This window comes from Streptomyces sp. NPDC051576, from assembly GCF_040681835.1.
Classification (GTDB): Bacteria; Actinomycetota; Actinomycetes; order Streptomycetales; family Streptomycetaceae; genus Streptomyces.
In genome coordinates this window covers 393939-507748 of sequence record NZ_JBFAZO010000001.1, presented here as the reverse complement: position 1 = coordinate 507748, position 113810 = coordinate 393939, and the positions used below count along the sequence as shown (strand labels likewise).

Annotated in this window: 105 protein-coding genes and 1 riboswitch (2 of these 106 cut by a window edge); of the genes, 50 read left to right on the top strand and 55 right to left on the bottom strand. The window is 70.9% G+C overall.

From position 1 onward, the window contains the following. From AB0M63_RS02480 to AB0M63_RS02460, 5 genes are all read right to left on the bottom strand, one after another. Nucleotides 1-650: the start of an MFS transporter gene (locus tag AB0M63_RS02480; protein ID WP_355903051.1), read on the bottom strand. The gene continues 826 nt to the left of window position 1, outside the view; the window shows 650 of its 1476 coding nt (coding positions 1-650); it begins with the start codon at nucleotides 648-650; the stop codon falls past the left edge of the window. A 114-nt stretch (nucleotides 651-764) separates the two neighbouring features. Beyond that, complete coding sequence (locus AB0M63_RS02475) at nucleotides 765-1154, bottom strand: hypothetical protein (RefSeq protein ID WP_355903660.1); 390 nt, start codon at nucleotides 1152-1154, stop codon at nucleotides 765-767. A gap of 126 nt (nucleotides 1155-1280) precedes the next feature. After that, complete coding sequence (locus AB0M63_RS02470; protein ID WP_355903049.1) at nucleotides 1281-1838, bottom strand: hypothetical protein; 558 nt, start codon at nucleotides 1836-1838, stop codon at nucleotides 1281-1283. A 641-nt stretch (nucleotides 1839-2479) separates the two neighbouring features. After that, nucleotides 2480-3181, bottom strand: a complete 702-nt coding sequence (locus AB0M63_RS02465) for a DUF4328 domain-containing protein (protein WP_355903047.1) — start codon at nucleotides 3179-3181, stop codon at nucleotides 2480-2482. A gap of 97 nt (nucleotides 3182-3278) precedes the next feature. Beyond that, nucleotides 3279-4904: a family 20 glycosylhydrolase gene (locus AB0M63_RS02460; RefSeq protein ID WP_355903656.1), complete on the bottom strand. Its 1626-nt coding sequence runs from the start codon at nucleotides 4902-4904 to the stop codon at nucleotides 3279-3281. A gap of 254 nt (nucleotides 4905-5158) precedes the next feature. Between AB0M63_RS02460 and AB0M63_RS02455 the strand changes: the two genes are divergently transcribed. From AB0M63_RS02455 to AB0M63_RS02415, 9 genes are all read left to right on the top strand, one after another. Beyond that, nucleotides 5159-5662 (top strand): 2-oxo-4-hydroxy-4-carboxy-5-ureidoimidazoline decarboxylase, encoded by a 504-nt coding sequence (locus AB0M63_RS02455; RefSeq protein WP_366018093.1) that lies wholly within the window; start codon nucleotides 5159-5161, stop codon nucleotides 5660-5662. Nucleotides 5663-5884: 222 nt separating this feature from the next. Then, nucleotides 5885-6265: a succinate dehydrogenase, cytochrome b556 subunit gene (sdhC, locus tag AB0M63_RS02450; protein ID WP_078652359.1), complete on the top strand. Its 381-nt coding sequence runs from the start codon at nucleotides 5885-5887 to the stop codon at nucleotides 6263-6265. 5 nt (nucleotides 6266-6270) lie between these two features. Continuing rightward, nucleotides 6271-6753, top strand: a complete 483-nt coding sequence (locus tag AB0M63_RS02445; RefSeq protein ID WP_355903043.1) for a succinate dehydrogenase hydrophobic membrane anchor subunit — start codon at nucleotides 6271-6273, stop codon at nucleotides 6751-6753. A 24-nt stretch (nucleotides 6754-6777) separates the two neighbouring features. Further along, nucleotides 6778-8532, top strand: a complete 1755-nt coding sequence (sdhA, locus tag AB0M63_RS02440; RefSeq protein WP_355903041.1) for a succinate dehydrogenase flavoprotein subunit — start codon at nucleotides 6778-6780, stop codon at nucleotides 8530-8532. Then, nucleotides 8532-9311, top strand: coding sequence for a succinate dehydrogenase iron-sulfur subunit (locus tag AB0M63_RS02435; protein WP_355903039.1), 780 nt, complete (start codon nucleotides 8532-8534; stop codon nucleotides 9309-9311). The genes sdhA and AB0M63_RS02435 overlap by 1 nt, the downstream gene beginning before the upstream one ends. A gap of 107 nt (nucleotides 9312-9418) precedes the next feature. After that, a complete protein-coding gene (locus tag AB0M63_RS02430; RefSeq protein WP_355903037.1) occupies nucleotides 9419-9829 on the top strand; it encodes a VOC family protein in 411 nt (136 codons plus the stop codon). A 96-nt stretch (nucleotides 9830-9925) separates the two neighbouring features. Continuing rightward, nucleotides 9926-10321, top strand: coding sequence for a hypothetical protein (locus AB0M63_RS02425; RefSeq protein ID WP_355903035.1), 396 nt, complete (start codon nucleotides 9926-9928; stop codon nucleotides 10319-10321). Then, nucleotides 10318-10806: a DCC1-like thiol-disulfide oxidoreductase family protein gene (locus AB0M63_RS02420; protein WP_355903033.1), complete on the top strand. Its 489-nt coding sequence runs from the start codon at nucleotides 10318-10320 to the stop codon at nucleotides 10804-10806. The genes AB0M63_RS02425 and AB0M63_RS02420 overlap by 4 nt, the downstream gene beginning before the upstream one ends. An 11-nt stretch (nucleotides 10807-10817) precedes the next feature. Then, nucleotides 10818-11597 (top strand): TetR family transcriptional regulator, encoded by a 780-nt coding sequence (locus tag AB0M63_RS02415; RefSeq protein ID WP_355903031.1) that lies wholly within the window; start codon nucleotides 10818-10820, stop codon nucleotides 11595-11597. A 9-nt stretch (nucleotides 11598-11606) separates the two neighbouring features. Here the strand turns inward: AB0M63_RS02415 and AB0M63_RS02410 are convergent, their stop codons facing one another. Further along, nucleotides 11607-14009 carry an MMPL family transporter gene (locus tag AB0M63_RS02410; RefSeq protein ID WP_366018517.1) on the bottom strand — a complete coding sequence of 801 codons (2403 nt, stop codon included), beginning with the start codon at nucleotides 14007-14009 and terminating at the stop codon, nucleotides 11607-11609. Between the two features lie 163 nt (nucleotides 14010-14172). Between AB0M63_RS02410 and AB0M63_RS02405 the strand changes: the two genes are divergently transcribed. Both AB0M63_RS02405 and AB0M63_RS02400 read left to right on the top strand, forming a co-directional pair. Then, nucleotides 14173-14859 carry a response regulator transcription factor gene (locus AB0M63_RS02405; protein ID WP_355903029.1) on the top strand — a complete coding sequence of 229 codons (687 nt, stop codon included), beginning with the start codon at nucleotides 14173-14175 and terminating at the stop codon, nucleotides 14857-14859. Then, complete coding sequence (locus AB0M63_RS02400; protein ID WP_355903028.1) at nucleotides 14856-16310, top strand: HAMP domain-containing sensor histidine kinase; 1455 nt, start codon at nucleotides 14856-14858, stop codon at nucleotides 16308-16310. The genes AB0M63_RS02405 and AB0M63_RS02400 overlap by 4 nt, the downstream gene beginning before the upstream one ends. A gap of 13 nt (nucleotides 16311-16323) precedes the next feature. Here the strand turns inward: AB0M63_RS02400 and AB0M63_RS02395 are convergent, their stop codons facing one another. The 4 genes from AB0M63_RS02395 to AB0M63_RS02380 form a co-directional block, all read right to left on the bottom strand. Next, a complete protein-coding gene (locus tag AB0M63_RS02395; protein WP_355903026.1) occupies nucleotides 16324-16731 on the bottom strand; it encodes an ATP-binding protein in 408 nt (135 codons plus the stop codon). A 47-nt stretch (nucleotides 16732-16778) separates the two neighbouring features. Further along, complete coding sequence (locus AB0M63_RS02390; protein WP_366018091.1) at nucleotides 16779-18335, bottom strand: ABC transporter substrate-binding protein; 1557 nt, start codon at nucleotides 18333-18335, stop codon at nucleotides 16779-16781. Between the two features lie 195 nt (nucleotides 18336-18530). Further along, nucleotides 18531-19745: a metallophosphoesterase gene (locus AB0M63_RS02385; protein WP_366018090.1), complete on the bottom strand. Its 1215-nt coding sequence runs from the start codon at nucleotides 19743-19745 to the stop codon at nucleotides 18531-18533. Nucleotides 19746-19749: 4 nt separating this feature from the next. Continuing rightward, complete coding sequence (locus tag AB0M63_RS02380) at nucleotides 19750-19989, bottom strand: hypothetical protein (protein ID WP_355903020.1); 240 nt, start codon at nucleotides 19987-19989, stop codon at nucleotides 19750-19752. Nucleotides 19990-20080: 91 nt separating this feature from the next. Here AB0M63_RS02380 and AB0M63_RS02375 point away from each other — a divergent pair, with 91 nt between their 5' ends. After that, a complete protein-coding gene (locus AB0M63_RS02375) occupies nucleotides 20081-21373 on the top strand; it encodes a D-alanyl-D-alanine carboxypeptidase (protein ID WP_366018089.1) in 1293 nt (430 codons plus the stop codon). Here the strand turns inward: AB0M63_RS02375 and AB0M63_RS02370 are convergent. Continuing rightward, entirely contained in the window at nucleotides 21321-22277 is a 957-nt protein-coding gene (locus AB0M63_RS02370; protein ID WP_366018087.1) for a YihY/virulence factor BrkB family protein, read from the bottom strand. The genes AB0M63_RS02375 and AB0M63_RS02370 overlap by 53 nt on opposite strands. A gap of 159 nt (nucleotides 22278-22436) precedes the next feature. Between AB0M63_RS02370 and AB0M63_RS02365 the strand changes: the two genes are divergently transcribed. Further along, nucleotides 22437-23180, top strand: a complete 744-nt coding sequence (locus AB0M63_RS02365; RefSeq protein ID WP_355903014.1) for a decaprenylphospho-beta-D-erythro-pentofuranosid-2-ulose 2-reductase — start codon at nucleotides 22437-22439, stop codon at nucleotides 23178-23180. Nucleotides 23181-23203: 23 nt separating this feature from the next. Here AB0M63_RS02365 and AB0M63_RS02360 read toward each other — a convergent pair whose 3' ends face one another. Both AB0M63_RS02360 and trpS read right to left on the bottom strand, forming a co-directional pair. Next, nucleotides 23204-23782, bottom strand: a complete 579-nt coding sequence (locus tag AB0M63_RS02360) for a 2'-5' RNA ligase family protein (RefSeq protein ID WP_366018086.1) — start codon at nucleotides 23780-23782, stop codon at nucleotides 23204-23206. Between the two features lie 175 nt (nucleotides 23783-23957). Further along, the gene (gene trpS, locus AB0M63_RS02355) at nucleotides 23958-24971 is read right to left on the bottom strand and encodes a tryptophan--tRNA ligase (protein ID WP_355903010.1); all 1014 of its coding nucleotides are present in this window, start codon (nucleotides 24969-24971) and stop codon (nucleotides 23958-23960) included. 153 nt (nucleotides 24972-25124) lie between these two features. Between trpS and AB0M63_RS02350 the strand changes: the two genes are divergently transcribed. From AB0M63_RS02350 to AB0M63_RS02335, 4 genes are all read left to right on the top strand, one after another. Then, a complete protein-coding gene (locus AB0M63_RS02350) occupies nucleotides 25125-25685 on the top strand; it encodes an RNA polymerase sigma factor (RefSeq protein WP_366018085.1) in 561 nt (186 codons plus the stop codon). Beyond that, nucleotides 25678-26580, top strand: coding sequence for a hypothetical protein (locus AB0M63_RS02345; protein ID WP_366018083.1), 903 nt, complete (start codon nucleotides 25678-25680; stop codon nucleotides 26578-26580). The genes AB0M63_RS02350 and AB0M63_RS02345 overlap by 8 nt, the downstream gene beginning before the upstream one ends. Nucleotides 26581-26760: 180 nt before the next feature. Next, the gene (locus AB0M63_RS02340; protein ID WP_366018082.1) at nucleotides 26761-27447 is read left to right on the top strand and encodes a hypothetical protein; all 687 of its coding nucleotides are present in this window, start codon (nucleotides 26761-26763) and stop codon (nucleotides 27445-27447) included. A gap of 166 nt (nucleotides 27448-27613) precedes the next feature. Then, nucleotides 27614-28252: a hypothetical protein gene (locus tag AB0M63_RS02335; protein WP_366018081.1), complete on the top strand. Its 639-nt coding sequence runs from the start codon at nucleotides 27614-27616 to the stop codon at nucleotides 28250-28252. Between the two features lie 50 nt (nucleotides 28253-28302). Here AB0M63_RS02335 and AB0M63_RS02330 read toward each other — a convergent pair whose 3' ends face one another. After that, entirely contained in the window at nucleotides 28303-29757 is a 1455-nt protein-coding gene (locus tag AB0M63_RS02330) for a glycine hydroxymethyltransferase (RefSeq protein WP_355902999.1), read from the bottom strand. Between the two features lie 31 nt (nucleotides 29758-29788). Further along, a riboswitch (ZMP/ZTP riboswitch) is annotated at nucleotides 29789-29878 on the bottom strand. Between the two features lie 91 nt (nucleotides 29879-29969). Here AB0M63_RS02330 and rocD point away from each other — a divergent pair. The 8 genes from rocD (at nucleotide 29970) to AB0M63_RS02290 (ending at nucleotide 40216) form a co-directional block, all read left to right on the top strand. Beyond that, entirely contained in the window at nucleotides 29970-31175 is a 1206-nt protein-coding gene (gene rocD, locus AB0M63_RS02325; RefSeq protein ID WP_366018080.1) for an ornithine--oxo-acid transaminase, read from the top strand. Between the two features lie 116 nt (nucleotides 31176-31291). Continuing rightward, nucleotides 31292-32116 carry a hypothetical protein gene (locus AB0M63_RS02320; protein WP_355903650.1) on the top strand — a complete coding sequence of 275 codons (825 nt, stop codon included), beginning with the start codon at nucleotides 31292-31294 and terminating at the stop codon, nucleotides 32114-32116. Between the two features lie 161 nt (nucleotides 32117-32277). Further along, entirely contained in the window at nucleotides 32278-32856 is a 579-nt protein-coding gene (locus tag AB0M63_RS02315) for a hypothetical protein (RefSeq protein WP_355902995.1), read from the top strand. Nucleotides 32857-32885: 29 nt separating this feature from the next. Further along, nucleotides 32886-35075: an aminodeoxychorismate synthase component I gene (gene pabB, locus AB0M63_RS02310; RefSeq protein ID WP_366018079.1), complete on the top strand. Its 2190-nt coding sequence runs from the start codon at nucleotides 32886-32888 to the stop codon at nucleotides 35073-35075. After that, nucleotides 35072-36595 (top strand): benzoate-CoA ligase family protein, encoded by a 1524-nt coding sequence (locus tag AB0M63_RS02305; RefSeq protein WP_366018077.1) that lies wholly within the window; start codon nucleotides 35072-35074, stop codon nucleotides 36593-36595. Before pabB ends, AB0M63_RS02305 begins: the two co-directional genes overlap by 4 nt. Nucleotides 36596-36636: 41 nt before the next feature. Then, nucleotides 36637-38220, top strand: coding sequence for an AMP-binding protein (locus tag AB0M63_RS02300; protein ID WP_366018076.1), 1584 nt, complete (start codon nucleotides 36637-36639; stop codon nucleotides 38218-38220). Beyond that, a complete protein-coding gene (locus AB0M63_RS02295) occupies nucleotides 38217-39386 on the top strand; it encodes an FAD-dependent oxidoreductase (RefSeq protein ID WP_366018075.1) in 1170 nt (389 codons plus the stop codon). Before AB0M63_RS02300 ends, AB0M63_RS02295 begins: the two co-directional genes overlap by 4 nt. 17 nt (nucleotides 39387-39403) lie before the next feature. Next, nucleotides 39404-40216, top strand: coding sequence for an aminotransferase class IV (locus AB0M63_RS02290; RefSeq protein WP_366018516.1), 813 nt, complete (start codon nucleotides 39404-39406; stop codon nucleotides 40214-40216). Nucleotides 40217-40299: 83 nt separating this feature from the next. On the opposite strand, the gene AB0M63_RS02285 is transcribed toward AB0M63_RS02290, so the two are convergent. After that, a complete protein-coding gene (locus AB0M63_RS02285) occupies nucleotides 40300-40782 on the bottom strand; it encodes a carboxymuconolactone decarboxylase family protein (protein WP_366018074.1) in 483 nt (160 codons plus the stop codon). A gap of 118 nt (nucleotides 40783-40900) precedes the next feature. Here AB0M63_RS02285 and AB0M63_RS02280 point away from each other — a divergent pair, with 118 nt between their 5' ends. The 3 genes from AB0M63_RS02280 to AB0M63_RS02270 are packed head-to-tail and all read left to right on the top strand — an operon-like array spanning nucleotide 40901 to nucleotide 42560. Then, nucleotides 40901-41398 (top strand): carboxymuconolactone decarboxylase family protein, encoded by a 498-nt coding sequence (locus tag AB0M63_RS02280; RefSeq protein WP_366018073.1) that lies wholly within the window; start codon nucleotides 40901-40903, stop codon nucleotides 41396-41398. Then, nucleotides 41395-41841 carry a carboxymuconolactone decarboxylase family protein gene (locus AB0M63_RS02275; protein ID WP_355902981.1) on the top strand — a complete coding sequence of 149 codons (447 nt, stop codon included), beginning with the start codon at nucleotides 41395-41397 and terminating at the stop codon, nucleotides 41839-41841. Before AB0M63_RS02280 ends, AB0M63_RS02275 begins: the two co-directional genes overlap by 4 nt. Then, nucleotides 41838-42560, top strand: a complete 723-nt coding sequence (locus tag AB0M63_RS02270; RefSeq protein WP_366018072.1) for an isocitrate lyase/phosphoenolpyruvate mutase family protein — start codon at nucleotides 41838-41840, stop codon at nucleotides 42558-42560. The genes AB0M63_RS02275 and AB0M63_RS02270 overlap by 4 nt, the downstream gene beginning before the upstream one ends. A gap of 15 nt (nucleotides 42561-42575) precedes the next feature. Here the strand turns inward: AB0M63_RS02270 and AB0M63_RS02265 are convergent, their stop codons facing one another. The 9 genes from AB0M63_RS02265 to AB0M63_RS02225 form a co-directional block, all read right to left on the bottom strand. Continuing rightward, nucleotides 42576-43523, bottom strand: coding sequence for an ABC transporter substrate-binding protein (locus AB0M63_RS02265; protein ID WP_355902977.1), 948 nt, complete (start codon nucleotides 43521-43523; stop codon nucleotides 42576-42578). 1 nt (nucleotide 43524) lies between these two features. Then, entirely contained in the window at nucleotides 43525-45468 is a 1944-nt protein-coding gene (locus AB0M63_RS02260; RefSeq protein WP_355902975.1) for an ABC transporter permease subunit, read from the bottom strand. Beyond that, nucleotides 45468-46583: a glycine betaine/L-proline ABC transporter ATP-binding protein gene (locus AB0M63_RS02255; protein WP_355902973.1), complete on the bottom strand. Its 1116-nt coding sequence runs from the start codon at nucleotides 46581-46583 to the stop codon at nucleotides 45468-45470. Before AB0M63_RS02255 ends, AB0M63_RS02260 begins: the two co-directional genes overlap by 1 nt. Further along, nucleotides 46580-48112: a GMC oxidoreductase gene (locus AB0M63_RS02250; protein ID WP_366018071.1), complete on the bottom strand. Its 1533-nt coding sequence runs from the start codon at nucleotides 48110-48112 to the stop codon at nucleotides 46580-46582. Before AB0M63_RS02250 ends, AB0M63_RS02255 begins: the two co-directional genes overlap by 4 nt. Before the next feature lie 41 nt (nucleotides 48113-48153). Then, nucleotides 48154-49680, bottom strand: a complete 1527-nt coding sequence (locus AB0M63_RS02245) for an aldehyde dehydrogenase family protein (RefSeq protein ID WP_355923837.1) — start codon at nucleotides 49678-49680, stop codon at nucleotides 48154-48156. Nucleotides 49681-49840: 160 nt separating this feature from the next. Then, nucleotides 49841-50473, bottom strand: coding sequence for a hypothetical protein (locus AB0M63_RS02240; RefSeq protein ID WP_366018070.1), 633 nt, complete (start codon nucleotides 50471-50473; stop codon nucleotides 49841-49843). A gap of 1069 nt (nucleotides 50474-51542) precedes the next feature. Next, nucleotides 51543-51896, bottom strand: a complete 354-nt coding sequence (locus tag AB0M63_RS02235) for a hypothetical protein (protein WP_355923833.1) — start codon at nucleotides 51894-51896, stop codon at nucleotides 51543-51545. Next, nucleotides 51883-53661, bottom strand: a complete 1779-nt coding sequence (locus tag AB0M63_RS02230; protein ID WP_366018069.1) for a hypothetical protein — start codon at nucleotides 53659-53661, stop codon at nucleotides 51883-51885. Before AB0M63_RS02230 ends, AB0M63_RS02235 begins: the two co-directional genes overlap by 14 nt. 135 nt (nucleotides 53662-53796) lie before the next feature. After that, nucleotides 53797-54711: a LysR family transcriptional regulator gene (locus AB0M63_RS02225; RefSeq protein ID WP_366018068.1), complete on the bottom strand. Its 915-nt coding sequence runs from the start codon at nucleotides 54709-54711 to the stop codon at nucleotides 53797-53799. Nucleotides 54712-54806: 95 nt separating this feature from the next. Between AB0M63_RS02225 and AB0M63_RS02220 the strand changes: the two genes are divergently transcribed. Beyond that, complete coding sequence (locus AB0M63_RS02220; protein ID WP_366018067.1) at nucleotides 54807-56210, top strand: MFS transporter; 1404 nt, start codon at nucleotides 54807-54809, stop codon at nucleotides 56208-56210. A gap of 41 nt (nucleotides 56211-56251) precedes the next feature. Continuing rightward, the gene (locus AB0M63_RS02215; protein WP_366018066.1) at nucleotides 56252-56941 is read left to right on the top strand and encodes a siderophore-interacting protein; all 690 of its coding nucleotides are present in this window, start codon (nucleotides 56252-56254) and stop codon (nucleotides 56939-56941) included. Nucleotides 56942-56970: 29 nt separating this feature from the next. On the opposite strand, the gene AB0M63_RS02210 is transcribed toward AB0M63_RS02215, so the two are convergent. Further along, nucleotides 56971-58074, bottom strand: coding sequence for a DUF5954 family protein (locus AB0M63_RS02210; RefSeq protein ID WP_366018065.1), 1104 nt, complete (start codon nucleotides 58072-58074; stop codon nucleotides 56971-56973). A 95-nt stretch (nucleotides 58075-58169) separates the two neighbouring features. Here AB0M63_RS02210 and AB0M63_RS02205 point away from each other — a divergent pair, with 95 nt between their 5' ends. After that, on the top strand, nucleotides 58170-59012 hold the full coding sequence (locus AB0M63_RS02205; protein ID WP_366018064.1) for a helix-turn-helix transcriptional regulator: 843 nt from the start codon (nucleotides 58170-58172) through the stop codon (nucleotides 59010-59012). Continuing rightward, nucleotides 58994-59191 carry a DUF397 domain-containing protein gene (locus AB0M63_RS02200; protein WP_366018062.1) on the top strand — a complete coding sequence of 66 codons (198 nt, stop codon included), beginning with the start codon at nucleotides 58994-58996 and terminating at the stop codon, nucleotides 59189-59191. The genes AB0M63_RS02205 and AB0M63_RS02200 overlap by 19 nt, the downstream gene beginning before the upstream one ends. A 76-nt stretch (nucleotides 59192-59267) precedes the next feature. Here the strand turns inward: AB0M63_RS02200 and AB0M63_RS02195 are convergent, their stop codons facing one another. From AB0M63_RS02195 to AB0M63_RS02175, 5 genes are all read right to left on the bottom strand, one after another. Continuing rightward, entirely contained in the window at nucleotides 59268-60257 is a 990-nt protein-coding gene (locus AB0M63_RS02195) for a malate dehydrogenase (protein ID WP_366018061.1), read from the bottom strand. A gap of 344 nt (nucleotides 60258-60601) precedes the next feature. After that, nucleotides 60602-61726: a DUF2690 domain-containing protein gene (locus AB0M63_RS02190; RefSeq protein ID WP_366018060.1), complete on the bottom strand. Its 1125-nt coding sequence runs from the start codon at nucleotides 61724-61726 to the stop codon at nucleotides 60602-60604. Between the two features lie 160 nt (nucleotides 61727-61886). After that, complete coding sequence (locus tag AB0M63_RS02185; RefSeq protein WP_355923813.1) at nucleotides 61887-62348, bottom strand: helix-turn-helix transcriptional regulator; 462 nt, start codon at nucleotides 62346-62348, stop codon at nucleotides 61887-61889. Nucleotides 62349-62621: 273 nt separating this feature from the next. Beyond that, nucleotides 62622-63116 carry a DUF3017 domain-containing protein gene (locus AB0M63_RS02180; RefSeq protein WP_355923811.1) on the bottom strand — a complete coding sequence of 165 codons (495 nt, stop codon included), beginning with the start codon at nucleotides 63114-63116 and terminating at the stop codon, nucleotides 62622-62624. Further along, the gene (locus AB0M63_RS02175) at nucleotides 63106-63960 is read right to left on the bottom strand and encodes a bifunctional methylenetetrahydrofolate dehydrogenase/methenyltetrahydrofolate cyclohydrolase (protein WP_355923809.1); all 855 of its coding nucleotides are present in this window, start codon (nucleotides 63958-63960) and stop codon (nucleotides 63106-63108) included. Before AB0M63_RS02175 ends, AB0M63_RS02180 begins: the two co-directional genes overlap by 11 nt. Before the next feature lie 244 nt (nucleotides 63961-64204). On the opposite strand from AB0M63_RS02175, the gene AB0M63_RS02170 reads away from it, so the two are divergent. Both AB0M63_RS02170 and AB0M63_RS02165 read left to right on the top strand, forming a co-directional pair. Then, complete coding sequence (locus AB0M63_RS02170) at nucleotides 64205-64795, top strand: RDD family protein (RefSeq protein WP_355923807.1); 591 nt, start codon at nucleotides 64205-64207, stop codon at nucleotides 64793-64795. 175 nt (nucleotides 64796-64970) lie between these two features. Further along, the gene (locus AB0M63_RS02165; RefSeq protein ID WP_366018059.1) at nucleotides 64971-65423 is read left to right on the top strand and encodes an ALF repeat-containing protein; all 453 of its coding nucleotides are present in this window, start codon (nucleotides 64971-64973) and stop codon (nucleotides 65421-65423) included. Nucleotides 65424-65615: 192 nt separating this feature from the next. Here the strand turns inward: AB0M63_RS02165 and purH are convergent, their stop codons facing one another. After that, complete coding sequence (gene purH / locus AB0M63_RS02160; RefSeq protein WP_366018058.1) at nucleotides 65616-67181, bottom strand: bifunctional phosphoribosylaminoimidazolecarboxamide formyltransferase/IMP cyclohydrolase; 1566 nt, start codon at nucleotides 67179-67181, stop codon at nucleotides 65616-65618. Further along, nucleotides 67178-67807, bottom strand: a complete 630-nt coding sequence (gene purN, locus AB0M63_RS02155; protein WP_366018057.1) for a phosphoribosylglycinamide formyltransferase — start codon at nucleotides 67805-67807, stop codon at nucleotides 67178-67180. The genes purH and purN overlap by 4 nt, the downstream gene beginning before the upstream one ends. 306 nt (nucleotides 67808-68113) lie before the next feature. Between purN and AB0M63_RS02150 the strand changes: the two genes are divergently transcribed. Beyond that, nucleotides 68114-68878 carry a hypothetical protein gene (locus AB0M63_RS02150; protein ID WP_355923801.1) on the top strand — a complete coding sequence of 255 codons (765 nt, stop codon included), beginning with the start codon at nucleotides 68114-68116 and terminating at the stop codon, nucleotides 68876-68878. A gap of 13 nt (nucleotides 68879-68891) precedes the next feature. On the opposite strand, the gene AB0M63_RS02145 is transcribed toward AB0M63_RS02150, so the two are convergent. Continuing rightward, nucleotides 68892-70634, bottom strand: a complete 1743-nt coding sequence (locus AB0M63_RS02145) for a DUF6350 family protein (protein WP_366018055.1) — start codon at nucleotides 70632-70634, stop codon at nucleotides 68892-68894. 96 nt (nucleotides 70635-70730) lie between these two features. Here AB0M63_RS02145 and AB0M63_RS02140 point away from each other — a divergent pair, with 96 nt between their 5' ends. Beyond that, nucleotides 70731-71867, top strand: a complete 1137-nt coding sequence (locus AB0M63_RS02140) for a sigma factor-like helix-turn-helix DNA-binding protein (RefSeq protein ID WP_366018054.1) — start codon at nucleotides 70731-70733, stop codon at nucleotides 71865-71867. A 76-nt stretch (nucleotides 71868-71943) separates the two neighbouring features. Here AB0M63_RS02140 and sucD read toward each other — a convergent pair whose 3' ends face one another. The 7 genes from sucD to AB0M63_RS02105 form a co-directional block, all read right to left on the bottom strand. Next, entirely contained in the window at nucleotides 71944-72828 is an 885-nt protein-coding gene (gene sucD, locus AB0M63_RS02135) for a succinate--CoA ligase subunit alpha (protein ID WP_355923795.1), read from the bottom strand. A 21-nt stretch (nucleotides 72829-72849) separates the two neighbouring features. Continuing rightward, entirely contained in the window at nucleotides 72850-74028 is a 1179-nt protein-coding gene (gene sucC, locus AB0M63_RS02130; protein ID WP_355923793.1) for an ADP-forming succinate--CoA ligase subunit beta, read from the bottom strand. A 524-nt stretch (nucleotides 74029-74552) separates the two neighbouring features. Further along, nucleotides 74553-75401 (bottom strand): hypothetical protein, encoded by an 849-nt coding sequence (locus AB0M63_RS02125; protein WP_366018053.1) that lies wholly within the window; start codon nucleotides 75399-75401, stop codon nucleotides 74553-74555. 65 nt (nucleotides 75402-75466) lie between these two features. Further along, complete coding sequence (locus AB0M63_RS02120; protein ID WP_366018052.1) at nucleotides 75467-76648, bottom strand: VWA domain-containing protein; 1182 nt, start codon at nucleotides 76646-76648, stop codon at nucleotides 75467-75469. Continuing rightward, nucleotides 76645-76794, bottom strand: a complete 150-nt coding sequence (locus tag AB0M63_RS02115) for a hypothetical protein (protein ID WP_366018051.1) — start codon at nucleotides 76792-76794, stop codon at nucleotides 76645-76647. The genes AB0M63_RS02120 and AB0M63_RS02115 overlap by 4 nt, the downstream gene beginning before the upstream one ends. Further along, nucleotides 76791-79148, bottom strand: coding sequence for a DUF5682 family protein (locus tag AB0M63_RS02110; protein WP_366018050.1), 2358 nt, complete (start codon nucleotides 79146-79148; stop codon nucleotides 76791-76793). Before AB0M63_RS02110 ends, AB0M63_RS02115 begins: the two co-directional genes overlap by 4 nt. Before the next feature lie 84 nt (nucleotides 79149-79232). Then, nucleotides 79233-80363 (bottom strand): AAA family ATPase, encoded by a 1131-nt coding sequence (locus tag AB0M63_RS02105; protein WP_355923783.1) that lies wholly within the window; start codon nucleotides 80361-80363, stop codon nucleotides 79233-79235. A gap of 156 nt (nucleotides 80364-80519) precedes the next feature. Between AB0M63_RS02105 and AB0M63_RS02100 the strand changes: the two genes are divergently transcribed. Further along, nucleotides 80520-81872 (top strand): SWIM zinc finger family protein, encoded by a 1353-nt coding sequence (locus tag AB0M63_RS02100; protein WP_366018049.1) that lies wholly within the window; start codon nucleotides 80520-80522, stop codon nucleotides 81870-81872. 32 nt (nucleotides 81873-81904) lie between these two features. After that, the gene (locus AB0M63_RS02095) at nucleotides 81905-83509 is read left to right on the top strand and encodes a DUF5691 domain-containing protein (protein ID WP_355923779.1); all 1605 of its coding nucleotides are present in this window, start codon (nucleotides 81905-81907) and stop codon (nucleotides 83507-83509) included. A gap of 38 nt (nucleotides 83510-83547) precedes the next feature. Here AB0M63_RS02095 and AB0M63_RS02090 read toward each other — a convergent pair whose 3' ends face one another. Then, complete coding sequence (locus AB0M63_RS02090) at nucleotides 83548-83964, bottom strand: cobalamin B12-binding domain-containing protein (protein WP_355923777.1); 417 nt, start codon at nucleotides 83962-83964, stop codon at nucleotides 83548-83550. A gap of 285 nt (nucleotides 83965-84249) precedes the next feature. On the opposite strand from AB0M63_RS02090, the gene AB0M63_RS02085 reads away from it, so the two are divergent. Further along, entirely contained in the window at nucleotides 84250-85116 is an 867-nt protein-coding gene (locus tag AB0M63_RS02085) for an alpha/beta fold hydrolase (RefSeq protein WP_366018048.1), read from the top strand. Nucleotides 85117-85122: 6 nt separating this feature from the next. Here the strand turns inward: AB0M63_RS02085 and AB0M63_RS02080 are convergent, their stop codons facing one another. Beyond that, nucleotides 85123-85326, bottom strand: a complete 204-nt coding sequence (locus AB0M63_RS02080) for a hypothetical protein (protein ID WP_355923773.1) — start codon at nucleotides 85324-85326, stop codon at nucleotides 85123-85125. Nucleotides 85327-85661: 335 nt separating this feature from the next. Between AB0M63_RS02080 and AB0M63_RS02075 the strand changes: the two genes are divergently transcribed. Further along, nucleotides 85662-87200 (top strand): M23 family metallopeptidase, encoded by a 1539-nt coding sequence (locus tag AB0M63_RS02075; protein WP_366018515.1) that lies wholly within the window; start codon nucleotides 85662-85664, stop codon nucleotides 87198-87200. Between the two features lie 12 nt (nucleotides 87201-87212). On the opposite strand, the gene pcrA is transcribed toward AB0M63_RS02075, so the two are convergent. Continuing rightward, on the bottom strand, nucleotides 87213-89714 hold the full coding sequence (pcrA, locus tag AB0M63_RS02070) for a DNA helicase PcrA (protein ID WP_355923771.1): 2502 nt from the start codon (nucleotides 89712-89714) through the stop codon (nucleotides 87213-87215). A 235-nt stretch (nucleotides 89715-89949) separates the two neighbouring features. Between pcrA and AB0M63_RS02065 the strand changes: the two genes are divergently transcribed. Continuing rightward, entirely contained in the window at nucleotides 89950-91095 is a 1146-nt protein-coding gene (locus AB0M63_RS02065; RefSeq protein ID WP_355923769.1) for an NlpC/P60 family protein, read from the top strand. A 97-nt stretch (nucleotides 91096-91192) separates the two neighbouring features. Then, complete coding sequence (locus AB0M63_RS02060) at nucleotides 91193-92176, top strand: tellurite resistance/C4-dicarboxylate transporter family protein (protein ID WP_366018047.1); 984 nt, start codon at nucleotides 91193-91195, stop codon at nucleotides 92174-92176. Here AB0M63_RS02060 and AB0M63_RS02055 read toward each other — a convergent pair. Then, nucleotides 92154-92507: a hypothetical protein gene (locus AB0M63_RS02055; RefSeq protein WP_355923765.1), complete on the bottom strand. Its 354-nt coding sequence runs from the start codon at nucleotides 92505-92507 to the stop codon at nucleotides 92154-92156. The genes AB0M63_RS02060 and AB0M63_RS02055 overlap by 23 nt on opposite strands. 414 nt (nucleotides 92508-92921) lie before the next feature. Here AB0M63_RS02055 and AB0M63_RS02050 point away from each other — a divergent pair, with 414 nt between their 5' ends. Next, nucleotides 92922-94001 carry a C40 family peptidase gene (locus tag AB0M63_RS02050; protein WP_366018046.1) on the top strand — a complete coding sequence of 360 codons (1080 nt, stop codon included), beginning with the start codon at nucleotides 92922-92924 and terminating at the stop codon, nucleotides 93999-94001. A 13-nt stretch (nucleotides 94002-94014) separates the two neighbouring features. Here AB0M63_RS02050 and AB0M63_RS02045 read toward each other — a convergent pair whose 3' ends face one another. Both AB0M63_RS02045 and AB0M63_RS02040 read right to left on the bottom strand, forming a co-directional pair. Further along, on the bottom strand, nucleotides 94015-94734 hold the full coding sequence (locus AB0M63_RS02045; protein ID WP_355923761.1) for a response regulator transcription factor: 720 nt from the start codon (nucleotides 94732-94734) through the stop codon (nucleotides 94015-94017). Further along, a complete protein-coding gene (locus tag AB0M63_RS02040) occupies nucleotides 94731-96059 on the bottom strand; it encodes a PspC domain-containing protein (protein WP_356053136.1) in 1329 nt (442 codons plus the stop codon). Before AB0M63_RS02040 ends, AB0M63_RS02045 begins: the two co-directional genes overlap by 4 nt. Nucleotides 96060-96178: 119 nt before the next feature. Between AB0M63_RS02040 and AB0M63_RS02035 the strand changes: the two genes are divergently transcribed. Both AB0M63_RS02035 and AB0M63_RS02030 read left to right on the top strand, forming a co-directional pair. Beyond that, the gene (locus AB0M63_RS02035) at nucleotides 96179-97606 is read left to right on the top strand and encodes a PspC domain-containing protein (protein ID WP_366018045.1); all 1428 of its coding nucleotides are present in this window, start codon (nucleotides 96179-96181) and stop codon (nucleotides 97604-97606) included. Further along, complete coding sequence (locus AB0M63_RS02030) at nucleotides 97593-97835, top strand: hypothetical protein (protein WP_366018043.1); 243 nt, start codon at nucleotides 97593-97595, stop codon at nucleotides 97833-97835. Before AB0M63_RS02035 ends, AB0M63_RS02030 begins: the two co-directional genes overlap by 14 nt. On the opposite strand, the gene AB0M63_RS02025 is transcribed toward AB0M63_RS02030, so the two are convergent. Both AB0M63_RS02025 and AB0M63_RS02020 read right to left on the bottom strand, forming a co-directional pair. After that, the gene (locus AB0M63_RS02025) at nucleotides 97836-98366 is read right to left on the bottom strand and encodes a DoxX family protein (protein WP_355923036.1); all 531 of its coding nucleotides are present in this window, start codon (nucleotides 98364-98366) and stop codon (nucleotides 97836-97838) included. A 140-nt stretch (nucleotides 98367-98506) separates the two neighbouring features. Continuing rightward, a complete protein-coding gene (locus AB0M63_RS02020; protein ID WP_355923038.1) occupies nucleotides 98507-99787 on the bottom strand; it encodes a hypothetical protein in 1281 nt (426 codons plus the stop codon). A 152-nt stretch (nucleotides 99788-99939) separates the two neighbouring features. Between AB0M63_RS02020 and AB0M63_RS02015 the strand changes: the two genes are divergently transcribed. Continuing rightward, nucleotides 99940-100830, top strand: coding sequence for a DUF4429 domain-containing protein (locus tag AB0M63_RS02015; RefSeq protein ID WP_355923040.1), 891 nt, complete (start codon nucleotides 99940-99942; stop codon nucleotides 100828-100830). A gap of 5 nt (nucleotides 100831-100835) precedes the next feature. Here the strand turns inward: AB0M63_RS02015 and AB0M63_RS02010 are convergent, their stop codons facing one another. Beyond that, entirely contained in the window at nucleotides 100836-101630 is a 795-nt protein-coding gene (locus AB0M63_RS02010; RefSeq protein ID WP_355923042.1) for a class II aldolase/adducin family protein, read from the bottom strand. A 118-nt stretch (nucleotides 101631-101748) separates the two neighbouring features. Between AB0M63_RS02010 and AB0M63_RS02005 the strand changes: the two genes are divergently transcribed. Further along, nucleotides 101749-102222: a pyridoxamine 5'-phosphate oxidase family protein gene (locus tag AB0M63_RS02005; protein ID WP_366018042.1), complete on the top strand. Its 474-nt coding sequence runs from the start codon at nucleotides 101749-101751 to the stop codon at nucleotides 102220-102222. Nucleotides 102223-102225: 3 nt separating this feature from the next. Here AB0M63_RS02005 and guaA read toward each other — a convergent pair whose 3' ends face one another. Then, on the bottom strand, nucleotides 102226-103797 hold the full coding sequence (gene guaA, locus AB0M63_RS02000) for a glutamine-hydrolyzing GMP synthase (RefSeq protein WP_355923046.1): 1572 nt from the start codon (nucleotides 103795-103797) through the stop codon (nucleotides 102226-102228). A gap of 290 nt (nucleotides 103798-104087) precedes the next feature. On the opposite strand from guaA, the gene AB0M63_RS01995 reads away from it, so the two are divergent. Then, nucleotides 104088-104345, top strand: a complete 258-nt coding sequence (locus AB0M63_RS01995) for a chorismate mutase (protein ID WP_366018041.1) — start codon at nucleotides 104088-104090, stop codon at nucleotides 104343-104345. A 571-nt stretch (nucleotides 104346-104916) separates the two neighbouring features. On the opposite strand, the gene AB0M63_RS01990 is transcribed toward AB0M63_RS01995, so the two are convergent. Beyond that, nucleotides 104917-106062 carry a hypothetical protein gene (locus AB0M63_RS01990; RefSeq protein WP_366018040.1) on the bottom strand — a complete coding sequence of 382 codons (1146 nt, stop codon included), beginning with the start codon at nucleotides 106060-106062 and terminating at the stop codon, nucleotides 104917-104919. A gap of 122 nt (nucleotides 106063-106184) precedes the next feature. Between AB0M63_RS01990 and AB0M63_RS01985 the strand changes: the two genes are divergently transcribed. After that, nucleotides 106185-107285 (top strand): LAETG motif-containing sortase-dependent surface protein, encoded by a 1101-nt coding sequence (locus AB0M63_RS01985; protein WP_355923052.1) that lies wholly within the window; start codon nucleotides 106185-106187, stop codon nucleotides 107283-107285. A gap of 75 nt (nucleotides 107286-107360) precedes the next feature. Here AB0M63_RS01985 and AB0M63_RS01980 read toward each other — a convergent pair whose 3' ends face one another. From AB0M63_RS01980 to AB0M63_RS01965, 4 genes are all read right to left on the bottom strand, one after another. Beyond that, nucleotides 107361-109139, bottom strand: coding sequence for a GMC family oxidoreductase (locus AB0M63_RS01980; protein WP_366018039.1), 1779 nt, complete (start codon nucleotides 109137-109139; stop codon nucleotides 107361-107363). Nucleotides 109140-109180: 41 nt separating this feature from the next. Then, complete coding sequence (locus AB0M63_RS01975) at nucleotides 109181-110812, bottom strand: succinic semialdehyde dehydrogenase (RefSeq protein ID WP_366018038.1); 1632 nt, start codon at nucleotides 110810-110812, stop codon at nucleotides 109181-109183. 104 nt (nucleotides 110813-110916) lie between these two features. Next, nucleotides 110917-112395, bottom strand: coding sequence for a serine/threonine-protein kinase (locus AB0M63_RS01970; RefSeq protein WP_366018037.1), 1479 nt, complete (start codon nucleotides 112393-112395; stop codon nucleotides 110917-110919). Between the two features lie 44 nt (nucleotides 112396-112439). Then, on the bottom strand, nucleotides 112440-113333 hold the full coding sequence (locus AB0M63_RS01965; protein ID WP_366018036.1) for an MBL fold metallo-hydrolase: 894 nt from the start codon (nucleotides 113331-113333) through the stop codon (nucleotides 112440-112442). A gap of 102 nt (nucleotides 113334-113435) precedes the next feature. On the opposite strand from AB0M63_RS01965, the gene AB0M63_RS01960 reads away from it, so the two are divergent. After that, nucleotides 113436-113810: the 5' end (the start) of an AraC family transcriptional regulator gene (locus AB0M63_RS01960; RefSeq protein WP_366018034.1), read on the top strand. 531 nt of this gene lie beyond the right edge of the window; the window shows 375 of its 906 coding nt (coding positions 1-375); the start codon lies at nucleotides 113436-113438; the stop codon falls past the right edge of the window.

Genomic DNA, 113810 nt, shown 5'->3' with positions numbered 1-113810 from the left:
GCCTCGGAGAAGCCGTAGACGAGGGTGAGCATGCCGAGGGAGCCGAGGAGGGCGCCGGGTATGTCGAGGTGGGCGTCCGGGTGCCGGGAGCTGTCGCTGAGCAGGACCCAGGCGCCGGCGAAGGCGACCAGCGCGATGGGCACGTTGACGTAGAGGCACCAGCGCCAGTCCAGGTACTGGGTGAGGAAGCCGCCCGCGAGCAGTCCGACGGCCGCGCCCGCGCCGACGATCGCGCCGAACACGCCGAAGGCCTTGCTGCGGTCCTTGGGGTCGGTGAACGTCGTCGTCAGCAGCGACAGCGCGGAGGGCGCGAGCAGCGCGGCGAAGACACCCTGGAGGGCGCGGGCGCCGAACAGCATGCCCTGGTTGGCGGCGGCACCGCCGAGCGCGGACGCGGCGGCGAAGCCGATCAGCCCGATCATGAAGGTGTTCTTGCGCCCGGCGAGGTCGGCGATCCGACCGCCGAGCAGCAGCAGTCCGCCGAAGGCGAGCGTGTAGGCGGTGATGACCCACTGCCGGTTTCCGTCCGACATGCCGAGGTCGGTCTGGGCGGACGGCAGGGCGATGTTGACGATGGTCATGTCGAGGACGACCATCAACTGCGCGAGCGCGATGACGACGAGCGCCCACCAACGGCGGTTCTCGGCCATGGATCCTCCCCGGGTCAGGCGGCCGCTCCCATCGTCCTCCCGCACCCCACCCTTTGGGAACGCACCCGTCTCTTATTACGCCGATTTTGCCGTGCCGCGCACCACCGAACTCCGTTACCCGGGTACGCCGTTCACCGCGTCCCGGCACAGCAGCCGCAGCGACCCGTGCCCACCGAAACACCGCCGCGCCTCGTCGATGGGGTCCCACAGCCGCCCCTCGGGCGTCCGCAGCCAGTGCTCACCGCCGGTGGCCCACCACTCGGCACCGGTCTGCCGCGCGATCACCTCACCGGCGTAGGCCCCGAACCCGCGCAACTCGCTCTCCATCGCGGCATACGGCGCACCCTCCCGCCGTATCTCCTCGATCATCCGGTCGACCCGCCACAGACTCTGCGCCGAGTAGTCGAGCCGCACCCGGGCCCCTTCACGCATCATCGCCACGGCGTCCGCGGCCCACCGCACGGGCCGCGCGGCGGCCCGGGGCCGGGCGTCCCACGTCATCATCTGCTCTGTCACCGCACAAGGAAAAGCATGGTGAGAGGGTGTTACGGCACCCCCGTCCGGCCTTTTTCCCCGGACCGGCGCAGGACCGCCGCACGTCCACCGCAGGACAGCCACAGTTCCCGCCGCTCAACCCCGCCCGCGCGCCCGGCGCGACACCACCGCGCGCAGCACCCGCCGTCCCTCCGTCGACACGGCGAGCACCTGGCGCAGTCCGCCCGGACCGCTGCCGCCGAGCAGTTCGAGGACGGTGATCTGACGCCGCAACTCGGCGGCGACGAGGGGCGAGATGCCGTCCGTACGGCCTTCACGGCGGTCGTGGACCCAGTCCCTGTCGTCGCCGACGGGGGCCATGACCTCCAGAAGCCGGTGGATCCGCAGCGAGGCGACCGAACAGGCGTCGGCCCACACCCGCACCGGAGCGCCCGTGGGCTCGGCGGGCGCGGTCGCGAGCATCCGGCGGGCGAGCAGCACGGCCCGGTCCTCGCCCGATTCCTCGAACGGAGCGGGCAGCTTGGCCCGAGCCTGCTCCAGCCGCTCACCCCACTCCTCGTCCAGGCCGGCCCAGAGTGGCCGCAACACCTCGTCGTCACCGCCCAGCAACGGCACACACCGATCCAAACAAGCCAGTCCACTGACAGCCAGCGCGCGCTCATCGGCCTGCGCGATCAGCTCCACCAGAACCATCCAGACCTCCCGCATTCCCGCTGCCGCGTGCTACACCCCGGGAGTGTCACACGGGAGGACGCCGGGCACGCCGAGAAACCGGAAGAAGGGGTTTTCGGCCAACGGGGGTTGATCTTCGGTGCTGGAACCTTTGGCGTGGTTCGCGAAGAGTAGGGCGTCGGGCAGCGTCACGAGGTTCTGGGCGGCCCCCGCTGGACAGAGCGCACTCTCCGACCCCGCCATCTCGACGACCGCACGGTCGGTGCCCACAACGGGGCGAAAGCAAGCCGGAGTTACCCAAAGCAGGAACCACCACCGCGCGGCCCAGCCCCTCAGCACATCTGAGCCGAACCAAACACCCAACGGACAAGCCCAGCAGCCAGCCGGGCCACCCAAGCGGGACGGCCCGTCCGAACCAGACGGCCGAGTCGGTCAGGCCCCCCGGACCAGGCGGAACACCAGACAGCCCGGCCCGTCATCCGGCCGCTCACTTCCTCCACAGGAACCACCGTCGGCAAGCCGAACGCCACAACGGTCGCCGAGGCCTGCGAAGCCACCGCTCGCCGAGCAGGCCAGCACGCCCCGGCCACTCAGGTCACAGTGATCACCGGACCACCCGGACCACCACAGAAACCGGCAGCCCGCTCACACCGCCACCCCCGTCAGACAGCCACCGGCGCAACCGGCCCCGCCAACGCCTTCTCGTGCTGCATCCGCGTCAACCGCAGCACGACGAGGATCGCGAGCCCCGCCGCCGCGATGTCGATGGCGTCGGAGATCATCAACTGGTAGGCGGCGGAGTGGATCTGGTCGGGTGCGTCGGTGTTCCCGTAGTCCGTGTAGCCAAGTCGGTCGCCGAGGAGGGACAGGAGCCACAGGGTCCACCAGGCGTTGACCGGCCAGTGCGATCGGTGGGTGCCGGCGGGGCTGCTGGACTTCCAGATCTCGACAGTGATCCGGCGCGGGTAGACGATGTTGACGAACGGGACGAACCAACCCCCGATCGCCCACCACGGCTTCATGGTCTGCTCGGACGGGTCGAACAGCCCGGCGTTCGCCCGCACCCGCACGAACCAGGTCAGGTACACGATCATGCAGGCGATCAGCGCGCCCGACTGGACGCCGCCCGCCAGCGAGTTGAGGGACTCCGCGTCGTCCAGCCGCCCGGTGACCGCACGGCCGCCCGCGCCGTCCATGAGGTCGCCCGTGACGTCGTAGAGGGCGAGATCGGCGTAGACGGCGAAGAGGTCGACGGCGATGACGAGCCCGAGCAGTGCGGCGGCGGCCCGGCCGAGTCCGACCGGCGAGCGCAGGTAGGACGCGGGACTTGGCGACAGACCGGGTTCCGGTCTGGGCGTGGGCATGGGAACGGACATGATGTGGCAACCCCCCGAGTACGAAACAGAAGGGGGAACATACGATCTACCGCCCCGGTAAGTCCAGCAGCGCGGACCGCCCCGCTCAACCCACCTTGCCCGCAAGCGACTTGAACTGCGTCCAGCTCAACTCCGGTTTCCCCGGATCCCACAGCTTCTGGACCGTCGCCCGCAGCGGCATCCGGATGCCGGCCGCGACCTGGTCCTGCGTCTGCGAGTTGGCGAGGTCGCACCACACCGCGAAGGAACCGCCGAGGATCTGGGAGTCGTACTTCGCCGGGACCGCCTGCGTCCCGCGCAGCACCCGCGGGGTCCACTGCTCGTAGATCCGCTGCCCGGTCGGATAGACGAAGGTCTGCGGCTCGCCGAGGACGTAGTAGAGGTACTCGTCGTTGTAGTTGAGGACCTTGCGGCCCGCGCTCAGATACGCGACGGGCTGCCGGGCGCCGATCTCCTTGCCCGTCCAGTACGCCACTTGAAGATCCTTGGCCGCCTGCACGGACGTACCCGCGAAGAAGCCGTCGTTCCACACCCGCATCGTCCGGTCGTGGTTGCGGACGGTGTCGGCGCGGTCGTTGAGCCAGCCGGTGGTGAGGTCGGCGACGGTGCCGCCGGAGCCGTAGGCCTTCGTCGCGGCGGCGGCCAACTGCGGGAAGGACGCCTGAGGGTTGGCGACCGTGAGCGCCTGGTACTCGTCGCCGCCGAGGTGCCACTGGTCGCCGGGGAACAACCCGGCGTACTCGTCGAGGAGTTCGTCGACGATCGCGGCGGACGCGTCCTTGGAGATGTCGATCGCGCCTCGCGTGGCGACACCCGACGCGTTGCGCAGTTGCAGGTCCGGGTGGGCGGCGATCACTGCGCCCAGATGCCCCGGCGAGTCGATCTCGGGCACGACGGTGATGTGCCGGCTCGCCGCGAGGTCGACGATCTGCTTCACCTGGGCCTTGGTCAGGTGGTCCTTGGAGACGATCTCGGGATGGGTCGTCGACGCGATCCGGAAGCCCTGGTCGTCGGAGAAGTGCAGCCCCAGTTCGTTGAACTTCAGGTCGCCCAACTCCCGTACCCGGTCCTCGATCCAGGACGCGGTGAACGGCTTGCGCGCGATGTCCAGCATGAACCCGCGCCGCGGCTTGGCCGGCTGGTCGTGCACGACGCCCTCCGGCGCCGTACCGCCGCCGTGCACTTCCTGCTTGAGCGTGCGGGTGCCGTAGAACACCCCCGCGTCCGAGGGCCCGCTGACGGTGACCCGCCCGCCGCGCACGGTCATCGCGTACGACTCCGGGTTCGCGCCCTCGTCGTCGTTGAGCGCCAGTCGTACGTCCCCTGCGCGCACGTCGCTCTTCTCGCCGGCGTACGTCAGCCCCAGCTCACCGGCGATCAGCCGCCCCTCGTCGACGAGGTCGGCGTCGTCCACCACGACCCGCTCGCCCTTGGCGGGCCGCCACCCGGGGCCGCGCGCGGGGGTGTGGGAGCGGACGGCCGGAATGGTGCGGGGCGCCTGCGACAGCGGATACGACCGGGTCGGGGTCGGACTCGGACTCGGCGTCCTGGACTCGGAACGGGAGGCCGCGGAGGTGCTGTCGGCGGGGCTCAGCGCCGCGCCCGCGGGACTCCCGTCGTCCCCGGACGACGCCCACAGCCCGAGGCCCACCCCGCCCGCGACCACGGCAGTGGCCGCGGCGACCGCGATCAGCCCCCGCCTCTGCTTCAGCTGCTTCACCTGCTTCGCCGACGAGCGGCGCCTGTGCTGGCTCACGGCGCCAACCTACGGCCCCGGGCGCACCCGGGGTGTCCACCACACGTTCCGAAACTCTCCCGTCCGGGTGAAATTCGGGCATCGAGCGGACACGTCATGACCACTCCCGATAACGTGGTGACGCATTTCTCACAGCATCCCCTGCCGCACCTTCCGTGACGCGAGGATCCACACTGCCTGCGCACCGCCTACCCCACCTTCCCGGCCGAGTGGCCATACCGGCGCTGCCCGAGCAGTCCCGCACCTCGCCGTCCCCGAACGCGCTGGACACGTTCAACACCGCGTCCGCCGACGAGGCCCGCCTCACCCTCCTCACCTGTCTCCACAGCCTCCGCTGGTCGCGCCGCCTCACCGACCACCGCCCCTACCCCGACCTGGACTCCGTACTCGCCGCGTCCGACGAGGCGGCCTACGACCTCACGGCCGGGGACCTCGCCGAAGCGCTGGCGGGCGAGTCGCTGCCCGTCCTCCCGGACGACACCTACGAGGCCGCCCACATGGCCCTGGACGCGGCCCACGCGGCGTACGAGGCCCGCTTCGGACATGTGTTCGTCATCTGTGTGGACGGCGTACCCCCGGGCGAGGTCCTGGACCACGTACTGGCGGGCATCCGGTCACGTTTGACAAACGATCCGGAGGAGGAGCGGGTGGTGGTGGCGGAGGAACTCCGGCGCCTGGCACGGGGACGCCTGCTCGACGCCCTCGCCTTCTAAGGCCGGCCGAAGCCTGAACGGTTGCCCGCAGTCTGAACGGCCGCCCGAAACTAGCCCGTACGTGCACCTTTGCGTGCCAGTTTGATCACACAGACAGGCCCGCTGTAAGTACCGCGTCAGCGCCTGGTTACGATGCTGAGGGCCGGAGGACCGTACCCGGCCGGGCCCGACCGACAGAGAAGCCGGCGCGGCCCTAAATCCCCGCTCCCGGAGGGTTCTTCCGTGCCGGCTGGAACGCTGTACCGCGGCCGGGAAGGAATGTGGTCCTGGGTGGCTCATCGAGTCACCGGCGTCCTCATCTTCTTCTTCCTGTTCGTACACGTGCTGGACACCGCTCTTGTGCGTGTCTCCCCCGAGGACTACGACAAGGTCGTAGCCACCTACAAGACGCCGATCGTGGCACTGCTGGAGTACGGCCTCGTCGCCGCGATCCTCTTCCACGCACTCAACGGCCTGCGCGTCATCGCCGTCGACTTCTGGTCGAAGGGACCCCGCTACCAGAAGCAGATGCTGTGGTCCGTAGTCGGCCTCTGGCTCGTGCTGATGCTCGGGGCGATCTACCCCGTGCTCGGCCACGCCGCTCGTGTTCTGTTCGGGAGCTGACCCAGATGTCTACGACTGAAACCGCGGCCTCGGGCATCGGCCCCGTCGAGAGTGCGTCCGTCTACACCGTGGACAACCCGGCGCCCCTCATCGAGGCCCCCCGCAAGCGCACCAAGAAGACCCCGAAGTCGACCCGGGGCAATTTCGAGATGTACGGCTGGCTCTTCATGCGCCTGTCCGGCGTCGTGCTGGTCGTCCTGGTCCTCGGCCACCTGCTGATCCAGCTCGTCCTCGACGGCGGTGTCTCCAAGATCGGCTTCGCCTTCGTGGCCGGCCGCTGGGCCTCGCCGTTCTGGCAGGTCTGGGACCTGCTGATGCTGTGGCTGGCGATGCTGCACGGCGCCAACGGCCTGCGCACGATCATCAACGACTACGCGGAGCGCGCGAACACCCGGCTGTGGCTCAAGGGCCTGCTCTACACCGCCACGGTGTTCACCATCCTGCTGGGCACGCTGGTGATCTTCACCTTCGACCCGAACATCCGTTAGGCAACGGGGCTGAGGAATTTCCTGATGAAGATCCACAAGTACGACACCGTCATCGTCGGCGCCGGCGGCGCCGGTATGCGCGCCGCGATCGAGTCGACGAAGCGCAGCCGCACCGCGGTCCTGACCAAGCTCTACCCCACCCGCTCCCACACGGGCGCAGCGCAGGGCGGTATGGCCGCCGCGCTCGCCAACGTGGAGGAGGACAACTGGGAGTGGCACACCTTCGACACGATCAAGGGCGGCGACTACCTGGTCGACCAGGACGCCGCCGAGATCCTGGCGAAGGAGGCCATCGACTCGGTCCTCGACCTGGAGAAGATGGGCCTGCCGTTCAACCGCACGCCGGACGGCACGATCGACCAGCGCCGCTTCGGCGGTCACAGCCGTAACCACGGCGAGGCGCCGGTCCGCCGGTCCTGCTACGCGGCCGACCGCACCGGCCACATGATCCTCCAGACGCTCTACCAGAACTGCGTGAAGGAGGGCGTGGAGTTCTTCAACGAGTTCTACGTCCTCGACCAGTTGATCACCGAGGTCGACGGCGTCAAGACGTCGGCGGGCGTGGTCGCGTACGAGCTGGCCACCGGCGAGATCCACGTCTTCCAGGCGAAGGCCGTGATCTACGCGTCCGGCGGCTGCGGCAAGTTCTTCAAGGTGACGTCGAACGCGCACACGCTGACGGGCGACGGCCAGGCCGCGGTCTACCGGCGCGGGCTGCCCCTGGAGGACATGGAGTTCTTCCAGTTCCACCCGACCGGCATCTGGCGCATGGGCATCCTGCTGACGGAGGGCGCCCGCGGTGAGGGCGGCATCCTCCGCAACAAGGACGGCGAGCGCTTCATGGAGAAGTACGCGCCGGTCATGAAGGACCTCGCGTCCCGTGACGTCGTCTCCCGCTCCATCTACACGGAGATCCGCGAGGGCCGCGGCTGCGGCCCCGAGGGCGACCACGTCTACCTGGACCTCACGCACCTCCCGCCGGAGCAGCTGGACGCCAAGCTGCCCGACATCACGGAGTTCGCGCGGACGTACCTCGGCATCGAGCCGTACACGGACCCGATCCCGATCCAGCCCACCGCGCACTACGCGATGGGCGGCATCCCGACCAACGTCGAGGGTGAGGTCCTCACGGACAACACCACCGTCGTCCCGGGCCTGTACGCGGCCGGCGAGGTCGCCTGTGTGTCGGTGCACGGCGCCAACCGGCTCGGCACCAACTCCCTCCTGGACATCAACGTGTTCGGGCGCCGGGCGGGCATCGCGGCGGCGGAGTACAGCCAGAAGGCGTCCTACGTCGAGCTGCCGGAGAACCCGGCGCAGCAGGTCGTCGACCAGGTCGAGCACCTGCGCGCTTCCACGGGCACCGAGCGGGTGGCGGTCCTGCGCCGCGAGCTGCAGGAGACCATGGACGCGAACGTCATGGTGTTCCGCACCGAGCAGACCATCAAGACGGCGGTCGAGAAGATCGCGGAGCTGCGCGAGCGCTACAAGAACATCTCGATCCAGGACAAGGGCCGGCGGTTCAACACCGACCTCCTGGAGGCCATCGAGCTGGGCAACCTGCTCGACCTGGCCGAGGTCATGGCGGTCTCCGCGCTGGCCCGCAAGGAGTCCCGCGGCGGTCACTACCGCGAGGACTACCCGAACCGCGACGACGTCAACTTCATGCGCCACACCATGGCGTACCGCGAGGTCGGCGACGACGGCACCGAGTCCATCCGTCTCGACTACAAGCCGGTCGTCCAGACCCGCTACCAGCCGATGGAGCGTAAGTACTGATGGCAACCCCTGTTCTGGACAAGGAAGAAGCGGCCGGCCAGCCCGAGCCCGGCTTCGCCGACTCCCCCTACATCACGGTCACCTTCCGGGTCCGCCGCTTCAACTCCGAGGTCTCGGCCGAAGCGACGTGGGAAGACTTCCAGCTGGAGATCGACCCCAAGGAGCGCGTCCTCGACGGCCTCCACAAGATCAAGTGGGACATCGACGGCACGCTGACCTTCCGCCGCTCGTGCGCGCACGGCATCTGCGGTTCGGACGCGATGCGGATCAACGGCAAGAACCGTCTCGCCTGCAAGACCCTGATCAAGGACCTCAACCCCGAGAAGCCGATCACGGTCGAGCCGATCAAGGGTCTGACGGTCCTGAAGGACCTGGTCGTCGACATGGACCCGTTCTTCCAGGCGTACCGGGACGTGATGCCGTTCCTCATCACGAACGACACGAACGAGCCGACGCGCGAGCGTCTCCAGACGGCCGAGGACCGCGAGCGCTTCGACGACACCACGAAGTGCATCCTCTGCGCCGCCTGCACGTCCTCGTGCCCGGTCTTCTGGAACGACGGCCAGTACTTCGGCCCGGCCGCCATCGTCAACGCCCACCGCTTCATCTTCGACAGCCGTGACGACGCGGGCGAGCAGCGGCTGGAGATCCTCAACGACCGCGACGGCGTGTGGCGTTGCCGCACGACCTTCAACTGCACGGACGCCTGTCCGCGCGGTATCGAGGTCACGAAGGCCATCCAGGAGGTCAAGCGGGCGCTGATCACGCGTCGCTTCTGAGCTTCCAGGTTCTCCATCAGGGCCCTGTTTCCGTCACTTCGGAAACAGGGCCCTCGCCGTTCCCGGCAATCCCGGCCCTTCGCCGATCATCGCCCTAATCTGATGGCATGTCAGATGAAGAGTCGTACGAACTGCTCGGCTTCGACAACGTCCTGCTCCCCGTCGGCGACCTCGCCGAAGCCGTCGGCTTCTACGAGCGCGCCGGATTCGCCGTCGGGTTCCGGCTCGACGAGGCCGGGATCGCGCTCCTGAAGGTCGGTGGCGAGACGCCCGGGGTGCTGCTGCGCCAGGAGGAGGGGCTGGGGCACCGGCCGCCACCCTGGGCCTCACCGCGCGTGTGGCTGGAGGTGCCGGACGCGCGGAAGGCCGCGCAGCACCTCACGGGCGCCGGGGTCGACCTCCTCGACCCGCCGTTCTCCGTGGCCACCGGGTGGACCGTCGAGATCGCCGACCCCTGGGGCAACGTCATCGGACTGACCGACTACTCGAAGCGGCCGGAGCTGGCGCGACGGGTGTGACACAGGTCCCAGCACGGGCGAGTTGAACACGTTCAAAAGAGGCTCTACAGTTTCCTCTGTCAGCGTTTTTGAACGCGTTCAAGAAGGGGGAGGCGCATGGACCGCACGGTCGTCGCCTACGTCATCTATCTCGTCATCAGCATCGGACTCACCGTCTGGGTGGCCCGCACGCTCAGCCGCAACGGGCGGATCTTCCTGGCCGATGTCCTGAAGGGGAACGAAAAACTCGCGGAGGCCGTGAACCACCTCCTGGTGGTCGGTTTCTACCTCGTCAACCTCGGGTTCGTCGCGCTGTACCTCAGCGGGGACGGGACCATCGACGACACCCGGGGCGTCTTCGAGGCCCTGTCGACCAAGGTGGGTGTGGTGCTGCTGGTGCTCGGGGTCATGCACCTGGGCAATGTGTATGTGCTCAACAAGATCCGGCGGCGCGGGGTCCTGGAGCGGGAGCAGGTGCCGCCCGTCGCGCCGCAGGACTGGGTCGGGGCGTGAGGGCCGTGCAGGCCCCCTCGGCGGACCGGGCGACCCCGGTCCGCCGGCTCACCGTCCTCTACGACGCCGACTGCTCCCTGTGCACCTTCCTGCGCGACTGGCTCGTACGGCAGTCGCAGTTGGTGCCCCTGGAGCTGGTACCGGCGTCCTCCGAAGAGGCCCGGAAACGCTTTCCCGGGCTCGACCATCGCGCCACCCTCGACGAGATCACCGTCGTCGGCGACTCCGGGCAGGTCTACCGGGGCGCCGCGGCCTGGATCGTCACCCTGTGGGCCCTGCGCGAACACCGGCCGCTGGCGCACCGGTTGAGCACGCCGGCCGGGGCCAGGATCGCCAAGGGCGCCGTGCTCGCCGCCGCCAAGTGGCGCGGGGCGCAGTGGGGCGGGGGCGTGTACCGGCAGGGCGACGGGTGGACGTACGACCCGAGCCGGGGGTGGAGCTACACCGCACCGGGCTGCGGCGGCGGCAGCTGCCCCACTGGATAGGCTCTGTAGCCGTGCCCGCGAACAACGACGGCCCCGACGAGGGCGCCACCCCCAGCAAGTCCGAGCAGACCCGCGCGCTGATCCTGGAGACGGCCATGCGGCTGTTCCAGGAGCACGGCTACGACAAGACGACGATGCGGGCGATCGCCAAGGAGGCGGGCGTCTCGGTCGGCAACGCGTACTACTACTTCGCCGGCAAGGAGCACCTGATCCAGGGCTTCTACGACCGTATCGCCGAGGAGCACCGGCTCGCGGTCCGCGAGGTGCTGGACCGGGAGACCGATCTTCAGGCGCGGCTCGCGGGTGTGCTGCGGGTGTGGCTGGACATCGCGACGCCGTACCACGAGTTCGCGGTGCAGTTCTTCAAGAACGCCGCCGACCCGGACAGCCCGCTCAGCCCGTTCTCCCCGGAGAGCGAGCACGCGCGCGTGCAGGCCATCGCCGTCCACAAGGAGGTGCTGTCCGGCGCGAAGACCAAGGTCGCGCCGGAACTGCGGGAAGTGCTCCCGGAGTTGATGTGGCTCTCCCAGATGGGGCTCGTCCTGTACTGGGTGTTCGACCGCACCGAGGGGCGTGAGCGGAGTTACCGGCTCGCGGAGCGCGGAGCGCGCCTCACCGCGCGCGGTGTCTCGCTGGCCCGCTTCCGGGTGCTGCGGCCGCTCGTCCTGGAGGTGCACGAGCTGTTCACGGACTTCCTGCCGGGCATGACCCACGCGCTGCCCGACCCGGCCACGAAGAAGAACAAGCGCGGGGCGCCCGCCGCCGGACCCGCCGACGACGAACGCCCCTGAGCGCCCGGCTCAGTTGACGGCGTCCACCTCGCCCTCCGCGAGTTCGACGTCGTGGACCAGCGGACCGTCCGTCACGGCCACGTGCCGCGCGATCGAGCCGTACGACGGCGCGGTCGTCGCCAGGAGGTAGGTCCCCGGCGCCGGCACCGACACGATGTACGAGCCGTCCGCCAGGGACTCGACCCGGTCCAGCTGACGTCCGCCGGCCGTCAGCAGCGTCACGGACGCGCCCTCCACGGGCTCGCCCTCGGTCGTCCGGACGAAGCCGTGGACGGCCGACGCCGGGCCGTCGGCGACGGCCGGGGCGGCCTCCTCGGCGGGCTCCACGGCGAGGTGCGGCAGACGCTTGTCGAGCCAGCCCGGGAGCCACCAGTTGGAGTTGCCGAGCAGATGCATCGCGGCCGGCACCAGGGCCGTACGCAGGATGAAGGCGTCCAGGGCGACCGCGGCGGCCAGGCCGACGCCCGCCGTCGCCGCTCCGGAGTCACCGCTGAGGACGAACGCCAGGAAGACGCAGACCATGATCAGGGCGGCGCTGTTGATGACCCGGCTGGTCTCCGCGAGGCCGACGCGGACCGCGCGGGCGTTGTCCCTGGTGTGGACCCACTCCTCGTGCATACGGCTGACCAGGAACACCTGGTAGTCCATGGAGAGGCCGAACAGCAGCGACAGCATGATGACCGGCAGGAAGGCGTTGATCGGGCCCTCCTTGCCGAGGCCCAGCATGTCCAGGCCCCAGCCCCACTGGAAGATCGCCACCAGCACACCGAAGGAGGCCGCCGCCGCGATGAGGTTCATCAGGGCGGCCGTCAACGGCACCACCAGGGAACGGAACGCGAGCAGCAGGAGCAGGAAGCTCAGGCCGATGATCGTGGCGACGAACAAGGGCAGCCGGTCGCCGGTGACGGTCGCGAAGTCCTTGGATATCGCCGTCACACCGCCGACGTGGGCGGTCGCGCCCGCCTCCGGGACGACCTTGTCGCGCAGGGTGTCGATCAGGTCGTCGGTCTGCTTCGACTGGGGTGACGTGGTCGGGACGACCTGGATGACGGTCACCCCGCCCGCCGGGGGCAGCGCGGCGACCTGGGCGACGCCCTTGGTGTCCTTGATGCCCTTGACCAGGGTGGCGGTGTCGCCGCTCGAAGTGACCACCTGGAGGGGGCCGTTGAAGCCGGGGCCGAAGCCGTCGGCGAGCAGGTCGTACGCCTTCCTGGTGGTCGTCGAGGCGTCGTCGTTGCCCTGGTCGGTGGCGCCGAGGCGGAGCGAGAGCACCGGGATGGCGAGGACCGCCATGACGGCGAGGGCCAGGACGGCGATCCGGCGCGGACGCTTCTGCACGCCTGCCGACCAGCGCGCCGCCAGGGTGGTGGTCCGCTCCGGCTCGGGGCCGTTCGCCTCCAGCTTGCGCCGCTGCTTGCGGCTGAGCACCCGCACGCCCAGGAAGCCGAGCAGGGCGGGCAGCAGGGTCGTCGCCGCGAGGACGCTCAGGACGACGGTGAGCGAGGTGCCGACGACCACGCCGTCCAGGAAGCGCAGGTTCGTCACCAGCATGCCGGCGAGCGCGATGCACACCGTGCCGCCCGCGAACAGCACCGCGCGGCCTGAGGTGTTGAGGGCGGTGACCGCCGACTCCTCCGGGTCCATGCCGCGCAGGACGCCCTTGCGGTGCCGGGTGACGATGAACAGGGCGTAGTCGATGCCGACGCCGAGGCCGATCAGGGTGGCGAGCAGGGGCGCCAGATCGGGGATGTCGGTGGCGTGGCTGAGGAGCTGGGTCGAGAACAGGCCCGTGCCCACACCGAAGATGGCGATGCCGATCGGCAGCAGCATCGCGTAGAACGAGCCGAAGGCCAGGAACAGCACCACGGCCGCCGCGAGGATGCCGATCATCTCGGCGAGGCCGGTGGGCGGCTCCTGGACGCGCTGGATGGCCTGGCCGCCCAGCTCGACCTCGAGACCGCCACGTTCGGCGTCCTGAGCGGTGTCCACGACCTTCTGGACGAGGTCCTTGGGGACCGCGTTCGCCTGGTCTCCAAAGGTGATCTGCGCGTACGCGATCTTCCCGTCGGAACTGATCTGTGCCGCGCCCCGCGCGCCGGAGTAGGGGCCGGTGACCCCGCCGACGCCCTTCATGGCCGCGATCTTGTCGAGTGCGGGCTGGATGCGGGTCTGTACGGACTGGTCCCGCACCGAACCCGAGTCGACCTTCCACACCACCGTGTCGGTGTCGCCCGAGCTGTTCGGGAACGCCTTCCCCATCAGGTCGTACGCGCGCTTGGAGTCCGTGTCCGGGAGGGAGAAGACGTTCGCGTAGTTCGTACCCGCCGTCGAGGCCGAAAAGCCCAGGCCGAACAGTGCCCCCACCCACAGCAACAGGACCACCAGCCGGTGCCGATAGCACCACCGTGCCAATGCCGCCACGCTCAACGCTCCTTAGTCGGTCGGTTGGTCCCCCAGGTCCTGCGCTACAGAATTGGTGGCGGCACGCACGCGTGGACACGCATCGGCCATGACTCTCAAGGAACTCCAAAGACCGGACGGCCCCGATGTCGGTGCGGCCGCCGATACTGGGGGCATGACGGCTCCAGGAACCGTGCTGGTGGTGGAGGACGAACCGAGCATCGCCGACGTCCTCGCCATCGCGCTGCGCTACCACCGCTTCGAGGTGATGACCGCGGGCACCGTGCGCGAGGCGCTCGCCCTCGCCGAGCGCACCCGCCCCGACTGCGCCCTGCTCGACGTGATGCTCCCGGACGGCGACGGCCGCGCCCTGGGGCACGAACTGCGCGCCCGCAGGCCCGACCTGGCACTCGTCTTCCTCACCGCGCGGGACGCGCCCGCCGAGATCGTCGGCGCCCTCGGCTTCGGCGACGACTACATCACCAAGCCGTTCGACATCGACGTGGTCGTGGCCCGCATCACCGCCGTCCTGCGCCGCACCCGCCCCGCCGACGTCCTCCCGCAGCGCCCGCCGCTGCGCTACGGCGACCTGGAGCTGGACGAGACGACGTACTCGGTGCACCGCGCGGGCAACTCGGTCGAGCTGACCCCCACCGAGTACGCCCTGCTGCGCTTCCTGGTGCGAAACGGCGGCCGCATCGTGCCCAAGGAGCAACTCCTGCGCCATGTCTGGCAGTACGAGCACACCCCGCCCGAATCGACCGTCGTGGAGACCTACATCAGCTATCTGCGGCGCAAGCTGGAGACCCTGGGGCCGCCGGTGATCACCACGCGGCGGGGTGTCGGATACGGGCTCGCATGAAATTCCGGATCCCGAACTGCGAGCGCGGAGTCCACTCCCTGCGCGCCAAGCTGACCCTGGCGAACGTGGCACTGCTGGCGCTCGGCATCGTCATGGCCACCGCCGTCAGCCTGATGGGTATGCGGCACTATCTGCTCGCCCAGGTCGACACCGGGCTGACGAAAACCCGTGACTCGCTGGGCAGTTCCGAGCTCACGATGCGGCAGATCAACACACTGAGCACCCTGGCCGGCATCGGCGACCAACTGATGCCCCAGAAGGAGGTCGACTCGCCGAACCCGGACAAGGTGTTCGCGGCGGTCGGCCCCCAGGGCAAGGTCCTCACCATCGCCGGCTTCACCCCGACCGACGACCAGCGGGCGCTCGCCGCCCTTTTCACCGACCCGGCCGCGCTGGCCGCCGACGGCACACCGCGCGACATATCGCTGCGCGGCGACCCCTACCGCGCCACCGGGACCCGGCTCGCCGACGGCACGTACATCCTGATCGCCGCCTCCACCGGCGGCCTGCACAACGGCATGGCGAAGGCCCTCAAGCTGGACCTCGCCTTCGGCAGCCTGCTGCTGGTGCTGCTCGCCACGCTGACCATGGTCAGCGTGCGGCGGCGGATGCTGCCCCTGGAGGACATGGTGGAGACCTCGTCGGCGATCGCCGAGGGCGATCTGACCCGGCGCGTGCCCTCCAGCCACCATCCGACGCAGGAGGTCGAGCAGTTGCGGGTCGCCCTCAACTCCATGCTCCACCAGGTGGAGTCGGCGTACCGCACGCGCGAGCGTACGGCGGCCCAGCTCCGCCGGTTCGTCGCCGACGCCTCGCACGAGCTGCGTACCCCGCTGGCAGCGATACGCGGCTACCTCCAGCTCTACGACAAGGGCATGCTGACCGAGCCCGACGAGCGCAGGCGGGCCTGGGACCGGATGAACGCGGAGGCCGACCGGATGGGCCGCCTCGTGGACGAGCTGCTCATGCTGGCCCGCCTCGACCAGCGGCCCGAACTGCGCTTCCGGAACGTCGACCTGAGCCGCCTGGTGCGCGACGCCGCCGAGGACCTGCGGGTGCAGCAGCCGGAGCGGCCCGTCACGGTCGGCGCCGACGGCTCCCTCCTGGTGCGCGCCGACGAGTCGGGCCTGCGCCAGATACTCGGCAACCTGATGACCAACGTCCGCACCCACACGCCCGCCGACGTGCCCGTGCGGCTCGGTCTGGAGCGCGAGGACGGGGTCGTACGGCTGTGTGTCGCGGACCAGGGTCCCGGGCTCTGCCAGGACGACGCGGCGCGTATCTTCGACCGCTTCTTCCGGGCGGGCGGCGGTGCGGGCAGCGGTCTGGGGCTGGCGATCGTGCAGGGCGTCGTCCAGGCGCACGGCGGGGACGTGGCCGTGCGGACGGCGCCGGGCGAGGGGCTCGCGGTGACGGTGACCCTGCCGACGCGGACGCCGGTGCCGTCGTAGGACGGCAGTTGTGTCAGGAAGTGGTGTCGGGCTGGACGAGGGCCCACACCGTCTTGCCGTGCGCGCCGCGGCTCCACACGCCCCAGGCGGACGCGACGCCCTCCACCAGATGGAGTCCGCGCCCGGCCTCCTCCAGCTCCGTCACGACCCGCAGACGGGGCTGGAGCCGGCCCTCGTCCGACACCTCGATGAGGCAGGAGCCGTCCCCGAGGGCCGTCACCGCCACCTCGAACTCGCGCTCCAGGAGCGGCCCGTGGCGTACGACGTTGGTCGCCAGTTCGGACACGAGCAGCACCGCGTCCTGGAGCGCGGGATCGTCATCGCCGTGCCCCCAGTCGGCCAGATGGTCCCGGACCCGGCGCCGGGCGAGACCGACGGACGCCGGGTGCCGGGGCAGCCGGAAGGAGTTGCGTCTGACCACGTCGGCTCCTCACCCCGCACGCCTCCGTCACATGGTGATGAAGGCGGTCAGATCCAGTCCAGCGCCCACAGCCGGAACACACCGGTGCCGTCCGACAGATAGGAGATGCCGCCGACGTCCTCGCTGCTGACGACGTACTCCTTGCGCTGCCACAGCGGGATCAGCGGCACGTCCCCGGCCACGTCCACCTGCACATCGCGGAAGTCGGCGTCGACGCGGCTGCGGTCGGCGAACGTCTGGCTGTCGAGGATCAGTTGGTCGACGAGCTTGTTGCTGTAGCCCGTGTTCATGGTGGAGCCGGTGCCGACGAGCGCGGAGCCGAAGGTGTCCGGGTCCGGATAGTCGGCGACCCAGCCGACCGCGTACGCGTCCAGCTTGCCGGTCGCCCAGCGCTTCTGGAAGTCGGTCCACTCGTAGCCCTTGACGTCCACCTTGAAGAGGCCGCTCGCCTCCAACTGCTTCTTCAGCTCGGCGGCCTCCTCGGCGCCGGAACCGTGCCCGATGCCGTACCCGTAGGTGAAGCGCACCGGGACGGAGACACCGGCCTCTTCGAGGAGAGCCTTCGCCTTCTTGACGCTCTCCATGGGGTAGGCGTCGAAGAACGACGTCGTGTGGCCGACGATGCCGGCGGGGATCAGCGAGTACAGCGGGTCGACCGTGCCGTCGTACACCGAGGCGGCCAGTTCCTCGCGGTTGATCAGCCAGGCCATGGCCCGTCGGACGAGGACGTCGTGCAGGGGCGAGCCCTTGCGGGTGTCGAGGTACAGGTTGCGGGTCTCGGAGCTGTCGGACTCCGACACCCGCTGGTCGGGATCGCTCGCCGAGAGCCCGGAGAGCATCTTCGGCGGGAGCTGACGGGTGGCGACCTCGACCTGCTTCGCCTTGTACGCCTTCTGCAGCGCGTCCGAGTCGGCGTAGTAGCGCAGCTCGATGGGGCTTCCGTTGTTCTTGACCGCGCCCTTGTAGTGGCCGTTCGGCGAAAGGACCGCCTTCTTGTCCTTCGTATACGCGGACAGGTTGTACGGCCCGGTGCCGTCGGCCTCGAAACCGGTGCGTGGCGCGTCCTTCGGGTACTTGGTGCTGTCGACGATCGCACCGGCGCCGGTGGCCACCTTGAACGGGAACGTGGCGTCCGGCGACGACAGATGGAAGGTGACGGTCATGCCGGAGGCGCTGACCGAGCCGAGCGTGGAGAGCAGGGACGCCGGACCGACATCGGAGTTGATCTTCTTGACCCGGTCGAAGGAGTACTTCACGTCCTCGGCGGTCATCGTGCGCCCGCTCGGGAAGGTGAGCCCGTCGCGCACCACACAGCGGTACGTCTTCAGGCCGCCGCCCACGAACGCGCAGCTCTTGGCCGCGTCCGGGACGGGTGTCGCGCCGCCCGGGTCGAAGGTCATCAGCGACTGGAAGACGTTGCTGTACAACGCCCAGGAACCGGCGTCGTAGGCGGCGGCCGGGTCGAGCGAGGTGACGGCGTCCGTCGTCCCGACCGTGATCGTCCTGTCCCCGCTCCCGTCCGACGGCAGCAACTGCCAGCCCCCGACTCCCACCGCCGCGAGAACCAGCAGCGTCGCGAGAATCCGTATGCGAACCGACCGCATCGGTGTGCCTCCCCAGAGCCCTCCCGGGCCCCTCCCGAATGCCACTCCCCTAGTGGCGCGGATCACCTAACCACAGGAGTTTCGCCCGGGGGAAGAGAGTTCTGCCGAGATGAGAAAGAACTTACCGACGGGTGTTAAACGCCCGTTTCACAGCCACTTCCCAGCCAGTTCACGGACGGGCCACGACACCGGTGACTAGGCCTGTTTCGACGCCAGTTCGACGACCGTGATGTCCGACGGCGCCCCCACCCGTGTCGGCGGCCCCCACGCGCCCGCGCCCCTGCTGACGTAGAGCTCGGTGTCGCCGTAGCGCTCCAGGCCCGCGACCGTCGGATTGGCCGCCGCCGCGATGAAGTTGCCGGGCCACAACTGGCCGCCGTGGGTGTGCCCGGAGAGCTGGAGGTCGACGCCGTGCTTGACGGCCTCGTGGATCTGCACGGGCTGGTGCGCGAGGAGCACGCACGCGCGCGTGGTGTCCCGATCGCCGAGCGCCTTCCCGAAGTCGGGGCCCTGGCCCTCGCTCTCGCCCTGGAGATCGTTGACCCCGGCGAGGTCGAAGCCGGCGAGTTCGGTACGGGCGTTCTCCAGGGGGTGGATCCCGAGCGTGCGGACCTCTTCCAGCCACTGTTCGGCGCCGGAGAAGTACTCGTGGTTCCCGGTGACGAAGTAGCTCCCGTGACCGGCCCTCAGCCCCGCCAGGGGTGCCGCCGCGGGCCCCAGGTTCTTGACACTGCCGTCGACCAGGTCCCCCACTACCGCGATCAGATCGGGCTGTGTCGCGTTGATCGTGTCGACGACCTTCTGCGCGAAACCCCGCCCCAGGAGCGGCCCCAGATGGATGTCGCTGACGACGGCGATCCTGAACCCGTGCGCGGAGCGCGGCAGTTTGGCCAGCGGCACGGTGACCCGCTTGACGCTCGGCCCGCGCAGGACGCCGTAGGTGCCGTATCCGACGGTCCCCACGGCGGCAGCGGCGGCCGCGCCTCCGACGACCCTGGAGACGAAGAGACGGCGCGAGGGGGCGGGAGGCCGAGGTTCCTCCGCGGCTGGGTCCTGCGCCTCTTCTACGGCCGTCTCCGCGGGCCCGCGCCGCTCGACGAGCCGGCGCAGCAGCGGTCGTAGGACCTCGCCCGCGAGGACGGCCAGCAGCAGGTAGATCGACAGGGCCATCCACAGGAAGCCGGGCCAGCCCAGGACTTGCTGGAGCCAGAAGGGCGCGCCGCCGCGCTCGGTGGCCAGGGCCGCGACCATCAGCACCGGGCCGGCCACGAGCACGGCCGTGCCGGTGACACGGGCGGGGCCCCACGCGCGCGTGGTGTCGCGGACGAGGCGGCGCCAGATGTACCAGTGCAGTCCGCCGAGGACGGCGACCGCGACCAGGACGACGAGCGCGATGACGACGATGGCCACTTCTCTACGACGTCCGGCGCAGCGCGCGCAGTCCACGCAACCCGAGGCCGCCGATGACCGTCCCCAATACGAAGGAGACGATGGCGAGGGTCAGATGCACCCAGAAGTACGCCGTCGGCCGGCCGTCGTCGAAGGCCAGCCCGCTTGTGTCCTTGACCAGGTTCTTGATGAAAGTGACCCAGATGACCCAGCTCCACACCCCGAAGGCGAGCAGGAACCAGGAGACGGGGCGGCTGAGCTTCATGAGTCCAGTATCGCCGTCGTCCCCGGGGGCCCGTGTCCGGGGTGGGGCCGGTGACGGGACTTCGGGTCGTCGGCCATGTACGTTCTCGTGCGTGCCCGCTCCACAGCAGACCATCAGGCGACCCCTGCTGGTGCTTTCCGCCGCCCTGTCGTCCCTCGCGCTCACGGCGCCCGTCGCCCTCGCGGCCCCGAGTCCGACCCCGACTTCGTCGGCGAGTCCTACGGCCACTCCCCCGGCGGACATGTCGTCGGTGGGCGGCACCCGCCTCGGTCAGGCGGGGACGCAGGTCAATCTGACGTCCGGTGTCCCGGTGCTGCCGAAGGACCTGACCGCGCGGTCGTGGATCGTGACCGACGCCGAGTCCGGCGATGTGCTCGCCTCGCACAACGCGCACTGGCGGCTGCCTCCGGCGAGCACCCTGAAGATGCTGTTCGCCGACACCGTGCTGCCGACGTTCCCCAGCACGACCGAGCACAAGGTGGTCCCCTCCGACCTGGCCGGCATGGGCGAGGGTTCCAGCCTGGTCGGGATAAAGGAGGGCGAGAGCTACACGGTCCGCGACCTGTGGCTCGGTGTCTTCCTGCGCTCCGGGAACGACGCCGTGCATGTCCTGTCGCACATGTACGGGGGCGTCGACAAGACCGTCGCCGACATGAACGCGCACGCCCAGGACCTCCAGGCGCTGGACACCCATGTGGTGACACCGGACGGCTACGACGAGCCGGGGCAGGTCTCGTCGGCGTACGACCTGACGCTGTTCGCGCGCTCCGGGCTGCAGAAGAAGGACTTCCGCGCGTACTGCTCGACGGTGAGCGCGAAGTTCCCGGGTGAGACCACGACGAAGAAGGGCAAGTCGGTCCGCGGGACCTTCGACATCCGTAACACCAATCGGCTGCTGAGCGGCGACTCGGACGTGTCGGTGTACCCGGGCATCGCGGGCGTCAAGAACGGCAACACCACCAACGCGGGCGCGACCTTCACCGGCGTGGCCGAACGGGGCGGCAAGGTGCTGCTGGTGACGGTCATGAACCCGGAGAAGGACGAGCACAACGAGGTCTACAAGGAGGCCGCGAAGATCCTCGACTGGGGCTTCCAGGCGGACGGGAAGGTGCAGCCGGTGGGTGAGCTGGTCGCGCCGAAGAACGCGGCTCAGGCGAGCGCTCAGCCGGGTGGGACGGCCACCGGGGAGGCGGGCGGCGACACCTCGTCCAAGAGGCCGGCCGCGAGTTCCTCGGCCTCGGCCGCCGAGGAGAACGGTTCGAGCGGGGTCGGGATCGCGCTCGCGATCATCGGCGGGCTGCTGGTGCTGCTGGCCGGCGGTGTCTTCCTGGTCAACCGGCGCTGGCCGCTGCCGGATCTGGTCCGCCGTCGCCCTCGTCCCTGACCTTCGGGTTCTCGGTCTCGTCGGTCGGGTCGTACACCTCGTCCGCGTCGGGGTCGTCCTTGCTCGGGGTCGCCGTCCAGGCGGCGCAGAACAGGACCAGCTTCGAGGTGAAGTTCATCCACAGCAGCAGGGCCACGGGAACGCCGAACGCGCCGTACATGCTCTTCGCGGCCACGCCCTGGATGTAGCCGCTGAGCAGCAGCTTCAGCAGTTCGAAGCCGACCGCCCCGATCAGCGCGGCCACGATGAGCCGACGGCGTGTGGGCTCGACGCCGGGCAGCAGGGTCAGGACGTACAGCAGGAGCAGGAAGTCGACGAACACGGCGACGGCGAACGCGGCGATACGCAGCAGGACCCCGCCCCAGCCTCCCTGCGCCAGGCCCAGTTCCCGGCTGATCCAGTCGACGAGCGCGGAGGCGACGGTGGAGATGGCGATCGTCGCGAGGACGGCGCCGCCCAGGCCGATCAGCACCCCGGCGTCGATGAGCTTGCGCAGGAACGGGTTCTCGTCGCGGTCGGGCAGCTCCCACACCGCGCGCAGGCACTCCCGCATCGAGCCGACCCAGCCGATGCCGGTGAACAGCAGGACGGCGCCGGCGATGAGGCCGATGGTGCCCGCGTTGTCCACCAGGGAACCGATGTTGAGCTGGTCGGAGATGCCGGGCACCTGCTCGGCGATCTTGTCCTGCAGGTCGTGCTGCTGGGAGGTGCTCAGGGTGGCGGCGGCGATCGCGGCGGCCACGGTCAGCAGCGGGAACAGCGCGATGAAGCTGATGAACGTCATGGCGGCGGCGAGCTGCGTCCACTTCACCCGGTCCAGCCGCTCGTACGACCGCCACGCGTGCGTGCGCATCAGGCGCGCCACCAGGGGCCCGATGAAGGGGAGCTTCGTCAGCCAGTCCATGATCCGATTCTGCCCTCCTCCGGGGAGACCGATGTGCGAGTACCCCCAAACACGGGTGCGTGGCGCCATAGGGAGCGGCATCCGATTAATCGCCCATTTCAGGGAGGGCACTTATGCCGTACGACCGACCGCCCATAAGCGGGCGATACGGTCACCGGCATGCGTCCTCCACAGTCCTTGCTCGTCCTTGGCGGTACGTCCCGGATCGCGCTGGCCACCGCGCGCCGACTGATCGCCCGCCGTACCCGCACGGTGTGGCTGGCGGGCCGCCCGTCGCCCGCCCTGGAGAGCGCCGCCTCGGAACTGCGTGCCCTGGGGGCCGAGGTCCGGACGGTCGCCTTCGACGCGCTCGACCCCGACTCCCACGAGGCCGCGCTCGGCAAGGTCTTCGCGGAGGGCGACATCGACATGGTGCTGCTCGCCTTCGGCATCCTCGGCGACCAGGCGCGGGACGAGCGCGAACCGGCCGCCGCGGTGCGCGTCGCGCAGACCAACTACACCGGTGCGGTGGCGGCCGGTCTGGTCGCCGCGCGGGCACTGCAGACCCAGGGACACGGCTCCCTGGTGGTGCTCTCCTCGGTCGCCGGCGAGCGGGCCCGCCGCACGAACTTCATCTACGGCTCCAGCAAGGCCGGTCTGGACACCTTCACGCAGGGCCTGGGGGACGCGCTGCACGGCACGGGCGTGCACGTCATGGTCGTACGCCCGGGATTCGTCCGTTCGAAGACGACGGCCGACCACGAGGCGACCCCGCTCACGACGACCCCCGAGTCCGTCGCCACAGCCATCGAACTGGGCCTGCGCCGGGGCTCGGAGACGGTGTGGGTGCCGGGGAGGCTGCGCCTGGTGATGTGGACGCTACGGCACCTGCCGCGCGGGCTGTTCCGGCGGCTGGCGGGGTGAGACGGGATTTTTGACGACAGGGGCTAGCGGCTGGGGATCGTGCCGCGGTCGGTGTGGGCCGCCTGGGGTGGTACGACGGCTCCGCCGAAGGTGAACTCGCGGAGCTTGCGCCACACTCCGTCGGCGCCCTGTTCGTAGAGCGCGAAGCCGGTGCAGGGCCACTCCGCGCGGTAGTCGGCGAGGGCTTCGAAGGCGCGGTCCATCGAATCGTCGTCGATGCCGTGCGCCACGGTGACGTGGGGGTGGTACGGGAAGTTCAGGTCGCGTGCCATCGGTCCGGAGACGTCACGGATCCGCTTCTGCAACCAGGTGCAGGTCTCGGCGCCCTCGACCACCTGGACGTAGACGACCGGGGACAGCGGCCTGAACGTGCCGGTGCCGGACAGCCGCATCGGGAAGGGGCGGCCGGCCGCGGCGACCCCGACGAGATGGGCCTCGACCGCGGGCAGTTGGGAGGCGTCCACCTCGGTCGGCGGCAGCAGCGTGACATGCGTGGGGATGCCGTGGGCCGCGGCGTCGCCGAAGCCCGCGCGCCGCTCCTGGAGCAGGCTGCCGTGAGGCTCCGGGACCGCGATCGACACGCCGATCGTTACGGTCCCCACGTCGTCTCCTGTCGTCCTGTCGGTGGTCCTGGTGGTGGTCCTGGCGGTGCTCCGAGGTGGCCGCACACGCGGCCACCCGGCTATCGACTGTACGGCCACGACCGGGTTGTGGGCAGGCGCAACCGTAGTGATGTGCAGCGCTCTGTCCAGTGGTACTTCAGTGCGGTCGTGCGCCTCAGTGCTTGGCGGGCAGGAAGCCGACCCGGTCGTACGTCTGGGCGAGGGTCTCGGCCGCGACGGCTCGCGCCTTCTCCGCGCCCTTGGCCAGGATCGAGTCGAGTGTCTCCGGGTCGTCCAGATACTGCTCGGTGCGCTCCCGGAACGGCGTCACGAACTCGACCACGACCTCGGCGAGGTCCGTCTTGAGCGCACCGTAGCCCTTGCCCTCGTACCTCTGCTCCAGTTCCGGGATACCGGCTCCGGTGAGGGTCGAGTAGATGGTGAGCAGGTTGCTGACGCCCGGCTTGTGCTCCGGGTCGTAGCGGATCACGGTGTCGGTGTCGGTGACGGCGCTCTTGACCTTCTTGGCGGTCGCCTTGGGGTCGTCGAGGAGGTTGACGAGGCCCTTCGGAGTGGACGCCGACTTGCTCATCTTGATCGACGGGTCCTGAAGGTCGTAGATCTTCGCCGTCTCCTTGAGGATGTACGGCTTCGGGATTGTGAAGGTCTCGCCGAAGCGGCCGTTGAAGCGCTCGGCGAGGTCACGGGTCAGCTCGACGTGCTGGCGCTGGTCCTCGCCGACCGGGACCTCGTGCGCCTGGTACAGCAGGATGTCGGCGACCTGGAGGATCGGGTACGTGAACAGGCCGACGCTGGCGCGGTCGGCTCCGTGCCGGTTGGACTTGTCCTTGAACTGGGTCATGCGGGACGCCTCGCCGAAGCCGGTCAGGCAGTTCATGACCCAGGCGAGCTGGGCGTGCTCGGGGACATGGCTCTGGACGAACAGCGTGCAGCGCTCCGGGTCGACCCCGGCGGCCAGGAGCTGCGCGGTGGCGAGCCGGGTGTTGGCGCGGAGGTCCGCCGGGTCCTGCGGAACGGTGATCGCGTGCAGGTCGACGACCATGTAGAACGCGTCGTGAGACTCCTGCAGAGCCACCCACTGGCGGACGGCGCCGAGGTAGTTGCCGAGGTGGAACGAGCCTGCGGTGGGCTGGATTCCGGAGAGCACGCGGGGTCGGTCAGAGGCCATGTTCACCATTCTCTCAGGTCTTGGGGGCCACTCCGGAACTGGTCCGGAACTCGTTCGGAACAGATGTGACACGGGTGGGAACCGATCCGTCTCCGGCGGTGTACCACAGGTGTGAAGACGCGGGAGGGGGGCCGCATCGTCGATGAGGCCGCGGTGATCGCACGCGTACGCGCCGGAGAGCCGGAGGCGTACGCGGAGCTGGTGCGGGCCCACACGGGCATCGCGCTCAGGGCGGCCGCGGCTCTCGGGGCGGGTGCGGACGCGGAGGACGTGGTGCAGCAGGCCTTCGTCAAGGCGTACTGCGCGCTGGGCCGGTTCAGGGAGGGCGCGGCGTTCAAGCCGTGGCTGCTGTCGATCGTCGCCAATGAGACGAGGAACACAGTGCGTACGGCGGCGCGGCAGCGCACGCTCGCCGGCCGGGAGGCGGCGTTCGCGGAGGCCGAGCCGCTGATACCGGAATCGGCGGATCCGGCGGTCGCCACGCTGGAGACCGAGCGGCGCGCGGCCCTGCTGTCCGCCTTGGACCAGCTCAGCGAGGAGCACCGCCTGGTCGTGACCTACCGCTATCTCCTGGACATGGACGAGCCGGACACGGCCGAGGCCCTGGGCTGGCCGCGCGGGACGGTGAAGTCCCGGCTGAACCGCGCGTTGCGAAAGCTCGGGCGGTTGCTGCCGGATTTCCGGCCTCGGGAAGGAGGTGAGGAGAGTGAGTGACGGGCGGGAGTCCTACCAGTCCTACGACGGTGAGGGCGCCGGCGCCGCCTCCCGGTTGCCTGAGGAGTTGCGGGCGCTGGGGCGTTCGCTGGACGCGCGGGACGGTGGCGGGGCCGCCGGGTCCGAGTCGATGGTCGAGCGGGTGCTGGCGCAGATACTGGCCGAGCAGATCCCGGTCCCCGTCCAGGAGGCCGGGCCGACCGGGGTCCGGGCTCGGCTGCGCGCCGTCCGGCGCTGGGCGCGGTTGCGTCGGCGGGCGCTGACGGCGGCCCTGTGCGGTCTGCTGACGGTGCTCGTGCTCACGCCTCCGGTTCGTGCGGCGGTCTTCGACTGGTTCGGCTTCGGCGGGGTCGAGGTGCGGTACGACCCGTCGGCGGTGCCCTCGGCCGGTGCCGTGGTGCCCGGGTGCGGCCGCTCGGTGACTCTGGCGCAGGCCCGTCGGCGCGCGGGGTTCGAGCCGCTGGTGCCGGACGCGCTGGGGGTTCCGGACGCGGTGACGGTGACCGGCGAGCCGCAGGGGCGTTTTCTGGTGAGCCTGTGCTGGCGGGAGGGCGGGCACACGGTCCGGGTCGACGAGTATCCGGCGCGGCTGGACATCGGCTTCGCCAAGACGGTGCGCGAACCGCCGGAGTGGTTGTCGCTGGACGGGACCGCCTCGCCGGACGGCATGCAGGATCCGGCGCTGTGGTTCGCGCGACCGCATCTGCTGAGCTTCTGGCTGGTGGACCCGGACGGGGACCGCTATACGCGCACGGAGCGGACGGCCGGTCCGACGCTGCTGTGGACGCATGCGGTCGACGGGGTTCCGGGCGGTGATCTGACGTTCCGTCTGGAAGGAGTGGCGTCGAGGCAGCGGGCCGTGGAGATCGCGAAGTCGCTCGACCGGAGCGAGTAGCGCAAGCCCCGCAATTGGTGCGGGCGGAGTGGGAACCCCGGCGGGTCGGTCGGTGTACCAGAAGTGACAGACGGCTCGCGGGCGGGCCGTACGGGGATCGACTGGTCGGGGGTTCGGATGTCCGGAAGCGGAAGTGCGGGCAGGTTTCGTGAACTGACGGCTCTGGGCGGGGCGTTGACGATGACGCTGACCCTGATGGTGTGGGGTGCGTCGGACGCGGCGGCGGGCGGACCGACCAGCGTGCTGGTGACCTCACCGCAGAGCGGGCAGGCCACAGCGCTGTACTACTCGGACGAACAGTACGGAGAGCTCCAGGAGTTGCTCGGACCGGAGGGCGAGGGCGCCCGCGACAAACCGCCCGAGGCCGATCTGACCCACGCCCGCCAGATCAACGTCACCTGGCTGGCGCACGACATATCGCCCTACCGGATCGACCGGGTCTTCCCGGTCGAGTCCCGTCCACAGGCGGTCTGGATCCACACCGCGGGCGATGTGCCGGAGAACGTGAATCTGAACGGCTATTGGCACCGCGCCGAGCAACCAGCCCGGTTGCGCGCCCTGTTGAAGCAACTGGGCATGACGGGCAAGGCCACCGGTGACGGATACTCCGGCATCCCCCCGGCGCCCTGGCAGTCGGCCGGGCCCGGTCGGACCACCACCGCACCCGACCCCGACACGGGGACCGGCACAGTGCGGGCCTCCCTGCCCGACAAGGGCCAGGGCACCGGCTGGTGGTGGGCCATACCGGGCGCGGCGGCCGGCGCGGTACTGGCTCTCGTTCTACGGCCGTTCGCCGCACGGCTGCCGCTGGACCGATGGCGGAGGCGGAGGGAGCCGGGCCCCCGGCAGGAGTTGCGGGACATGTGAAGCACTTGAGGCGCTGAGAAGACGAGAACGGCAGAGGACGACAGAGGACGACGGAGGGGGACGGATGGAACACGGGAGGGGACGGGCCAGGTTGCGGGGCGTGTGTCTCGTGGCGGGGCCGGTGTTGATGGCTCTGGCCGGGACGGCTCAGGTCCAGGCGGCCGAAATGGATCAGCTTGCCGGGACGGATCAGGCCCGGGCCCAGACGCAGGAACCACGCCAGGACATCCCGGATCTGGCGATGGTCGTGGCGGGTGCCACGGGCCGGACCGAGGTGTCGCACTCCGGGGAGTCGTCGTTCGCCCGCTTGTGGACGTTGTTGCAGCCGACGTACACGGGGACGGAGCGGGTGCCGCCGGGGTGGGAGGCGGGCCGGTATCCGGCGGTGCGGATCACCGTGGTGTGGGGGCTGAGCGGGGTCGGGGGCTGGCCTCGGACGAGTCGGGCTCCCGGTGGTGATGTGGCCGTGGAGCGGGAGGACCAGTTGTTCGTGGCCCCGGACGGCACACCGTGGGTGCGGACGGATCCGGCTCCGGCGGTGGCGGACGACGACATCCGTTGGCATCGGGCGCCGCGCTCGGTCTTCGCCCGGTGGGAGCGGGCGGGACTGCCCGGCGAGGCCGGCACGGATGCCGGGGCGTCTGCAAGCGGGCGGAAATCCGTGGAGCTGGCCGGACCCGTCTGGTGGGCGGCGGCGGGGGTGGCCGTCGGGGTCGGCGGCACGCTGCTGATACGCCGCGCGGCGGCCCGGCGTGAGGCCGGACCGCCGCGCGAGGAACCACGACAGGAACTCATCGATCTGTGAGCGTCGCCGATCTTTGACAACTCAACAGAGGGCGTGCGTCGGCGTGTTCGTCAACCGAGGTCGATCTCGGGGTACAGCGGGAAGCCGGCGACGAGGTCGGTGGCGCGGCGGGAGATCTCGTCCGCGATCTTCGGGTCGAGGATGTGCTGCGCCTTGGACGGAGCGCCCTTGCTGGTCGTACCGGGCTCCGTGGTGGTGAGGACGCGGTCGATGAGACCGGCGACCTCGTCCATCTCGGCGGTGCCCAGGCCACGGGTGGTCAGGGCGGGCGTGCCGATGCGGATGCCGGAGGTGTACCAGGCGCCGTTGGGGTCGGCGGGGATGGCGTTGCGGTTGGTGACGATGCCCGAGTCGAGCAGGGCGGCCTCGGCCTGGCGGCCGGTGAGGCCGTAGGAGGAGGCGACGTCGATCAGGTTGAGGTGGTTGTCGGTGCCGCCGGTGACAAGGGTGGCGCCCCGACGCATCAGGCCGTCCGCCAGCGCCCGGGAGTTGTCGACGATGCGCTGGGCGTAGTCCTGGAAGGAGGGCTGCCGGGCCTCGGCGAGGGCGACGGCCTTGGCGGCCATGACGTGCGGGAGCGGGCCACCGAGGACCATCGGGCAGCCGCGGTCGACCTGGTCCTTGAGGGAGTCGTCGCACAGGACCATGCCGCCGCGCGGGCCGCGCAGCGACTTGTGGGTGGTGGTGGTGACGATCTGGGCGTGCGGGACCGGGTCGAAGTCGCCGGTCAGGACCTTGCCCGCGACCAGGCCGGCGAAGTGCGCCATGTCCACCATCAGGGTCGCCCCGACCTCGTCGGCGATCTCGCGCATGATGCGGAAGTTCACCAGACGGGGGTAGGCGGAGTAGCCGGCGACGATGATCAGCGGCTTGAACTCACGGGCCGAGACCCGCAGCGCCTCGTAGTCGATCAGGCCCGTGGCCGGGTCGGTGCCGTAGGAGCGCTGGTCGAACATCTTGCCGGAGATGTTGGGGCGGAAGCCGTGGGTGAGGTGGCCGCCGGCGTCCAGGGACATGCCGAGCATGCGCTGGTTGCCGAAGGCCTGGCGGAGTTCGGCCCAGTCGGCGTCGGAGAGGTCGTTGACCTGGCGGACTCCGGCCTTCGCGAGGGCGGGTACCTCCACCCGGTCGGCGAGGACGGACCAGAAGGCGACGAGGTTGGCGTCGATGCCGGAGTGCGGCTGGACGTAGGCGTGGCGGGCGCCGAAGAGTTCGCGCGCGTGCTCGGCGGCGAGGGACTCGACGGTGTCGACGTTGCGGCAGCCGGCGTAGAAGCGCCGGCCGATGGTGCCTTCGGCGTACTTGTCGCTGAACCAGTTACCCATGGCCAGGAGGGTGGCCGGGGAGGCGTAGTTCTCGGAGGCGATCAGCTTGAGCATCTCGCGCTGGTCGGCGACTTCCTGGCCGATGGCGTCGGCGACCCGCGGTTCGACGGCACGGATCACATCGAGGGCGGCGCGGAAGGCGGTGGACTCGTTGGAGAGGGGCGCGGAATTGTCGGGCATGGGGACCTCCGGACGTGGCGTTCGGCGTTCACGGTACGGCCCAGGCGCACGGCACACATTCCAGCTCGGGCCGCTCCCCGATGGTCGGTCCCATCCCAGCGCGCCAGTCACGGCCCGCCGGTCAGCCTACCGGGCGTGCCGGACGGTGCGGCTCCCACGTCCACCATGCGGGCGAGGATAGGAAAGGGGGCACCCTCACCCCGGGAGACGCCGTGACCAGTACGGAAGCACTCATCGCCGCCGCCGACGCGCACAGCGCGCACAACTACCACCCGCTGCCGTTGGTCGTCGCCACCGCCGACGGCGCGTGGATGACGGACGTGGAGGGGCGGCGCTATCTCGATCTGCTGGCCGGGTATTCGGCGCTGAACTTCGGGCACGGCAACCGGCGGTTGATCGAGGCGGCGAAGGCGCAGTTGGACCGGGTGACGCTGACATCCCGGGCGTTCCATCACGACCGGTTCGCCGCGTTCTGCGAGCAGTTGGCCGAGCTGTGCGGCATGGAGCTGGTGCTGCCGATGAACACGGGCGCGGAGGCGGTCGAGACCGCGGTGAAGACGGCCCGGAAGTGGGGGTACCAGGTCAAGGGGGTGCCCGCCGAGCGGGCGAAGATCGTGGTGGCGGGCAACAACTTCCACGGCCGTACGACGACGCTCATCAGTTTCTCGACCGACCTGGAGGCGCGGGCTGACTTCGGGCCGTACACGCCGGGCTTCGAGATCGTGCCGTACGGGGATCCGACCGCGATGCGGGCGGCGATCAGCGAGAACACGGTGGCGGTGCTGCTGGAGCCGATCCAGGGGGAGGCGGGGGTGCTGGTGCCGCCCGCCGGTTATCTGGCGGGGGTGCGGGAGTTGACCCGGGAGCGGAACGTGCTCTTCATCGCCGATGAGATCCAGTCGGGGCTCGGCCGGACGGGGCGGACGTTCGCGTGCGAGCACGAGGGGGTGGTGCCCGACATGTATGTGCTGGGGAAGGCGCTGGGCGGCGGGGTGGTGCCGGTGTCGGCGGTGGTGTCGAGTGCGGACGTGCTGGGGGTGTTCCGGCCCGGGGAGCACGGGTCGACGTTCGGCGGGAATCCGCTGGCGTGTGCGGTGGCGCTGGAGGTGATCGCGATGCTGCGGTCGGGCGAGTACCAGGCGCGGGCCGCGGAGCTCGGCGAGCATCTGCACCGGGAACTGCGGCAGTTGACCGGGACGGGCCGGGTCACGGCGGTGCGCGGGCGGGGTCTGTGGGCGGGGCTCGACATCGCCCCTGCGGTCGGGACGGGCCGGGAGATCTCGGAGCGGCTGATGGACCGGGGCGTCCTGGTGAAGGACACCCATGGGTCGACGATCCGGATCGCACCGCCGCTGATGATCAGCGAGGAGGACCTGGACTGGGGATTGGCCCAACTGCGGGCGGTTTTGGGCGTCTAGGTCTCTTGCCTCGTTAAGTCTCTTGCCCCGTCAGGTCTCTTCACCCGTCAGGTCTCTTGACCCGCGACAGACCGCGGCGATCTCCCCTCCCCTAGAGTCACTTTGTGCTCTTTGGAATGGTGTGCGCGCTCGGCGCGGCGATCTGCTTCGGTACGGCGACGGTGTTGCAGGCGGTCGCCACGCGGGCGGCGACGACGGGTGGAGGCGGGGACGCGGCGCTGTTGCTGCGGGCGCTGCGGCAGTGGCGGTATCTGGCGGGGCTGGGGCTGGACGGGCTGGGATTCGTGTTCCAGATCGCGGCGCTGCGGTCGCTTCCCATCTACGCGGTCGGGGCGGCCCTGGCGTCGAGCCTCGCGGTGACGGCGGTGGTGGCCGCGCGACTGCTGGGAGTTCGGCTCAGCGGGGTGGAGTGGGCGGCCGTCGGCGTGGTGTGCGCGGGGCTGGCGATGTTGGGGCTGGCGTCCGGAGCGGAGGGCGACCGGGCCGGGTCGACGGCGTTGAAGTGGGCGATGCTGGGGACGGCCGTCGCGGTGCTGCTGCTGGGGCTGGTCGGCGGGCGACTGCCGGAGCGGGGGCGGGCGTTGACGCTGGGGCTGGGGGCCGGGTTCGGGTTCGGGGTCGTCGAGGTGGCGGTCCGGCTGATCGACTCGCTCGAACCCTCCACGCTGCTCACCAATCCGGCGACATACGCACTGCTCGTCGGCGGGGGCGCCGGGTTCCTGCTGCTGACCACGGCCCTGCAACGGGGTTCGGTCACGACAGCCACCGCCGGGCTGGTGATCGGGGAGACGATCGGCCCGGCCGCGGTGGGCGTGGTGTGGCTCGGGGACCGTACGCGAGAGGGGCTGGAGTGGCTCGCGATCCTGGGGTTCCTGGTGGCGGTGGCGGGGGCGCTGGCGTTGGCGCGGTTCGGGGAGGCGCCGGCGGAGGAGACGGCGTAGACGTGGTGATCGAATGAATGGCGTCCTGTTCTCGCCGCCGCCGATGAAATACCGGACCACAAGCATTTCCCTGAATCCAGGATAAAGGGTAACGATACGGGCAATCAAAAAACTTCGTTGAAGATTTGAACGTGATGTGAAGGCTTTGCGTACCTGTTCATGTGACCAGTAATCCCGTCACCGTCACCACGGCCTATCACGTGACGGTGGGCCGCGAAGGCGACTTCCACTCGTGGGGGTGGGCGATGCTGAACGCGAGTGCTCAGCAGCCCGGTTTCATGGGGGGTGGCGTTCTTGTCGACCAAGACGCGGAGTGGCATGTCGTCTATCGCTTCGCCAGCGAGGGAACAGCCCGGGCCTGGGAGGATTCCACCGACCGGGCACAGTGGGAGGTCCGGGCCGCGGACTTCGCCCGGCAGACCGACCGCAGGAGCGTGCGGGGCTCCAAGGAGTGGTTCGACTCACAGACCGCCGCACCGAAGGCACCTGTTCCGCCGGCGAAATGGAAGCTTTGGTTCGTGAACATGAGCGCGGTGTTTCCGCCGGTGCTCCTGTTCAATCTGATCGTTCTTCCTTATCTCGGCGGTATAAATCCGCTCGTCCGCACGCTGCTGTTATGCCTGTGTGTGACGGCTCTCGTCACCTGGATTCTCATGCCGCGGCTCCAGCGTTTCCTCAAGAAATGGCTGTATCCGCCGCTCCAGGCATTTCGCGGACGACATAAAAGGCGGACCGCATAGGTCCGGAGCGAAGCAAGGGAGGTGGGCGGGTGAAGACCCTGCTCATCGACAATTACGACTCGTACACCTACAACTTGTTCCAGTTGATCGCCGAGGTCAACGGCGAGGAACCGGTTGTGATCCGCAATGACGCCCCGGACGGGATGCCGGATCTCGCGGAATTCGACAATGTCGTGGTGTCGCCGGGCCCCGGACACCCGGGCAGGCCGCGCGACTTCGGTATCGCCGCCGCTGTGCTCGCCGAGTCCCCGCTCCCCGTGCTCGGCGTCTGCCTGGGCCACCAGGGCATCGCGCTCGGCGAGGGCGCCGCGGTGACGGCCGCGCCTCAGCCCCGGCACGGACATCTCTCCACGGTCCGGCACGACGGGCGTGACCTGTTCCGCGGGCTGCCGCAGGACTTCACCGCGGTCCGCTACCACTCGCTGGCCGTGCCCGAGCCGCTGCCCGACACCCTGGAGGCCACGGCCTGGGCCGAGGACGGTGTCCTGATGGGGTTGCGGCACCGCGGCCGGCCGCGGTGGGGCGTGCAGTTCCACCCGGAGTCGGTGCTGACGGAGTACGGCCACCGCATGCTCGTCAACTTCCGCAATCTCACGGCGGAACGGGCCGGCAGACCCCGTACGAAGAACACCGCCGTCACCCCGGCCGCCGCCGCGATACCGCGTCCCCGGCGAGCGGTCAGCCCCGCCTACCGGCTGCACACCCGGCGCATCGCGGGCGCGGTCGACACGGAGGCCGCCTTCACCCGGATGTACGCGGCCTCGCGGCGGGCATTCTGGCTGGACAGCTCCCTGGTCGAGGAGGGGCTCGCGCGGTTCTCGTTCTTCGGCGACGACAGCGGTCCGCTCGCGGAGTTCGTGCGCTACGACGTCGAGGCCGGGATCTGTGAGATCGAGCGGTCGGGGCGGCCGACCCGCAAGGTCACGGCGAGCGTCTTCGACTACCTGAGAAGGCAGTTGGCGACCCGTCATGTCGAGGCGGGCGGGCTGCCCTTCGACTTCACCGGTGGATACGTCGGCTACTTCGGCTACGAGACGAAGGCCGACTGCGGCTCACCGAACCGGCACTCCTCCGAGATCCCGGACGCCTGCTGGCTGTTCGCGGACCGGTTGATCGCGGTGGACCATCTCAAGGGGTTCACCTATGCGGTCTGTCTCGCCGAGGACACCCCGCGGGCCGAGCGAGCGGCCAACGACTGGCTGGAGAGCGCGCTGGCTCAACTGAGTTTCGTCGCCACCGAGTTCGAGTGTCCACCGCTGCCCACCTTGGTCGAGCCCGACCTCGGGGCCGCCGAGCCGTGGCTGGTGCGGGAGCGGGAGACGTATCTCGCGGACATCGAGTCCTGCCGGCGGGAGTTGCGGGCCGGCACCAGCTATGAGATCTGTCTGACGAACTCGGCCCGGTTACCCGCCCCGCCGGACCCCCTCGCCTTCTACCAGGTGCTGCGCCGGGTCAACCCGGCCCCGTATGCGGCCTTCCTGAAGTTGGGCGACGTCGATGTGGCCGGTTCGTCGCCGGAGCGGTTTCTGCGGATCACCCGTGACGGGATCGCCGAGGCGCGCCCCATCAAGGGCACCGCGCCACGCGGCGAGGGGCCGGAGGAGGACGCCCGGCTGCGGGACGCGCTCGCCGAGGACGCCAAGACGCGGGCCGAGAACCTGATGATCGTCGACCTGCTCCGCAACGACCTGGGCCAGGTCTGCCGGACCGGTTCGGTCCGCGTGACCCGGCTCATGGCCACCGAGACGTACGCGACCGTGCATCAACTGGTGTCCACCGTGGAGGGCCGGCTGCGCGAGGGCACGGACGCGGTGGCGTGTGTGCAGGCCTGTTTCCCCGGCGGCTCGATGACCGGGGCACCGAAGCTGCGCACCCTGGAGATCATCGACGGGCTGGAGACCGAGGCGCGCGGTGTGTACTCCGGCGCCCTCGGCTATCTGGGGTGCGGCGGGGGCGCGGATCTCAGCATCGTCATCCGTACGGCCGTACTCGCGGACGGGCTGATGCAGTTGGGGGCAGGGGGCGCGATCGTGCTCGACTCCGATCCGGTCGCTGAGTACGACGAGATGCTGCTGAAGACCGCCGCCCAGATGCGGGCCCTGCACCAGTACACCGGGGACCGGATACGCGAGCAGGGGCAGTACACGGCGGCCCGCGCCGCGCTCCAGGGGGACGGCGGGCGCGGCGAGCGCAACGCGACCGAGGAGCCGGTGCGATGACAACTGCGCAGAGCGTGCTCGCACCGGCCGACGCCGAGGCCCCCGGCAACCTCGCCGCCCAGCTCGCCGGGCTGGCCGAGCGGCGCGGGTGGGCCGGGCGGGCCGCCTTCCACCAGGGGCACCGGACCTGGACCCACGGCGAGGTGCACGCGCTCGCGGCCCGCGCCGCGACCGTGCTGGCGGGGCACGGGGTCCGGCCCGGCGACCGGGTGGTGCTGGCGCTGCCCGACGGGATCGCCTGGGTGACGGCGTTCCTCGCGGCCGCCCGGCTCGGCGCCGTCGCGGTGTTGGTCAATCCCGAACTCCCGGCGGCCGACCAGGAGTTCATGGCCCAGGACACCGAGGCCGTGCTCTGTGTGACGGGGCCGGGCCTTGAGGACCGCTTCCCCGACCGGTCCCGCCTGGGGGCCGATCAACTGCTCGCGCTCACCGCCGCCGCCGGACCAGCCCCCGCCCAGCTGGTCGACGCACACGCGCCGTTGTACGTGCAGTACACCTCCGGCACCACGGGGCGTCCCAAGGGCGCCGTCCACACGCACGGCGACCCGAAGGCGTACCACGACCTCATCGGGCGGCGGCTGCTGCGGATCACCGGGGACGACGTCGCGCTGTCGGTGTCCAAGCTGTACTTCGCGTACGGCTTCGGGAACGCCTTCGTGTTCCCGCTCTTCTCCGGCTCCTCGGCCGTCCTGGTGGACCGGCGCCCGACGCCGGCGGCCGTCGACGAGCTGGTGGCCCGGCACCGGGTCACGTTGCTGTACTCGGTGCCGTCCGCCTACGCCGCGCTGGTGGCCGACCGGGGCAGCGGGCACGGGACGTGTTTCGCGTCGGTGCGGGCCGCGGTGTCGGCCGGTGAGGGGCTTCCGGAGGGGCTCGGCGGGCAGATCACCGAGTTGCTCGGCGCGCCGGTGCTGGAGCAGATCGGTTCCACCGAGGCCGGGCACGCGTTCTGCGCCAACAGCTTCGGGCACAACCACCCCGGCACCGTCGGGCGGCCCGTGCCCGGCTTCGAGGTGGAGCTGCGCGACGGCGCGGGCCGACCGGTGCCGGACGGCAGCGAGGGCGAGCTGTGGGTGCGCGGCCCGACGCTGACCCCGGGCTATCTGAACCGGCCCGAGGAGAGTGAACGCACCCTGGTGGGCGGCTGGTTGGCGACGCACGACCGGGCCGTCCGCGAGCCGGACGGCGCCTTCCGGCATCTGGGCCGCACCGACGACATGGAGATGGTCGGCGGCATCACCGTCTCCCCGCTGGAGGTGGAGGCCGTGCTGCGCACGCATCCGGCGGTGAAGGAGGTCGCGGTCGCGGCGGTCACCGACGGGACCGGGGCCGGCCGGCTGCGTGCCTTCGTCGTCCCCGTCTCCCGGGCCCCGGACGGCCTCCAGGAGGAGCTGCTGCGGCTGGTCCGCGAGCGGCTGGCGGCCTTCAAGGTGCCGCGCAGCGTGAGCCTCGTCCCGTCCCTCCCCCGCACCCCGACCGGCAAGCTCCGCCGCCACCTGGTCCGCCAGGGCGCCTGGTGACCCCGACGGACGTGGTCACCACGACAGAAAGGAACGGCCAGATGCGAGAGCAGCTTCCTCCGCTCGCCGACCGCGGGTTCTATCTGGGCCCGCTCTTCCGGCAGGCGGCCGAGCGCCACGGACCCGTCGCCGTCACCCTGGACCGCCCGCTGGACACCCACCCCGCCCGCGGGCTCGACCTCACCTACGCGGACCTCGCGGATCTCGTCGAGGACCTGTCCGGGCGGCTGTGGGAGGCGGGTGTACGGCCCTCGGAGCGGGTGGTCGTCCACAAGACGGACAACGTCGACATCGTGCTGCTGACCTGCGCGATATCCCGTATCGGCGCGGTGCCGGTGCTGCTCTCGCCCGCGCTGGCCGGGGCGGTCGTGGCCCAGCTGGTGGGAAAGCTGCGGCAGCCGTGGCTGGTCACCGACCGGGCCAAGCTGGAGGGGCCGCTCAAGGGCGTGGAGGTGCCGGTGCGGCGCGTCCTGTCCGTGGACGAGGCGGCGCCGGGGGCCGAGTCCCTCCGGAAGGCCGAGTCCCTCGGGACGTACGCCGGTGCCGAGCGTCCCGCGGCGGTGCGTCTGCATCCCCGCGAACCCGCCCTGATCACCCACAGTTCGGGCACCACCGGCCTCCCCAAGCTCGCCGTGCACTGCCCGAACTCCATGTGGAACCGGCTGATCCCGCAGCAGGCGATGGGCTGGCCGACGCGGGGCGAGACGGCGGCCCTGCACATGTCGTTCGTGCACTCGCGCTTCTACCACCTGCTGGGCGTGCTGCTCCGCTTCGGCAGCCCGCTGGTGCTGATCACCGACCCGGACCCGGCCGCGGTGGCACCGCTCCTGGTCCGGCACCGCCCCGGCATCGTCGAGACCCATCCCAACACCTTCGTACTGTGGGAGGAGTTGGCCGACGCACCCGGTGCGCCGCTGTCGCGGGTGCGGTCGTACGGCTCGACGTTCGACGCGATCCATCCGCGCACCGTACGGCGGCTGCTGGACGCCTCCACGCGGCGTACACCCTGGCTGTTGCAGCTCTACGGGCAGAGCGAGACGGGGCCCGTCGCCTTCCAGTGGTTCACCCGGCGCAGTGCGGCGCGGGCCGACGGACGGCGGGTCGGCATCGGGATACCGGGCTTCACCCGCGTCCGGATCACCGGTCCCGACGGCCGGCCCGCCGCGCCCGGCACACCCGGCCGGATCGAGGCCCGCACCCGGGGCCGGATCCTCACCTACCTCGGCATGCAGGACCGCTACGACCGTCAGCTCCACGACGGCTGGTGGGAGATGGGCGACCTGGGCTACCGCGGCCGGTTGGGCGCGCTGTACCTGATGGACCGGGAGATCGACCGGATCGACTCCGTGCACAGCAATCTGGAGGTCGAGGACGTCCTGATGGACCGTCTGGAGGAGCTGCGCGAGGTGGTCATCGTGCCCGGCGCGGACCGGGAGGCCGTGCCCGTGGTGTGTGTGCGCGGCGAGCAGCCGCTGGACCCCGAGCGCTGGCGGCGGGCCACGGCCGATCTGCCGGCGATGGCCGAGCCCCGGCAGTGGCGGTTCGAGGAGCTGCCGATGACCGCGACCTGGAAGGTGAAGCGGGTGGAGATCACCCGGATGCTGGCGGCGGGCGTACCCGCGTGAACCCGGTCGTGGTGGTCGGCGCGGGGCCGGTGGGGCTTTCGGCGGCTCTCGCCCTGCGGGCGCGCGGACTGCCGGTCGTGCTGCTGGAGGCGGACGCGAAGGACCGTGAACGCCCGGGCAGCCGCGCCCTGTTCGTGCACCGCGAGACCCTCGCCCTGCTCGACGGGATGCTGCCGGGGCTCGCCGCCGAGATCACCTCCTACGGGCGGACCTGGCACACGAGACGGACCCTGTACCGGGGCCGCGAGGTGTACTCACGGACCTTTCCGCCCGTCTCCGGTCCGCCGCCCTTCACCAGCCTGCGCCAGATCGACACCGAGCGGTTCCTGCGGGCCGCGTGCGAGCGGGCCGGGGTGGAGTTCGCATGGGACGCGCGCGTGACGGACGTCCGGACGACGCCGACGGGTGTCTCGCTGAGCTGCGCGGACGGGCGGGAGGTGAGCTGCGGGTACGCGGTCGCCGCGGACGGCGCCCGTTCCGTCGTCCGCGGTTCGCTGGGCATCGCCATGGAGGGCAGCCGGGGTGAGGGCTTCCATGTGGTGGTGGACGTGGCCGATGTCCCGGGCGCCGAGCTGCCGTTGGAGCGGGTCTTCCACTACGAGCATCCGGATGTCGGCGGTCGCAGTGTGATGCGGGTGCCGTTCACCGGGGGGTTCCAGGTCGATCTCCAGTGCCGGGACGACGACGCGCAGGAGGAGTTCGGAACCGAGGAGGCCGTACGGAGATGGCTGCCGGCGGTCGTGGGCGAGGGGTATGCCGAGCGCGTCCTGTGGGTGTCGACGTACCGCTTTCTGCGCAAGGTGGCCGCCTCGTTCACCGACCGGCACCGCCGGGTGCTGCTCGTCGGTGAGGCCGCGCATCTCTTCCCGCCGTTCGGGGCGCGGGGGATGAACAGCGGGATCGCCGACGCGGCGGCCGCGGCGACGGCGATCGCCACCGGGTCGGTCGAGCCCTTCGCCGGGGAACGACGGGCGGCCGCGCTGTTCAACAGCGCGGCGGCCGGGGCCGCGCTGGACCATCTGCGTCCCCGGCGCCGGATCGTGCGGGTGAAGCAGCGTACGGCGGCGGCGCTCGCGCCCGTGCTGCCGTGGTGCGGGTCGTGGCTGGAGCACGCGCCCTACGGGCCACGGCACGGGGCACCCGCCGTCGCGGGCCGCAAGTACTGAGGAAAGAGAGGGTGGTTGTGATGCGATCGGTCATCGTGGAAGGGCTGTCCGCGTGGTCGCCGGGCCGGGGGCTGAGCCCTGCCGCCACGTCCGGGGAGCAGCTGCTCGTCGCGGACTCCTGGCTGGTGCGGGACGGCCGGATACGCGGCCTGGACCGGCATCAGGAGCGGTTCCTGCACGCCTGCGGCGAGGTCGGCGGGCTGCCGCTGCGCCGGCTGCTGGAGTTCTGGCGGGACATGACCGACGCGCTGCCGCGCACCGGCGACTGGTTCCCGCGGGTCGAACTCGCCGCCGAATCCATGGAGTTGCGGCTCCTGCTCCGGCCGGCGCCACAGCTCGGGTCCGGTGTGCGGGTCTGGGCGGCGGGCCAGCGCGATCCCCGGATCGTCCCCCGCCGCAAGGGTCCCGACCTGGAGGCCCTCGCCGGAGTACGGACGCGGGCCTCGGAGGAGGGTGCCGAGGAGGCGGTGCTCGTCACCCCCTCGGGCGTCGTGCTGGAGGCGGCCACCGCGAGCGTGCTGTGGTGGGAGCACGACACCCTGCGCCTGCCCTCGCCACAGCTGCCGCTCCTTCCCGGAGTCACCGCGGCCCTCGTCGAGGAGCGGGCCCGGCGCACCGGTATCCGCGTCGCCCACCGCGAGGCGACCGTGGCCGACCTGGACGGCCGCGAGGTGTGGCTGGTGAACGCGCTGCACGGCATCCGCCCGGTGACGGCGTGGATGGGAGGGCTCCTGCGGACGGGGCCGGCCGAGCGCGCCCCGGAATGGCAGACATGGCTGGAGAGCACCGGAAAGCCACTGCCGGAGAAACAGCACATCACCTTTAGCTGATTGCGGGGCGGGTAAAAAGAACGGGCATCGGCCACTATTGCCGATGCCCGTATTCCGCACGTCCTTTACCGTAATACCGCCGTCTATTTGGCGGGCTGGTAACCGCCCGGAACCATCCGGGTCGCGATGGCGATCCGGTTGTACGCGTTGATGACGGTCGCCGCCCAGATCAGTGCCGCGATCTGCGCGTCGGCGAAGACCTCGGCGGCCTCGGCGTAGACCGCGTCGGGTACGTGTCCGTCGTGCACCAGGGTCACGGCCTCGGTCAACGCCAGTGCGGCTCGCTCGCGTTCGGTGAAGAACGGGGTCTCCCGCCAGGCGTTCAGGGCGTAGATGCGCTGCTCGGTCTCGCCCGCGGCGCGTGCGTCCTTGGTGTGCATATCTAGGCAGAAGGCGCAGCCGTTGAGCTGCGAGGCGCGGATCCTGATCAGCTCCAGAATTTCCGGTTCGACCTTGGCGTCCTGGGCCGCGGTCACGGCGGCGGCATGCAGGGAGCCCATCGCGGCGGAGACATCGGGCGTTATTTTCTTCAGACCCACACGGGATATCGAATCACTGTTGCTCATGGTCCGACTCTAACCACACCGACGTATTCAGGAATGGGAAACAGCCCAAAAATTGGCCCACGGTCGTGCCCTCGAAATGGACCAAGCCCCTGGGCTGCCCGGCCCCTAGGGTCGAGGCATGACACCTGAGGAAACCGCCCGCCGCGCCCCCGAACACAGCCCCCGTCTCGACTGGTCCCAGCAGGCCCCCGAGATCTACCAGGCGATGGTCCGCCTCGACGCGGCCGCCCGTAAGGGCCTCGACCCGACGCTGCTGGAGCTGGTGAAGATCAGGGCCTCGCAGCTCAACCACTGCGCGTTCTGCCTCGACATGCACACCAAGGACGCGCTCGCGGCGGGCGAGAGTCTGGAGCGGATCATCCAGCTCTCGGCGTGGGAGGAGTCGCGGCACTTCTACACCGAGAAGGAGCTGGCGGCGATCGAGCTGACCGAGGCGATCACCGTCCTCACCGACGGCTTCGTGCCGGACGAGGTGTACGAGCGGGCGGCCAAGCAGTTCGACGAGGCCGAGCTGACGCGGTTGATCGCCTCGATCACGGTGATCAACGCGTGGAACCGGTTCGCGGTGAGCACCCGGATGGTGCCGGGGCACTACCAGGTGGGGCAGCACAGGTGACCACACGGACACGGCTGTTGGATCGCGAGGTCGGGCGGGCCATGTCCGCGCTGAGCGCCGTCGCGAAGAAGGGGCTGGGCGATCCCGCGCTCGCGGAACTCGTGGTGATCCGGGCCTCGCAGCTCAACCACTGCGCCTTCTGTCTGGACATGCACCTCAAGGTCGCCCGCGAACTCGGGGTCAGTGAGCGGCAGTTGGACCTGCTGGCCACCTGGGAGGAGGCCGAGGGCGTCTTCGACGAGCGGGAGCGGGCCGCGCTCGCGCTGACCGAGGCGGTCACCGTGCTCACGGACGGCTTCGTGCCGGACGAGGTGTACGCCACCGCCGCCCGGCACTTCGACGACGATCAACTCGCCCACCTCATCGGGCTGATCATCGCCATCAACAACTGGAACCGGGTGATGGTCAGCCGCCGTATCGAACCAGGAGGTTACCGGCCATGAACAAGGTCGACTTGTTCCGGAGTCTGCATCAGGGTCGCCTCCCCGGTGACCCGCTCGTGCTGCCCGGGCCCTGGGACGTGGTGAGTGCGCGGGTGTTCGCGGACGCCGGGTTCCCGGCGCTGGCCACGCCCAGTGCGGGGGTCGCCGCCTCGCTGGGGTACGCGGACGGGGCGACGCCGGTGGACGAGATGTTCGCGGCGGTCGCACGGATCGCGCGGGCCGTGGACGTGCCGGTGTCGGCGGACGTCGAGGGCGGATACGGCCTCGCGCCGAAGGAGCTGGTGGAGCGGCTGCTGGCGGCGGGAGCGGTGGGGTGCAACCTGGAGGACTCCGAAGGGGGTGTCCTCAAGGAGCCGCGGCGGCACGCGGACTGGCTCGCCGAGGTGCGGTCGGTGGCGGCGGACTCGCTGTTCGTCAACGCGCGGGTCGACACCTTCGAGTACGGCGACAAGGACCCCGAACAGGCCATCGAGCGGGCCGCGTTGTATGTCGCGGCGGGTGCCGACTGCGTGTATCCGATCGGGGCTCCGGCGGACGTACTGCCGTTGCTGCGGTCCGGTGTCCAGGGGCCGGTCAACATGTTCGCGCGGCTGGACGGCAAGGGCCCCTCGCCCACCGAACTCGGTGAACTCGGGGCCACTCGCGTCACGTTCGGAGCGGGGATCCAGCGCTGGTCGGCGCTCGCACTCCAGGGGATGGCCGGTGAGCTGAGGCGGTGAGCGGGTCGAGTGGGTTCAGGACACCCAGGCCTTCCAGGTGGCGGGGTGTTCGTCCACCCACTTCTTCGCCGCGTCCGCCGGGGACAGCTTCTGGTCGGCGATCATCAGGGAGACCTCGTTCTGGTCCTCGGTCGTCCACTTGAACTTCTTCAGGAAGGCCGCCGCCTTGCCACCGCTCTTCGCGAAGTTCGTGTTGAGGTACTTCTGCAGCGGGGTGTGCGGGTAGGCGCAGGCGACCTTGGCCGCGTCGGCGTCGCAACCCTCCTTGTAGGCAGGGAGCTTGACCTCGGTCATCGGCACCTTCTTGAACAGCCACTGAGGTGCGTACCAGTAGGTGAGGAAGGGCTTCTTCTCCTTGGCGAACTGTTTCATCTGGGTGATCTGCGCGGCCTCCGAACCGGCGAAGACCACCTGGTAGTTCAGCTTCAGGTTGCTCACCAGCGCCTTGTCGTTGGTGACGTAGGAGGGCGAGCCGTCCATCAACTGGCCCTTGCTGCCGCTCTCGGCGGTGCGGAACAGCGAGGAGTACTTGTTGAGGTTCTTCCAGTCGGTGATGTCGGGGTGCTGCTTGACCAGGTACGTCGGGACGTACCAGCCGATGTGCCCGGTCACCCCGAGGCCGCCCGCGCGGGTGATCGTCTTCTTGTCGTCGACGTAGCGCTTCTCCTGGTCGGGGTGGCCCCAGTCCTCCAGGATCGCGTCGACCCGGCCCTGGCTGAGCGCGTCCCAGGCGGGGACCTCGTCGACCTGGACGGTGTCGACGCGGTAGCCGAGCTTGTGCTCCAACAGGTACTGCGCGACAGCCACGTTGGCCTGTGCGCCCACCCAGGACTGCACGGAAAGGGTCACGGTCTTGGCGCCCTGCGCGTTGGCGAAGGGCGAGGCCTGCTTGGTCATGTCGGCGGCGCCGCAGCCGGTCAGCAGGACCAGCGACGCCACGGCAGCGGTCGTACGGACTCGCATGTCACGCTCCCTTCCTGGCTCGGCGTTCCGTCGGCTGGGTCACCCGGTCGAGCATCAGGCCGAGGCAGACGATCGCGGCGCCCGCCACCAGCCCGGTCGCCAGGTCGCCCTGGGCCAGGCCGAACACGGCGTCGTAGCCGAGCGCGCCACCGCCGACCAGACCGCCGATGATGACGACGGCGAGGACGAGCACGACGCCCTGGTTGACGGCGAGGAGCAACGCCGGGCGGGCGAGCGGGAGTTGGATCTGCCGTAGCTGTTGGGCGCTGCTCGCGCCGAGTGAGCGGGCCGACTCCAGGGCGGCCGGGTCGACCTCGCGCAGGCCCTGGGTGGTGATGCGGACGACGGCGGGCAGCGCGTAGACGACGGCCGCCGCGACGGCGGGGGCGCGGCCGACGCCGAACAGGGCGACGACCGGGATCAGGTACACGAACTGCGGCATCGTCTGGCAGACGTCGAGGACGGGGCGCAGGGCCCGTTCGAAGCGGTCGCTGCGGGCGGCGGCGATACCGGTCGCGAAGCCGAGGACGAGGGTGACGGCCACGGCGGCCAGTACCTGCGACAGCGTGTCCAGCGACGGCTTCCAGACGCCGAGCACACCGATCGCGGCCATGGCGAGGACGGCGGTGAGCGCGGTGCGCCAGGTGCCGATCACCCAGGCGAGGGCGGCGACGATCAGCAGCACCGACCACCAGGGCAGCCATTGCAGGCCGTCGCGTACGGGGTCCAGGACCCAGGTGGTGAAGTGGCCGGCCCAGTCGGCGGTGCCGCCGAGGTAGGGGACGCCGGAGTAGAGGTGGGCGGTCATCCAGTCGACGACGCGGTTCACCGGTTCGGCGATGTCCAGGGTCCAGCCGGAGGGCCAGTCGAGGGCGCCGGCCAGACGGACGGCCAGTGCTACGGCCACGGTGCCGCCGAGCGCGTAGAGCCACGGGCGGAGACCGGCCCCCTGCTCCCCCGCGCGCTCGCCGGCGGCGGCCGTGACCCGGTCGAGTACGACGGCCAGGAGCACGATCGGGATACCGGCGGCCAGGGCCGCGCCCACGTCGACCGAGGCCAGCGCCTGGTAGACGCGGTCGCCGAGTCCTCCGGCGCCGATGACGGAGGCGATGACCGCCATGGACAGGGCCATCATGATCGTCTGGTTGAGGCCGAGGAGGAGCTGCTTGCGGGCCAGCGGGATCCGGGCGGTCAACAGGCGTTGGCGTCCGGTGGCGCCCAGGGACTCGACGGCCTCCAGCACCTCCGGGTCGGCGTCGCGCAGCCCGAGCGCGGTGAGGCGGGCCATGGGCGGGGCGGCGTAGACGACGGTGGCGAGGACGGCGGCGGGGACGCCGATGCCGAAGACGAGGACGACGGGGAGGAGGTAGGCGAAGGCGGGGAGCACCTGCATGGTGTCCAGGACGGGACGGAGTGCGCGGTCCGTCCGCTCGGAGAGACCGCCGGCGAGGCCGAGCAGCAGGCCCACGACGACCGAGGTGAACACCGCGACCACCATGAGCGCGAGCGTCTGCATGGTCGGCACCCACATGCCGAGCAGCCCGCAGGCGAGGAAGGCGACGGCCGTGCCGAGGGCGAGCCTGACGCCGGCGACCCGCCAGGCGACGAGGGCTCCGAAGGCCGTGACTCCGGCCCAGCCCGCGGCGAGCAGCAGCAGATACACGGCGCGCACGGAGATCACGACCGCGTTGCTGATGTAGCCGAAGAAGTAGAGGAACAGGGGGTGGCTGTCCCGGTTGTCGATGATCCAGTCGTTGGCGTCGGAGAGCGGCTTGGAGAGGTCGACGGTGAGCGCGTGCGGCCAACTGGCGTCGGCCCAGCGGGCGTTGGCGAGCGGGACGAGGATCGCGGCGGCGAGGGCGAGAAGCAGCAGCTTCTGGACCGCGCGGTGCCTGAGCAGCCCGCTGGGGAGCGGGCGGGGGGCGGATGCGGTGACCGTCGCCATCAGACCGCCTCCTTCCTGCGCTCCGCTCCAGGCTCGGTTCGAGGCTCCGTTCCGGCTACGACACCGACGAGCCGTTCGTGGTCGACGACTCCGAGACAGCGGCCGCCGTCCACGACGCAGACCGCCCGGCCGCTGTGCGCGACGGCCTTGATCGCCTCGGCGACGACCGCGTCGGGGGCGAGCCCGCCGGGATGCTCCGTCGCGCCGCACCCCCCGGGCCTCATGGCGGTACGGACCGTCATGACCTCCGCGCGCGGCACGTCCCGTACGAACTCGCGCACGTAGTCGTCGGCCGGTGAGCCGACGATGTCCTCGGGGGTGCCGAGCTGCACGATGCGGCCGTCGCGCATCAGGGCGATGCGGTCGCCGAGCTTCAGCGCCTCGCTGAGGTCGTGGGTGATGAAGACCATCGTGCGGCCCTCCTCGCGGTGCAGCCGGACGACCTCCTCCTGCATGTCGCGCCGGATCAGCGGGTCGAGCGCGCTGAACGGCTCGTCGAACAGCAGGACTTCGGGGTCGACCGCCAACGCCCGGGCGAGGCCCACGCGTTGGCGCTGACCGCCGGAGAGCTGGCCGGGGCGGCGCTGCTCCATGCCTTCGAGGCCGACCTTGGTGACGACCTCGGCGGCCCGGCGACGGCGCTCGGCCTTGCCGATGCCCTGGACCTCCAGGCCGTAGGCGACGTTGTCGAGGACCGTGCGGTGCGGGAGGAGGCCGAAGTGCTGGAAGACCATCGCGGCGCGGTGGCGGCGCAGTTCGCGCAGCCGGGACTTGTCCATGGCGCGGACGTCCTCGCCGTCGATGGCGATGGTGCCGGCGGTGGGTTCGATGAGGCGGGTGAGGCAGCGGACCAGGGTGGACTTGCCGGAGCCGGACAGGCCCATCACCACGAAGACCTCGCCCTTGCGCACGTCGAAGGAGACGTCGCGGACGGCGGCGGTGCAGCCGGTGCGGGCGCGCAGGCCTGCGGCGTCCAGGCCGGTGAGTTCGGGGTCGGCGGGGATCTGGTCGGCCTTCGGGCCGAAGACCTTCCAGAGGCCGTCGACGGAGAAGACGGGCTCGGTCGCGGGCGCGGTCGGGGACTCGGTCGTCGGTGTCATCGGAGTCGTACTCATCGCGCACCGCCTCCGATCAGGTCCACGGCCCTCTCGCCGACCATGAGCACCCCGATCATCGGGTTCACGGCGGGCATGGCCGGGAAGACGGAGGCGTCGGCGATCCGGATGCCGTCCATGCCTCGGATGCGCAACTCGGGGTCCACTACGGCGAGTTCGTCGGAGTCGGCGCCCATGCGGCAGGTGCCCGCCGGGTGGTAGACGGTGTGCGCGACCTTGCGGGCGTACTCGCTGAGTTCCTCGTCGCCGGTGATGTCGGGGCCGGGGCACACCTCGCGCTTGAGCCAGCCGGCCAGCGGTTCGGTGCGGGCGATCTCGCGGGCGATACGGATGCCGTCGACGAGGGTGCGGCCGTCGTAGTCGTCCTCGTCGGTGAAGTACCGGAAGTCCAGGGCGGGTTTGACGGCCGGGTCGGCGCTCTCCAGGTACAGCCGGCCCCGGCTCTTCGGCTTGGGGATGTTCGGGGTCATGGAGACGCCGAACTCGGGGCGTTCGTAGCCGAGGCGCTCGGGGTTGTCGGTGAAGGGGACCTGGTAGAAGTGGAACATCAGGTCGGGGCCCGGGTGCCCGGGGTCGCGGCGCACGAACAGGCCCGCGTCGGAGTCCATCGCGGAGTTCTCCGGGATCGGCCCGTTGGTCTCCCAGACGATCACCGACTCGGGGTGGTCGAGGAGGTTCTCGCCGACGCCCGGCAGGTCGACCGCGACCGGGATGCCGAGGGCTTCGAGGTCCGCGCGGGGGCCGATGCCCGAGTGCAGGAGCAGGCGCGGGGAGTCGACGGCGCCGGCGCACAGGACGACCTCGCGGCGGGCCCGTATCAGCAGGTCCTCGCCGTCCTTGGTGCGGACGTGCACGCCCTCGGCGCGGGTGCCGTTCAGCTCCAGCCGGTGGGCCCAAGTCTCAAGGAAAATCGTCAAGTTGGGACGCTCGTCCATCACCGGGTGGAGATAGGCGACGGACGCGCTCGACCGCTTGTTGTTCTCGGGGTGGTAGGCGAGGTCGAAGAAGCCGACGCCATCGGTGAAGGGCGCCTTGTTGAAGCCCTCGACTCGCGGGACGTCGAGCGCCTCCTGGGCCGCGTCGACGAAGTCGCGGGCGATGGCGTTCCGGTCCTTCTCGTCGACGGTGACGATGTTGTTGAGGAGGCGGGCGTAGTACGCCTCCATCGATATCGCGCCCCAGCCCTTGGCGCCGGCCGCCTCCCACTCGTCCCAGTCGGACGGCAGCGGCTTGAAGGCGATCAGGGTGTTGTGCGAGGAGCAGCCGCCGAGCACGCGGGCGCGGCTGTGCCGGATGTGGGAGTTGCCGCGTGGCTGTTCGGTGGTGGGGTAGTCGTAGTCCAGTTCGCCGCCGAGGAGGCCCATCCAGCGGCGCAGGGTCAGTACGTCCTCACGGCCCACGTCGCTGGGGCCGCCCTCGATGACGGCGACGCTGACGTCGGGGTTCTCGGTGAGGCGGGAAGCGATGACGGAGCCTGCGGTGCCGCCGCCGATGACGACATAGTCGTAACTGTGCTCGTGCTCGGGCATGGGGGTGTTCAACTCCTGTGGGGGAAAAGGGAGGTGGGGGCTCAGCCCGCGAACCAGCGGACCGGCTTCGGCGCCAGGTTCTGGTAGACGTGCTTGGCCTCGCGGTACTCGGCGAGTCCGGCGGGGCCGAGCTCCCGGCCCACACCGCTCTTTCCGAAGCCGCCCCACTCCGCCTGCGGGAGGTAGGGGTGGAAGTCGTTGATCCAGACGGTGCCGTGCCGCAGCCGCCCCGCGACCCGTCGGGCGCGGCCCGCGTCGGCGGTCCAGACGGCGCCGGCGAGGCCGTACTCGGTGTCGTTGGCGAGGGCGACTGCCTCGTCCTCGGTGCGGAAGGTCTCGACGGTGAGGACGGGTCCGAAGACCTCCTCGCGTACGACGGTCATCTCGCGGTGACACTGGTCGAGGACGGTGGGCTCGTAGAAGTAGCCGGTGGCGGGCCGGGCCGGCGTCGGCTCGGGGCGCTTGCCGCCGGAGCGCAGCACCGCGCCCTCGGCGAGTGCGGCGGCGACGTACGACTCGGTCTTGGCGCGCTGCTGTTCGGAGACGAGCGGGCCGCACTCGACGCCGTCCTCGGTGCCCCGGCCGAGGCGGATGCGCTGGGCGCGGCGGGCGAGTTCGGCGACGAAGCGTTCGCGGACGGTCTCCTCGACGATGAGCCGGGCGCCCGCCGAGCAGACCTGGCCGCTGTGGATGAAGGCGGCGTTGAGGGCCTGGTCGACGGCGGTGTCGAAGCCCTCCTCGGTGGCGCAGGCGTCGGCGAAGACGACGTTGGGGTTCTTGCCGCCGAGTTCGAGGGCGACCTTCTTGACGCTCACGGCGGCGGCCTGGGCCACCTTGGTGCCGCTGGTCAGGCCGCCGGTGAAGGAGACGAGGTCGACGTCGGGGTGTTCGGCGAGGCGGGCGCCGACCGTGTGGCCGGGCCCGGTGACGATGTTGGCGACGCCGTCCGGGAGCCCGGCCTCAACCAGCAGGTCGATCAGGGCAATTGTCGTCAGCGGGGTGATCTCGCTGGGCTTGACCACGAAGGTGTTGCCGGCCGCGAGGGCGGGCGCGATCTTCCAACTCGCCTGGAGGAGCGGGTAGTTCCAGGGGGTGATCAGCGCGCAGACACCGACCGGCTCGTGCACGACGACGCTGTGCACCTCGGGTGTGCCCGCGTCGACGACCCGGCCGGGGGCCTCCGCGGCGACGAGGTCGGCGAAGTAGCGGAAGGCGTCGGCGACGCAGTCGATGTCGACCCGGCCCTCTTCCACGGTCTTGCCCGCGTCCCGGCTCTCCAGCAGGCCGAGCCGCTCGCGGTCGCGCACCAGCAGGTCGGCGACGCGGCGCAGGAGGGCGGCGCGCTCGGTGACGGGGGTGAGTGGCCAGGCCCCCGCGCCCCCGTCAAAGGCTGCGCGAGCCGCAGCGACGGCTACGTCGGTGTCCTTCTCGTCACCCTCCGCGACCACGGCGAACGGCAGCGCGTCCGCGGGGTCGATGATCTCGCGCGTGGCGCCGGAGACCGCTTCCAGCCACTCTCCGCCCGCGTGGATGGTCTTCCCCGCCCGCTGTTCCGTCTTGTCGGCCATGATCGGAGTTGCCTTCCGTTCCTGTTCAGTGCCCCGGCGTCACCTGACTGCCGCTCTCGGGGACTGCGGGCACCTGCCCAGGACGTCCGGGATGATGCGCAATCCATGGCCGAAAGTGGGCCGGGTCACTGAACATGGGAACAAAAGGTGACTAACCGGATCAGCCGCCATCGGACGGTTGGAACCAGGCCAGTGCCGTGGTGAGCAGCTCCAACTGGTCGGCGTGACTGTCCGCGTCGGGACCGTAGGCGGTGATGGCGTAGATACGGCCGTCGTCGGCCACGAAGCGCTCGTCATAGACGTGCCAGGTGCCGATGTCGGGCTCGCCCCTGAGGGAGTCGGCCGTGTACTCCAGACGAGACGCGGGGAAGGTCCCGTCGCCCAGGTTCTCCAGCGCGATCTTCCGGAAACCGGGCGCCTTCACCGTGCTGTCCGACAGGAACAGCTCGAACGAGGCCTCCGGCGACGCCTCCGCGACCTGATACACCTGCAAACGGTGCGCGCCGTCCGGGCTGCGGTAGTTGACCACGTCCATCCCGTACGACGACGCCACCGTCGACCGGCTCCAGCCGTCCGGGTAGGCGATCCGGAAGCGCTCGGGGTCCTCGAACGACTGGTATCCGGTGGGGAGTTCGGGCGTGGAGGCGGACGGCGACACGCTCTCGGCGCCGACCGACGGCGACGGAGAGACCTCCGTCGATCCGGAGGGAGCGGGCGTCGACGACGAGGCCCCGACCGCCTGCCCGCCCTTGCCGTCCCCCCTGTCCACAACCAGGCTGAACACCAGACTCACGACCACACCGACTACGGCGGCACCTACGACCACGGACCACACGAGCCGCCGACTGAGCCCGGGCCGGGCCGACGCGCCGACACCGCTCGACGGCCGGCCGCCGGACCCGATGTCATCACCGGTGCCTGCGCTGCTCGGCCCATGCCAGGTACCGGCCCCGGGCCAGGGCGCGGGCCCCGGCGGCAGGGTGGGGACCACACCGGTTTCGCTCGGCCCGTGCCAGGTGTCAGCGCCGGTGCTGCCGGACCCGGGCCAGGACGCCGGACCAGGCGGCAGGCTCGGGACCGCACCGGTATCGCCCGGCCCCTGCCGCATGTCAGCGCCGCCGGACGCAGGCCCCGTACCCGTCTCGGCGGGCCAGGGCGACGACCGAGGCGGCAAGGTCGGGGCCGTGCCGGTGCCGTCCGGTACCTCCACGGCGGCCGACTCCGACAGCGAGTCCGGCCCTGACCCCGTCGACAGGCTGGGGACCGCACCGGTGTCATTCGGCCCGCGCCAGGTGTCAGCACCGGCGCCGGCAGCCCCAGGCCCCTTACCCGTCTCGACAGGCCAGGGCGCCGCAACCGGCCCCGATCCCGAGCCCGATCCCGAGCCCGATCCCGATCCCGATCCCGATCCCGACGGCAGATTGGGGACCGTACCGGTGTCACCCGGCCCGTGCCGTGTGTCAGCACCAGCACCGGCACTGCCGGACCCAGTCCCCGTGCCGGCCTCGGCAGGCCAAGCCCCTGGACCACCCGGCGGCAGGACCGAGCCCGTACCGGTATCGCCAGGCCCGCGCCGCACGTCATCGCCGGCACCGGCACTGCCGGACCCAGTCCCCGTGCCGGCCTCGGCAGGCCAAGCCCCCGGACCACCCGGCGGCAAGGTCGGGACCGTGCCCGTGTCGCTCGGTACATCCACGGCGGTCCACTCCGGCAGGGAGTCCGGCCGTGGTGGAGGCGTCACCGGAACCGATGGGCGCACGGCACCCGTGTTACCGGCCCCCGCCGCCCCCTCGGCGTCCTCCCACCGCTGGGTCTCCTCGTTCCAGTAACGCGGCCCCGGTCCCCCGCTCATCGTGTCCCTCTCACAGTCCCACCAACCCGGCGACCGCTCCCGCCGAGGCCAGCACGGTCAGCAGGGCCTGTGAGTCGGCGAGGAGTTCGCGGAGGCGCTCGCGGCGGGTCGGAGTCGCCTGGCCGGTGTTGGTGATCTCGGTCTCGGTGTCGGCCAACGCCGTGTCCAGGGCTGCCGTCTGGTCCGTGGCGCGGACCCGGGCGAGGTCGGCGCGCAGTTCGCGGACGGCCTTGAGGAGTTCCTCCGTCGCCTGGTCGCGCTGCGGGGCCGTGCCGTGGTGGCTGACGGCCTGCGCGTGGCTGCCGACGGCGAAGGTGCTGTGCGAGATGTCTCCGAAGCTGACGTTCGGCTCATCCGTTGCCATCGGTCGAGGGTCCCTTCGTGGTGGGGGCGGTTGTGGAGGCGGTCGCGTGCTTCCCGACGGCGAAGGTGCTGTTCTCCACCTTCTCGAAGTTCGTCGTGCTGTTGCTGATGTTGGTGATCTTCTGGACGAACTCGCCCGTCAGATAGCCCGCTTCGGCGAGCGCGTCACGCACCCCGTTGGCGACCCGGTCCTGCACATTGCGCAAGTACCGCTCGACGTCCATCTCCTGGAACGTCGACCCGACCGACGCCGACCCCAACTCCCGTACGGACAAGGCCGGTCCGTCCGGCAGCGCGCCCGCGAAACCGCCGGTCAGCAGCCGCCAGCCGTAGATCAGGCCGCGCCCGAGGACTGCCAAGGAGCCGACCGCCGAACCGGGCACCCGGGCGACGGCCCAGGCCGCCTTGCCGAGCGCGTTGTTGTGGCGGAAGCGGTGCGCGGTGCGGTCCGCGTTCTTGAAGTCCTCGCGGACGGGGAGCAGAACGTGCGGGGCGATCTCCAGGGTGAGCATGCGGCCCTGGGTGTGGATGCGCACGAACACCGTGACGACCAGCTCCTCCTCCCAGCCGCCGACGCGGATGCGCAGGAAGTGCCGCCGCTTCTCCGCGCCCTCCTCGACCGCACGCGCCCGGTGGTCCTCGAAGGCCTGCGGGTAGTACGGCGCGTCCTCGCGCCGCAGCAGCCCCTCGACCGGCAGGAACACGCACTCGTCGATCTCCAGCCAGCGCAGCCGGTCGCGCCCGAGGTGGACGGCGTAGTCGGCGGGCAGCCGGAGTTGGGCGAGCAGGGGGCGGATCGTCTCCAGGACCGTGCGGTTGCTGATCGGCCGCTGTTCCTTCTCGGTGTCGGGCCGGAGTTCGACCGCGAGCACCCAGGTCTCGTACGGCACTCCGGCCCCGCAGAACGGACGTGCCTCGTGGTACATGACCAGCGGCGCGTGCTGCTCGATCCGGACCCGGTCCTTGAGCCGCTGGAAACGCTGCCCCTCGGCCGCCTCGGCGGGATCGCTCGCGGCGTCCGGGAACCGCTGCGGGGACAGCTCGGCGGCCAACGCCCGTGCGAACTGGCCGCGTTGGGCCGCCAGGCACAGGGCGATCAGCGCGAACAGGGCGAGGGTGAGCCAGGCCTGCCAGGGCTTGATCAGGCTGTCGAGGTTGTCGGTGCTGGGGACCAGCAGGTCGGTGGGGCTGGAGGAGCTGTCGCCGTAGAGACCCGACGTGCTGGACGAATCGAAGGTCGAGCCGTAGGTCGAGCTGTACGAGGACGAGTCGTCCGAGCCACCGCCGAAGGCCACCACCACCGTGAGGACCAGCAGGAACGCGAACATGAGGCGCCCCCACCAGCGGAACAGGAACGCGAACACCAGCCGGTACAACGGCGGGTTGGCCGCCCGGCCCCTGATCCAGCCGCCGATCGCGAGATAGAGGCTGGGGAACAGGAACAGGAAGAGCAGTCCGCCGCTGAGCACCGAGCCCACCACCCACAGACCCAGGATCGCCCCGGCCCACTGGAGCTCCTGGCGGCGGGCGCGGAGCGCGTGCGCGAGGACGCGGGCCGCGTCGAAGCCGAGCGAAGGGGCCACGATCCGCTGTTCGTTGAGGTGCAGTTCGTCGATGACCCGGTCGCGGTATCCCGAGTCGAGGTAGGTGCCCGCGCACAGCAGCCGGGTGGCTTCGCTGGCGTGCGGCGGGGTGGGCGGCGACCCCGGCGGGCCCCCGCTGGTGGCGGCCGGCTGCGGCTGTTGTGGCACGTAAGCGGTACTCACGCGACTCCCCCGATGCGTGGACTGAGCTGGACCGATCCTGCTGAACAACCGTGTCCCAGCAGTTTATTGACAAAGAATCAGCATAGGGGGATGCGGGTGACCCGCGAAAGCGGAAAGCCCAGAGGGTCAAGAGGGTCAACCTGCCATCAACTCCCGTACGACACCCCGCAGCCAGGCGTGCGCGGGGTCGGAGTCATGGCGCGGATGCCACGCCAAGCCCAGCTTGAGCGGCGGGAGTTCGAGGGGTACCTCGAAGGTGACCAGGCCGAACGCGGCAGCCATCGGCAGGCCCCAGGAGCTGGTCAGTCCGATCAGGTCGGTGTCGCGCAGCACGAACATCGAGGCGGGCAGGGTACCCACCGAGCCCACCACCCTCCGCTCCAGGCCGAGTTCGGCGAGCGCGGCATCAACGGGACCGTGCAGCTTGCCGCGCCGGGACACCAGCAGATGGGGCCCCGCCCCGGCGAACCGCTTCGGCGTCAACTCCCCTTCCAGCAGCGGATGTCCGGCCCGCACGAGCCCGACCATCCGGTCCTCGACGAGGGGCTCGGTGTGCACCTCGGGCGAGGTCGTGTCGACGACCCCCACTTCCAGGTCGGCGGTCCCCTGCCGCAGGAACGGCGCGTCGACATGGCTCTCGGAGAGGAACCGGACACGGATGCCGGGCGCCTCCTCGGCGGCGCGCGCGAACAGGGCCGCGCCGTAGAGCGCGGCGATGGCGTCATGGCCGAGGATCGTCAACGTACGCGTGACGGTCCGCAGATCGGTGTCCCGGCCCGGCGCGAACAGGGCGCGCGCCCGCTCCACCACCGCGCTCACCTCCGCCCGTACGGCCAGCGCGTGCGGGGTGGGCACCATCCGCCGCCCCGCGCGGACCAGTACGGGATCGCCGAGCGCCCGGCGGATCCGGCCCAGGGTGCGGCTCATCGCCGGTTCGGAGAGATGCAGTCGCCGCGCGGCCCCCTGCACGCTCTGCTCCTCAAGGAGCACGTCGAGGGCGACCAGCAGATTGAGGTCCAGCCCTCCGGCACTGGATTGCGTCACACGCATTCGCCCCTTGCAAAGGTTGCACTGGAAAGCAGGCCATTGCCGAGCCTACGGTGACAGCACACCCCCACACCACACCGGAACTCCCCGGAGAAACCATGCCCACGCCTGCCCTGAAACGATCCGTCCTTCTCGCCCTCTGCGCCTGCGTACTGGTCGCACAGAGCATGGTCGCCGCCATCAACCTCCTTATCCCGCAACTGGGTTCGTCCTCTCTGCACCCCTCGCACACCGAGCTGCTGTGGATGGTCGACGCCTACGTCATCGTCTTCGCCGGACTCCTCATCCCGGCCGGCGCCCTCGGCGACCGCTACGGCCGCAAGGGCGCCCTGCTCGCCGGGCTGGCCCTGTTCGCGGCGGGCGCCGCCACCAGTGCGCTCGCGCAGAACCCGGCGACGCTGATCACGGGCCGAGGCCTGTCCGGCGCGGGCGCGGCGCTGATCACCCCGGCGACGATGTCGATCCTGGTCCACCTCTCCGCCCCCGAACACCGCTCACGCGCGATGGCCTCCTGGACCCTCGCGCTCGGCCTCGGCGGACTCGCCGGGAACCTCGGAGGCGGCCTGGTCGGCCAATTCCTGTCCTGGCGCGCCCTGTTCGGGGCGATGGTCCCGCTGGCCGCGCTCCTCTCCCTCGCGGTCACCCTCACCACACCCCGCACGGCACGCGCCGCGCACAGCAACCTCGACCCCACCGGCACCGCCCTGCTGACCACCGGCCTGGTCGCCGTCCTCTTCGGCATCATCGAGGGCCCGGTCTACGGCTGGACCTCCCCGCGCATCCTCACGGCCTTCGCGGCGGCCGCCGTACTCGTCACGGCGTTCACCGGCCACGCCCTGCGCTCCCGCACCCCGCTCCTCGATCCGCGCGTCTTCGCCTCCCCCACCCTCCGCGCGGCCACCCTCGGCACGGCCACCGGCTTCTTCGGTCTGTTCTCCCTCTTCTACGTCAACTCCCAGTACCTGCAAGGCATCAAGGGCTACGGCGCCGCCGTCACCGGTGTCGCGATCGTGCCGCTGACGGTCGGCATGGCCCTGGTCCCGAGGCTCGCCGTCCGCTGGGCGCACCGCCCGCGTCCGGTGATCGGCAGCGGTCTCGCCCTCATCGGCCTCGGGCTGCTCGGCGCGTCCACCGCCGACGCGGGCACCCCGTACTGGACGTACGCCTGCTGGCTGCTGGTCATCTCGGCGGGCACCGGGCTGTCGATGCCGGCGCTCACGGTCGGGGTCGTCACCTCGCTCCCGCCGCACCAGACGGGCCTCGGCTCCGGTCTCGGCACCTCCGCCCGCGAACTCGGCGCGGCCCTCGGCGTCGCGGTCACCGGCACCGTCCTGGCCGCCCACCCCGACCTCGCCCACGGCATGGGCCCGGCACTGCGCACGGTCGCCCTGATCGTCCTCGTGGCGACGGCGCTGGTGGTCGTCGGCCACCGCGACCGCCCCACCACACGCACTATCGCGTCCGGCGAGAAACGCGTACTATCGCGTTCATCTCGCCCCTGAGTATCAACTCCCCCTGCGCACCCTCCACTTGAGGAGCCCCCGTGCCCGCCGCCCTCCTGAACCCCGTCCTCGACCTGCTGACCCTCCGAGGCCTCGTCACCGCCGCCGAACCCATCACCGCCCGCATGCGCCGCCTGCGCGTCGAGGGCGACGCGCTCGCCGGACTCGACGTCCAACCCGGCCAGCAGGTACGGGTCCTGGTCAGCGGGCTCACCCTCCGCACGTACTCCGTGTGGCGCTACGACCCGTCCGGCGCCGTCGAGTTGTGCGTGCTGGACCACTCCGAGGGGGGACCCGGGGCGCGTTGGGGGAGGAACGTCGGCGTCGGCGAGCAGGTGCGTCTGCGGAAGCCCGAGGGCACCTTCACCCTCCGCCCCGAGGCCGGCCACCACGTGTTCGTCGGCGAGGAGACGGCCTCCGTCGCCTTCGGCGCGATGCTGGCCGCGCTGCCCGAGGGGGCGCGGATCTCCGGCTGCGTGGAGACGGAGACGGCCGGGGACCGGCTGCCGCTGGCCCACGCCGACCGCCTCAACTGGCTGACCAGGGGCGGGACTTCCCTCCCTGACGCGGTGCGACAGCTCGCCCCCGCGCCGGACGGGATCGCCTACGTCGCCGGGGAGGCCCGTACCGTCCAGCACGTCCGGCAGGTGCTGGTACGGGAGTTGGGCTGGGACCGGCGTTCGGTCCTCACCAAGCCTTTCTGGGCACCCGGAAAGCGCGGACTGGAATAGCGGACCGGCATAAGGGACCAGGGCCCTGCTCAGCGGCCCCGCTTCCTGCGCCGCTCCTCGCGCCGCTTCGCCTCGGCCTCGGCCAGCCGCAGGAAGTCCTTGGCGTCCTCGTCGAGTTCGACGGGTTCGTCCTCGTCGGGCTCCTCCCACAGCCCTTGTTCCTTCAGTTGCCGGGTGTGGATCTCCACGGGCGGCTCGGGGTCGTAGTCGGAGGGGCGGGGGCCCTCGGGGCCGGTGGGGCCGATGCGGACGAGGCGCTCGACACGGGTGATGCGGTAGCGGACACCGTCGATGGTGAGGACGTTCGAGCGGGTCTCGTCGAGCCGGTCGGCCAGCCGGGCCCACTCGGCACGCTTCTCCTCGTCGAGCTGGAGGGTGTACGGGCCGCCGATCCGGAGCCAGCGGGCGAGGGAGTCACGGGCACCCTGGGGCGTGGAGTGGGAGAGCCCGGGGTTGAAGGACAGCCACTTGCCGTCCTCCCGCTCGGAGATCATGAACACCGCCGGGAGCAGCACACCGCCCGGGTACTCGTCCCGGGCCCGCCGGGAGTCGGCCAGCACGTCCTCCGGGAAGTCGCTCCCGGCGGCACCGGCAGACCGCACCAGTTCCAGCTTCAGCAGCACCTCGGACAGGCTCGTGCCGGTGAACGGGTCGATGACGAACCCCTTGGTCTTCGGCCCCAGCAGCATCGCCTCGCCGACCTCCGCCGTGTCCGGGTCGGACGGGCGGGGCGGCTCGGGTCCGTTCGGCCCCATCCGCAGGAAGCGGCAGGCCCGGACGATCCGGAAGCGCTCACCCCGCACCCGGACCTCGTTCACCACCTCGCGGTCCATCCGGTGGGCCGCCGCCATCCACTTGCGGTGAGCGGTCTCGTCACCGGCGCTCTCCGCCTCCTGCGCCCGCATCCGGAAATGCGAACCGAGCGAATCCCGGGAGCCCTGCGGGGTGTTGCTGGCGTGGCCCAGGATCTCCCAGCCGCCCATCTCGCACTCCCGGGCATGGAAGAACTCCGGCAGCCCGGTCCCCATCACATTCGGATACCGCTCCGTCGCCTCCCATGCCTCCTGCTCCGCGAAGGCCGCGATGGGTCCCTCCTGCGGAGTGACGCGGAAGGTGAGATAGGCGGGTGTCACATCTCGGAAATCCACAACTGCCTGATCCCCCAAGGAGTGTTGAATTACTCTTCGTAGTCCCATCATCACACGGTGAAGCACGAGGGAGCAGGGGAATGCCCGAACGGCGAGTGGTGACCGGCCGAAGCCAGGACCCGCGCGAGCGGTTTGCCCAGGAACTACGGCGACTGCGCACCGAACGCGGGGAGAGCCTTCGGCAACTCGGCGAGCAACTGGGCTGGGACGCCTCGTTGTTCAGCAAGATGGAGAACGGGGAGTCCATGGGCGGCCCGGAGGTGGTCGAGGCCCTGGACGCGCACTACGGATTGCCGGGGTTGCTGATCGCGATGTGGGAGGTGGCGATGGGCGACGTCAGGCAGTTCAGGAAGCAGTACCAGCGGTACATGGGCTTTGAGGCGAAGGCGGTGAGTCTGTGGCATCACTCCGTGAGCGCGCCACCAGGGTTGCTCCAGACTCCCGCGTACGCACGTGAGGCGCTGGCTGCGGGTGGCCTCCTGGGCGAGGAACTTGACCAGCAGGTCGAAGCACGTATGAGCCGCAAGATGTTGCTGGAGGGGCCCACCGCACCGCCGTTCCGCGTGATCCTCTCGGAGGCGGTACTGCGCACACAGCTCAGCGATCCGAAGGACTGGCGGGGGCAGTTGGAGTATCTGGCGGAGGCGGCGGAGCGCCCGAAGATCAAGCTCCAGGTCGTGCCGTTCAGCGCCGGTCCCCATGGCTTGATGAACACCACCGTGAAGTTCCTGCGGATGCCGGACGGCACGACGGTGGCCTACATGGAGAACGACCCGCACGGCGAACTGATCCAAGAAAACAGTACGGTTGAGATCCTGCAACGCACATACGATGGCGTACGCGACCTGGCGTTGTCCCCTGCCGAGTCACTCAAGTTCATCATGCGAGTGTTGGAGGAAGTGCCGTGCGAGCCATCGACCTGAGCCAGATCAGCTGGCGCAAGTCCAGCTACAGCAACACCACGGGCGGCGACTGCCTCGAAGTCGCCGACAACATCCCCGCGCTCATCCCCGTCCGTGACAGCAAGGCCCCCTCCCAGGGAGCCCTCCTCTTCGGGCTGGACGCATGGGCCGGTTTCATAGGTGCCGTGAAGCAGAGCTAGCCGTAGCGCACGCAGGCCCCGCCCCGGAACGATCCCGGGCGGGGCCTGCTGCCGTAGAAGATCAGCCGTACCAGACTCAGATGAGGCCGAGCGAGCGGACCGCCTCGCGCTCCTCCTCCAGCTCCTTCACCGACGCGTCGATGCGGGCGCGGGAGAACTCGTTGATGTCCAGGCCCTGGACGATCTCGTAGACGCCGTCCTTCGTGGTGACCGGGAAGGACGAGATGAGGCCCTCGGGGACGCCGTAGGAACCGTCCGACGGGATGCCCATGGAGGTCCAGTCGCCGTCCGCCGTGCCGTTGACCCAGGTGTGGACGTGGTCGATGGCGGCGTTCGCGGCGGAGGCGGCGGAGGACGCGCCACGGGCCTCGATGATGGCCGCGCCGCGCTTGGCGACGGTCGGGATGAAGTCCTCGGCCAGCCACTTCTCGTCGTTCACGGTCTCGGCGGCGTTCTTGCCGGCGACCGTGGCGTGGAAGATGTCCGGGTACTGGGTGGCGGAGTGGTTGCCCCAGATCGTCAAGCGCTGGATGTCGGCGACCGTCGAGCCCGTCTTCTTCGCGAGCTGGGTCAGCGCGCGGTTGTGGTCGAGGCGGGTCATCGCGGTGAAGCGGTCGGCCGGTACGTCCGGGGCGGCGGCCTGCGCGATGAGCGCGTTGGTGTTGGCCGGGTTGCCGACGACGAGGACCTTGATGTCGTCCGCGGCGTTGTCGTTGATGGCCTTGCCCTGCGGCTTGAAGATGCCGCCGTTGGCGGAGAGCAGGTCGCCGCGCTCCATGCCCTTGGTGCGGGGGCGGGCGCCGACGAGGAGGGCGACGTTCGTGCCGGCGAAGGCGACGTTCGGGTCGTCCGTGATGTCGATGCCCTGGAGCAGCGGGAAGGCGCAGTCGTCGAGTTCCATCGCGGTGCCCTCGGCGGCCTTGAGCGCCGGGGTGATCTCCAGGAGACGCAGCTTGACCGGCACGTCCGCGCCGAGCAGCTGGCCGGAGGCGATGCGGAAGAGCAGGGCGTAACCGATCTGGCCGGCCGCGCCGGTGACGGTGACGTTCACGGGAGTGCGGGTCATGGCGTTCTCCGTATGAAGCTGGCGGTGGGGCGGCACTGCCCCGGGTGCGGACGTACAGATGATCGATCTCTTGGCATCAAGAGATCCACCGGTCAGGCTATCGCGCATCCGGGACCGCGCACTGCCGGGTCCGTGTGGCCCACCCCACAGAGGCCACCCCGGCGCACAAATAAGGCGGCCGTCCGGCTCGGGAGAGGAACACCGGACGACCGCCGTGGGGGTACCGGGGGTCCGGACTCCCGTGGGGGTAATGACCGCCTGCCCCGATCCGCGCCGGGCATGCCCCCCGCACACCGAATCCGCACAAGCGCTTCCCAGGTGGTCCTGGATGGTCCTGGATGTCCCTAGGTGGTGCACCCCTTCTGCCCGGAGGCGAGTGTCACGCAGGCCTTCGCCTCGCCCGCGTCCTTCACGGCCACCATCGGGGTGTAGGCGATGGCGTCGCCGGTCGCCGAGATGGTGTCGGTCTCCTTGGCGGTGCCCGCGGTGACCTGCACGGAGTCGCCCGCGACCCCCGTGGTGATACGGCCCCAGGCGGCGCCGCAGGTCTTGCTGTAGCGGACCTCGACGACGGTCGTGCCGACGGTCGCGGTCTTGGCGGTCGTCGCCGCGCCCGCGTCCGTGGTGCACCCCATGGCCTCGGCGTCCTTGCCGGTGCAGCCGGCGCCCACGCACTTCACTCCGGCCGGCAGCTCCTGGTTCGTACTGACGGACGGCGAGGCCGAGGTGTGCGTCGCGCTCGCCTTCTTGCCCCCGCCGCCGTGGTTGGTGAACAGGAACACGGCCGCGATCACGACCAGCACCCCGACGACCCCGGCCCCGAACATCAGCATCCGCCGCTTGGCACCGCCCACTCCATCGGGTGGCCCGGGCCGGGGCGGCCGCGGCGGTTCCGGCACCGGCTTCGCACTCGGCGGCCCCGCGTACCCGGCCAGCCTCCACGAGTTACCGACCTGGGAAGCGCCCTCCTCTACACCCTTTTCGCCCTTTGCATCCTTTACGTCCCTGTCGGGCGTCGTCGGCTGCGGTGGAACCGTCGGTGACACCCCGGCCGGACCCGCGATCCCCGGAGCCGCGGTGGCACTGCGACCCTTACGTGCTGTGCCGCCCGGCGCTTTCGCGGGCGGCGCGGTGACCGGCGGTGCCCCGAACTCCCCGAGCGCGGCGCGCGCCTGGGAGACCCGGATCGCCTCCATGGTCATGTCGTGCCGCATCTCCGAACGGCTCCAGGCGCGCTCGGCCAGCTCCCACATCGTGGTCAGATGAACGGGATTGGTGCCGGTGACCTCGGCCAGGGCGATGATCGCGCCCTTCGGTGCGAGGAGCCGGCCGCCCAGATAACGGTCCCAGGACGTCTTGCTGTAGCCCGTGCGGTCGGCCACCGCCGCGACACTCAGGCCGCTGCGGTCCACGAGTCGGCGCAACTGGCTCGCGAACTCCTTGACCTGCGGATCGAGTTCATCCGGCAAAGCCCTCCAACGCGGCATTGCTTCCCCCCTCAGTCCCCCTGCCCTGAATTGTCCACGCTAACGCGGTTGTTGGTCGACTTCGTTGCACATCCGCAAACTTGTCAATACATCGACACACTGGACGCACACCGACATTCCCGCGCACCCCGCCCCTCTCCGATCACCCAAGGGCAACTACCCCCACCACAGCCGTGATCAGCGTGAAGAGCAACAACGCCACCGCGTACCGGAGCAACCGCCCGCCGGGTCCCGGCCCGTGCTCCGTCTCCGCGGGCGGTGTGTCCCACCAGGGCAGGGTCGGGTCCTCCCGGTACTCGTCCCCGCTCTCCGCCCGCCCCTCCGGGACCGTCGCCGGGCGGGGCCAGGCCTGCACCGCCAACTCCCAGCGCACACCGATGCGTTCGGGGTCGACGTCAGCGACCCGGCACAGGGCGAGCACGGCCTGCCGGGGCGGGGGCTGGGTGGCGTTGAGATAGCGGTGCCAGGAGGACTTGCTGTACGCGGTGCGCGCGCCGAGTGCCACCAGGCTCAGTCCGGTGCGGTCCTTGAGGAGGCGCAACTGTTCCACGAAGTTCCGCACCTCCGCCGGCAGTTCGTCCGGCAGCGGCTGCCAGCCGCCCATCGCACCTCCCCGGCACCCTCACTCGCCCGCCTCGCGCACCTCGCCCACCGAGCGAAATGACGACACCGGAAGGGGAACGGTTCCCTCGTCGCGATGCGGTACGGAGCGCGTGCGGAGCGCGTAGCGAAACGGTCACCTCCGTGCCACAGCGCGCCGACACCCGTTGAACAGCCCGCTCACAGCGCGGCACGCTGAATGCAGACGGCGGCGCGTCCTTGCTCGGGGGAGAGGACGGGCCGCCGTCGTATGTGGCGAACTGCTCGCCGCCGGGCCCTAGTTGGTCGTGACCGTGTAGTGCAGGGTGTCCTTCAGGAACGGGAGCTGCAGCCACGGCTTCGGCTGCGCCATCATCGCCAGCAGGACGATCGCGAGGCCGAGCACGCCGTAGGTGACGATGTCGGTGAAGCGGGAGCGGACGGCGAGCATGCCGACGCCCGGCAGGACCCAGCGCAGCACCGCGCCGGCCAGCAGCGCGGCGCCGATCAGCAGCAGGCCGACGCGGACGACGTCGAACGCGACGAGCAGCAGGCCGAGGCCGACCACGCCGAGGACGACGAGGATCGGCCACTGGCGGGCCGGTGCCGGGGCGTCACCGGACGCGGCCCGGCCGCCGCCCTCGGGGCGGGCGGTGTCCCGGGTGAAGAGGGGGAAGCGGCGCGTGCTGCGGCGCGGGACGCCCTCCGCGTCGGGCGCGCTGACGGGGTCCGTCACCTCGATGTCGTCCACGGCGTCGGCGCCCTTACCGGGGTCCTTGCTCTCAGGCGACACTGCGCTCCGCCGCCTCGACCACGTTGACGAGCAGTTGGGCGCGGGTCATTGGGCCGACTCCGCCGGGGTTCGGGGAGATCCACGCGGCGACCTCGGCGACGCCCGGGTGGACGTCGCCCACGATCTTGCCGTCGGCACCCCGCGAGACACCGACGTCGAGGACGGCGGCGCCCGGCTTCACGTCCTCGGGCCGGATCAGATGGGCGGAACCGGCGGCGGCGACGATGATGTCGGCGCGCTTGAGGTGGGACGACAGGTCGCGGGTGCCGGTGTGGCACTGGGTCACCGTCGCGTTCTCGCTGCGCCGGGTCAGCAGGAGCGGCATCGGGCGGCCGATGGTGACCCCTCGTCCGACGACCACGACCTCGGCGCCCTTGATCTCCACGCCGTAGCGGCGCAGCAGGGTCAGCACACCGTTCGGCGTGCAGGGCAGCGGGGCGGGCTCGTTGAGGACGAGTCGGCCGAGGTTCATCGGGTGCAGGCCGTCGGCGTCCTTGTCGGGGTCCATCAGCTCCAGGATGCGGTTCTCGTCGATGCCCTTGGGGAGCGGCAGTTGGACGATGTAACCGGTGCAGGCCGGGTCCTCGTTGAGTTCCCGGACGACCGCCTCGATCTCCTCCTGGGTGGCGGTGGCGGGCAGTTCGCGCTGGATGGACGCGATGCCCACCTGGGCGCAGTCCCGGTGCTTGCCGGCGACGTACTTCTGGCTGCCGGGGTCGTCCCCGACCAGGATCGTGCCGAGGCCGGGCGTGACGCCCTTCTCCTTCAGCGCCGCCACGCGGGCGGTCAGATCGGACTTGATCGCGGCTGCGGTGGCCTTGCCATCGAGAATCTGGGCGCTCATGGGCCCATCCTCCCGGATGACGCCCCCGGGGTTCCAATCCGGGTACACCCGGGGTGTATGGCCATGATCACTGATGTTGCACTTACACAACACCTATGGAATGCCGCTGGACAAAATCTCGTCACCAAGAGAACGATGAACGGCGCAGTACTGCGGTAGGTGTTGGGGGGCAAACCGCTCATCTCGTGACGTACCTCCGCGCAATCCGCATCGTCCCCGCATTGCCAACGGAGGAAATCCCGCCATGAGTTACGACCCGAACAACCCCTACGGGCAGCAGCCCCAGAACCCCCAGCAGGGCTACGGCCAGCCCCAGGGCCAGCCGGGCTACGGCTACCCGCAGGGCGCCCCTCAGGGTGCTCCCCAGGGCGTCCCGCAGCAGGGATACGGCTACCCGCAGCAGCCCGGCTACCCCGGCGGCTACGCGCAGGCCGGTTACGGCGCCACCCCGCCGTACGCGAACTGGGGCCAGCGCTTCCTCGGCACGCTGGTCGACGGCCTCGTCTTCCTGGTGCCGTACATCCTGATCATCGTCGGCCGCGGCAACGCGGCGCTGACGGGCATCGGCGCCGTCCTCATCCTCGGCCTCGCCATCTGGCAGCTCATCCAGGAGGGCAAGACCGGCCAGACCGTCGGCAAGAAGGCCCTGGGCATCCGCCTGGTCCGCGAGAGCGACGGCCAGCCCCTCGGCGTCGGCATGGCCTTCGTCCGCCGCCTCGCCCACTTCGTCGACTCCATCGCCTGCTACCTGGGCTGGCTGTGGCCGGCGTGGGACGCGAAGCGCCAGACGTTCGCGGACAAGATCATGGGCTCGATCGTGATCCGCACCCAGTAGGACGCACTCACGCCCCGGGGCCGTGTCACCACGTCGTGGTGGCACGGCCCCGGGGCGTTTCCATGGCAGCAACGGCGCCCACAACACTGCCTGTACGCGGCAATGACTCCTGGAACCCGGCGGTGCGACGATCACCGCTCATTCCAAGTCCCGCTCTCCGAAGGCAGGTTCACCAGTGAGACCCACCCGCCGAGCCGCGCTGTTCCTCGCGGCCACCGCCGTCACCCCGGCCCTCCTGCTCGCCGCACCGGCGCACGCGGCCGACACGGCATCGACGTCCACCGTCGTGGCCGCCTACTCCCCCGTCGACCCGACGACGGTGGACACCATGTCCGACGACGACCTGCGGATCGCGGTCCTGCGCATCCTGGCGGACCCCGACTCCGGCAAGGCGGTCACCCGCGAGGCCAACGAGGCCCTCGACGGCACGGTCGACGACCTCCGCACCTTCCTCAAGACGGGCTACCGCCTCGCCCAGGCCGAGGACGACCGAGTCGCCGTCTTCCGCATCCTCGCCGACCCGACCATCAGCGCGGCCCTCCGCACGGCGGCGGAACAGGCCGTGGACGGAACTCCGGAGGAGCTGCGCTACTTCATCGAGGTGGGCCAGTACGAGGTCGACGGCTAGGCCCCCCGAGGAGGGGTCCCAGCCACCACCCCGGTGACTCAGTGGAAAAAGCGGACCGAACCGCCCGGCTGCGCCACGGCCTTGACGCCCCGCCTCGGTGAGGACCTGCGGTACTTCATCGCGAGTAGGCCAGTACGAGGTCGACGGCTAGGACCCGCCGCTGCGAAGGCAGGTCCCAGCCGCCACGGTGACCTAGTGGAAGAAGTGCCGCGTCCCCGTGAAGTACATCGTGACGCCCGCCTTCTTCGCGGCCTCGACGCTGAGTTCGTCGCGGACCGAACCGCCGGGCTGGACCACGGCCTTGACGCCGGCGTCGGTGAGGACCTCCAGGCCGTCCGGGAACGGGAAGTACGCGTCCGACGCGGCGAACGAACCCTGAGCCCGCTCCTGGCCCGCCCGCTCGACCGCCAGCTTCGCGGAGTCCACGCGGTTGACCTGGCCCATGCCGACGCCGACCGAGGCCCCGTCCTTGGCGAGCAGGATCGCGTTGGACTTCACCGCGCGGCAGGCCTTCCAGGCGAAGGCGAGGTCGGCGAGGTCGGACGCGGACAGCGCCTCGCCCGTCGCCAGCGTCCAGTTGGCCGGGTCGTCGCCGTCGGCCTGGAGGCGGTCGGCGACCTGGAGCAGCACTCCGCCGTCGATCGGCTTCAGCTCGACGGAGTTCGTCGGAGCGCCCGCGGCCTTCAGCACCCGGATGTTCTTCTTCTTGGCGAGGATCTCCAGCGCGCCGTCCTCGTAGTCGGGCGCGACGATGACCTCGGTGAAGATCTCGGCTACCTGCTCGGCCAGCTCCTTGCTGACCGGCCGGTTGACCGCGATCACCCCGCCGAACGCCGACAGCGGGTCACACGCGTGAGCCTTGCGGTGCGCCTCGGCGACATCCGAACCGACCGCGATACCGCACGGGTTGGCGTGCTTGATGATCGCGACACAGGGCTCGGCGTGGTCGTACGCGGCCCGGCGCGCGGCGTCCGTGTCCGTGTAGTTGTTGTACGACATCTCCTTGCCGTGCAACTGCTCGGCCTGCGCGAGCCCGCCGCCGTCGGCGGACACGTACAGCGCGGCCGGCTGGTGCGGGTTCTCGCCGTAGCGAAGGGTGTTCTCCCGCTCCCAGGTACCGCCGAGGAAGTCGGGGAACCGCGACTCGTCCACGGGCGCGTACGCGCTCGCGAACCAGCTCGCCACCGCCACGTCGTACGACGCCGTGTGCTGGAAGGCCTCCGCCGCGAGCCGCTTGCGGGTGGTGAGGTCGAAACCACCGTTCTGTACGGCGTTCAGCACGTCCGCGTAGCGGGCCGGGCTGGTGACCACGGCGACCGAGGGGTGGTTCTTGGCGGCGGCGCGGACCATCGACGGACCGCCGATGTCGATCTGCTCGACGCACTCGTCGGGCGACGCGCCCGAGGCGACCGTCTCCCGGAACGGGTAGAGGTTGACGACCACCAGGTCGAAGGGGGCCACGCCCAGCTCGTCGAGCTGCTGACGGTGGCTCTCCAGACGCAGGTCGGCGAGGATGCCGGCGTGCACCTTGGGGTGCAGGGTCTTGACCCGGCCGTCCAGGCACTCGGGGAAGCCGGTCAGCTCCTCGACCTTGGTGACGGGGACGCCCGCGGCGGCGATCCGCCCGGCGGTGGACCCGGTGGAGACCAGCTCGACGCCGGCCTCGTGCAGGCCGCGCGCCAGCTCTTCCAGGCCGGTCTTGTCGTAGACGCTGACCAGCGCGCGACGGATGGCCCGCTTGTTGCTCTCGGCGGTCACTGGATAACTACCTTTCGTCCCTCGATGCGATAGCCGTTGCGGGCGAGCCGCCCCACGACATCGACGAGCAGCGTTCGCTCGACTTCCTTGATGCGCTCGTGCAGAGCGCTCTCGTCGTCCTCGTCCCGGATCTCGACCACGCCCTGAGCGATGATCGGCCCGGTGTCGACGCCGTCGTCGACGAAGTGGACGGTGCAGCCGGTGACCCGGGCGCCGTACGCGAGCGCGTCCCGTACGCCGTGGGCTCCCGGAAAACTGGGCAGCAGGGCGGGGTGCGTGTTCACGACCCGGCCGCCGAAGAGGGCGAGGAACTCCTTGCCCACGATCTTCATGAACCCGGCCGACACGATCAGGTCGGGCTCGTACGCGGCGGTCGCCGCGGTCAGCGCCGCGTCCCACTCCTCGCGGGTGGCGAAGTCCTTCACCCGGCACACGAAAGTGGGCAGCCCGGCGCGCTCGGCACGGGCGAGGCCCTCGATGCCCTCCCGGTCCGCGCCCACGGCCACGATCTCGGCTCCGTACGCCTCGACACCGACGGTCTCGACGGCGTCGAGGAGCGCCTGCAGATTCGTACCGGATCCGGAGACCAGCACGACAAGGCGCTTGGCCACGGGCTTGGCGGCCACGGCGGGGCCCTTTCTCGGGGGAGCGTCTTCAGTACGGCCGACTCGTGCGTCCACTCGTGCGTTCATACGAATGCTTCGCGCCCCGGGATACGGGGAAGTCTACGAAGCGGCCGACCGTCAGCAACGATACCGGCACACCGGACAGCCCCCACGGGACGGGGGCGTGGCCGGAAGGTAGCGTCTGGGGCGAGCGGGTTCGGGAACGCGGCTGCCGTACGGCACGTTCACGAAGCGAATGCTCGTGTCAGCTCGTGCCCGAGAGACGTATCCACCAGACGTATCCATCAAGGGGAAGACGCTCATTTGATGCCGGACCGCAGTCTGCGACTTCTCACGTTCCCCCCGCAGTCGGTGCTGCTCCGGGAGCGGCCCTCGTCGCCGCCCGACGCGCCCTCGGAGGGAAAGAGCGGTGCGGGGCAGGACGACAATCCGTTCGCGCCGCCGCCCGAGGACGCCCCGGACCGGCCGTGGCAGCCACGGCGCCCGGAGGGTCGCGACGGCGACGACACCCCGCAGGGTGACGGCGGTCGTTCGCCGTGGGGCAGCCAGTGGAGCGACCAGCAGCCGGGGCGGTCACAGGGCGGCTTCGGCCAGCGGCCCGGCGGCCCCACCGGACAGGGCGGTCCCGAGGGCCCGGGCGGCGGCGGTCCCGGCCAGGGCGGCATGCGCTGGGACCCGACGGACCCGGCCCAGCGCCGCGCCCGTTACTCCCTGCTGAGCGGTATGTGGGCCTTCTTCTTCGCCCTCTTCAGTTGGCCGTACGTGGCCCTGCTGCTCGGCGCGCTGGCCCTCTACTGGGGCGGCAGCGCCCTGCGGGCCAAGTCCGGCCCCACCGACCCGGACACCCCGGCCGTGCCCGAGGCACAGGCCCGCCCCCAGACGACGGCGGCGGTGAGCGGCGTGGTGACCGCGGTCCTCGCCATCGCCCTGGTCGCCGCGATGTTCGCCGCGCAGCTCGCCTACAGCGACTACTACACCTGCGCAAACGACGCCCTCACCAACGAGGCCAAGCAGTCCTGCAACCAGCTCCTCCCGAAGGATCTGCGGGGGTTGCTGGGCACCGCCAACTGACGGACGGCGCGGGTCAGTTCGGCTCGGGCGGCCCGGCTTCGTCCGGCTGCTCCGGTGGAGTGGACGCCTCCCTCAGGGCCGCCCAGCGGTCCTCGCGGGAGGCGTTGTCGTACCAGGGGGTGGGCGAGGGCTCCGGCGGTACGTCGACGGGCAGGAAGTCGTACGGGTCGAACGTGGGGTCGTGGTCGTAGGCGATGTACGGCTGCTCGACGGAGGCCTGCACCGGCACGGGCACCGGCGTCTCCTTCGGCTTGCGGGTGAACCAGCCTCGGACGACGGTGAACGGCCCGCGGAACCAGCGCCGTCCCGAGCCCTCCACCACAGGCGCAGGTGCCGGTGCCGGTGCCGGTGCCGGTGCCGGTGTCGGTGTCGTCCTCGGCACCCGGGGTGCCCGCAGTCGCCAGGCCCGCAGCCCCACCGCCGTGGGCACCGCCACCGCCGCGATCCAGCCCAGCGCCGCGCCCCCGGTCTGCCACCACACCGGCCCGAACCGGGCGAGCGCGGCACCCCCGAGCGGGCCGCCGGACAACTCCGCGAGCAGCGCCAGCGCCACCGCACACAGGACGGCGGCGAGCAGGGCGGTGGCGGCGGTACGGCCCTGCGGCCAGGGCGCCGGGGCGCTCGCACCCCGTGAGCCGCTCGCGGCTTTCAACTCGCCCTCGCCATCGCCCTGTTGACCGACCGCCACCCGCGCCACGAACCACCCCGCCATCGCCCCGGCCGCCACCGGCACCAGCCCCGCCAGCCAGTTCAGCGGGGTTCCGGTGCCCGCGTCCGGGACCGCCGCGAGGAGTGGGAACGGCGGGAGGAGGGGGGCCGGGTCCGAGGCGAGCGGGGCGACCGTGTGGCTGACGCCGAGCGCGAAGCCGGGGCCGAGGCCGTAAGAGGCGGACCACACCGCCGCGTTGGGGATCAGCGCGAGGCAGAGCAGCAGGACGGCGAACCGGCCCGACAGCCCCTCCGTCAACTGGAGGAAGGACGTCCGGGCCGCGCCGCCGTGCCAGACCAGGGACACCGCGAGCAGCAGCGCGCCACCTCCGACCAGCACCGACGTGCCGAGTCCGGCGGCGCGCGCGGCCGTACCGATCCGGGCCCGGGACGCGCGGGCCTCCGGGCCGAGGACCAGCCGCCGCAGCCCGGCCGGCAGCAGGATCAGCACGCTCAACACCGGTTCGCGCGGGCGCCCGTACGCCGTCCACACGCCCGACCCGGCCGCGCCCGCGGCGAGCAGCGGCAGACATACCGCCGTCCAGCTCCAGGAGGGGGAGAGTTCGCCGCCGGACGCGTACAGGGCGGCGGCGGTGCCTACGGCGAGATAGCCGAGGGCGACACCGGTCCAGGCGGTGCGGGCCGGCACCGGCGGGATGTCGGTGTCGGCGTCGTCGTCCGCCCCTCCCAACACCGCGTCCCGCGCCGCCCGGTGCAGCAGCCACACTGGCAGGACGAGGAGGAGCAGCGGGGTGACGCCCACGGGGGCCGGGACTCCGGAGAGGGTGTCGGCGCGGACCAGTTCGACGCCGTGCGCGAGGAGCCACAGCGCGGCGGCCATGTGCAGGGCGCCGCCGGGCCCGCTGTCGGGGTACGGCGAGCTGATCCACAGCACCATCACGAGCACCGCGAACGAACCGAGCCCGAGCCCCGCCGCGACCGCGCCACCCAGGAGGCTGGCGGCCAGTCCGGGGGATCGGTCGCGCATCCGGGTGAGCAGGGGCGACAACGACGGTCGGCGGTGGGTCATCGGCATCACGACCGCCATGCTCCCAACGACACGCGCTTTTCCGTCGTAACAGGCGAACCCCCGAAGTGTCGCTCAATATACATTTATGTACTTTTTCGTACGAAGGGGCGCCCGGTGACGCAGAACCCTGCAACCCCGCTCCCTCCGCCCAAGGAACGCCGACGCCTGCGCGAGGCGGGCTCGCTGACGCAGGCTCAGGTCGCCGCGCGGATGGGCGTCAGCCGCGAGACGGTGCGCTCGTGGGAGACCGGCCGCACCACACCACGCGGCCGGAAACGGGAGGCGTACGGGAAATTGCTCACCAGCCTGGAACAAGAAGCCACGGTGACGGAACCTCAGCAGGAGCCACCGGCCGAGGTGGTGTCGCTGGTCAAGGTGGTGAACACCCCCGTACCCGAGCCGGTGTCCGAGCCCGTTCTCGTGCCCCTGTCGATCGAGAAGCCGCCCCGCGCGCCCCTGACGCCCGCTCAGGCCTTCGACGCGCTCTACGCGTTCTGCGCACCCGCCCTCGTACGGCAGGCCTATCTGCTGACCGGGCGGCGTGAGCTGGCGCGGGAGTCCGTGGAGCGGGCCTTCCAGGTCGCCTGGGAGCGCTGGCCGGAGGTGGCGGTCGACCGGGACCCGGCCGGCTGGGTGCGCGCGGTGGCGTACGAACACGCCCTCTCCCCCTGGCACCGCTTCCGCCCCAGATACCGCCACCCGGAGCCCCCGCCGCCCGACACCGCCGACCGCGCCCTGCTGACCGAACTCCTGCGCCTCCCGCCGTCGTACCGCCGCACGCTCCTCCTCTACGACGGGGTCGGGCTCGGGCTCGCGGAGACCGCGGCGGAGACGGAGGCGAGCACGCCGGCCGCGGCGAACCGGCTGCTGCACGCGCGCGAGGCGATCGCCGTGCACCTCCCGGAGCTGTCGGACCCGGCCGAACTGCACCGGCGACTGACCGAACTGGCCTCCACCGAGCGGCTGCGCGCGGCCAAGCCGCCGACGGTACGGGTCGTCGGCGAACGCCGGACCCAGTTCTGGACCCGGGCCGCGATCGCGCTGACGGCCGCCGTCATCGGCACCACGACCCTCACGCTGCACACCGCGCCCACGCATTACGAGCCGCCGGTGCCGTTGAGTCAGCGGGTGGAGGGGGTGCCGCCGCGGGTGGTGCAGGGGGCGTTGTCGGACGCGGAGGTGGAACTGCGGGACCGGCTGCGGAGCGGGATGACGAGCGGGCCGGAGCGGATGGTGCCCGAGCCGAGGTGAGCATGTGCAAAGGGCCCGCGCCTCCGAGGAGGTGCGGGCCCTTACACGTTCAGGCGATGCCTGTTCGGGTAATGCTTCAGCCGGCCAGGATCTCTCGGGCCAGCTTCGCCGTCTCGGTCGGCGTCTTGCCGACCTTGACGCCGGCGGCCTCGAGGGCCTCCTTCTTCGCGGCGGCCGTGCCGGAGGAGCCGGAGACGATGGCGCCGGCGTGGCCCATGGTCTTGCCCTCGGGCGCGGTGAAGCCCGCGACGTAACCGACGACCGGCTTGGTCACGTTCTTCGCGATGAAGTCCGCGGCCCGCTCCTCGGCGTCGCCACCGATCTCACCGATCATCACGATCAGGTCGGTGTCGGGGTCGGCCTCGAACGCGGCGAGCGCGTCGATGTGCGTCGTACCGATGACCGGGTCGCCACCGATGCCGACGGCGGACGAGAAGCCGATGTCCCGCAGCTCGTACATCATCTGGTACGTCAGCGTGCCGGACTTCGAGACCAGGCCGATGCGGCCCGGCTTGGTGATGTCGCCCGGGATGATGCCGGCGTTCGACTGGCCCGGGGTGATGAGACCGGGGCAGTTCGGGCCGATGATCCGGGTCTTGTTGCCCTTGGCCACGGCGTACGCGTAGAACGCGGCCGAGTCGTGGACGGCGATGCCCTCGGTGATGACGACCGCGAGCGGGATCTCGGCGTCGATCGCCTCGACCACGGCGGCCTTGGAGAAGGCCGGCGGTACGAAGAGGACGGATACGTTCGCGCCCGTCTTCTCGATCGCCTCGGCGACCGTGCCGAAGACCGGGATCTCGGTGCCGTCGACGTCGACCGTGGTGCCCGCCTTGCGCGGGTTGACGCCACCGACGATGTTCGTGCCGTCGGCCAGCATGAGCTTGGTGTGCTTCATGCCCGTGGAGCCGGTCATGCCCTGGACGATGACCTTGCTGTCCTTGGTGAGGAAGATAGCCATGGCTGTTTTGTCCCTCGTCCCTTACTTCGCAGCCGCGAGCTCGGCGGCCTTGTCGGCCGCGCCGTCCATGGTGTCCACACGCTGGACCAGCGGGTGGTTGGCGTCGGAGAGGATCTTGCGACCCAACTCGGCGTTGTTGCCGTCGAGGCGGACGACGAGGGGCTTGGTGACTTCCTCGCCCTTGTCCGCGAGGAGCTGCAGCGCCTGCACGATGCCGTTGGCGACCTCGTCGCAGGCGGTGATGCCGCCGAAGACGTTGACGAACACGGACTTGACGTCCGGGTCGCCGAGGATGATCTCCAGGCCGTTCGCCATCACGGCCGCGGACGCGCCGCCGCCGATGTCGAGGAAGTTGGCGGGCTTGACCCCACCGTGCGCCTCACCGGCGTACGCGACGACGTCCAGGGTGCTCATGACGAGACCCGCGCCGTTGCCGATGATGCCGACCTCGCCGTCGAGCTTGACGTAGTTGAGGTTCTTGGCCTTGGCCGCCGCCTCAAGCGGGTTGGCCGAGTCCTTGTCCTCCAGCGCCTCGTGCTCCGGCTGGCGGAACTCGGCGTTCTCGTCCAGCGAGACCTTGCCGTCGAGGGCGATGACACGGCCGTCGGCGACCTTCGCGAGGGGGTTGACCTCGACGAGGAGGGCGTCCTCCTTGACGAAGGTGTCCCACAGCGTCACCAGGATCTCGGCGACCTGCTCGGCGACGTCGGCCGGGAACTTCGCCTGCGCGACGATCTCCCGGGCCTTCTCGATGGAGACGCCTTCGTTGGCGTTGACCGGGACCTTCGCGAGGGCCTCGGGGTTCTCCTCCGCGACGACCTCGATCTCCACGCCGCCCTGGACGGACGCCATGGCGAGGAAGGTGCGGTTGGTGCGGTCGAGGAGGTACGAGACGTAGTACTCCTCGACGATCTCGGGCGCGGTCTCGGCGATCATCACCTTGTGGACCGTGTGGCCCTTGATGTCCATGCCGAGGATGTCCGTCGCACGCGCGACGGCCTCGTCCGGGGTGGCGGCGAGCTTCACGCCACCGGCCTTGCCACGGCCGCCGACCTTCACCTGGGCCTTGACGACGGACTTGCCACCGAGCCGCTCGGTGGCTGCGCGGGCCGCCTCAGGCGTGTCGATGACTTCACCGGCCAGCACCGGTACATCGTGCTTGGCGAAGAGGTCCCTCGCCTGATACTCGAACAGGTCCACGCGCTTCCGTCCTCAGTGATCTCGCGGTTCGTTGGATGCGTGGGCGTGCCGCGAAGGGCAACGTGACGTCCGCTGTCACAAGGGAGGCGCACACGGTGACCGAGCGCGCGGCATGTCCGTCTCGCAGGTTATCGCTGGTTGCGGAGGGCCCCTAAATCGAGGGTCACACCTGAGCGGTGATACCTGTCACATGATGCCGGATTCCGTGACACGGAGTGCCGTACACGGATCGTTCGTGCGGGGCCTCACCGAACTGGGGTCGGCCCGGTGAGGCCCCTTGTACGACCCCTTAGGGGTGCGGGACGGCTGATTCCCACCCCAATGAGAACCCTTCCGCCCATAACCGTGAGATTCGCCCCGGACAAACCGATGGCTTTCGACCGTCCGGGGTCACTGCCTCACGGAGTCGGTTGCTCCCGGCGCCGGACGGCCTGTCGCGGTTCCACCGCGCGGCCGGTCCGGGTGCAGACATTGCGTGCGGCCCGTGCGTCCTGGACGCGGGCCACCTGCCGGGAAGGGCCTGGCTAGCCCGGGAAAACGGGAATGTCCCGGTATCTGTCCCGGGTCTCGGCCGCGTCCACACGCGCGGCGACACCGGGCACGAATCGCACGGGCACGGGGTTCTCCGAGGTCACGGCGTGCGCGTCACAGTGCCGCGAGGTGCCGCTGTCCACGGCCGACTGGTTGCCCAGCGCACCATCGGGGTCGCCGTTCGGCGCCTGGTGCGTGGGCGCGGGTCCGGGCCTCGCGCGATGCGCGTCGGGGTGGTGCGGTACGGCAACCGCGACATCGGCGACGGGGTGCGGCCCGTACGAGGCGTGGGAGGTGCGGGAGGCGTTGACGGTCACGTCGACGGGAGCCGGAGCAGAGTCGGCTTTACGAGTCGGGGCGGGCGCCGCGGGCACCGTGTGCGCCGGAGGTGTCCGCGCGGGAAGCCCCGGCTGACTCGGTTGCGTCGGCTGGGTCGGTTGGACCGGCTGGGTCGGCGCGCTGGGGAGCGAGGGCAACGTCGGCAACGTGGGTGCCTTGGTCAGCACCTCGGTCACCGTCTTCTCCACCACGTCGCTCACGGGCTGTACAACCCGCTCCACGGTGTCCGTGACCGGAGCCAGCACCGGAGCGAGAACGGGGACCTGCGCCGGGGCCCGCACCGGGACCTGCACCGGGACGGGGAGGGACTTCACCACCGAAGTCACCGCCGGTATCCCCGGCTGCTGCCCCGGCGCCCCCTCCGCCGCCTGCGCCTGTCCTCCGCACAGGAAGCCGAGCGCCAACAACCCGCCCACCAGCAGCGCCAGTTGCAGCGCACGCCGCCCGACCGCCGTGCGCGTCACGCGCAGAGCGGCACCGGGCAGTGCGGTGGGCCAGTTCATGAGGCGTCGATCCTTGCACGGGCCGCCTTCGGACGCGCAACCCCCCTATGCCCCGAGCCCGTTCGTCACACCGTGTCCGGTATCGGCAGCGGCCGCTTCTCGATCGCCGCCGCCATCACCTCCGGGAACAGGTCGGGGGTGCACGCGAACGCCGGCGCCCCCAACGCACCGAGCGCGGCGGCGTGTTCGCGGTCGTAGGCGGGCGCACCCTCGTCGGACAGCGCGAGCAGGGTCACGAACTGCACCCCCGACGCCTTCATCGCCGCGACCCGCTTGAGCATCTCGTTGCGGATCCCCCCTTCGTAGAGGTCGCTGATCAGCACGACCACCGTCTCCGCGGGCCGGGTGATCTGCGACTGGCAGTACGCGAGCGCCCTGTTGATGTCCGTACCGCCGCCGAGCTGTGTTCCGAACAGCACGTCCACCGGGTCGTCGAGCTGGTCGGTGAGGTCGACGACCGCCGTGTCGAAGACGACGAGCCGGGTGTTGATCGACCGCATGGACGCCAGCACCGCCCCGAACACGGAGGCGTAGACGACGGACGCCGCCATCGACCCGGACTGGTCGATGCAGAGGATCACTTCCTTCTTCACGGACTGGGACGCGCGTCCGTATCCGATCAGCCGCTCGGGCACGACCGTCCGGTACTCCGGCAGGTAGTTCTTGAGGTTGGCCGCGATCGTGCGGTTCCAGTCGATGTCGTGGTGGCGCGGCCGGTTGATACGGGCACTGCGGTCCAGGGCGCCGGTCAGGGTGGCCCGGGTGCGGGTGGCGAGCCGCTTCTCCAGGTCCTGGACGACCTTGCGCACCACCGCCCGCGCCGTCTCCTTCGTGGTCTCCGGCATCGCCTTGTTGAGGGAGAGCAGCGTGCCGACGAGATGCACGTCGGCCTCCACCGCCTCCAGCATCTCCGGTTCGAGGAGCAACGTGGACAGCCCGAGCCGGTCGATGGCGTCGCGCTGCATGACCTGGACGACGGAGGAGGGGAAGTACGTCCGGATGTCCCCGAGCCAGCGCGCGACGGACGGCGCCGACGCCCCCAGCCCCGCCGAACGGTCCTTCCCCGGCCGCCCCTTGTCCCCTCTGCCGTACAGCGCGGCGAGCGCCCCGTCCATCGCGACGTCCTGCCCGGACAGCTCACACCCGGTACCGTCGGCCGCGTCACCCCCGAGCACCAGCCGCCAGCGCCGCAACCGCTCCTGGCCCGGGTCCGCGGCCCTGCCGACACCGACCGTCTCGGTCGTCATCCGCGCACCCCCTGGCTCAGCCCTTCCCACAGCGGTACGACCCGCACGGTCGCCGCCGGTCGGTCCTCGGCCCGGCGCCCGGCACCCGCCGACTGCGCCTTCTCCCCGGGCCTTCTCGTGCCCTGCCTGCCGTTGCTCGTCGTCATCCCGCCACCCCCGCAAGCTCGTTGTCGGTGTTCCCCGCCAGCTCGTCCAGCCCCAGCAGCAGCCGCAGTACCGGCACCACCGCGTCCGCGCGCCCGGCGTCCAGTTCCGCGCCGAACCCTGGTACCCCGGCAGCCGTCGCCGTCACCCCCATCCCCTTTCCTGGTCCGCGCCGCACCAGCTCCCCGAGCGTCCTGCGCACCCCCGGCTCGTACGACGAGAACGTGCGCCGCAGCAGCGGCAGCACATCGGTGAACGCCTCCGCCGGCACCCCGGTCAGCCACGCGTCCACCAGCCCGAGCAGACGCTCGTCGTGTACGAGCAGCAGCCCGCCCCCGCCGCCGACGAAGCCCTCGATCCACGCGGCCGCGTCCGCCGGTGGTGTCCCGGGCGAGAGCACCAGCCCCATCAGCCGCGCCGCCTCGTCGGCCCCCAACTCCCCCTCGTCCAGCAGAAGTCGCACGGCTCGCCCACGGATGACCCCCGGCACGGTGTCCCGCACGGCGAGGGTCCGCAGCACGGCACGCCAGCGGTCGCGCAGGTGACGGTGACCGGCCGCGCCGCCGTGCCCGGATCCGGGCACGTCGTCCAGCAGGGCAACCGCCCCGTGCACCGCGTCCACATGCCGCCGCATCTCCTCGGCGGCGTCCGTGTCCAGGGCGGCGCAGGCCGGGGGCAGACCGACGAAGACCCGCTCGGCGAGGCCCGCGGCGACCTCTGTCAGCGCCTGAGTGTCGGTGCCGCGTACGTCGCCGTAGCGCAGGGAGCGGACCAGGGCGGGCAGGGCCTGGGCGAGGTGGCCGACGTCCGAGTCGAGGGCCGCGCGGTCGGCGAGGACCTTCATCACCACCGGGAGCGCGTCGGGCAGGTCGGCCAGCAGGCAGTGCTCGGCGAGCGCGGTGACGTCGGCGAGGCTCTGCGCCCCGACGGCGTCCGCCTCCGCCTTGGCGGTCGACGCGGCGAGCACGGTGGTGCCCCACACGCCCGCCTCGGCGACCCGCACCGCCAACTCCGGTTCCCAGCGCAGCCGCCACGTCTCCCGGAACGTGCCCGTGCTCCCCCGCGAGGCGACCGGCTCGCCCCACTCGATACGCAGCAGCCGCAACCGGTGCAGCAGCCTGCTGCGCCCGGCGTCGGTCTCCTTGCGCAGGTCGAGCTCCAACTCCCGCTCCAGCGCCTCCGGTTTGAGCCGTAGCCTGCGCTGCGACCGGTCGAGGTCGCGCTGCAACGGCACGGCGGGCGCGCCCGGCGGCACCTCGCCCAGCACATCCCCGACGACGAGCCGGTCGTGCACCAGCGACAGCGGGACGTCCGAGCCCTCGCACAGCACCGCCCGCACCGCGTCGGTGGTCTCACCGAGCCCCGGCAGGGGACGGCCGCGCATCACCGCGAGGGTCTCCGCCAGCCGTACGGCCTCGATGACATGGGCCGAGGAGACGATCCGGTCCTCCTCCCGCAGCAGCCCCGCCACCTTGGTCATCCACCGCTCGATCGGCCGGTCCTGCGCACCGAAGAGATGGCCGTACCAACCCGGCGAGTCGATGCCCGCGCCGTACCCGCTGGCCCGGGACAGCCGGCGGTGCGTCCACGGCACCCAGGTCAGATCGGTTTTGACCTTGGGCAGCCCCTTCAGCAGTGCGCGGTCCGCCGCGACAGGCGTCCGCTGTCGCAGCGCGGGCACATGCCAGGCCCCGCAGACCACGGCCACGCCGTCCTCGAACTCCCGCTGCGCCGCCCGCACTTGGAGCCGCATGTACGCCTCGCGCACGAGGTCCCGGTCGTGTCCGCCGACCCCGTACGTCTCGCGCAGCGCCCCCATGGCCTCCTCCAGCGCGGTGAACGGCGCGAACGCGTCCCGCTCCCCCACCCCCCGGTGCTCGACCACGTCTTCCCACCAGCGCTCCGGATCGTCGTATCCGGCGGTCTCGGCAAGCACGGCGAGGGGATCGACGCGGACGTCAGGCGCGGACTCGTCGGTCGGCTCCGACTCCTCCGCATCCCCCGTGGGCTCGTCCTCCGTGTCCTTCCCCCAGGCCAGGGTGTGGGTGGCCGGGAGGTCGATGAAGCGGGCCGGGACCTCGTGCTCCAGGGCCCAGCGGATCGCGACCCATTCCGGGGAGAACTCGGCCATCGGCCAGAAGGCGGAGCGGCCCGGCTCGTCCACGGCGTGGGCCAGGAGGGCGACCGGCGGCCGCATGTCCTCGTCGGCGGCCAGCGGGATCAGCGCGTCGGCCTCGGGCGGCCCCTCGATCAGCACGACCCGTGGCCGGGCCGCCGTCAGCGCCGCCCGCACGGCCCGCGCCGAACCGGGGCCGTGGTGCCGCACCCCGAGCAACAACGGCTCAGCTCCGCTCACTTCGTCCCCCTCCCCTTCGGATCCAGCTCCATGTGGTGTCGTCGTCGACCGGTCCGCCGAATCGACCGGGGTCCCCTGCCCGGCTCACGCGCTCACCTCGCGGCAGGCCCGGTAGAAGTCCTTCCAGCCGTCGCGCTCCCGGACGACCGCCTCCAGGTACTCCTGCCAGATGACCCGGTCGGCGGCCGGATCGCGGACGACGGCGCCGAGGATGCCCGCGGCGACATCGCCCGGCCGCAGCAGTCCGTCACCGAAGTGGGCGGCCAGGGCAAGGCCGTTGGTGACGACGGAGATCGCCTCGGCCGTCGACAGCGTGCCGCTGGGCGACTTCAGCTTCGTCCGGCCGTCCGCCGTGATGCCGTCGCGCAGCTCGCGGAAGACGGTCACCACCCGGCGGATCTCGTCGACGCCCTCGGGCACCGACGGCAGGTCGAGCGAGCGGCCGATCTGGTCGACGCGGCGCGCGACGATCTCGACCTCGGCGTCCGCGCTCTCCGGCAGCGGCAGCACCACCGTGTTGAAACGGCGGCGCAGGGCGCTGGAGAGGTCGTTGACCCCGCGGTCGCGGTCGTTGGCCGTGGCGATCAGGTTGAAGCCGCGGACCGCCTGCACCTCCTGCCCCAACTCCGGTATGGGCAGCGTCTTCTCGGACAGGATCGTGATCAGCGAGTCCTGCACGTCGGCCGGGATGCGGGTCAGCTCCTCGACGCGCGCGGTCATCCCCTCCGCCATGGCCCGCATGACGGGGCTGGGCACGAGGGCGTCGCGGCTCGGCCCGTTGGCGAGCAACTGCGCGTAGTTCCAGCCGTAGCGAATCGCCTCCTCCGGAGTGCCGGCGGTGCCCTGCACCAGCAGTGTCGAGTCGCCGCTGACCGCTGCCGCGAGGTGCTCGGACACCCAGGTCTTGGCGGTGCCGGGCACGCCGAGCAGCAGCAGGGCGCGGTCGGTGGCGAGGGTGGTGACGGCGACCTCGACGATGCGGCGCGGGCCGACGTACTTGGGTGTGATCACCGTGCCGTCCGGCAGCGTGCCGCCGAGCAGATAGGTGGCGACCGCCCACGGCGACATCTTCCAGCGGACCGGGCGCGGCCGGTCGTCCTGCGCGGCCAGCGCGGCGAGTTCGGCCGCGAAGGCGTCCTCGGCGTGCGGGCGCAGCGCCTCGTTCGGCGCGCTCTCGTGCTCGCGCTCGGGCGTGGTTTCTACGGACACAGTCATGGCTGAGGCCCCCTCCAGCTCGGCCGGTTCGGATCTGGTGTCCACCGTGCACCACGGCACTGACAATCCGTTCTGACCTGCGGAAACGTGTGCGCGAGGCCGCCCGCCGGACTGCTCGCGGACCGATTGTCAGTGCCGGGATCTACCTTCGATGTCATGACTCAGCAGGGGGTGCGCTGGACGGCTGACCAGGTGCTGGCACTGGCGCCTGACGCAGCGTCACGCAAAGCGGGAAGCAAGCTCGGGGCGGCGGGGCCGTGGTCCGAGGCGGGCAGTTCTGACGAGGGGACGATGTGGGGGCTGTGCAAGGGCAGTGGCAGCAAGCCGTATCAGACGGTCATCGACATCGCGGACGCCGCGGGGCCGGCGTACAAGTGCAGTTGTCCGAGCCGCAAGTTCCCGTGCAAACACGCGCTGGGACTGCTGCTGTTGTGGGCGGGCGAGGACGGTGCGGTGCCGCCGGGGCAGGCGCCGGGGTGGGCCGAGGAGTGGCTGGCGGGACGGCGCAAGCGGACGGAGGAGAAACGGGCGGCGGGCGCGTCCGGTTCCCCGTCCGCCGCTGATCCGGAGGCGGCGCGGCGCCGGGCGGAGCGTCGGGCCGAGCGGATCACCGCTGGTACGGCGGAGTTGGAGCAGCGGCTGACGGACCTGCTGCGCACCGGCCTGGCCTCGGCGGAGCAGTCGGGGTACGCGCTGTGGGAGGAGACAGCGGCCCGCATGGTCGACGCCCAGGCCCCCGGACTGGCCGCGCGGGCAAGGGAGTTGGGGGCGATCCCGGCATCGGGCCCCGGCTGGCCGGTCCGACTGCTGGAGGAGTGCGCCCTGCTCCACCTCCTCGACCAGGCCTGGCTGCGCCGCGAGCGACTGCCCGACGACCTGGCGGCGACGGTCCGCTCCCGCATCGGCCTCCCCGGCTCGGCGGACGGCCCGCCGCTGCGCGACCGCTGGCTGGTCCTGGCCCAGTACGACACGGCGGACGCGAAACTGACGACACGAAGAATATGGCTGTACGGCACGGAGTCGGGCCGCACGAGCCTGCTCCTCTCCTACGGCGCGGCGGGCCGCGCCCCCGAGTTGGCGCTGCCCGTGGGACTGGCCCTGGAGGCGGAGATGTCCGCGTTCCCGGGCGCCGGGCAGCTCCGGGCGGCCCTGGGCGAGCAGTTCGCGCCGCCCTCTCCCACGACGGCGCGGCCGCAGGGGGTGACGACGGCGCGGGCCGCCGCCCGCTACGGGGAGGCGCTGCGGCACGACCCGTGGCTGGACGCGGTCCCGGTGACGCTGGACCGGGTCATACCGACCCCCGACGGCGACTCCTGGCAACTGGCGGACGCCGACGCGGACTTGGCGCTCCCACTCACCCCCACCGCCCGCTCCCGCCCCGGCCTGTGGCGACTGGTCGCCCTCTCCGGAGGCGCCCCGGTCAAGGTCTTCGGCGAGCTGGGCCACCGGGGCTTCACCCCGCTGACGGCCTGGCCGGAGGGGACCGGAGAGCCGGTGTCCCTGTGCTGAGCCCGCTCACGAACTCGACGGAAAGGCACGGCATGAACAGCACCTCCGCCGCGGGCGACTGGGAGGAACTCGTCACCACGGCACTGCTCGGCACGGACCGCCGTACACCTCCGGGGCACACGCCGGGCCAGGACGCACCCGTAGTGCTGCTGGACACGGCGGCCGTGGAGACCGTACGGCGGCGGGCGGGGCTGTGTCCGGCGCGGGCGGCGGAGCGCCCGGAGCCGGCCGCCCCCGACGCACGTCCGGCGCTGCCCGCGGCGGCGGCCCGCAGGCTGGCGATGCTCCTGGCCGACCGTCCCGGTGCGGGCGGCGGGGGCCGTAGGGGCACCTCACCGGATCTCATGGAGTTGCTGCCCCAGTGGCTCGCGGCGGCCAACGCGCGCGGATTCGCCGCCCCCGTCCAGGCCCTGCCCGCGCTGCTGGACGCGGCCCGGGGGCGTACGGATCTGCGGCCGGCGGCGCTGGAGTTCGCGGGCCCGCGCGCGCTGTGGCTGGCCCGGCTGAACGCGGACTGGCGGTTCGCCCTGCGCGCGACCCCGGGCGGCGGCGCGGCCCTGCCGGACCTCGACGACCCGGATGGGGTCCGACAACTGTGGCAGGAGGGGCTGTTCGCCGAGCGGGTCGCCCTGCTCGCGGCGATACGCGCACAACGACCGGACGCTGCACGTGAGTTGCTCGTCACGACCTGGACGACGGAGCGGGCGGAGGACCGGCTGATGTTCCTCGACTCGCTGCGGACCGGCCTCGCGGCCGAGGACGAGCCGTTCCTGGAGCAGGCGTTGGCCGACCGGAGCCGCAACGTCCGGGCCACGGCGGCGGAATTGCTGTCGGCGCTCCCGGACTCGGCACTCGCCGCACGGATGGCGGTCCGTGCGTCGGCCTGCGTGGCCGTCGACCGTACAAGCGCGGAACCGGGCCTGGTCGTCGAGGCACCGCACGAGTGCGACCCGGGCATGGAGCGGGACGGTGTGGTCGCCAAGGCTCCGACGGGACGGGGTGAACGCTCGTGGTGGCTGGGCCAGTTGGTGGAGGCGACACCGCTCGGGACCTGGGAGCGGCGGCTCGGCGGGCGTACACCCAGGGAGATCGTGGCGCTCCCGGTGGCGGACGACTGGCGGAGCGAACTGCACGCGGCGTGGTGCCGGGCGGCGGTGCGGCAGCGGAACGCCGAGTGGTCCCGGGCGCTGCTCGGCACCCCGTCGGCGCCCGAGGCAGGCGGGCCGGGCGCGGTGTCCCTGGCCGAACGCGCCAAGCTGCTGGGCACGCTCGGCGGGGACGAACGGGCCGAATGGGTGGCCGGGTTCATCGCGGCACAGGGGCTGTCCGAGGCGTTCCAACTGCTCGGGGTGTGCGCGGTGCCGTGGGCCGCGCCGCTGGGGCGGGCTGTGGTGGACGCGCTCAATATCGCGCGGGACGCGGGGAGTTATCCATGGAGCTTCAGTGGGGTGATGGGGCTGGCCGAGCGGTGTCTCGATCCGGCGGAGGCGAGTCGGCTCGACGGGCTGCTGGCGGTGCCGGACGAGTCGGAGGACGCGGCGCCGGGGGCGGGGGGTTATTGGGCGGAGGCGTTCCAGCGGCTCGTCACTACGTTGCGGCTGCGGGCGGCGATGGCGGAGGAGTTGGGGGCGGCGTAGAAGACAGGCGTCCGGCGCACCCCCGTCTCCCGGGAGCCCTACGCCCCGGCCGGCTGTCGCACGTTCTCCCTCACCCAGTCCACGATCGACTGGGTGGTCGCCCCGGGGGTGAAGATCTCCGCGACGCCCTTCTCCTTCAGGGGGGCGATGTCCGCCTCGGGGATGATCCCGCCGCCGAAGACCAGGATGTCCTCCGCCTCGCGCTCCCTGAGCAGCGCGATGACGGCGGCGAAGAGAGTGTTGTGGGCGCCGGAGAGGATGGAGAGGCCGATCGCGTCGGCGTCCTCCTGGATCGCGGTGTCGACGATCTGCTCGGGGGTCTGGTGGAGGCCGGTGTAGATGACCTCCATACCGGCGTCGCGCAGCGCCCGCGCGATCACCTTGGCCCCGCGATCGTGGCCGTCGAGCCCCGGCTTGGCCACCACCACGCGGATCGGACCGGCTGCCACACCCATCACTGCCTCCATGAAGCGACTGCGTGCATCCCTACCGACGGGTACCGCGGTACCCGCTTCAGTGCGGGAAGTGAACGAACGTTATCTCCAGCATCCCGCACCCGGCAGTTTCGCGGTGGATACCGAGGGGGAAATCACACGAAGGGACACGTTCACCGCGCAGCGTTCCAGCGGGAACAAGCGCAACGGGAGCCGCAACGAGGTCGCGGGAACCTTCGCGGTGGCCTCCCACGAGGGCACACGGGGGACGGAGCTGTCGTTCCGTGTGCCGACAGGAGGTCGGCCATGAAGGTCACCGGGGCTGCACTGCCCTTTCTCCCCCTCTGCCAGCGCCTCCTGCCCAGCAGGCTGGCGGGCCTCTCCATGACCCTCCTGAAAGCGACCGCCCTGGAGATCGCGATCCTCGCGGGCCACCTTCTCCTCTATCCGTCCGGCATGGCCCAGGAACGCCGGGCGCCGCTTCCTCCGGCCCCCTCCCCGGAGGACGCGGCGCCGCTGCCGACCGAGGCGAACCCCCCGGTGGTCCTGCTGCACGGGTTCATCGACAACCGCTCGGTCTTCGTGCTGCTGCGCCGTTCCCTGGCCGAGCACGGCCGCCGGCAGGTCGAGTCGCTCAACTACTCGCCGCTGACCTGCGACATCCGCACGGCGGCGGAGCTGCTGGGCCGGCACATCGAGGAGATCTGCGAGCGCACGGGCAGCAGGGAGGTGGACATCGTCGGGCACAGTCTCGGCGGGCTGATCGCGCGGTACTACGTGCAGCGGCTCGGCGGCGACCTGCGGGTCCGCACCCTCGTGACGCTCGGCACCCCGCACTCCGGCACCGCCGTCGTCCCGCTGGCCAACGCACACCCGATCGTCCGCCAGATGCGGCCCGGCTCGCCCGTGATCGAGGAGCTGACCCGCCCCGCCCCAGGCTGCCGCACGCACTTCGTCAGCTTCTGGAGCGACCTCGACCACCTGATGGACCCGCTGGAGACGGCCTGTATCACCCACCCCGACCTGATCACCCAGAACGTCCAGGTCAGCGGTATCGGCCACCTGGCCCTCCCGGTCCACCCCACCATCGCGACCGGCATCCGCCAGGCCCTCGACACCCCACGGACGCAAGCCCCCGCCGCCACCCAGCGGGGCGGCCTGACGGTGGCCTGACCGCTCCTACTGGTAGCAAGGATTCCCGCACAGGACGGTGACCGTGCCGACCTCCCCGGCCGAGACCACCGTCGCGCCCTGTGCCGGTGACGACCCGTGTGCGCGGCTGGTCTCCCAGGGCATGGGGGCGGCCGACGCAGCCGGGCCCACGATGCCGACGGTCACCGCGGCCAGCACGGCGGCGAGCCCCACACGCTTCAACATCCTCATCACGCTCTCCCTACGTCCGCCACGCCGGATGCCGTCGACCGCCAGTCAACGCACCCGGCCACCGACGCGGGAAGCATTTCCACGCCCTTCGAAGCATCCGCACAAGGAGTTGACAAGCGCCGAACAGCCTCAGACCTCGAACGCCAATCGAACGCCAGGCCAAACCCGTGCCCGCCGTCCCCCGAAACACGGCCGAATGCCCGTTTCCGGCGGACGCGAAACCTGACGAAGATTGTCGCGCCCGCATACCGCCGGGTACAGTCGCCGCACTGCTCTGGCAGCCCCTGTTGTCGGCGAAAGAGAAGTTGGTGAACGACCGTCACCCGTCGGGAATCATGACCACCCCGGCCCCGGCTTCCGATGCCGCCTCGGCGCAATTCGCGTCCTATGGCGGGCAGGATGCCCAGTACGGTGACTTCACCACGTACGGCGACCACACCGCCACGGGTTTTCACCCGGGCGCGGACGGCGGCCACGCCACCGCGAGCTTCGCCACCGACCCCCTCTTCGGCGACATGCCGGGCCACGGCCATGACGCCGGCCCGCACACCACCGGCGCCTACGACTCCTCGGCCTGGTCCACGGGTGCTCAACACACCCTGAACTACGACCCGTACGCCGCCCAGCACCACGCCGGCTACGACACGGGCGCCTACGAGACCAACGCCTGGTCGGCCGACTACCAGCAGCTCTCCGCCATCCCGCCGCAGAGCGCCGGCCCCGACACCAGCGGCCAGTGGGACGCGAACGCCTGGCTCCAGCCGGACCCCGCGACCCATACCGCGGCCCCCGCCGACCAGACCCAGCAGTGGGAATGGGGCACGCAGGCCTTCGACACGGGCGCGTACGACGCCACACAGTGGAACGCCGACGGCACGGCCGCCGACGCGACCACCACCTTCGAGCAGGCCTCGCACGAAGAGACGTACCGCGAGACCTACGACGAGACATACGGCGAGACGTACGACGAAGTCGCCCCGGAAAACGGCGAGTTGACGGCCACCGGCGAGCTGTCCGCGCTCGACGGGACCGAGTCGACACCGGACGGGCCCCAGTCTCACCCCGAACTCCTCGAAGACCAGGAGGAGTTCACCCCGGCCCCGGCCGCCGCCTCGCGCGCCGCGTCCCGGGGCGGCAGCCGCTCCCGGCGCCGTACGCCCCCGAAGCGCTCCGCGCTGCTGACCATCGCCGTACCGTCCGCGTGTGTGATGGGTGTCGCCGGGATCGCCGCCGCGTCCGTCGGCACGCTGACCGGTGGCGGCAGCGACACGACGGCCTCCGCCTCCGACGCGACCACCGTGAAGCCGGCCACCGCGAACAACAAGCTGGACGCCCAGATCAAGAGCCTCTCGGCGGGTGCCGACGACTTCGCCGACCGGGCCAGCCGTACGCAGGAACGTATCGACCTCAAGGCCCAGCAGGAAGCCGACAAGAAGAAGGCGGCGGCGGAGGCGGCCCGCAAGGAACGGCTGCGCCCCAAGTACGTGCTCCCGGTCACGCAGAAGGGCCTGAGCGCCTACTTCGGCCAGGCCGGCGTCAACTGGATGTCCGTGCACACCGGAATCGACTTCCCCGTGTCGTACGGCACGACGGTGATGGCCGCGACGGACGGTGTCGTCAGCACCAAGTGGAACAGCGCCTACGGCAACATGCTGATCCTGACCGCGAAGGACGGCACGCAGACCTGGTACTGCCACCTCTCCAGCTACCGGGTCGCTTCCGGTACGACGGTGAAGGCCGGCGACCCGATCGCGTACTCCGGGAACTCCGGCAACTCCACCGGCCCGCACCTGCACTTCGAGGTGCGCCCGGCGGGCGGCGCGGCGGTCGACCCGCTCCCGTGGCTTCGCAGCCACGGGCTCGACCCGACGTAACTCCCGCTCCGCCTACAGCTTTTCCACCGGCGCGTACCGCAGCAGCAGCCGCTTCGGCTTGGGCTCCCCGAAGTCGACGGTCGCCTCCGCGTTCGCTCCCGTGCCCTTCACACCGACCACCGTGCCGAGGCCGAACTGGTCGTGTGTGACCCGGTCCCCGACGGCCAGCGCGACGACCGGCTTCTCCGAGGTCCTGCGGGTGGCGAAGCCCGACGCGCCCGACGCCGAGGAACGCGAACGGGACGAGGACAGCGAGGCCGCGATGCCCGAGGCCGGACCGGTGGACGGCGGGGCGGCCATGGCGCCGGTCCGCTTCCACTCCACATGCGCGGCCGGGATCTCCTCCAGGAAGCGGGAGGGCGGGTTGTACGACGGCTGTCCCCAGGCGCTGCGCAGCGAGGAGCGGGTGAGGTACAGGCGTTCCCGCGCGCGCGTGATGCCCACGTACGCGAGGCGCCGCTCCTCCTCCAGCTCCTTGGTCTGGCCGAGGGCGCGCATGTGCGGGAAGACGCCGTCCTCCATGCCGGTGAGGAAGACGACCGGGAACTCAAGTCCCTTGGCGGTGTGGAGAGTCATCAGGGTGATGACTCCGGAGCCGTCCTCGTCCTCGTCGGGGATCTGGTCCGAGTCGGCGACGAGTGCCACCCGCTCCAGGAAGGCGGCGAGCCCCACGGGCGTCTCGCTCTCGCCGTCCCCTTCACTGTTCTCCTGCTCGAACTCCAGGGCTACGGCGGCGAGTTCCTGGAGGTTCTCGATGCGGGTCTCGTCCTGGGGGTCGGTGGAGGCCTGCAACTCGGCGAGATAGCCGGTGCGTTCGAGGATGGCCTCCAGGACCGTGGCCGGGCCGGCGCCGGACTCGACGATCGTGCGGAGGTCCTCCATCAGCGTGTTGAACTTCTTGACCGCGTTCGTCGACCGCGCGGCCATGCCGTACGCCTCGTCGACGCGGCGCAGCGCCTGCGGGAAGCTGATCTTCTCGCGCTGCGAGAGGGCGTCGATCATCGCCTCGGCGCGCTCGCCGATGCCGCGCTTGGGCACGTTCAGGATGCGGCGCAGCGGGACCGCGTCCTCCGGGTTGGCCAGCACACGGAGGTAGGCCAGGACGTCCCGGACCTCCTTGCGCTCGTAGAAGCGGACGCCGCCGACGACCTTGTAGGGCAGGCCGACGCGGATGAAGATCTCCTCGAAAACACGGGACTGGGCGTTCGTCCGGTAGAAGACGGCGACGTCCGAGGCCTTGGCCTCGCCCGCGTCGGTGAGACGGTCTATCTCCTCGGCGACGAACTGCGCCTCGTCGTGCTCGGTGTCCGCGACATAGCCGGTGATCTGCGCGCCCGCGCCCGCGTTGGTCCACAGGTTCTTGGGGCGGCGGGACTCGTTGCGCTCGATGACCGCGTTGGCGGCGGAGAGGATCGTCTGCGTGGAGCGGTAGTTCTGCTCCAGGAGGATCGTCGTCGCGTTCGGGTAGTCCTCCTCGAACTGGAGGATGTTGCGGATCGTCGCACCCCGGAAGGCGTAGATCGACTGGTCCGCGTCACCCACGACGCACAGCTCGGCGGGGGGCAGGTCGTGCTCGGCGGGCGGTACGTCCTCGTCGTGCGCGCCCGTCCCGACCAGCTCGCGCACCAGGGCGTACTGGGCGTGGTTGGTGTCCTGGTACTCGTCGACCATGACGTGCCGGAAGCGGCGGCGGTAGTGCTCGGCGACGTCCGGGAAGGCGCGCAGCAGATTGACCGTCGTCATGATCAGGTCGTCGAAGTCGAGGGCGTTGGCCTCGCGCAGCCGCGACTGGTACATCGCGTAGGCCTGGGCGACGGTCTTCTCGAAACCGTCGGTGGCCTGGGCGGCGAAATCCTCCTCGTCGATCAGCTCGTTCTTCAGGTTCGAGATCTTGGCGCTGAAGGACTTCGGGGGGAAGCGCTTCGGGTCGAGGTCCAGGTCGCGGCAGACCAGGGCCATCAACCGCTTGGAGTCGGCGGCGTCGTAGATCGAGAACGAGGACGTGAAGCCAAGCTTCTTCGACTCGCGGCGCAGGATGCGCACACACGCGCTGTGGAAGGTCATCACCCACATCGCGTTGGCGCGCGGGCCGACGAGGTGCTCGACGCGCTCCTTCATCTCGCCCGCGGCCTTGTTGGTGAAGGTGATCGCGAGGATCTGGCCCGGGTGCACATTCCGCTCGCCGAGCAGATGGGCGATGCGGTGGGTGAGCACGCGGGTCTTGCCTGAGCCCGCGCCGGCCACGATGAGCAGCGGGCTGCCGGAGTGGACGACGGCCGCGCGCTGGTTCTCGTTCAGTCCGTCCAGGAGTGCGGCCGGGTCCACCGCGGGGCGCGGGGCGCCGTCCCGGTAGTAGGCGTCCCTGCTCGCGGGCACGCCGAACTGCCCGTCGAACAGGTCGTCCGGAGCCTGCTCCGGTCCGTACTCGTCGTCGGGCGGCGGCGGGGGCTCTTCCTCGTGGGCCGGAGGGGCCTTGAGATCCGCCAGGAAGCTGTCGTCAAAGAGGCTGCTCATCGCTCTCCGAGTTTAGGGCGCCCCACTGACAACCGACCGCCACCCCGAGAACTCGGCACATTTCACGGTCCAGAACCGTCCCGTCACGATCAGCGACGATCGGTCCCGTTCATGGCCAAGGTCACGAAAATGTATCGGGCATATCGAACATCAACCTTCACACGGGCCACACGAGTTGGTTAGCGTTCGATCAAGTCGCAGGCCCGCAGGGCAACTTTGGAAGGGGTCGGCTCCTTTGGCGTCGTCGCACCGCAAGCCGCGTTCCGCGGGCTCGCGCATCGCAGGCATACGGACCCCCGTCATCGCCACGGCCGCACTCACCTCGGTGGCCCTCCTCTCCCAGACCGCGAACGCGGCCCCCGCCGCAGACGACGGCAAGCCCAGCGTCGAAGAGGTCGAGAAGAAGGTCGACGACCTCTACCGCCAGGCGGAGTCGGCGACCGACAAGTACAACGCGGCCAAGGAGAAGACGACCAAGCAGCGCAAGCGCGTCGACACCCTCCTGGACGACGTGGCCCAGCGCACGCAGAAGCTCAACTCCGCGCGCGAACAACTGGGTTCGTTCGCCGCCGCGCAGTACCGCACCGGGGCCTCCGCTCCCGACACCGCGACCTTCCTGCTCGCGGACAGCCCGCAGGACTACTTCGACCAGACCCAGTTGATGAGCCGGCTGACCAGCCGCCAGAAGGACGCGGTCGACGCGTACGTCACCGAGCAGTCGGCGACGATGAAGAAGCGCCAGGAGGCGTCCGAGAGTCTCCAGACGCTGGGCGACACACAGAGCGACCTGAAGACGGCCAAGGCCACCGTCCAGAAGAAGCTCTCCACCGCGCGGGAACTGCTCTCACAGCTCACCGCGCAGGAGAAGGCGCGCCTCGCGGCGATCGAGAAGAAGAAGCAGCAGGAGGCCGCGGCCGAGGCGGCGGCCCTCGCGAAGCGGCAGGCGGAGGCGGCGAAGAACACCTCTTCCGGCTCCTCGACGTCGACATCGTCATCCTCGTCCTCCACCGACGGCTCGTACGCCACCAAGGCCGCCAAGGCCCTCGCCTTCGCCCGCGCCCAGGTCGGCAAGCCGTACGTCTGGGGTGCCACAGGACCCGGCTCCTACGACTGCTCGGGCCTCACCCAGGCCGCCTGGAAGGCCGCCGGAGTCACCCTCCCGCGCGTGACCACCGACCAGGTGAACGCCGGCACGACGGTCTCCCTGGCCGACGCACAACCCGGTGACCTGGTCTTCTTCTACGACGACATCAGCCACGTCGGCATCTACATAGGCAACGGCATGATGATCCACGCCCCGAAGCCCGGCGCCTACGTCCGCGAGGAGTCGATCTACTACGGCGGCACGTCGATCATCCACAGCGTGGTACGGCCCGCCTGAGCGGAGTTCGTGGGCGCACGCACGCGTGCAGGTGTTTTTGAGGTCCACGCGCGCGTGGCCCCCCGTCGGCGCCGGGGCGGCTCCCTAGCATCGGACCATGTCCGGTACCTCCCGTTTCCGCGCCTGGTGGGCGCAGCGCCCGCCGGCGGCCGGAGCCGCCGTGATGGCGACCGGCATCGTGTCGGTCGGCCTCCATCTCCGCGGGTACGAGGTGCTGTCCCGGATCGCCTTCGCGGTGGCCTGCGTCTGCTGGCTGGGGCTGGCCGCGGACTTCGCCGTACGGCTGCTGTGGGACCGGCGGCGGTGGCTCACGGAGGCGGGGTCACCGGGCGCGCTGACGGCCGTGGCCGCGACCGCCGTACTCGGGACCCGGTTCTCGCTGGCGGGCGGACAGACGGTGGCGGAGGCGCTGCTGGCGCTGGCCGCGGTGCTGTGGCCGGCGCTGCTGGTGCGGGTCGTGCGGAACTGGCAGGGGCGCATGCCCGGGACCGTGTTCCTGGGCTGTGTGGCCACGCAGTCGCTGGCCGTGCTGGCGGCCACGCTCGCCGCGGCCGAGTCGGTGGCCTGGCTCGCGCACACGGCGCTGGTGCTTTTCTGGTTCGGGCTGGTGCTCTACGGCTTCGCGCTGGCCCGTTTCGAAATGCGGCAGGTGATCACGGGGGCCGGTGACCACTGGATCGCGGGCGGCGCGCTGGCCGTCTCGGCGCTGGCCGGTTCGAAGCTGATCGCCGCGGACAGCGCACGGCTGTATCTATGGAACTCCGACAACCGAGGCGTCCTGCGGGCCGTGACCGTGACGCTGCTGGTGCTCGACCTGGCCTGGTGCGTCGTCCTGGCGGCCGCCGAGGTCGCCCGGCCCAGGCCGCGTTACGACGTGCGCCGCTGGTCGACGGTGTTCCCGCTCGGGATGACGGCGGCGGCCACACTGTCCGTGGGCAGCGCCGTGGACATCTCCTGGCTCCGGACGCCCGGCGAGGTGGTGCTGTGGATCGCGGTGGCGGTCTGGCTGGTGGTCGCCACGGGGACGGTCCGGTCCTACCTCGCCGCCCCGTCGGAGGTCACGTCCACAGGACTGCGATGAAGATGTTCGCCATGGTGAGCCCGCCCACCAGCGCGAACTGACTCTTGTCGACGCTCTCCTCGTCCCGCTTCACATAGACGAGCCCGAGGATCACGACCAGCAGCGCGAGCTTGATGCCGATCTTGATGTTGTTGACGTGCTGATCGTCGGCCTGGTTGAGGCCGACCAGGATCGCGCCGGTGACCAGCATGGTCAGCGCGCCGTGCAGCATGCCGGGGACGAAGCGGGCCGTGCCCTGGCCCATCGCCTTCATCTGGGTGAGGAAACCGCCGAGCAGCGCCGCGATGCCGATGATGTGCAGGCCGACGAAGAGATGGATGAGTACGTCCATGAGGCCGGAGCCTAGCCAGGGGCCCGGGCGCCGACCGACACCGCCCCTCCCCACCCGTCTCCGGCCCTTGCATATATGCGGCCCATAGCAGCGTGTCCTGACCTGCCGCGCCGGAACCGCCGCATCGGTCAGCGCGCCGCGAGAAGGCGGCGCCCTCGGACCGGGATCACAGTCATTTACCGATGTTTTTCGGTCATCTCATGCCAGTTCCGTATATGCGTTACCGGGCCGTCATCATCAGGTTTAGCGTCCTCCACCAGGTGACCGGCTCCCCACCGCCGTCCGGACCAGGGGCGGCAGTCGGACATCACCGCCGAGAAGGTCCGGCGGCGGCCCGCTCCCCCTGTGCGGGCCGCCGCCGGACGCGCAACCGCCCGCTCCCCCGGCGGTCGTACGAAAGGACGTGCAGTCCACGTGGCAGCGCACCGCAAGCCCCGACAGCGCTCGCTCAGCGGCAATACGGCCCGGACCGCCGCAACGATCGCCCTCGCGGGCGCGGCGACGGCGACGGGCTTCGACGGGACCTCGCACGCCGAGCCGCAGCTCACACCGACGCAGGTCAAGGCCAAGGTGGACAAGCTGTACCAGGAGGCGGAGGTCGCGACCGAGAAGTACGACGGCGCGAAGGAGAAGGCGGACGCCGCCGAGAAGAAGCTGAACACCCTGCGGGACGAGGCGGCGCGCAAGACGGAGAAGCTCAACTCCACCCGGGAAGCGCTGGGTTACGTCGCCGCCGCGCAGTACCGCGGCGGCGGGATCGACCCGGCGGTGCAGCTCATGCTCTCCGACGACCCCGAACAGTATCTGGACGGCGCCGAGTTCGCCGACCGGGTGGGCCACCGGCAGACGCAGGCGGTCGCACTCGTACGGCGACAACTGCGCGAGATCGAGCAGTTGCGCGGCGCCGCACATATCGAGCTGACCTCGCTGAAGTCCCGGCAGGCGGAGCTCGGCAGGCAGAAGAAGACGATCAACGGGAAGCTGGACCAGGCACGGCGGCTGCTGTCCGGGCTGACCGCGCAGCAGCGGGCCCAGGTCGGGGACGGCACGGCCGGTGGCACCGGACGCGCGTCACGGTCCTCGACGACGGCACGGGGGGCGCTGGACGCGCCCGGCTCCTCCGCCGCGGCGGCCGACGCTCCCAACTCCCGTGCGGCGGCGGCCGTTTCCTACGCCTACCAGAAGCTCGGCAGCCCCTACGTCTGGGGCGCGACGGGCCCCAACGCCTTCGACTGCTCGGGCCTCGTCCAGGCCGCCTACAGCTCCGCCGGTGTCTCGCTGCCCCGCACGACCTACGCCCAGATCAACGCCGGCCGACGGGTCTCCCGGTCCGAACTGCGCCCCGGCGACCTGGTGTTCTTCTACTCGGGCATCAGCCACGTCGGCATCTACGTCGGCGACGGCCAGATGATCCACGCCCCGAACCCGACCGCTCCGGTACGTCTGGCGCCGATCGACCAGATGCCGTTCGCCGGGGCGACGCGGGTGGTGTGAACTCCCTTTCCGGTCACACCAGTCGGCGGGCCGTCGCCCAGCGGGTCAGCTCATGCCGGTTCGACAACTGGAGCTTCCTCAGCACCGCCGAGACATGGGACTCGACCGTCTTCACCGAGATGAACAGCTGCTTGGCGATCTCCTTGTAGGCATAGCCGCGCGCGATGAGGCGGAGCACCTCGCGCTCGCGCTGGGTGAGACGGTCGAGGTCCTCGTCGACCGGCGGGGCGTCGGTCGACGCGAAGGCGTCGAGGACGAAGCCGGCCAGGCGCGGGGAGAAGACCGCGTCGCCCTCCTGGACGCGAAAGACGGAGTTGACGAGGTCCGTGCCGGTGATCGTCTTGGTGACGTAGCCGCGGGCACCGCCGCGGATCACCCCGATCACGTCCTCCGCCGCGTCCGACACGGACAGGGCGAGGAAACGGACGGGCTGCTCGGCGTCGCTCATCAACGGGGCGCAGCGGCGCAGGACTTCGACCCCGCCGCCGCCCGGCAGATGGACGTCGAGGAGGACCACCTCGGGGCGGGTCGCGGTGATGACCGTGACCGCCTGGTCGACGTCGGCGGCCTCGCCGACCACCTCGACACCGGTCTGCTCGGTCCGGCCGATCTCGGCCTGGACCCCCGTACGGAACATGCGGTGGTCGTCGACGAGGACCACGCGCACGTGACGCCCGCCCGCGCCCCCGCCGGTCGGCTCCACAGGCTCGTTCGTCTCGGTCGTGTCGCTCATGACGTCTTCTCCGCCCTCTCCATCTCCAGCTCGACCTCGGTACCGCCGTCGGGCACCGCGCGCAGGCGTGCCGTCCCGCCGTGGCGCTCCATACGGCCGATGATCGATTCTCTGACGCCCATGCGGTCGGTGGGTATCGAGTCGAGGTCGAAGCCCGGTCCGCGGTCACGGACGGACACGAAGACCTTCTTCCCCTCCACCTCGGCGTAGACCTGTACGGCGCCGCCCTCGCCACCGTACTTGGCCGCGTTCACCATCGCTTCGCGCGCGGCCTGCATCTGGGCGCCGATCCTGTCGTCGAGCGGGCAGTCGCCGACGACGACGACCTCGATGGGCACGCCGTGCTTGTCCTCGACCTCCGCCGCGCTGCGCCGCACCGCCTCGGCGAGGGTGTCGGGTTCGTCGGCCTCGTCCTTGCCGGTGCCCTCCGGTTTGTAGAGCCAGGCACGCAGGTCGCGCTCCTGGGCACGGGCCAGCCGGCGCACCTCGCTCGGACTCTCCGCGTTGCGCTGGATCAGGGTCAGGGTGTGCAGCACCGAGTCGTGGACATGGGCGGCGACCTCGGCGCGCTCCTGGGCGCGGATGCGCATCAGGCGCTCCTCGGAGAGGTCCTGGGTCATCCGCACGAGGTAGGGGCCGGCGAGCAGGGTGATGCCGACGAGGACCGCGAGGGCCGCCTGGAGGACCGAGCCGAGGTGGGCGGCGGAGCCCTGCAGCACGAAGATCGCGGTGGCACCGGCGGTGACCAGCAGGACTCCGCCGCACGCGCGCAGCAGGCTGAGCGTACGGCGGCGGCTGCCGACCTCGGCCCAGCGGGCACGGCGGGCATTGTCCGCCTGGCGCCAGACGAGGGCGACGCCCGCACCGACGAGGACGGTCGGGAAGAGGTAGGCCTTGGCGCCGTCGCCCAGGTTCACATTGCCGACGAAGACCAGTGCCACGACGACCATGAGGAGCAGGGCGACGATCTGGCCCTTGTCGGGCTTGCGGGCGACGAGTCTGCGGCGGCCGTCCGGCGAGGTCTCGGTGGAGACGAGGGACGGGGGCCGCTGACCGGCGACACCGCCGACGCCGAGCGGCACGAAGAACCAGAACGAGGCGTACAGCAGCGCGCCGAGTCCGTCCGCGAGGAAAAGCCCCACGAACACCAGCCGCACCCAGATCACGGGCAGCCCGAGATGCCCGGCGAGGCCCCGCGCCACACCACCGAGCCAGCGTCCGTCACTGCTGCGGTAGAGCTTGCGCGGCGGCCGCGGGTCCTCGACTGGCAGTGCTGCGGCTTCCGGCATGCCACCGATGTTCACACGCCCCGCCGTCCGGGGCATCAGGGTCGACCCCCGAGACTGCCCTGATCTTCGAAAACGGCGGCCTGCGGGCGGATTTCAGGGTTCGGCCAGGGTCGTCCCGACTGCCATCGGGGCCCCGGGCCGGGCAGCATGGACGCATGACAGATCACGAGCGCGCCGCGACGGGGCAGGGACCCGGCTCCGGCCCGGGCCCGGCAGCGGGCGGCGGGCCGCAGGACGCCGTGCCCGCCGCGGGCGCCGCGTCGCCGCCGGGTGCCGCGCCCGGCGACCCCACCGCGGCCGCGGCCGCGCCTCCGCACCGCTTCAGGCGGGACCGGCGGTTCAAGGTGCTCGCGGGGGTGTGCGCGGGGCTCGGCCGGCAGTGCGACATGGACCCGGTGATCTTCCGCATCACGCTCGCCGTGCTCTCGGCGACGGGCGGCATCGGCCTCATCTTCTACGGCTTCGCCTGGCTCTTCGTCCCGTACGACGACGAGGAGGAGAACGAGGTCCGCAAGCTCTTCACCGGCCGGGTCGACGGTCAGGCCCTGGCGGCCGTGCTGTTCGCGCTGGTCGGCTGCGGCGTCTTCCTGTCGATGCTGAGCAACGCCAGCGTGCTCACCTTCGCCGTCGTCCTCTCCCTGCTGCTGGCCGGCGCGGGGTACTGGTCGCGGCAGCGCGGCGCCCCCGACCCCGACCCGCTGGCCGCGCAGGCCGTCGCCGACGCCCCTCCGGAGGCCCAGGCGCCGCCGGTGCCCGCCTCCTACCCCTCCTGGTGGCGTGACCCGATCGTCAAGGACGGCACGCATGTCGGTGGCACCGGCTATCTGTGGGGCCCCGGAGACTCCCGCGGCCGTGATATCGCGGACGTGATCGACATCGGCATCGGCCCCTCGTACCAGCACTGGCCCGAGGACCGGCGGACCCCGCGCCCGCCGGTCCCCAAGCCGCGCGGCCCGCGCTGGATCGGCGGCTGGGTGTTCCTCCTCGCCCTGTGCGCGGGCGCCCTCGGCACCGCCGTGAAGTGGGACGACCAGGCGCTCGGCACCAGCCTGCAGACGGGCCTGGCCTGTGCGCTCGTCGTGTTCGGCCTGGGCATCGCGCTGAGCGCGTTCCTGGGGCGTACGGGGGCGGGCTCGGTGTTCCTCGCGATCGTCACGGCCGGCCTGCTGGCCGCCTCGGCGGCCCTGCCCAAGGACCTCACCACCCACTGGGAGCGCCTCACCTGGCAGCCCGCCGCGGTGGCCGACGTCCAGGCGAAGTACGACCTGGGGAACGGGGTGGGCACGCTGGACCTGACCCGGCTGCGGCTGACCAAGGGCCAGACGGTCGCGACGGACGCGGAGGTCGGTGTCGGGCAGTTGAAGGTGATCGTGCCGTCGGACGTGACGGTGGTGCTGGATGTGGAAGTGGGCGTCGGGGACATCCGGTTGCCCGGTGACAACAAGAAGGACGTGGACGTGGAGCCGGGCAAGCACCAGCAGGTCACCCTGACCCCGGCGGCGGGCGTCAAGAGCACCGGCACGCTGGACCTGGACCTCCAGGTCGGCGTCGGACAGGCGGAGGTCAGCCGTGCCGCGTCATGAGTTCCAGCCCGGGAAGCTGGTCGCCGGTCTCTTCTTCGTCGCCGCGGGCGTGGTCTACGCCGGGGACGCGGGCGGGCTGTGGGTGACCGAGTGGTTCGCGGTGATCCCGCTGGTCACGGTCGGCCTGTTCCTGGCCGGCGTGGTGGCGGGTGTCAACGGCGCGATCCGCAGACGCCGTAAGGCCGGCCGTACGCGCACGGCCGACCCCGGTCCTGAGATATCCGGCTGACTACCGGTAGCCGCCCGCCCGTTGCCTTCGCCTCGCGCGGAGTGCGGCGTCCAGGGAGAACACGGAGGCGCCCGCGAGGACGAGGGGCAGCCAGGCCATCAGATAGGCGAGGTCGTTGCCGTAGTAGTACGGGCTGTTGGCCCAGCTGATGGTCAGCCACAGGCTGAGCGAGATCAGCGCGCCGCCGAGTGCGGCGATGCGGGCCAGCAGGCCGATCAGGGTGCCGATGCCGACGGCGAGTTCACCGAAGGCGATGGCGTAGCCGAAGCCGACGGGGTTCTTCAGGGCCAGGTCCACCAGGGCCGGGATCGCCGCGGAGTCGCGGACCGCGCGCATCGTCTCGCCGATCGAGCCGGCGCCGGAGGACTTCATGAAGGCACTGTCGGTGAGTTTGTCCAGGCCGGCGTAGATGAAGGTGACGCCGAGGAAGACGCGCAGTGGGAGCAGGGCATATCGGGTGGCGGTGTCCCGCCAGCTCCGGTCGCCGTCGAGGTACGGGGTTTGCGTATCCATTCGAGTGCCGTGAGTCATCGCCCTTAGCCGCCTCTCGCCCGCCGTTGACCCCTCAACAAGACCATACGTACGAAAAGGGGGACCCGCTCAACCATGCTGCAGCCAGTTTTCCCGACCTGGGCCCGACTCGGGCGGTGGTCGGCCCGCTTCTGCCGGCGTCAGTCCGTTACGTCGACCGTGCAGGTGTTCGTCTCCACGCCCGCCGCCGTCACGACCTGGACCTCCACGCGTCCGGGCTCGACGTCGACCGGGACGGGCACGGTGAGGAGGGTGTCCGTGGGGTTGGAGAAGCCGCCGGTGACCGGGACCAGGGGGACGTGGACGTTGACCGGGCCGATGCGGACGACCATCCGGGAGAGCCGGTCCGCGGTCTGGGCGCCGGCGGGTACGAAGCCGGCGCCGCGGATCTCGATGTCGTCGCCGGTGCGGATGGGGGCGTCCAGGTCGCCCGCCTCGCGGGAGCGCACCACCGAGAGGATGACCGGGCGGCCGCCCTCGGCGTACTTGCCGGCCAGGTATGTCGCGGCCGAGATCAGCACCACCACCGCCAGCCCCCAGGGCAGGTCGGGCAGTTGGTCCGGGCGGCGGGCGAGGCGTACGGCGACGAAGACGAGGGCGACGGCGCTGATCACGACGTACTGGATGTCGGCGAAGGTGCCTCGGCCCGCGTCGTCGGTGAGGAGGTCGGCCGCGCGGGGGCGGTCGGCGGGGATCTTCTGGAGGCGCTGGCCGAGGACACGCAGGCCAACGACCCGGCGTACCAGCACGGCGATCGCGCAGACCACGGCGAGGACGGTCACCACACCGGCGCCGCGGGCGAGTTCGAGGCCGGAGATGAGGGCGTCGCGTTCGGCGTGGTCGGAGGCGGCGGCGAGGCGGCCAGCCAGGACCAGTACCGCGTACGCGACGAACAGCACCCAGGAGACGGCCACCGCGCGGGAGGTCGAGAGCCGGTTGTCCTCACCGATGACCGGCGCGAGCGCCCCGCCGCGCGCCCGGTGGAACCAGGAGGCGGCCGTGACCGCACCGGCCACCACGAGCGCGGCCAGCAGCCCGGCCGTGCGGGCCGATGTCCAGCCCGCGCCGATCGCGGTGAGCGACTGCACCAGCAGCAGTGTGACGAAGGCTCCCCACACCGCGAAGGCGGTGCGGTGCCACAGGCGGGCCAGCCAGGCGCCGCCCTCGGCGCGGCCGCGTTCGGCGACGTCGTCGGCGGACTGGGTCAGTTCGTCCGAGACCCACTGCCGGGAGGCGGACGCCGAGTGCGCCACCGCCGCGGGCAGCCCCTCGCCGGCCGCGAAGCCGTCCCGCTTGACGAGGAACGCGGCGACCGCGCGCCGATGCCCCTCACGTGCTCCGTGCGGGCAGTCCCCGCAGGTGCAGCCGCCTCCGTGGGCACCGACGTGCTCGCCGCCCTGTCTCGCCTCCTGCACCGCCACGCCCGACGCCTGCCTTCCCCACCGTGATCCGACACAACTCCCGCACGACAACAGCGGATTGTGCCCTACGGGACACGGCCTGCGGTCGGCAGGTCTGGTCAGCGCGGGTGAAGTGCCCGCCGCCGTGTTGACCCGGCTGCGAGAATTTCCCTATGGCCGAGATCATCCAGCGGGACGGGACCTGGGTCTTCGACGGCACAACGGTCCGGATCACGCCGGGACTTCACCGCTCCGTGCCTCTGTTCCGGCAGACCTACGGCGAGATCGCGGTGCCCCTCGAAGCCGTCGCGGGGGTCGTCTACGAACCCGAGCGCAAACGCGGCCGGTTGCGGTTGAGACTGCGCGAGGGCGCCGACCCGCTGCTCCAGGCGACCGGCGGACGGCTGCCGGACGCGGCCGATCCCTACCGGCTGATCGTGGACATCGACCGGTCCGGGATCGCCGAGTACGTGGCGGAGGAGATCCGGCACGCACTGCTCCTCGACCAGATCCCCAAGGAACCCACCAGGACCTATCTCCTCCCCGGCCCGCCGGTCCCCGTCTCCGTCCGCTCCTCGGACGGCACGGTGTCCTTCGACGGCGCCCAGGTGCGCATCGACTGGGCCGACACCTCCGAGCGCGTCAAGCGGGCGACCGGGCCGCGCATAGTCGCCGTGGGCGATCTCGTCCAGGTGGAGTGGCTGCCCAACTCCGGCTACGAGGACGGGTTCATGCGGTTCGTGACCCGCGAGACGGTGTTCTCCAAACTGCCGCCGGAGAAGGACCCGTACGCGCTCGATCTGTGGGGCAGCACCCGGCGCGACCTGCTCACCGCGCTGGTCGCTACGGCGGTGACCGCGCGGCTGCCGCACCCCTCGGCGCGGGAGCAGAACGGCGAGTTCACGGACCGGCCCCCGCACGCGGCCACCGTCCCGCCCCCGGCCGACCATCACGACGTACTCCTGCGCAGACTGCGGGAGTTGGGCGAGCTGCACCGCGAGGGGGTGCTCACGGACGAGGAGTTCAGGATGACCAAGACGGCCGTGCTGCGCGGTTTCGGCTGAGGGCGTCAGCTCAGGAGGTCCGGCTCGCTGCGGCTGATGTCCTGCCACAGGGGCTGGTAGTTGATCCACGCGACCAGGTCGCCGCCGGTCTGTTCTCGGGTCGCGACGGCGAGTTTGTGGTCGATGAGCAGCGGCCGGCCGGCCGCCTTCGCGAGGAGCTGGACCTGGCAGGAGCGTTCCATGGACACGAACCACCAGGCCGCCGCGTCCACCGAGTCGCCCACGGTGAGCAGCCCGTGGTTGCGCAGGACGAGCGCCTTGCGGGAGCCCAGCGCGGCGGCGATCCGTTTGCCCTCCTCGGCGTCGACGGAGACGCCGCTGTAGGCGTCGTAGAGCGCGTGGTCCTCGTAGAAGGCGCAGCTCTCCTGGCTGATCGGGTCGAGGAAGTCGCCGAGGGCCGAGAGCGCGCGGCCGTGCACGGAGTGGCAGTGGGCGACCGAGACGACGTCCGGGCGGGCGGCGTGGACCTGGGAGTGCACGGTGAAGGCGGCCTGGTTCACATGGTGGCGGCCCTGGAGCACCTGCCCGTCGGAGTTGGCCAGCACCAGATCGCTGACGGTGACGTGCCGGAAGGGCATCCCGAAGGGGTTGACCCAGAAGCAGTCGGTGAACTCCGGGTCGCGGGCGGTGATGTGCCCCGACACCCCGTCCTCGAAGCCGAGCCGGCCGAAGAGGCGCAGGGCGCCCGCGAGCCGTTCCTTGCGATGCCGGCGTTCGTCCTCGGCCGACTCGTGCATCGGCGGCATGGCGAACCGCAGCCGGTCGGTGGGCAGGGGGGAGGGCGGCGTCGGCCCGTGCATCGGTCCTCCAGCACTGGGTTTGTTGTAAGGGCGGAAGTTACCGCCGGTCGGTCGAAAAGGGCAGTGCCGATCTGTAAAGACGACAGAGGTTGTCGGTTATCGGCGGAACACTCGCCGTATGACAGCGAACTGGGCCGCCTTCACCGCGGCCGAACCGGACCTCGCCGCGACGGTCGAAAAGCGTTTCGGCGCCTTCACCCACCACGTTCTCGCGACCCTGCGCAAGGACGGGTCGCCGCGTACCACCGGGATCGAAGTGCGTTTTCTGGACGGGGAGTTGTGGCTCGGGATGATGCCCGACTCGCTCAAGGCGCTGGATCTGCGGCGCGACGCGCGCTTCGCGCTCCAGGCGAACCCGGGGGCGGGCACGGAGATGGGCGGCGGGGATGTGCGGGTCGCCGGGCGGGCGGTGGAGGTGACGGATGCCGGGGTGAAGGGGGCGTACAGCGAAGAGGTGGAACCGCCGGAGCCGTTCCACCTCTTCCGCACCGAGCTGACGGAGGTCGTGCGGACCTACGTCGAGGACGAGAAGTACCTGGTCGTCCAGATCTGGACGCCCGGGGTGCCGGTGCGCACCATCAGGCGTACCTGAGGGCTACTCCCACTCGATGGTCCCCGGCGGCTTGCTCGTGATGTCGAGGACGACCCGGTTGACGTCGGCGACCTCGTTGGTGATCCGCGTCGAGATCTTCGCGAGGACGTCGTACGGCAGCCGCGACCAGTCGGCGGTCATGGCGTCCTCGGAGGAGACCGGGCGCAGGACGATCGGGTGGCCGTAGGTGCGGCCGTCGCCCTGGACGCCGACGCTGCGGACGTCCGCGAGGAGGACCACCGGGCACTGCCAGATGTCACGGTCGAGGCCGGCCGCAGTCAGCTCCTCGCGGGCGATGGCGTCGGCGTCGCGGAGCAGGTCGAGGCGGTCCTTGGTGACCTCGCCGACGATCCGGATGCCCAGGCCGGGGCCGGGGAAGGGCTGGCGCTGGACGATCTCGTCCGGCAGGCCCAGCTCCTGGCCGACCATCCGGACCTCGTCCTTGAACAGCTTGCGAAGCGGTTCGACCAGTTGGAATTCGAGGTCCTCGGGGAGACCGCCGACGTTGTGGTGCGACTTGATGTTGGCCGTGCCGGTGCCGCCGCCGGACTCGACGACGTCCGGGTAGAGCGTGCCCTGCACCAGGAAGGCGACCTCGGGGCCCGCGTCCGCGATGATCTCGGCCTGCGCCTGCTCGAAGACGCGGATGAACTCACGACCGATGATCTTCCGCTTCTGCTCGGGGTCGGAGACCCCGGCGAGCGCGGTGAGGAAGCGCTCCTCCGCGTCGACGACGACCAGCTTGACGCCGGTCGCGGCCACGAAGTCCTTCTCGACCTGCTCGGTCTCGCCCTTGCGCATCAGACCGTGGTCGACGTAGACGCAGGTGAGCTGGTCGCCGATGGCGCGGGCGACGAGGGCGGCCGCCACGGCGGAGTCGACACCGCCGGACAGACCGCAGATCGCGCGCTTGTCGCCGACCTGCTCGCGGATCAGGGCGACCTGCTCGTCGATGACGTTGCCGGTCGTCCAGTCCGGGGTGAGGCCCGCGCCCCGGTACAGGAAGTGCTCCAGGACCTGCTGGCCGTGCGTGGAGTGCATGACCTCGGGGTGGTACTGGACGCCGTAGAGCTTCTTCTCGTCGTTCTCGAAGGCGGCGACCGGGACGACGTCCGTGGACGCGGTGACCGTGAAGCCCTCGGGGGCCGCGGAGCAGGCGTCGCCGTGGGACATCCACACCGACTGCTCGTCCGGGGTGCCCTCGAAGAGCGTGGAGGACGACCGGGAGACATGCAGCGGAGTACGGCCGTACTCGCGGGCGCCCGTGTTGTCGACGGTGCCGCCGAGGGTGGTCGCCATGAGCTGGAAGCCGTAGCACATGCCGAAGACCGGGACGCCGGCCTCGAAGAGGGCGCGGTCGAGGCGGGGGGCGCCCTCCGCGTACACCGACGAGGGGCCGCCGGAGAGGATGATCGCCGCCGGGTTCTTGGCGAGCATCTCCGCGACCGGCATGGTGCTCGGCACGATCTCGCTGTAGACCCGGGCCTCGCGGACGCGACGGGCGATGAGCTGGGCGTACTGCGCGCCGAAGTCGACGACCAGGACGGTGTCGGGGGCGGGGGTCGCTGCTGACACGGGGGCCTTCCGGCGGTGGGGCGGGGTCTGTGTCACCGATTCTAACGGGGCTGGCCTGGGACGCCTCGCCGTGCGCTGGAGATCCCGACAGCGGTGGCTATACTCGCCGCATGCTCACGCACCCGACCTTCCTCTTTACCTATGGCACCCGGCCCGCCGGCTGCCATGGTCGTACTGCTTGAGCAACTGACAAGCGACTTCCCAGGCGCCCCGGGCCGACAAGGCCCGGGGCGCCTGTCGTTTCCCGGGCCGTGCCGCTCCGGGGCCGCCTTTCCGACGAGGAGCCCTCTATGACCGCCACCACCCCCGAGCAGACCATCGCCGACGCCCGCGAGCGCATCGACGCCCTGGACGACCGGATCATCGGCCTGATCCAGGAGCGGGTCGCCGTGTCCGCCGTCGTCCAGCAGACCCGGATCGCCTCCGGCGGCCGGCGCGTGCACCTGTCCCGGGAGAACGAGATCCTCAGCCACTACAGCGAGGCGCTCGGCAAGGCCGGTACGACCCTGGCGATGACGCTGCTCGAACTGTCCCGGGGTCGTATCTGAGTTCGGGCCCGCTCTCACCCGTACGGCGCGTGACCGCCCCGCGGACCGCTTCGTTGTGGTGATGTCCGTGCCAGCCAGGGACGGGTCCGAAAGAACCACGCGTGGCTCGCTGGGGCGATGAGACGTACGGATCGTGCCGTACGTCGTGGGACCTCGCTCCAGGGTCGTGACCGGACGGCAGGGGACAGCAGCCCGGTCACCCAAGAGAACGGTCGGCTCCGGGGACGCCCGGGGCCGCCCGGCGGAAACTGCAAAAATGCACAAAGCCGGACCGAACGGTTGCGAAGGCCGCGTCCATCGAGCACGATGCCTAGAAGGCCCCCGAGCCCCCAAGTCCCAATCCAGACAACCGCATTGCAGTGCACTGTCCCACCGCCAAAGGTCGAGACCAAGCGCGCGCCCCGTGTGCGCCGGGGCGCCGACCCAGGGCACTTGAGACAAGCGGCGCAACCCCCCGGCGCCGCTCCCAGGCACCGGCGCTGCCCTGACGTCGGTGCTGACGGAGAAGGGCCCCGCGGCTCCGTCCCGCGGGGCCCTTCGCTTGCCCGTCGTCGCCCGTCGTTGGTGGGCGTCAGGTCCGGCTCACCGTCCCGCAGGTCTCGTCGCCCTGTTCCTGGCCGAGGTCCTTGCTGCGGTCGTACGGGTCCGTCGTCGGGCCCGTGGGTGACGCTCCCGTCGGCTCGGCCGAGGGGAAGTCGGGGTGGAAGTACCCGTCGTAGATCCGGCAGGCCGTGTTGCCGAAGTCCGAGTCGTAGTTGACGACGCTGAGGCGGCCGGAGGTGACCTGGTAACGGGCGGGGTCGAGGAGTTCGAGGTCGAGCACACGGCGGACGATGGTGCGGGTGACCTCGGTGGAGCCGTCGGTGCGGACGACCGGGTAGACGAAGGTGTAGTCGGCGTGGATCGCGACGCCGGAGTGCTCGCTCTTCTTGAAGGTGATCCGGCCGCGCGTCTTCACGACGTCGCCGACCAGCCGCACCTCCTTGGGGTCGAAGCGGCTGAAGAGCAGCAGCGGGTCGTGGCTCTCGGCCGGGGTGCTCAGGGACGTGTTCAACCGGTCGAGCATCCCGGGCTGCTTGGGGTCCAGCACCGAGAGCGCGGCGGTCGGGCGGTCGCCGCGGAGTGTCTTCGGGGCGAGGTTGGCGTCGACGAGGAGCTTCTGGGCCTGCTGGAGGGCGAGTTGGACGCGGTCCTTGGAGAACGTCCCGATGGCCGTCGCCTTCGGCAGGACGATGCCGGCCTTGCCGTCGGCCCAGTTCACCGCGGGTGAACCGGCGAACGGCCGGTCCAGGGTGGGGATTTCGGGGTCCACGGCGGAGGGTGCGGCGGTCGGGGCGGCCGTCTCCGGCGCGAGCGGGGTGCCGGCGGCGTCCGAAGTGCCCTTGTCGGCACCGGACTTGCCGAAGGGGTCGCCGGGCAGCAGCGACGGTTTCATCGCGACCACCGCGACGGCCACGGCGAGCGGGACGCCGAGCACGGCCCACACCCGACGCCTGCGCCGGGCCTTCCCGTTCATCTCCTGCCAGGCCGGGCCGGTACGCCAGCCCGCGGGCTGTTCGCTCTTCTTCAGGCGCTCCGTCACCTCACGGGCGCGGGCGGACGGTTCCTTCGGCGCGGAGGCGCGGATGTCCCGCTCCGTGTCGCGGGCGAACTGTTCCCAGACATCGTCGGGGATCTCCGGGGTCGAGGACGGTTCCTCGGCGGGCTTGTCAGACACGTCCCCAAGTTCTAGACGTTCCGAAAGCCTGTTCACAAGGAGAACTTGGGTGTGACACAGCCCACATAAGAATCAGGTGAGAGTCCGCACAACCCTTCACAGGTTTCCCGGGTCTCACCTGCATGACCAAGGGCCACACCCGCGCCCCACACGCGGAGCCCTCCACCCCGCGTGCTGCGCTGTCGCAGCACACCGGACTTCTTGAGGACTTCATGAAGCTTCGCCGTGCCATGGCCGCGGCGGCCGCGACGGCCGCCATCGCTCCGCTCGCCCTGCTGTCCGCGCCGGCCGCGTTCGCGGACGAGTCGCCGTCGGCGGGCTCGACCGAGAGCGCGAGTGCGAGTGCGAGCACGAGCGAGACGGCGTCCCCGACGGCCACGGTCACCCCGTCGGCCTCCGCCACCTCCTCGCCGACCGGCAGCACCGTGCCCACCGCCACGGCGACGTCGTCCGCGAGCAGTTCCGCGTCCGCCACGCCCAGCACCACGGCCGAGCCGACCGGTGAGCCCACGGACCCGGACGTTCCGTTCTGCGAGGACCTCGACGAGGACTTCTCCGACGCCAAGGTGTCCGCGGACATCAAGGGCCTGCCGGGCAAGATCGTCGCGGGCGACGGCTTCCACAGCTTCAAGCTGACCGTCACCAACGACTCGAAGACCACGGTCGACGGCGTCGCCTTCTACGCCGAGGTCGAGAACTACGAGCTGGACGAGTCGAAGTACCTGAGCCCGTACGTCGACCTGGAGTTCAAGAACCCCGAGTCCGGTTCCTGGGAGCGCATCGGCGACGACGACTGGGCCGGTGACTACTTCTTCTACGTCAACGAGCTGAAGTCCGGGAAGAGCGAGACAGTCTCCCTGCGCGTCAGCATCAGCTCGAAGGCCCCGGCCGGCGACGCCTACTCCTTCGGTTCCGGCGCCTACCTCGACAACGTCAAGGGCCAGGACTGCATCGCCGAGGGCTGGGCGCAGTACGACTTCGAGGTCCTCAAGGCCGGCTCCAGCAACACCGACCCGGGCAGCGCCACGCCGAGCGACGGCGACAAGGACACCTCGGTGAAGAAGCCGCAGGGCGATGTCTCCGACCTGCCGACCGGCAACCTCGCCGAGACCGGCTCCAGTTCCGCGCTGCCGGTGATCGGCCTCGTCGGCGGTGCCGCCGTCGTCGCGGGTGCCGCCACGGTGGTCATGGTCCGTCGGCGCAAGAGCGGGGCGAGCGCGTAACACGCGGTTCGCCGAACGAAGAAGGACCTGCGCTCGGAGGGGGGCGCAGGTCCTTCTGTCTGTCCGGATCCTCTGCTACGGCTTCGGTGGCACCGTAGGCATCCCGAGGAACGGCAGCTTGAGCGCGCCGAACGCGCCCTCGGGAACCGCTGGTTGACGCGGTTCCACCGGCTTCAGTCGTTCGTACGGCAGCCCCTGCTCCGGGCGCGGGTCCTGCTCGCCCTTGTTGGGCCAGTACGACATCGCGCGCTCGGCCTGTGCCGTGATGGTGAGCGACGGGTTGACGCCGAGGTTCGCGGAGACCGCCGCACCGTCGACCACCGAGATGCCGGCGTGGCCGTAGAGGCGGTGGTACGGGTCGATCACGCCGGTCTCGCGGGAGGCGCCGATGGGGCAGCCGCCGAGGAAGTGCGCGGTGAGCGGGGTGCCCATCAGCTCGCCGACGTTCGAACCGGCGAAGCCGTTGATCTCGGCGGCGATCGCGGTCGCGCTCTCCGAAGCCGCCTTTATCTGCTTGGGGTTGGGGGCACCGTGTCCCTGACGGGCCGTCAAGAGTCCTTTGCCGACGCCGTCCGGTTTCAGGTACGTCGTCAGGGAGTTGTCCAGCGACTGCATCACCAGGCCGATGATGGTCCGCTCCGACCAGCGGCGGTTGGAGAGCGAGCGGAGGACCAGGAGCGGGTGGCGGGCCGCGCTCGACAGCCAGGCCAGCACCCTCGACGAGCCCTCCGCGTACGGGACTTGGAGGATGGAGAGGCCGCCCATCGAGTTGGAGCCCTTGCCGTAGCGGACCGGTTCGATGTGGGTGTTCGCGTCGGGGTGGATCGAGGACGTGATGGCGACTCCGCGCGTGAAGTCGACCCGGGGCTCGCCGGTCGCCTTGCGGTAGCGGCGGCCGGTCGTCTGGGCGCCGACCAGCGCCTCCGAGTTGGTACGGGTCAGCTCGCCCAGCTTGCCGGATATGTACGGCAGTTGGCCGCCCGCCTTCATACGGTGCAGGAGGGTCTGGGTGCCGTAGGTGCCGGCGGCGAGGACGACCCGGCGGGCCTTGAAGGTCTTCCCCTCCGCTGTGCGGCGGGCGTCGGTCGGCAGGGTCGCCACCGCGTAGCCGCCCTGTGAGTCGTCGGTGACCGAGACGACCGTGGTCATCGGGTGGACCACCGCGCCCGCCTTCTCGGCGAGGTAGAGGTAGTTCTCGTTGAGGGTGTTCTTCGCGCCGTGCCGGCAGCCCGTCATGCACTCGCCGCACTCGGTGCAGGCCTTGCGGTCCGGGCCCGCGCCGCCGAAGTACGGGTCGGCGACCCGCTCACCGGGCCGGGCCTTCACGGTGCCCTCGGCGTCCTCGCCGTCGCCGAAGAAGACGCCGACCGGAGCCATGTGGAAGGTGTCGCCGACGCCCATCCGCTGGGCCGCGGCCTTCAGATGGACGTCGGAGGGGGTCATCGTCGGGTTGAGCCGTACGCCGAGCATGCGGCGGGCCTGGTCGTAGTACGGGCCCAACTCCTCCTGCCAGTCCGTGATGTCACGCCACTGGGGGTCCTCGAAGAACGGCTTCGGCGGGACGTAGAGGGTGTTGGCGTAGTTGAGCGAACCACCGCCCACGCCCGCACCCGCCAACACCATGACGTTGCCCAGCAGATGGATGCGCTGGAGGCCGTACATGTTGAGCTTGGGAGCCCACAGGTAGTTCTTCAGGTCCCAGGAGTTCTTGGGAAGGGTGGCGGGGGTGAAGCGGCGGCCGGCCTCCAACACGCCTACCGTGTAACCCTTTTCGGTCAGGCGCAGGGCGGTCACGGAGCCGCCGAAGCCGGAGCCGACGACTATCACGTCGTAGTCGTAGGTGTCCTGGGGCACGAATTCTCCTCGTTGAGTCTCGGCCTGTTACCTGTCACCTGTCACCTGAGCCGGAATGCCTTCATCACCCGGAGGCTGGTGCTCATGAACGCGGCGTACTTCTCGTCGTCCATCCCCAGCGAGGGCGCCATCGGCAACAGCCGCTGCTGCGCGACCGTCTGGGCCTCCGTGTACTTGAGGATGCCCTCGGAGCCATGGCGTCGGCCGAGGCCCGAGTCCTTCATGCCGCCCATGGGGGACTGCACGCTGCCGTAGGCGGGGGCATAGCCCTCGTTGACGTTGACCGTGCCGGTGCGCAGCCGGGCGGCGACGGCTCGCCCGCGGCGGCCGTCCTTCGTCCAGACCGAGGAATTCAGGCCGTACGACGTGGAGTTGGCCTGCTCCACCGCCTCGTCCTCCGTCTTGAAACGGTAGACGGAGACGACCGGACCGAAGGTCTCCTCGCCGCAGACCGACATGGGGGCCTCGACGCCGTCCAGGATGGTCGGTTCGAAGAAGTACGGGCCGATGTCCGGGCGGGCCACGCCACCGGCCACCACCTTGGCGCCCTTGGCCACAGCCTCCTCGACATGCCGCGTCACCGTCTCCAACTGCCGCTCCCCCACCAGCGATCCCATGTCGGCGCCGTACGCGAGGGACGTGCCGAGGCGCATCGCCTTCGTGCGGGCGGCGAAGCGCTCAAGGAAGGCGTCCGCGATCGACTCGTGGACGTACAACCGCTCGATGGAGATGCAGAGTTGGCCGGCGGAGGAGAAGCAGGCGCGGACCGCGCCGGCCGCCGCCTTCTCGATGTCGGCGTCCTCCAGGACCAACATGGCGTTCTTGCCGCCGAGTTCGAGGGAGACACCGACCAGGCGGGCGGCGGCACCCTGGGCGACCTCGCGCCCTGTGCGGGTGGAGCCGGTGAAGGAGACGTAGTCGGCGTGCTTGACGATCTCGGGGCCGACGACCGGGCCCTCGCCGAGGACGATCTGGAAGACGCCGGCGGGCAGACCGGCCTCGACAAGGAGGTCGCGGGCCCACAGGGCTGTCAGGCAGGTCTCGGTGTCCGGCTTCATCACCACCGCGTTGCCCGCCACGAAGGCCGGGAGGGCGTCGCCGACGGAGAGTTCGAGCGGGTAGTTCCAGGGGGCGATCTGGCCCACCACCCCACGCGGGTGGCGGAGTTCGGTGACCTTGGTGAGGGTCGGGACGGCGCCGGTGTGCCGCTTCGGGCGGAGGTAGGCGGGGGCCTTGCGGCCGTAGTGGCGGGCCGCGACGGCGACGGCCTGCACCTCCTCGTGCGCGTGCAGCCGCGCCTTGCCCGTCTCCAGTTGGATCAGGTCGAGGACCTCGGCCTGCCGGGCTAGGACGAGATCGTGGAAGCGGAGCAGGACCGCCGCGCGCTGCCGGACGGGCGTCCGCTCCCACAGGGCCTGCGCGGCGCGGGCGGCGTCGAAGGCCTTCGCCACGTCCTCGGGCGTGGACTCGGGCAGGTCGGCGAGCTTCTCACCGGTGAACGGCGTGTGGTTCGCGGTCCGGCCGGAGCCGACCACACCCTTCGTGAGCTGGGCGACCAGCTCCGGGGTGACCACATCGGCGGCGGTACGGGCGCCTGTGGGGGCCGGCGCGAGGGGGTTCGTGCCGGTCGTCGTTTCCGTACCGGTCTTTTCCGGGGCCTGCGAGTCCGTCATGTGCGGCAGGGTATGCCGCGAGGAAGGGTTTGGGTACCCGTGGGTAATCGGGATTCACCGAGTACTCACATCACGCCAGTGTTCACTGGCAACGAACGCGCTGATCAGGGCGTTATGAGGGTGAGCCGAGCCCGGGCGCCCTTGAAGAGCGCGGTGCCCTTCTTCTCGTCCCGGGTGCCCTTGGGCATGTCCACGCGCAGCACGTACATACGGTGGTCGGCGGTCCGGACGATCAGGGCCATGACGCGGGTGGGGACGCCGGACCGTTTGTCGACGGTGTCGGCGAGGACGGCGTCCTTGTTCCCGCGGAAGCTGGTGCGGGTGTACTGGGGGTTGGACGTGCCCTCCCCCAGGGAGTGGGCCTCGACGAGCGGCGCGGGGGCGGCGCCGTCCCATTCGGTGAGGCTGACGCGGAGGTCGCCGGTGCCGTACGTGACGGTACGGGTGCCCGGCGCCGTCCGCGCCTGGAGTTGCTCGTACCGGGCCGGGAGGTGGAGCACGGCGGACATCGCCTTCGGCCGGTGCGCGGTCCAGGAGTCGCCGGTGTCCCTGAGGCCGTCGACGACGATGCCGAGGGCCAGGGCCGCGAGCAGGAGTATCCCGATGCCGAGGAGGAGGGGGGTGCGGCTGGAACTTGGGTGCGTGCGAGGGGACTTGGGCTCGGGCTCGGGCTCCTTGGGCTCCGGCTCCGGGTCGGACTGCGGTACGGCATCCGCATCGGTGGCCGGCGGCTCCGGTGCCGCCACGTCCCTCCCCCCGGCCACCGCCTCCAGGACCGCGCCGACCTCCGCCGCTCCCGGCCGCGCCTCCGGGTCCCGCGCCAACAGCCGCAGGATCAGCGGTCCGAGAGGCCCCGCCCGCGTCGGCTCGGGCGGGTCGCCGGCGAGGATCGCGCCGAGGGTGGACTCCACGGTCGTACGGCGGAAGGGGGAGGCCCCCTCGACGGCCGCGTACAGGAGTACGCCCAGGGACCACAGGTCGGAGGCCGGTCCCGCGCCGGTGCCCGACATGCGCTCGGGGGCGATGAATTCGAGTGAGCCGACGAACTCCCCGCTGGCGGTGAGGGATTCCTCGCCCTGGATGTGCGCGATGCCGAAGTCGGTGAGGACGACCCGGGCATGGGGGCCGAGCAGGACGTTGGCGGGTTTCACGTCCCGGTGCACGATGCCCACGGCGTGCGCGGCGCGCAGGGCGCCGAGGACGGAGAGGCCGATGCGCGCGGAGTCGGCGGCGGTGAGGGGCCCGCGCCCGAGCAGTTCGTGCAGGGACTCGCCGCGCACCAACTCCATGACGATCCAGGGGAGTTCGTCCTCGATGACGACATCGTGGATGGCTACGGCGGAGGGGTGGTCGACCCGGGCCGCCGCGCGGGCCTCGCGGTAGAGCCGGTGGGCGGCGCGCTGGAACTGCTCGTCCTCCGGGTCGCCGGGCAACCGCGGCTGCTTGACGGCGACTTCACGGTCCACGAGTTCGTCGAACGCCCGCCATACGGTGCCCATGCCGCCGGACCCGATCCGTTCGAGCAACCGGTAGCGACCGCCGACCAGACGTCCGTCGCGCACCTGTTCGCCGACTTCGCTCATGCCCCATGAGTACCGTGCGGGACACGGCCTTGTCGACGAGCCTCCTACATCCCGACGACCAGCGTGTCGCCCGCGCGCCGCACCCGCGCGACACCCGTACCCCCGAAGTGCGCCGGAATCACCAACTCCCCTTCGTCCGCGGCCCGTTCCAGCACCCTCCGCCTGCTGTCCGCGGCCTGCCGGGGATCGAGACAGAAGCAACTGCTGCACTCGGGATGCGCGATCTGGACCGGACTGTGCAGCAGGTCCCCGACGAACACGGCCCGTTCACCGCCGGAGGCGACCCGGAGGACGGACGATCCGGGGGTGTGCCCCGGCGCGGACTCCAGCGTCAACTGCTCGTCGACGCGGTAGGTGTTGTCCCACAGGGTGGCCAACCCGGCGCGGTGCACGGGCGCGACGCTGTCCTCGTAGATCAGGCGGTCGTCGGGGCGTACCGCACCGCCGTAGTGGTTCTCGGGACCGAAGTGGAAATCGTCGGCGGCGGGCAGGAGATAGCGCGCGTTGGGGAACATCGGCACCCAACTCCCGTCCACGTCATGGGTGTTCCAGCCGACGTGATCCCCGTGGATGTGCGTGTTGACGACGACGTCGACCTCCTCGGGCCGTACGCCGACCCGTGCCAGCCGTCCCGGGAGGTCGCCCTGGCTCATGTGGAACAGCGGATTGCCGGGACGTTCCCGCCCGTTGCCGACCCCGGTGTCGACGAGCACGGTCCGCCCGGCGCCGCGCAGCACCCAGGTCTGGAGCGCCACGACCGCGCGGTCGGTGTCGGGGTCCCAGTGGTCGGGGACGAGCGCCTCGCGGTTCTCCTGCCACACCTCGGGCGGTAGGTCCGGGACGAGGGTGCGGGCGGGGGCGTAGGGCCTCGCCCACTCGACGACGCGGACGACTTCGACGTCACCGATCGTCAGGGTCTGTGCGTTGTCCTCGGTCATGGAAACGAGCGTAGGGAAGGCGAGGTGAGTCTCTCAATGCGTGTACTGCTCACCTTGATACGCGAACGGCTCACCTGTGCCGCCCTGGCGTACTGTGCCCGCATGGACGTGGTGAGTGACGCGATCTCCGCCGTGCGGACCGGGCGGCCCTCCTCCAACCGGCTGCTGGTAGGAGGCAGTTGGTGCACACGGCTCGCACCGTACGAGGGCGCGGGGTTCCATGTGGTGCTCGCGGGAAGCTGCTGGCTGGTGCCCGACCGGGGCGGGGAGGCGCTGACGTTGGGCGCGGGGGACGTCGTCCTGCTGCCGCACGGAGCGGGACACGTACTGGCGGACTCGCCCGGCGACACCGCGCGGGCGGTGCCGTTCGAGGAGATGCGGCGGCCGGCCGGCGACGGCGGGCGCGAGGTCGAGCTGCTGTGCGGCAAGTACCGACTGGACAGGAGCCGCACCCACCCGCTGATGGCGGAGCTGCCG

Bases quoted from the DNA above. Each gene is read 5' to 3' on its own strand.
- AB0M63_RS02225 (WP_366018068.1), bottom strand. From the start codon at position 54,711: ATGCGTGTGACGCAATCCAGTGCCGGAGGGCTGGACCTCAATCTGCTG.
- AB0M63_RS02105 (WP_355923783.1), bottom strand. From the start codon at position 80,363: ATGACTGTGTCCGTAGAAACCACGCCCGAGCGCGAGCACGAGAGCGCG.
- AB0M63_RS02430 (WP_355903037.1), top strand. From the start codon at position 9,419: ATGTCAGATGAAGAGTCGTACGAACTGCTCGGCTTCGACAACGTCCTG.
- AB0M63_RS02005 (WP_366018042.1), top strand. From the start codon at position 101,749: ATGACAGCGAACTGGGCCGCCTTCACCGCGGCCGAACCGGACCTCGCC.
- AB0M63_RS02435 (WP_355903039.1), top strand. From the start codon at position 8,532: ATGGCAACCCCTGTTCTGGACAAGGAAGAAGCGGCCGGCCAGCCCGAG.
- AB0M63_RS02080 (WP_355923773.1), bottom strand. From the start codon at position 85,326: ATGAGGATGTTGAAGCGTGTGGGGCTCGCCGCCGTGCTGGCCGCGGTG.
- AB0M63_RS02320 (WP_355903650.1), top strand. From the start codon at position 31,292: ATGGTGTGCGCGCTCGGCGCGGCGATCTGCTTCGGTACGGCGACGGTG.
- AB0M63_RS02475 (WP_355903660.1), bottom strand. From the start codon at position 1,154: ATGATGACGTGGGACGCCCGGCCCCGGGCCGCCGCGCGGCCCGTGCGG.
- AB0M63_RS02465 (WP_355903047.1), bottom strand. From the start codon at position 3,181: ATGCCCACGCCCAGACCGGAACCCGGTCTGTCGCCAAGTCCCGCGTCC.
- AB0M63_RS01995 (WP_366018041.1), top strand. From the start codon at position 104,088: ATGACCGCCACCACCCCCGAGCAGACCATCGCCGACGCCCGCGAGCGC.
- AB0M63_RS02470 (WP_355903049.1), bottom strand. From the start codon at position 1,838: ATGGTTCTGGTGGAGCTGATCGCGCAGGCCGATGAGCGCGCGCTGGCT.
- AB0M63_RS02255 (WP_355902973.1), bottom strand. From the start codon at position 46,583: ATGAGTACGACTCCGATGACACCGACGACCGAGTCCCCGACCGCGCCC.
- AB0M63_RS02235 (WP_355923833.1), bottom strand. From the start codon at position 51,896: ATGGCAACGGATGAGCCGAACGTCAGCTTCGGAGACATCTCGCACAGC.
- AB0M63_RS02370 (WP_366018087.1), bottom strand. From the start codon at position 22,277: ATGGACTGGCTGACGAAGCTCCCCTTCATCGGGCCCCTGGTGGCGCGC.
- AB0M63_RS01985 (WP_355923052.1), top strand. From the start codon at position 106,185: ATGACCAAGGGCCACACCCGCGCCCCACACGCGGAGCCCTCCACCCCG.
- AB0M63_RS02260 (WP_355902975.1), bottom strand. From the start codon at position 45,468: ATGGCGACGGTCACCGCATCCGCCCCCCGCCCGCTCCCCAGCGGGCTG.
- AB0M63_RS02280 (WP_366018073.1), top strand. From the start codon at position 40,901: ATGACACCTGAGGAAACCGCCCGCCGCGCCCCCGAACACAGCCCCCGT.
- AB0M63_RS02175 (WP_355923809.1), bottom strand. From the start codon at position 63,960: ATGAGCGCCCAGATTCTCGATGGCAAGGCCACCGCAGCCGCGATCAAG.
- AB0M63_RS02120 (WP_366018052.1), bottom strand. From the start codon at position 76,648: ATGACGACCGAGACGGTCGGTGTCGGCAGGGCCGCGGACCCGGGCCAG.
- sdhA (WP_355903041.1), top strand. From the start codon at position 6,778: ATGAAGATCCACAAGTACGACACCGTCATCGTCGGCGCCGGCGGCGCC.
- AB0M63_RS02095 (WP_355923779.1), top strand. From the start codon at position 81,905: ATGAACAGCACCTCCGCCGCGGGCGACTGGGAGGAACTCGTCACCACG.
- AB0M63_RS02205 (WP_366018064.1), top strand. From the start codon at position 58,170: ATGCCCGAACGGCGAGTGGTGACCGGCCGAAGCCAGGACCCGCGCGAG.
- AB0M63_RS02060 (WP_366018047.1), top strand. From the start codon at position 91,193: ATGTCCGGTACCTCCCGTTTCCGCGCCTGGTGGGCGCAGCGCCCGCCG.
- AB0M63_RS02300 (WP_366018076.1), top strand. From the start codon at position 36,637: ATGCGAGAGCAGCTTCCTCCGCTCGCCGACCGCGGGTTCTATCTGGGC.
- AB0M63_RS02245 (WP_355923837.1), bottom strand. From the start codon at position 49,680: ATGGCCGACAAGACGGAACAGCGGGCGGGGAAGACCATCCACGCGGGC.
- AB0M63_RS02335 (WP_366018081.1), top strand. From the start codon at position 27,614: ATGGATCAGCTTGCCGGGACGGATCAGGCCCGGGCCCAGACGCAGGAA.
- AB0M63_RS02150 (WP_355923801.1), top strand. From the start codon at position 68,114: ATGCCGGACCGCAGTCTGCGACTTCTCACGTTCCCCCCGCAGTCGGTG.
- AB0M63_RS02330 (WP_355902999.1), bottom strand. From the start codon at position 29,757: ATGCCCGACAATTCCGCGCCCCTCTCCAACGAGTCCACCGCCTTCCGC.
- AB0M63_RS02170 (WP_355923807.1), top strand. From the start codon at position 64,205: ATGAGTTACGACCCGAACAACCCCTACGGGCAGCAGCCCCAGAACCCC.
- AB0M63_RS01975 (WP_366018038.1), bottom strand. From the start codon at position 110,812: ATGACGGACTCGCAGGCCCCGGAAAAGACCGGTACGGAAACGACGACC.
- AB0M63_RS02305 (WP_366018077.1), top strand. From the start codon at position 35,072: ATGACAACTGCGCAGAGCGTGCTCGCACCGGCCGACGCCGAGGCCCCC.
- AB0M63_RS02010 (WP_355923042.1), bottom strand. From the start codon at position 101,630: ATGCACGGGCCGACGCCGCCCTCCCCCCTGCCCACCGACCGGCTGCGG.
- AB0M63_RS02100 (WP_366018049.1), top strand. From the start codon at position 80,520: ATGACTCAGCAGGGGGTGCGCTGGACGGCTGACCAGGTGCTGGCACTG.
- AB0M63_RS02250 (WP_366018071.1), bottom strand. From the start codon at position 48,112: ATGCCCGAGCACGAGCACAGTTACGACTATGTCGTCATCGGCGGCGGC.
- AB0M63_RS02445 (WP_355903043.1), top strand. From the start codon at position 6,271: ATGTCTACGACTGAAACCGCGGCCTCGGGCATCGGCCCCGTCGAGAGT.
- AB0M63_RS02085 (WP_366018048.1), top strand. From the start codon at position 84,250: ATGAAGGTCACCGGGGCTGCACTGCCCTTTCTCCCCCTCTGCCAGCGC.
- AB0M63_RS02270 (WP_366018072.1), top strand. From the start codon at position 41,838: ATGAACAAGGTCGACTTGTTCCGGAGTCTGCATCAGGGTCGCCTCCCC.
- AB0M63_RS02220 (WP_366018067.1), top strand. From the start codon at position 54,807: ATGCCCACGCCTGCCCTGAAACGATCCGTCCTTCTCGCCCTCTGCGCC.
- AB0M63_RS02185 (WP_355923813.1), bottom strand. From the start codon at position 62,348: ATGGGCGGCTGGCAGCCGCTGCCGGACGAACTGCCGGCGGAGGTGCGG.
- AB0M63_RS02380 (WP_355903020.1), bottom strand. From the start codon at position 19,989: ATGAAGCTCAGCCGCCCCGTCTCCTGGTTCCTGCTCGCCTTCGGGGTG.
- AB0M63_RS02265 (WP_355902977.1), bottom strand. From the start codon at position 43,523: ATGCGAGTCCGTACGACCGCTGCCGTGGCGTCGCTGGTCCTGCTGACC.
- AB0M63_RS02400 (WP_355903028.1), top strand. From the start codon at position 14,856: ATGAAATTCCGGATCCCGAACTGCGAGCGCGGAGTCCACTCCCTGCGC.
- pcrA (WP_355923771.1), bottom strand. From the start codon at position 89,714: ATGAGCAGCCTCTTTGACGACAGCTTCCTGGCGGATCTCAAGGCCCCT.
- AB0M63_RS02075 (WP_366018515.1), top strand. From the start codon at position 85,662: ATGACCACCCCGGCCCCGGCTTCCGATGCCGCCTCGGCGCAATTCGCG.
- AB0M63_RS02145 (WP_366018055.1), bottom strand. From the start codon at position 70,634: ATGGCGGTCGTGATGCCGATGACCCACCGCCGACCGTCGTTGTCGCCC.
- AB0M63_RS02425 (WP_355903035.1), top strand. From the start codon at position 9,926: ATGGACCGCACGGTCGTCGCCTACGTCATCTATCTCGTCATCAGCATC.
- AB0M63_RS02045 (WP_355923761.1), bottom strand. From the start codon at position 94,734: ATGAGCGACACGACCGAGACGAACGAGCCTGTGGAGCCGACCGGCGGG.
- AB0M63_RS02055 (WP_355923765.1), bottom strand. From the start codon at position 92,507: ATGGACGTACTCATCCATCTCTTCGTCGGCCTGCACATCATCGGCATC.
- AB0M63_RS01970 (WP_366018037.1), bottom strand. From the start codon at position 112,395: ATGAGCGAAGTCGGCGAACAGGTGCGCGACGGACGTCTGGTCGGCGGT.
- AB0M63_RS02035 (WP_366018045.1), top strand. From the start codon at position 96,179: ATGACAGATCACGAGCGCGCCGCGACGGGGCAGGGACCCGGCTCCGGC.
- AB0M63_RS02195 (WP_366018061.1), bottom strand. From the start codon at position 60,257: ATGACCCGCACTCCCGTGAACGTCACCGTCACCGGCGCGGCCGGCCAG.
- AB0M63_RS02040 (WP_356053136.1), bottom strand. From the start codon at position 96,059: ATGCCCCGGACGGCGGGGCGTGTGAACATCGGTGGCATGCCGGAAGCC.
- AB0M63_RS02115 (WP_366018051.1), bottom strand. From the start codon at position 76,794: ATGACGACGAGCAACGGCAGGCAGGGCACGAGAAGGCCCGGGGAGAAG.
- AB0M63_RS02025 (WP_355923036.1), bottom strand. From the start codon at position 98,366: ATGACTCACGGCACTCGAATGGATACGCAAACCCCGTACCTCGACGGC.
- AB0M63_RS02390 (WP_366018091.1), bottom strand. From the start codon at position 18,335: ATGCGGTCGGTTCGCATACGGATTCTCGCGACGCTGCTGGTTCTCGCG.
- AB0M63_RS02125 (WP_366018053.1), bottom strand. From the start codon at position 75,401: ATGAACTGGCCCACCGCACTGCCCGGTGCCGCTCTGCGCGTGACGCGC.
- trpS (WP_355903010.1), bottom strand. From the start codon at position 24,971: ATGGCCTCTGACCGACCCCGCGTGCTCTCCGGAATCCAGCCCACCGCA.
- AB0M63_RS02365 (WP_355903014.1), top strand. From the start codon at position 22,437: ATGCGTCCTCCACAGTCCTTGCTCGTCCTTGGCGGTACGTCCCGGATC.
- AB0M63_RS02090 (WP_355923777.1), bottom strand. From the start codon at position 83,964: ATGGGTGTGGCAGCCGGTCCGATCCGCGTGGTGGTGGCCAAGCCGGGG.
- AB0M63_RS02285 (WP_366018074.1), bottom strand. From the start codon at position 40,782: ATGAGCAACAGTGATTCGATATCCCGTGTGGGTCTGAAGAAAATAACG.
- AB0M63_RS01965 (WP_366018036.1), bottom strand. From the start codon at position 113,333: ATGACCGAGGACAACGCACAGACCCTGACGATCGGTGACGTCGAAGTC.
- sucD (WP_355923795.1), bottom strand. From the start codon at position 72,828: ATGGCTATCTTCCTCACCAAGGACAGCAAGGTCATCGTCCAGGGCATG.
- AB0M63_RS02015 (WP_355923040.1), top strand. From the start codon at position 99,940: ATGGCCGAGATCATCCAGCGGGACGGGACCTGGGTCTTCGACGGCACA.
- AB0M63_RS02340 (WP_366018082.1), top strand. From the start codon at position 26,761: ATGACGCTGACCCTGATGGTGTGGGGTGCGTCGGACGCGGCGGCGGGC.
- AB0M63_RS02405 (WP_355903029.1), top strand. From the start codon at position 14,173: ATGACGGCTCCAGGAACCGTGCTGGTGGTGGAGGACGAACCGAGCATC.